The sequence below is a fragment of the Nocardia transvalensis genome (genome assembly GCF_015477765.1).
Classification (GTDB): domain Bacteria; phylum Actinomycetota; class Actinomycetes; order Mycobacteriales; family Mycobacteriaceae; genus Nocardia; species Nocardia transvalensis_A.
In genome coordinates, this window is record NZ_JADLQQ010000015.1 from 111458 (window position 1) to 194025 (window position 82568).

Genomic DNA, 82568 nt, shown 5'->3' on the forward strand with positions numbered 1-82568 from the left:
GCGATTCTGCGCGCTGCTTCGGCTGCGAAGCACCGGCCGCCGACATCGTCGAGGCGCTCCACCCGGCATCTCCTCGAGGTCTACCAGGACCCGTGCGTCATGTGGCCGTAGGCACGGCGGGCGCTCGTGCCGATAGATCGCCTCGGCGACTGCGTCGACGTCATCTCGAACCTGTACCGCCAGCGGGTCGACCCCGTGAGTGCGGCCGATGCGCTCGAACATCACCCTGTGAGTGACGAGTTCTTTGCTCACGGGTGCCCCGCCTCGGCAGTGACGGACCGGCCGCCGGCGGTGAGCTTGGCGAGATGCCGGTAAATCTTTCGGAATGCGGCGCGCTGGCGGGGATCTCTGGTGACGGAGTTGAAGTGCTCAACGGCTTCCTTCAGGGCGGCGATGTCTTCGGGGCCGCCAGTCACCTCGATGTCGGCGATCGTGCCGTCACATCCGCCGACCGCGGTCAGCGCGACAGACCCGCCGCACGATGCTCCCGTCGTGAGGGCCGCGTTGAGGTGTCCGACCCCGGTGAATCCGTCCGGGGCGAAGTCCAAGTGCACCCGGCCGTCGGTACCGTAGTCGAACACGACCTGCCGACCGTCGGCGACCCGGGCACTGAGCAGTGTTCGACCGGCTTCCTCGACTGTCCTGAAATGGTCAGGCTCCGGGATCACAGGTGTTCGCATTTTCGTAATGGGCATGGTGGTGAATCTCCTTGAGTGATTAGCCTTTTCGGTGCGTCAGGTCAGCTCGGGATCACGTCTTCCAACAGACCCGGGGTGCTGAGTTGGCGCCGATCCGCTCGGTGACTGCAAGCTGGGCATATCGAGCCTGCTGAGGTCTGTCAGGCAGGCCAGCGAGGACGACCGGGTGGCGGTTGTGCATGTGCGTCTCCTCGGAAACAGGTTGGATCAGCTACTTCGTGACGCCGTTGCACGTCGCCGGATTCCAGAGACCGAGCCGGTTGTCTCGTGCATACCTCTCGGCGGCGCGGAATTCGCGTTGATACTGGTATGGAGTCTGATAGGTGTACTCGTGGCCGAATCCTTGCGCGATCGCGGCGAGGTTGAACAGCGACCCGTCCACCCAGACATACGCCAGCAGCCGCCCATATTTGTCGGTGCTGTCCTGCGACGAATCGGCCTTCACCAGCACCTGCTTACCGGTCAGCACCTGCTTGGCATGGTTCGACGCCTCGACACCGAAACACTGCACTGGCTTGCGCGGATCCCGAGTTTCGGGGGTGTCCAGCCCCACCATCCGAATCTTCACCTGCTGGCCGCCCTTGCGGATCGACACCGTGTCCCCGTCGATCACCTGCGACACCGGAAACGGACCCTCGGCATCAGCCGGGACAGGGATCGGACTCGGCGCTCCAACAACCGACGACACCGCCCCGACACCCGGCACCTGACCACAGGCCGCAGCCAGCGGAACCGCCACCGCGACGCACACCACCGCCAACCCGTGGCTCACACCTCGCCGTCCTGGAAACTGTTGCACCACCAGGGACATCGGACCGCGCCTCCCTGAGTTCGAAACGGTGCTCATCGACCTTCCTCCAGTCCAAAATCGCGGAGCACCGCTTGCGAGACCCATTGCGAGACCTGGTCGATCACCGCGTCATGTGCGGTTGGCGGAATCCGGAACAGGCCGAGCTGTCCCCGGCCAGGGATCGCCTTGGGGAAGCGAACCGGGTCGGCGAACCGCCAGTGCCACATGTCCGCGCCGGAGCGGCCCCAGGGTGCGCAGCAGCCTGCTGCGGGATGGGCGTCGACCAGCCGCGCGACGCCCAGGTATCCGCTGGGACATGCCTGCGCGCGCAGATGCTCCTCGCCCACAGCGAGGGCGCGGGCCAGGTCGGCGCCGTCCGGATCCCATGCCTGACCTGCATGGATCACAATCAGACCGCGATGCCGAGTCGGACGGGGCCGGTTTTCTACGGTCTTGTGGCCGTCGACGATCAGCTGAGCCCAGGGGCGGCGGATACTCAGCGCGCGACCTCCGCCACGTTCCAGCTCGACACGGAGGGTGTCGGCAGTGGCGGCGGCGACCATCCGATGAAACGACGACGCGAGCGCCGGCTGTTGGCGGAGCTTGCGGCGCAGCACCTTTGCGACTACTGAGTCCATCATCACGCTCACCTCCGTGTGCTGGTCTTTCGGTTGGTGCAGAGACGCGCGGACCCGCACACGATGACAACGGCCACGCGACCCGCGATGGTGGGCCCCTTGCCGGGCGAGGCGGCGACGCCGCCGATTCTGGTCACGAGTGCCCTACCCCTCTCACAGCCCCAGCGCCAGGACGCGCGCCAGCCGAGCACGAACCCGGCCGCGAACCCCGCCGCCACGGTGGCCGCCACCGCACCGACCACGACGTTCGCGGTGACAGCGCGCCTTGGCTCCTCCGGACGGGGTGGGATGTACGGGACGTAGCCATACGAGCGAGGCGGCGGGCCGTCGAAACGCGGATAGGTGACGCCGGTAGTGGTGTTCACAGTGAATCCCCTGGCAAGTAGTGGTTAGTTCGGTTGCGTCGCGGCTATCAGAATGCGGATGGGTACCGACAGTGCCGACTGCGAAGTCCCCGCGGGGCCGCCAGGCGCGGTGGCCGGGACGATGCTTACGGGGCGGCGCCAGCGGTGATCAGATCCGCCTCGTACTTCGCGGTATATATGCGACCGTCCAGCCACTTGCTGACGACCGTGCGGTCGATGGTGACGTCCGCACGGATCGCCGGTGCGAGTGCATCCTCCAATTGCAGGAGCCGGTCGCGCAGATAGGCCGACACATCGCACACCTGCTGCAGGCGCGCAACGTAGGCGGCGTCGACGAGCAGCAGCGTCCTGCACACCACATCGGCCACGTGACCGACCAGTGCCGCCGCGGTCTCGTCCGCGATCACAGTGAGCGCCGGATCCGCACTGCCCCCGGACGTTTCGGCGCAACGATGCGCAGGCTGGGATTCGGCGCTGATTTCCGGAGAGAACTCATCGGCCCCGACCGTTGCCGGGGTTTCGATCGGAGAGGCGGCCATCTGACGCCCGGGTCGTTCAGCGACATGACGGCCGGCACGCGAGGATGCCGCAGCAGCCGCGGTGTGGAACATGATGTTCTCCTTGGCCGAGCCAGCGGCTTCGTCTGTGGGCAATGCCACTGGGACACGGCTTGTTGGCTCGGAGCGAAAGGTCGAGGTGGTTAATCTCGCCAATGGTTGACACACGTCACGATACTGCTTTTCGCATTATTTCTCAACGAGTTGCCCTTGTGACTCCAGGAGACCTCGCGCCCGTGGTAGGCGAAGATTCCCGACTCGAATGGCCGCGTGTCCCGCAGCCCTGGTGCGGTACGGGCTGCGGGACACGCGTGACAACGCGGTTGGTCAGACCGCGGATCGGTGGACATCTGTGGAGATGAATTCACCGAGTGTGGTGTCGACCAGACCGGCGAGCGCAGCTTCGAGCCGGTCATGCTGTCGCGCAGGCGAAGTCCGGGAACTGGCTGGGCGCCAGGGGTGTTCGATGGGGTTCAGCTCCCGATGTGGGGGATGTCCGCAGGCACCATCCGATTCGCTTGGACGAGCACCCATTTGGCGTGCCGCTTGGCCGGGCAGCTGGTGATCGGATGCTCGATGTGCACCTGCATGACCGCGTGGGCGTCCTCGGGTGTCCATGATTCTCCAGGCGGTGGTGCCGAACACACCATCAGGGCGGGGTGGGCTTGCTCCAGCATCGGTAGTCCTCCTTTGGAAGTACGGAAGCGCTGGATGCGTCGGTGTGGCAGGGGACCCGTGAGGAGCGGAACCGGCCGGTGAGGTGCCTAGTAGTTCTGACATCTGTGGTCTCTGCCACGCTCACCGAGCATAGGACGTACTTTTGTACCTGTCTAGTACTTTTATATTAGTTTGGATGTATGGGCTGATCGTGTGCGAACCGTACGATCTGGCGAAGGCAGTGACGCGACCGCCGAAGGAGATTGCCGATGTACGCACTGGTTGTACGGTTCGAACTAAAGGACGGCGAGAGCGCCGAAGCGTTCGACCAACTGGTCGCACAGACTGTCCGCGGCATCCAGGAGAAGGAACCGGGCACCCTCGTCTACGCCACCCACCACGTCGACGGCGAACCTCTCGCACGCATCTTCTATGAGGTCTACCGCGACCGCGAGGCCTTCGACGCACACGAACGACAGCCCCACACGCTGCACTTCTTGTCGGAGCGGCACCGATACGTCGTCGACACCCGCGTCGAGTTCGTCACTCCCCGCGCCGACAGCAAGGGACTTCCAGTCGATGCCGGAAACTGACGACATCGAACTGGGTCGCAAGATCGCCCACTTCCGGACACGAAAAGGGTTGTCGCAGAGGGAACTCGCACCACTGATCAATCGGTCGGAGGCATGGCTGTCGCAGGTCGAACGTGGCGTTCGGAAAGTCCCGCGGCTCGACGTCCTCGAGCGGATCGCCGAAGTCCTGGACGTGCCGCTAGCAGAATTCGCACCGACTGCACCGGCTGTAGCGGCTGAAGAGGTGCCGCCGGACGCGATTCCGTTGCGGCTGCTGTTGAGTGCGAACTACGCGCTGCGCGCGCTGACCGGAAGTCGGGGACACGCGAACCTCGACTCCCTGGGACGCGATGCCGACCGCGCCTGGACGTTGACGCATGAGTCACGGTACGACGAACTCGTGCCGCTGTTGGAGAGGCTGTTGCCGCAATTGGAAGCGGCTGCGACGGTGGAGCAGAGTGGGCCAGAAGTCTACGCGATCTTGGCACGCAGCTACCACGCCTGCGCTGCTGCATTGGCGAAAATGCAACAGTTCGATGCAGCGTGGGTGGCTGCCGACCGTGCCATCTCCAACGCGGGGCGTGCGAGGGACCCCCTGCTCATGGGCGAAGGCGCGTTCCGCCTGACGCTCGTGTTCCAAGGTGCGCAACAACTCGATCAAGCCGACCACACTGCATCCACAGCGAGAACCGCACTCGAAGGGCTCGTCACCGAAGGCGTTCCGGAAGCATTGAGTGTCTACGGGGCACTGACATTGCAGCAAGCCATCATCGCCGCCCGAACCGACCGTGCCTCCGACGCACGGCGACATCTCGACGACGCGCAAGCCGTCGCCACACGACTCGGTGGAGATCGCAACGACTACCACACCGAGTTCGGCCCGACGAACGTCCAACTGCATAACGTCGCCGTCGCGGTCGAACTCGGCGACGCCGGCGAGGCCATCCGGATTGCCGGCGCGATTGACGCCTCGACTCTGTCCGCTGAACGGCGCGGCAGACTGCTGATCGATGTAGCACGCGCCTGGGCACAGCGGCGAAACGTTGCACAGGCGCTGTCGGCACTGGAAGAGGCCGAAAGGCTTACCCCCGAACAGGTTCGCCACCACCGCCTGGCGCATGCCTGCATCCGTGACCTGCTCCGCATCGGGCGCCAGCCGCCACCGGGATTGGCCGAGCTAGCGGGCCGCGCTGGCATCGAAACGTAGGCCGCACCGTGCATCGACGGAGCTCCGATCAAACGCGATGCGCCTCTTCGTCTCGCGCCTCACGCTGGTCGCCGTTTCACGATCGCGGTCCGCGGCTTTGCCTGGAAGTGTTCGAGGATCGCGGTGAGTATCTCGGTGACACTGGTCTCCGGTAATGCGGTGATGACCCTGCTGGCGTCGGCCGGTTTCATGCCCGTCAGCAGCGCGATCAGCTCCTTCGGCCTGTTCGCCGCGAGACTTGTGATCGTCGGGTCGTCCGTGTTGGGGGCCCGGGTCTGAGCGGGCTGTTCCCGATCGCGGGCCGCGGGCCGCAGCGACTGCATGCGGTGGAATTCGGCGCGATTCCACGCCTGCACCCATTCGTGTTCCGATTTCCAGGATCGGTCCATTTCCTTGACGCCATGGAGGGTGTTCGAGCGGATCAGCAGCACGACCAGCAGCTTGCGGAACACGACGAGCTTCGGTCGCCGTTTGCCGTTGAAGATCTCCGACAATGTCGTCGCCGAGGAGGATACCTGCGGGCCCGGGGCCGTCTCCACGTCCATCAACAGAGCGCGAAGCGGCGGGTTGCCGACCGCGGCTCGGAACCGCCGCAGTTCGAACGCCAACTCGTCGAAGGTGTCCACAAACTCAGGGCGCGGCCGCCAGTCGTCGTATCCGGACAGGTCCGGGCTGTCCGGCTCGAACTCCGGCTCCACGACCCATCCCTGCGGAGTAGGGACCAGATCCGCCGCCTTACCCGCGAGCCGCAGGCGCGTGTCCTGCCAGTAGTCGTGCCACTGCTCGATCTCCTCCTCGCCGGCGCCGCAGGCGCGGAGCAGCGCCGCCGCGGATTCCCAGGTCGGGAACCTCTTTCCGCTGAGCGCGGCGGCCAGGGTGGAGTGCGAGTAGTTGACCCTGCTGGCCAACTGCCGGTAGGTCAGCGTGGAGTCCTTCTCGACCCTTGCACGCAGCCGGCGCGCGAAGTTTCCGATCGGTCCGGGGTCCTCGATCGGATTTCGTTTCCTCCCCACCGCCGGATCAGCTGCGCTGCGGCATGGCCGCAGGTGCTGGCTGGATCGACGTCCCGATGACGCACAGCCAGCGCAGCGCGACAATAGCGGCCGCGCTGGCACCGACCGGGATCGATAGTGCGACCATAGGAGCGACGTCGTGGGAGATCAGCACTCCCGCGACGATGATGAACATCGCGAACACGAAGACGTAGCTGACGAACCACCATCCGGGCAGGCAGCTCTTCGCCGAGGACACACGGGACCCCACGTAAATCACCCGCAATCTATACTTTTCGGACTTTTGGACTGAACGGTCATGTTGTTGCGGATCCGAGGTAGGCGCCTCGGCGGGCATCCGCAGCCACACGGCAACTCATAGTGCCCTGTTGTTGCCGCCGGTGAACATAGTGTGTTGTAACCAGATTGTCCGAAGCTTGGCCCGGTCTTTTTCCGCCGATTGTGCGGTTGTGGGATACGCCGTGGACAATGCGTCCGGAACACGCTGGCCACAGCATCGGGGTTTCGTTCTGTCCCGTTTTGTTCGACGGTGAACTCGGTTACCGATTATTTATCAATAGGGTCTGGTCCCCGAGGCCGCGAGGCAGCATCCTTACAGCTGTCACCTTGCGGAGAAGCGCGAGCGCGACACGAGGACGGGCACCGTTGGACTGAACGTGTCCCTGTTTCCGTGGGGTATCTGTAGGCGCAGATACCCCACACCTCGCACAATGTGGAAACCCAAGCCGCCGGCAAGTCCTTACGGCGATGCTCGCTCCGCAAGATGGGAATCGGTGACATCTCACCAATTTTCCAGTCCGGCGGGGATGATCGGCGGGATGCCGCGGTCGTCCAGCAAATCGATCGGCTGTCCAGCAAACTCGCCTCGATGAGAGGCTGTCATCGTTTGCTACTCATCGCATCGATCATTGGTCAGTCCGGCGATCGCAGCGCGGCCGACGCGCCCACGTCGGCGGGCCAATGTTCCAGCAGCACCAGCACATCACCGTTCCGGTCGCCGAAGTCCTCAACCACGGCAGCCCAGAAGTATTTGGTGGCATCGATCTCGGCATTTCGTGCCCCGCGGCGTTCCCGGCTGCGGCACCCGCGGCGGGCGCCCACACTCATTTCCCGGCCCCGGTGGCTGACTGCTGGGGAGTCGATAAGGCGTCTTCCGGACTGTGGACGTCGATGTCACCTTCCGGGGTGATCGTGACAACGCCGCCGTATAGCTGCGAGTAGATGAGGATGGCGCGTGCCAGCTTGGACGCGACGGTCGCAGCGGCAGCCTCGGTCTTGAACTGCGCCACAACACGTTTGGTCGGCTGGAACCAGGCGGTGCACGTCTTGTCGTTCCAGTGCCAGTCGCCGATCGGTCCGGCCAGGGTGACGACCACCTGGACGTCATGAGGCTTGCGGGAGCGAGAGGGAGCGGCGGAGGCGATGACCTGGGTGCCGATCTCCACGATCCGATCCGAGCGCAGCCAGTCGTTGTCTACTGTCGGGATCCACAGTTCGGGCATTCGGCCATTCTTCATTGAGTGCAGCCCCGTACATAAACGTTCCCAGACGATGCCGCACGCTCCTATCGTGTCCTGGCATGGCGACCGCAACCATCACCATGAACGACGCCCTGTTCGCGCAAGTGCAGCAGGCGGCCGGGGCAGACCTCTCGGCATGGGTCGAGAAAGCCTGCTGGTCCCGGCTGTTCACCGAGACCGCGCGTGCCCAGGCCGCATGGGAGCGCACCCACCCGGCCGAGGCCGCCGAGCAGCGAGCCGCGGAAGCTGCCCACTACCTGGAGATCGAGGCCGAGCGGGAAGCCCAATACCTGGCCGAGGAAGCCCGGTCGCAGCGCGGCGGCGACGGGGACGGACCGACTGCCGAGGAGCGGGCCGCGGCCGAGCGGCGTGCCCGGGAGCTTTTCGAGCGGGCCGACCGACGGCTACGGGAACGGGAAGAGGGCGAGCAGTGAGCCAACTACGGTAGCCGTCGGCGACAGACTTTGTCGGACAAGGGTTTTATCGTGGTTGACGGGACCTACGGCACGACGCTGTTTGTGCGTAGCAGGAAGACTAATCCGGGCCAACGGCGGTGAGGAAAGCGGGAACGCTGAAGCATCAGAAGTGGTTAGAAGGAAGCGTCCTCATGGCCTCACCGGCGACGAGTATACCCGTCAGCTGGGGATCAGTTCACCGAGGTTTACGGGCGTGATGACCACCGATCCGTCGGGCAGCTCGCCGGGATCTTCGAGCCCGATATAGGTGACGGGCTGCTCCCCGGCCGGGCTGCCGATTTCGGCATCCATCAGGTCCGCGAGATAACCGATCGTGAGATACCGGTGGTCCAGGAGGGAACGCACCAGCTCGGTGGCGGTGGCCCGATTGTTCTCGACCCGGTTGAAGTTCGGATGCCCGGACAGGTGCAGGTGCAGCCACACTGCCCGCCAACGCCGATCGGTGGGGCGGACAAACGCCATTGGCAATGCGACCCGCCCGGCGCCACGCAGTTCGGACTTCATACGCACGGTCCGCGGCTCGAACGGCGTGCCCTCCTGGTCCGATTCGCGGAGCATGAACCCGAAGAACGACTCCGCGACCTCGTCGAACCCTTCTCCCGAGTAGATGTTCACCTGCGGGATCACGATGTCGGCGGCGATCTTCGACAGGTCGAGGTCGATGAATTCCGACGCCCCGTGCGGGGCCTCGGTGATGTCTCCGGAGTGTCGGCCACCGGCAGCGGTGAGGCTGGTGTACGACAGCCAGATCGGCATCTGGAATGCGTCGTCGAGCATCAGCGCCGACAGGTCGAAGTCGGTGCGGTGTTCCCGCTGCCGCCAGTACACGAAGAACCGCAGCAGCTGCCCCTCCACGGTCGACACCGACCCGCGGGGCAACGCACCGAACCCGCCAGCGACAGCCTTGCCGGTCAGCGGCAGCGCCACATCCAGCATGCCGGAATCGATCACCCACCGTGAAGGAGTCGTCGCCAGCCGACGGCGGATCTCGTCGTCCAGCGCGGCCTTCAACTGGTCGAGGATGACGTCCGGGATCGGTGCCCGGGTGTCGTCGGTGATGTGGCCGCGGGCGAGCTGGTTGACGAACACCCGGCGCGTCGCGCCGCCGCGGTTGTCGAGGTGTTCGCGCAGCGACAGCAGCACCCGCCCCGAGACGCTGGCGGCATTGGCCGCGATGATGTCGACGATCGTGCCCTGGTCGTCGCGTGTCGCGCTGTGGCGGAGCAGCCTGTCCGCCGCCCGGAACAACTGGCCCGGCGCCGACTGCAAAAGCTTGGCGGCGTCGACCGTCCGGCGGCCGTTGACCAGTTCCTCGACCCTGCCGGCGAACGACTGGGCATGCTGCTGGCCGCGAGCGACCGCGAAAACCTGTGCCGCATGCGGATACTGCGGATACTCGTGCGGATGCAACCGCTCCCCCAGCCGCTTCCACTGCTCCCGATACTGGCTCACATCACCGAGCACAGCCGGATTGCCGCGAACCACCCCGTCCAGGCCGGACAGCAGCGCACGACGGAGGCGGCGGCCGAGCGCCCGGAACCGGGTCGGCTGCGCCAGGGTCACGTCACCGCCGCAGAGCACGCAGGCCAGCCGCAGCACGTCGGTCACCGTGCCCAGCAGCGCGGGTGCGCCCATCGTCACGCGCACCTGGTTGATCAGCGCACGATTCTCCCGGACCGGGATCTCGGTGGGCTGATCCTCGTCGAACGCGCACGCACGCGCCAGCAGCAACAGTGCCTCGCGGTCGTCGTCATTGCCCGGCGTCGTCGCGGCGGCCATCGCACGGTAGAGGCGCGACGCCTCGACTCCGAGCGTGTCGCCGGCATGCAGCACCGTCACCCGGTCGCCGGCACCAGCGATGAATCCCGCGTGCGCGGCGAGCATTTCGGTGTAGCTGTGCTGGTAGCGGCCGTACTTCGGCAGGCTCAGCAGATTCAGCGACCCCAGCAGCACATCGCCGCCGATCTGAGCCGCCGCCAACGGATCCGCCAGCGCCTCCAGCACGCACTCGGTCCAGAACTCGACGGTGTCGGGCACATTGCGCGGGAAGTCACGGAAATACACGTTGTGCTGGACGTGATCGCCGACCATGCGCCGCACGATCGCCAGCACCCGCACCGCGGTGTCGATCACCGTGCCCTCCGACAGCGTCGACAGATGCGTGAACAACGAATCGGACAGCTTGAACCCGACCGACATCAGCGCCGCATCGAACTGACGCGCGGCGACCGCACCCGCGCCCGGAGTCCCTTCGGGCGCGGGGAGTCGCAGCGTCCGGCGGATCACCAAGTCCTCGATGTCGGTCACGATGCCTGCTCCTCGTTCAGATCGATAGGTGCCATGGTCGCCGCTGACGAGCCGCGCTCGCCAGCGATATTCGGTCGGGATGCCGGGATCCGATCCGTGGAAGTACCCCCGCGCCAGCCCGTTCCAGCTCCAAGTTTCGGTGGACAAGATGGTCAATCTCGCCTACATGCTCGACACATGACACGATACTGCGTTTCGCATTATTTCTCAACTGCTTGGAGGTGCAGCTCTCGTCACTTCTTCCGGACAAGCCGGTTCAGGACGCTGGCCCGTGTGACGCCGCCGTCCGGGTGCCGATCGAGGGTGCCTCGGTGTACCAGCTGGGCGATGGTGCCGCGGGTGACGCCGAGCATCGCGGCGGCGACGTGATGGGTGACTGCTTCGCTGTCCTCGCGTCCCACCGAACGGGCGACGAGACGGCCGACGGGTGTGCGCCACCACTCGGGTTCCGGGTCGGCATCCCAGGCAACGCCCGCGAGATCGTTCACAGTTTGCGCGGCCAATTGGTCATCGTCGTCCTGCGTCAGTTGCGCGGCAAGCATGGGAACCGTCTTGTCGAGCCTCTGGCGAGCCAGGTCGGCCAGGTCCAGCCACCCCAACGCTTCCAAGGCGCCGACGACCCGTTCGTCCAGCGAGTCGTAGATCTGCTGTTCCACCTCGGCGCTGCTCACTTAGTCTCTCCCCCGGTCAATTCGGCGACGCCGACGGTGACGCAGTCACCGTCGTACCGGGCCAGGGGCGGGTAGTTCCACGCCATCCAGACATCGCCTTCGCGGCAGACACCGGGCTCGACGTCGCTGCCTGTCTCCACCTCGGCGGGATCGGCGCCAGCCTCGAGGGCGTCCAGGGCCTCGCGCAGTTGTACTCGTAGGGCACGGCGGATGATCTCGATCCGGCGCGCAACGTCATCGTTCACTGCTTGGTCCAGGTCGTCGATCAGCCGCCGAAGCACGCGCTGCACCTCTTCGTGGTCTTCTTCGTCGGGGTCCAGGTCGAATTCGTGGCTGGTTGCTTCGGGGGCATTCCATTCGCCGCAACCGTGCTGATGGGAATAGCCGCCTTGGATGGCGCCGGTTCGTTCATCGATCCAATCGACCGGTCCAGGACGGTCGAGGTTCAGCGGTTGGTCGCAACCGTCACACGTGCAGTGACTCATCCGGGTCAACTCCACGACAGCCGTATCCAGCTGGGTCACCGTGATGTGGACTCCGACGTCTTCCCGATTGCCGAGCATCTCCTCCACAGTCCCGCGGAGAACAGCAACAGTTGTCATGCAAAAGATGATGACAGCAGGACTGGAGTGGTGTCAACAGTGTTTGCATGACACCAGTGGCGCGGGTAGTGCACGAAGCGGATGCTTGTTGACATCGCGCCGGCGCAGGCTCCATCGGGACGGTTAAGACCTGCGCTTGAAATACATGCACGCATGGAGAACGGCGTCTTTGCCGTGTGCGAATGAAGTACGTGCTCAGTAGCTCCAGTTCTTTCCGGTGCCGCGGTACTGCTCGACAGAAATTGGTTCTACTCCTGGTCGCATCCGGTCGAGATACAGGCATCCGTGTAGATGGTCGATCTCGTGGGCAACCAGGCGCGCGACACCTCGCTCGAACACTGTGATATGCGTGTTGCCGTCTATGTCCTCGTGCTCGACATGGATGGCGAGTGGACGTGGCACTTTGCCTCGTAGGTCGAAGAACGACAAACATCCCTCGAATTGCTCGTCCTCGGCGGCACTTGTCTCGACAATTCGAGGGTTGAACAGGGTGATGGTGTCGCCATCTGGTGTGCGGACAATCGCCGCAGCCCGACTGATGCCGATTTGTGGAGCTGCGATTCCCATCCCTTTCGAGAACACATGCGCTTGGGCGACTCGCTCGGCCGCAGAGTTCAGTTCAGCGACAACCCGGCGGGCATCCTCGGCCTCGGTAGGCAAGTCGAAACGTCGTGCACTCTGGCGCAGCAGTGGATCGCCTTCTTGCAGAATGCCCAGGCCGGCCATGATCCGGCTCGGAGGTGTGCGATCGTCGGTGTCGTCACTACGGCCGCGGAAATCCCACTCCAAGCGGTAGCGAGCGTGCAGGGGCGGGTTGTCGGTGGACCACGAGTACACGTCGCGCCCCTCTTCGACGTGATGCTGGATCGGCGTGTGAAAGGGCAGGGCTTCCGCAGTCATGGATGTTTGAAGCCCCCATACCGCCGGTTGCAGATTGGCGGGGAAATCCAATTGTACCGACAGCTGCTTAGTCGGCAGCCGCACAGCTCTCTGGAACCAGTTGCCCCAGTGAACATCCGATACTTCGTACTCGTACTCGATCCAGCATGTCTGACCGGGGTACAGCGGGTAATGACGGGTACCGTCGGAGAACAGTAACCAAACCTCTTTGAAAGCGTCTCGATCGTGGTGCGGAGTCCAGTCCATTGGCTCGGCGCGACCTAGCCCGTACCAAGCGTGTAGATCAATCTCTTCCCATGTCAATGGATTTTCTTGATAGAGCGCATTGGAACGCTCCGGGTCTCCGGGATAGCGATCCACCGAGATGCGGATCAAATAGCGGGTGATTGGTTCGGTGCCGCCGTTGACCAGATGCCGGCGCTGAGTAAGGCGATAGGTTTGCCCGTCGTAGGACAACCTCGCGTCGTCGTGATCGACCACCAACGAACGCGTGAGCTCGATTGGCTCCAGGGGCTCGGCCGGAACGGACGGGCGTTTCGCGGGGGGTCGGGCAGCGACGAACTCGGCAAACGCTGCGCGCAGGGCACCTCCCGCCTGTAGCACCGTGTCGGCGCACGTCGCGAACTCCCGGGACGGCTTCTCTGTCCCGGACAGAATTTTGGATACGTACGGCCGCGAGTATCCAAGCTTCCGAGCCAACGCCCCTCGCGAGAGACTTCGCACATCACGCCACCTACGCAGCTCCAACGCGAAGGGGTTGTCTTGCGCTACTTCGGCCGCGGGTTCCTCTATCGGGCCTTGGATTCGTGGCGCCGCCATGCCTCCCACTCCTGTTCGCGCCGATGGTGTGCGTGTGCGTGAGTACACCGTGAGTATGCGCCCACTATGGCTGCACTCCCTACCTACATGAGGGAATGGAGCAGTGCCGCTTCAACGGAACTACACGGCGAAGCGGCCTTGGATGTCACCCGATGCACGGTCTGACCAACCGTGCCCATGCTCACGGGCCTGCGGGCCGGCGATTGTGCCCTCGCAGGCCCGTGACACCACCGGATCGAAGTTCTAGCCTCGCACTCCAACTCGACCACGACCTCGCGGGACTGCAGATGTGGTCGCACATTTTCGATCGGCTGAGCCGTGTCGATCGGTGGTTGCGTGAACTTCGGCCGAATCATCGCCCCTCCCACTGTGTGACAACCTGAATGATAGTGCGTCTTGCATGGCTGCCTCCGCTCGGATGCACGCACAGCACCCGGATTTCAGATCGTGTACTGGAAGCCGTTGACGATGCGGTGGCAGTGGTCGCAGATTTCCAGGTCGCCTTCAGGCATGGTGCCGAGGTGCTTGCAGGCCATGAGCCCGCTGTAATGGGCGAGGGTGCCCGATCGGTGGTGGCGGGCGTGGAAGCGGTCGTGGATGGTGTTGGCCGCGGCGAACGCTCTAGCCAGAGCGTCAGCCCCGGTGAAACGCCCTTCGGCGATCTTCCTGTCGTCGAACCTGACGATGAGCGCCCAACAGTCGTCTGTGCCCCATTGTGGGACGACGAAGAAGACCGGTTCGTCGTCGAGGTCCTCTGAGCCCCCGGTCTGGAACGACGATCGCCCGGTCTGCCTATAGATCGACTCCCGGAAATCCAGTGTTCCATCCGGGCGTCGTGGCAGTACGCACGGCGGGGTCGGATAACCGCCGCCGGTCTGTTCATCCATGTGCCAGAACCTTTCATTTCTTCACGTCAATCCAGTTCGAAGGCCACTTCTCGCCACTGGCCGGGGCGCTGTGCTTGTGTAGGCGCGGGTGCATGTCCCCGCGCAGCACACTCGCGATGGGGTGGAGCGGCGGTTGTTGTGCGATCGGCTGCCACACGAGGGCGGCAAGCATCGCCAGGTGGTGGCCGCCGCAGGGCGTGCGATCGAATGGACCACCCCGGCCGACATCCGGATCGACACCCCCGACGAATAGCCGCGGGCGACAGTGTGGCAGATATCAGCGGCGGGCGAGTGCCCGCCGCTTTCGTGTCTGCATGTGCGGATCGACCTGCGGCGATCGGTGGCGCCGACCGCGGCCTGGCGGCGAAGGCCTCGACCGTCCCGGCGCCGTGGGGAGTTGCCTGGGCATCCGGTGGGCTACCTGTCGGTGGCGGCATCTAGGGTCGACGGGTCGAATGAGAAACAGACCGTGCGGGAGGTTGTTGGAATGGGTGCGCCGATGGACGGGTTGAGCGCTGGTCAGGCGATGCTGGCAGGCTACGGCCTGGTGGCGGACCGGTTGACCGAACTGGGGGAACCGGAGTTGTGCCGCCTGGTGCGGACGTTGGAGCAAGGACACCGGGAACAGATCGAAAGCACGCACCAGGCGCGGCGATTGGCATTGGAAGCGGCGGCGGAGATTCCGGGCGCGGTTCGGGAGGCGCTTCAGGAGGCGCTTCAGAAGGTGAAGTGATTCGAGGGGGCCCCTGGGGCTGTGGCCCTTGGGAGTGGCGGCACGGGGGTAGCCGGTACACCCGACCCCGAGCGCGGCCGCGCAGCACGACCCGTACGTAGCTGATCAAGCCCTAGTATGGTCCCACCATGTGGGGGCGCCCAAATGGCAACCCCGGCAAGGGCGATCGGGACGGAGAGGGTATGCGGCAGGAACCTGTGCAACGAACCGGGATTCGGCGGGCCGCGCGGGTTGCTGCTGTTGTGTTCGCCGCTGGCGCCGTGGCGGCTGGCTGCTCCGGAGGGTCACATCCCGGCGCCGACAGCACCGGGACCACCCCCACCAGCGCGGCGTCCGCGTCGTCGGCCCCGGTCTCGAATACCTCGTGGAATCCGTGTTCCCTGCCTGATGCCGACATTGCGGCGGCGGGGTTGAACCCGGCTAGAAAGGTGGCGGATACGGGCACGTATGGGACGAAGTTTCCCGGGTGGGACGTGTGCGGGTGGCTCAGTGACAGTTGGTATTCGCTGAATGTGTTCTCTACCAACGCGCACACCTTCGATGAGGTCGTGCACAACACGAGGTTGTTTCGTGATCCCCGGCCGGTGACGGTGGGCGACCGCGCCGCTGTGCTACTCCCGTCGGCGATTGACCCGCAGGTGTGCAATGTCGCCGTCGATACATCCAGCGGTCCGGTGCAGTTCGAGGTCGACGCGAAAGCGAGCGCGGATACCCCGGGTGATTCGTGCGCCGAGGCGACCCGAATTGCGGGTGTGCTGGCGAAGGACCTTCCCGCCGGGAAGTGAAAGGGGGCCGATCGTGTCGGAACTGGCTGTGTGGCGGCAACTCTCGGACGAGGTTGCCGCGGGCAACCTGAAGCTGCGGGTGAACCGCGAGGGTCTGGACGCCGCGGTCAAGCATGTGCAGGACTACCTCGATGCCATCGATGCCCTGCAAGTGGTGGTCGGCCAAGTGACACATGTCGACGGTTTCGGTGGTTTCCGGATCGGTGTCGAGCTGGCCGCCAAGTTCACCGAGAAGGGCGGCGGCGCCGAATCGATCAAACAGCGGTTGACCGAACTTGCCGCCGAGGCGAAAGCGATTCAGGACACCTTGCGCAAGGCCGCCGCCGCGTACACCGAGGCCGATCAGCAGGGCGCGCACGCCGTTAATCAGGTGGGGGGCCAGATATGACGGCGCCGACCCCGCCGTCGAGCTATCTGGACCAGAGCAGTGGGGAGTATCTGCGGGCCCAGCTGGACGCGGATGCGCAACGGCGTGTACGCGACGATGGTGGCGCCCGAGCGCACGCAGGACTGGGATGCCGATCAGATGACGTTGCAGCGCCGCATCAATGCCCTTGCCGGGCAGGTGAATACCGTTGTCGACCCCAAACGCCTCAGCGGCGCCGACGATTTCGAGCATCTGACCTTGGAACAGATCCGGGATTTGACGTACCAGATCAAACCCGAGATGGTGCAGACGGTTGCGGAGGCGTGGGCCAAGATCGGCACCGAGCGGAGGCACGAGGTGCTGTCACACAGTTCCCTGAACGGCGCGCTTGTCAACTGGCCAGCCCGATCTGGTAAGGCGCCCGCCCGTTCTGGTCGCGGTACTGGGCCAGGTGGCGCAGCAGTTCTTCGGTTTCGGGTTCGAAGCTGTCGAGGTCGAGGTCGTCGAGGTAGGCGATCATTTCGTTGACCAGCCGCTGCGCGCGAGCGGTGTCCTGGCCGTGAGCGGCGATGATGGCCAGCCGCCACAGCCCCTCCCGGGCACCGTCAACGAGCAGTCCTTTCGCCGCGACCTCGCCGGCGGCGTCGAGGTGGCCGTCTTGGATGTGGCGGGCCGCGAGCTCTTCGAGTGCGTCAGCGACCGCGCTGATCATGTCCTGCTGCAGGTAGGTGGCCCACCCGTAGCGTTGCGGGGGCGTGTGGGCGAACGGTTGCCCGGTGACGAGGTCGGTGGCAGCGATCAGGTCGTCGGTGGAGACGGTCGCGGCCCCGGCGCGGAGCAGGTCCTGGAACACCAGCCAGTCGCACAGGACCTCGTCGTGCAGCCGATAGCCGGTGTTCCCGGTGCGGTCGCCGTGTTTGGGGAAAGCCAGTTCACCGGTACTGGTCTCCCCCAGCCACTTCCGCAGCCGCTGGAAGGAGGTCTGCCGCCGATCGGCGAGTTGTTTGGCAGTTTTGGTGTAGGTGTCGTGCGGCCACATCAAGGTGTCGATCTCGCCGTACTTCAGTCCGGGGCGTGTAACCAGCAGCGCGGCCAGCTCGGTCAACAAGGCACCGCGACCGGTTGGTGGCTCGGCTCCCGACAGGGGCGTGACGCGAGGCTTGCCGAGCAGGTGGATCCAGATGTGTCCGTGCCGTGGCTCGGCGGCCGGGACGATCTGCAGTCCCCGTTTGTCGTCTGCCGGTTGGGGTTCCGCGGCCGGGGCGGTGGCGGGCTGGGTGATGGTGGCGATCGATTCCGCGTCCTCGATCGCCTTGTCGACCGCGGCCGCGGCGCCGTCGGCGGCGGGAGTGGCCGGGGTGGCTGGCGCCTGCGTGGTGGCGAGGATCTGGAGGATGTCGCGATAGTCACTCTCGGCGAGAACCGTTGGAGTGAACCCGAATCCGCCGTCCTCCACGCTTTCGCGCAGGACGGCCTGGTCGCCGTCGACCTGCAGGGTCCAGTTCGCGGGTGACTGGTCGGCGGGTGAGACCACGGCGAACGCGACCCGCGGCCGGTGGGCCATGATCGTCGCCAGTTGCTCGCGCTGACGGCCGGTGAGCGGCTGCGCGACCAGCACGATGGTGGGTGCGGTCATGTCGGAGTCGCTGTAGGTGACGCGTGCCGCAGCCATCGAGTCGAGGGTCTCCCCCGCCAGCGTCCCGGCGACGGCGCCGGCCTGGCGAGCCAGCCGCTCGAGCGTCGCGTCGGCGTCGTCGCTGTAGCTGACTCGATCACCGCCAGTGACCTCGGGCAGTTCGCGACCATCACCGACGAGCACGAGGTCGAGGTGATCGGCAATCGGCGACAGCGCCAGGAACACTGCCAGCGATCGCAACACCCCGGTTGCGGTCGCGGGGTCGGTGGCGCGGATGCCGAGATGACCTATCTGTTCCAGGTTGACCAGTACTGCGGCGCCCGTGTCGGTGAATGTCCCCAGGTGCGCGAGTGCCGGATAGGGGCTGACGGCCGTTTCTGGCGGGTGCACCGTTTCGGAGGCCGGCAGGGTCCACAGTCCGTCGCCGTTGCGGATCCACGGCGTAGGCAGGTCGACCTCACCGAGCAGTGCGAGTTCGAGGCTGTCGGAGGACAGGAACGCGCCCAGCAGGGCAGGCAGCTGCTGGCGGGTGGTGCGACAGTGGGCGGCGATGTGCCGCAGGGCCGTGTCGACGTGTAGCAATGCTTCGGGGTCGGCGGCCATGTGCAGCGCCGATTCCGCTGAGGCGGCCGATCCTTCCGGTAAGGCGATGCGTTCGCCGCGACGGCGCCGGTGCTGTTGCTGGCGGCGGCGGAACATCAGCCAGCCCAGCAGGGCGGTGGCCGCGACGGCGGAGATGCCGACGATGACCCGCTGCGACGGACCCTGGTCGACGTCGGCGTCAGCGTCGGGGGCGGCCACCGTTGTCGATGTGGACTCGGTCGGGTCAGGGGCGGTGTCGGTGGAGGCCGAAGGCGCGGTGGACGGCCCCGCGGCGGCGGGCGGGGGCGGAGACGCCGCTGGTGCCGGTTCCTGAGTCGGTGCCGGAGTGGCGGCGCTGGTCTGGCCCGGTGGGGGCAGTTCGAACCCGGGCGGCAGCACCGGGATGTTGTCGGGAACTCCCGGCGCGGCAGGCGGCGGCGGCGCCGGAGCAGGCGCATCGGCCTCCGCGGGCAGTTCAGCAGGGGCCGGGGCCGGTGCGGGTGCCGGCGCTGGTGCGGTGGCGTGGCCAAGGGCCGAGTCGACTGGGACGTGGACCCGCTGCCCGGGGTAGATGATGTCGGAGGTGAGTCGGGCGCCCGACTCGTCGGTGATTTCGTGGCAACGGGATCCGTCGCCGAGCAGGATTTCCGCGATCAGCCACAGCGAGTCGCCGTCCTGCACGGTGTAGATGTTGTTTTCGTCGAGCCGGTCGGTAGGCATGACCAGCGCTCGATCGACCGCCAGCTCATCCGGTGCGGCCGCCAGCCTGGGATTGTGGTCGACGATGACGGGCCAGCAACGCGGGTCGCCCAGGAATACTCCGGCCAGGTGCCACAACGTATCGCCTTGGCGCACACGGTAATTGAATGTCGTCAGGGGCACAGTTTGTCCGGGGGTCTGCGGGGCGGTCGCGGCGAGTGGGGCAGCGGGAGGGCTGGCCGGTTCCGCGATCGCGGCTGCTGGCGCCAGCATCAGCGCGCCGCCGAGCAGCCCCGCCGCCGCGCGGCGGGATACCCGCAGGCCGCGCACGGTCGGCACCGGTACCCCGCGCGCGATGCCTACCAGCTCGAGGACCAGTGACATGGTGAACCATGCCCATGCCAGCCATCCGGCCCACACCGCCGTGGCAACGAACAGGGTGCCGTCGGTGTCGGGCTTCAAGACCGCGGCGCGGATCTGGTCCAGGCTCGGCAGACTCGACGGCAGCGGGCTGCCGCGCAGCGCCCACAGCGCAGCGGGTACGCCGACGACCACTGCCACCAGCAGCAGCAGATACCCGGCGCCGGTCAGCCGGCGTCGCCATCCGCTCGTTGTCCAGGCGTCCACGGCGAGCACTCCTCGTCCGCTAGTTGTGATGCCTCATGAGGTTGGTTCCACGACATGGGCGGCGACCACGCCGAATGCCGCATCCACGTCCGGGTGGCTGCGGTGGCCGCGAGCTGCCTCACCGGGTGTCGTAGCCGGGGTGATCTCGTTCAGGACGTAGCCACTGGGAACTTTGGCGATGGCGAGATAGAAGTCTGCCCCCTGCTCGTCGGCGACTGTGGCGCGCACCGTTGTCTGGCTGCCCAGTACACGCAGCTCGGCTATTGCCCTGCCGATAGCGCGAGGACGGCAAGGGTGACGCCGCCCAGCCCGCTCCGCATGGTCCGGAGTGGGCTCGATCGGGTCCGCAGGGTCGCCGACCGGCAGCCACATCACGCCGCGACCTCCGACCGACTCGATCAACTCCACTGTTACGTACCCGGCGAGGGCACCTGCGGCAGCGTCGAAGCCCGCGTCCCGCGCAGCCATCGCGGCGGCCAGTTCGGCTTGTTCCTTCTCGTCCGACTCCATGTCCAACTCCTTGTCGATCTCGGATGTTGGCTAGCGCACATGGCACCAACCTCATGAGAGGGCACAACTAGTAGGGCTTGTCGCACGCGGTGTTGGGCATCGCGTACTGGCGTTGGATCACCCACTGGCTCTGCGGGGCCGGCCACCCGGCATCGACGAGGAAGAACCGGCGCAGCCGCGACGAAGTCACGGCCGCGTCGGTCGGCTTCCCGGTGACCTTCAGGCCGGACCGGTCTTCGCACACCCGCATCTCTGCCTGCGCCTCCCCGGGTATCGGTGCCTTGTTCTCGTCCTGCGGGGCGACCACCTTCACCGGTGACACCGCACCCGCGCGAACCGTGCCTGCGATGGTGGCATCCGGACCCTTCACGTCCCCGACCTCGCGCTGCAACTGGTCCAGATATGGGGGCGCCGCCACCGACGCCAGCTCCCCGGGATCCCCCGCCCCGGTCAGCACCCGCGACAGCACCTCGTAGTAGTGGGTGATCGCCGCGGTCGCGCCCTCGGTGGCCTGCTGCTCGGGAGACTTCGCAACCCCCGGCGGACCGGTCAGCACCGGACCGTTCAGAGCCGGGAGGTCTGTCCGATTGCTGGTGCACGCCGCCACAGTGATGGCCAGCACGACCGCCAGCCGCACCATCGTCACTCTCCTATCCATCACCACACCTCCGCCCTGTCAGACGGCCGCGAGCACGATGACCGCGGCCACCACCATCGACGGCCCGAACGGCAAAGCCACACTCCATCGGCGAGCCTGAATCATCGCCACCACCGTCACCGGCAACGCCACCACCGAGGCCACCAACAGCAACCCCAGCACCGGCGACCAGCCCCAGAACCCGACCAGCATCACCAGCGGGGTCGCCAGAAGCACGTCGCCGAACGCGTAGGGCTGGAGCGCTCCCCCGACCACCGACAGCACCGCGAAACCGACGGCACCGGCAAGCATCGCCCGCACCGCAGGACCGGGCTCACTCACCCCCGCGGCCAGCACGCCGACCACAGCAGCAGCTATGCCGGTGGTGGTCAGCCGCGGCGGCAAGGTCCGGGTGCGCAGATCAATCCACGCCGCCCACACCACCGGAACCGCCACGACCACACACGCCGCCGTATACAGCGACCAGCCGAAGCGGGTGACCGCGCCCCACCACAGCAGGGCAACCAGAATCGCCGGAACCCACAAAAGACTGTCGACCAGCCCGATCGGCTTCGGCACCGGATCCACGGCTGCGCTCACGGTGACCTCCTTCCAGCCCATCGCCGATCTCCGATCACGCGGTCAACGGCGGACGAACCGCCGCCGGCCCGCGCCGCATGCCCGCGATGCGGTCGCACAACACGAGGCCCTGCTCGGTCGCGGCCACGCGATAGTCCACGGCGAGGTGGAGATCAACGGCATGGCCCCACCGGGAGATGTACTCGATGCGCCGATCGGCGGCATAGGTGCCGGCACCGACAATCAGCAGGATCGGGGTGACAGACACCGTCTGCCCTTCCCACAGCCGCCGGTACCGCCCGCGCACATAGGTCCACAGTTCATCCAGCAGGCCATCGACATCGTCGACGAGCAGCGCATGCGGAAGATCCGAGGCCACCACGAACCCGTCCCAGCCGACCGCGGCCGCCTCGATCAGCAGGTCCTGGACGACCTCGAACGACCACGGATCGATCCAGGTATGTGCCTCTCGTGACCATCCCGGGGTCCACCGATCTGACTCCTTCATGTGCCTTCCCCTTTCCTGAGTCCGGCAGTTCGAACGGCTGAGCGCAATTACAGATCCAACAAATCTGGCTTCATCAGCAGACCTCCTCCTCCGGACAACGACCACGAATCACCGAAACCACGCGCATCGCAACCGTTTCCGGTGATTCCGTCTCCAGACAATCGACCCGTATGCCACCAACATCGGGCAGGATGTTCCCGCGGCTGGACTCGCGGATCCGCACGACGACCCAGCCTCGCGTTGACAACGCCATCGTCTTGCGACGGTCGATCTCCACCTTTTCGCGATGCCAGTACCAGCCGTCGAAGTCGACCAGTACCCGAAGGTCCGGAACAACCAGGTCCACCGGACCGCGCCAGCCCGGCACCCGGACCGGCCCACCCGAATACACGACACCTAGCTCCGCAGCCACCAACGCACAGATGGCCTGCTCCCGCTTCGATGTCCCCCACTCGACGCACTGCGCGCATCCCCACCCGCCGAGCGCCCTGTTGGACACCGACGTTTCCCACTCGTGCCCCGACGAGCATTGCCACCACACCCGCCGCCTACTACCGACCGTCACCTGCTGCGCGGTCACCGTGTTCCGGTGCGGATGCCATTCCGAGGCCAGATCCGGGAGCCGCGACGCCAAATCGTTGAACCCCGCCAGGACCGCTTTGCCCGAACAGACCGGGCACCCCTGGTTCTGCCGGATCCGATCACGAATCGACGACTGCCACTCATGGCCGTACGCCCGGCATCGCCACCATGCCTTCTGGGGAGTTCCCCGGTAAACCTCGTGCGCCGCTATGGAATTCCGAGTTGGATGCCATTCCGACGCAAGGTCTGGGTTGGTTGTCGCAAGATCATTGACACCCGCCGCGACCTTGCGGCCTGAGCACACCGGGCACCCGTGGCCCTTCCTGACCCGGCTATCCACGATCGCTGACCACTCGTGCCCCGACGAGCACCGCCACCACACTTGTCGATTGCTGTTGGCGGCTACCTCCGATGGGGCCATCCGGTTTCGAGTGGGATGCCATTCTTCGGCGATCTTTGGCCAGTTCGATGCGAGATCATTGCATCCGGCCTGGACCTTCTGACCTGCGCATATCGGGCATCCTGTTCCTCGTGCTCGGGCTACCACTTTGGCTTGCCATTCGTGGTTCCGACCGCATCGCCACCACACCCTTCGATGGGTGCCAGCGTGAACGTCGCTCGCTTTGAGGTCATTGCGGGTGGGATGCCACTCGAGTGCCAATGTCCGGTTGACGGATTCCAGGTCGTTTACGCCTTGAATAACGCGGCGGCCAGCGCAGTCTGGGCAACCGGTGCCATTAGTCTTGGAACGGTTCCCTACTGTCGCTTGCCACTCGTGTCCGTGGTGGCACCGCCACCACACCTTTCGGGTGCTGTGTGGCGCAATCTCGCTGGCTGCCAAGTCATTCAGATCAGGATGCCATTCCACAGCAAGATCGGGGTGCAGTGTCGCCAGGTCGTTGAGGCCCGCGACGATTCGCCACCCCGAACAGATCGGACATTGTAGGCTCTTCTTGGCCTTGGTTCGGTCATAGACCCTTGCCTGCCATTCGTGCCCGTTCGGGCACAACCACCACCACACCATGGCCTGGGTGCCCGCCATGACGCTAGATGGTGGTGCCTGATTCCTGCTGGGATGCCATTCCGCAGCGATATCCGGCCGTGTTGTCTCCAAGTCGTTGAACCCAGGGAGAAGCCGACGGTTTGCGCATACCGGGCAGCGGCTTCCCTTTACTCGGTCAGCGACCCGGGCCTGCCATTCGTGCCCGAATCGGCGACAGCGCCACCACACTTTTCGCGAACTCCTGCAGGACATGTCGGTGATCGCGAGTGGGTTACGTGTTGGATGCCATTCATCAACTAACACGTTCGGCAGGAGTTCAGGCTTCGTTGTCAATTTGCCCCCAACACTTGCATTTCTCCGACCCGAACATGCGTCGTGGCGATTGGAATCAGCGGGAACGCCCCGCCCACCGTTCCACCGGGGCCGGAAGCACTCCACGTCACGAGCCATAGACTCGCCGCCGACACGGAAAACCTCTGGTCAAGCTCGTCTATCGAGGTCTTCTGCCAGCCCGGAGCTGCTCGGCCACACCCCGTGAGTGGTGGAAGGTCCTGGTATATGTCCAGGTACGGCATGTTGTTCACGGCTGGCATAGGACAAACCACTGGTAGCCCACCGTCACCTAGATCCCACACAATCGCGGTGTTCACGGCAGTAGCGCTGACTGTCAACGATCCGGTCGTCACGGTCCGAGTAATCGGTCCACGCGTATGTTCCGAGTCCGGTGGCAATGTTTGGTCCCACAACCACACTGGCATGCCAATCAACCCCACACGCCCCCCTGGCGTGTCGTCGGGCTCTGGAACGATGCCGATGGCGATCCGCCGGATTTGCATCCCGGTCACCAATTCCTGCGCGATCGTCAACGGGTCCGCAATAGCCTGGGGCACCGGCGGAACGCGTGCGGGCAGCATGCAGGTCTGGGGATTGCAGATATATGGCGTTCCAGCGTTCGACCATTCCGTCCATTGGTTCGTGTCCGGTGAAGCGGGTTGGCCTTGACCTGCTGTCGCGTCCGTGTACTGGGGTGGAGCGCCAGGTGATCCAGGGTCTGTCGCATAGACGCCTACGCCGTAGTTTCCATTCGGTTGCGGCGACACTACGACACCGCCAGGGTCTGCCGAGCTTTGTCCCGCGACGCATGTGGCAGTCACCAACAGGACTCCTGCCGCGCTGGCGATGCGCCCGTGCTTACGCCGATTCACATGCCTCACCGCCTCTATTTCCTGCATCCACAGCAACGCGCCATCCTTTGGGGTCCGGCCATGCTGGGTTTTCCACTGTCAACTGTGTGATCTGCCGCGGAACGCGGTTGGCCGCGTTGGCGCTAGAGCCGTCGGGATATTTCGCGTCCCGGCTGGAGGTATCGACACACGCCCTGACCTGAACCGTTGCCGGTGGCGGGGTCAGGCGCACGTCGGTGACCTTCGTGCCGACGACCTTGATGTCGCCGGTGATCGTGATTCCTTTCGAACGGCGCACGGTCACGTCGGCCTTGACCGTGTTGAGCGCGGCGCCGGATGCGACATCGTCGGCCGCGTCTACTGGAACCGTGTAGTCGGCGTCGAGCCGGGAAAGTGTTTGAAAGTATCGTTCCACTACCGCAATCGTCTGGTCCGCCGCAGTGTTCTTCGGGTCGGTGGCATCGGTGGTGGTCGCAGTGGACTTGTCGCCGCCGGTGAGGTCGGTGGTGTGGTTGGTTCCGCCGCCGCAGCCGGCGATCAGCGCAGTCGCGGTGAGTGTGGTGGCGAGGGTGACGATCGGTGTGCGCATGAGGTGTTGTCCCTTTCTGTTCACCACGTCGACTGTTCGGCAGTGATCGTCGCAGTGCTCCGGCCTTCGGAGAGGGATCTGCGGATTCGAACGAGCACTGGGATGGTCAATGCGGCAATGGAAATCCAGATGGCCCAAGGTGCGGACGTCGGGGTGTGTTGGCCGGTCAGCCAGGTTCCGGCCGCCGGACCTAGCGAGAAAGCGATGCCTATCGCCGCTATGGCGCTGCACGCGACCAACAGCAGCTCGTCGAGGAAGTCTTCGGCGGCGAGGGCGGACAGCGCCACCAGCACGGGCAGTGCGGTCACGGCCGCACGCTGGTCGATGCTCGTCGGGCTGGTCCACGTCAGCCACGTCAAAGCGCCCCAGCCCGCCAGTCCGACTACGACCGCGGGTTTGCCGACGATCGGTTTCTGGGCGGGTGTTGCTTTCTCGTTGCCGCTGGTCATGGGAACCCCGTTAGGCCGTTGTTGGTGCGGTTGAGGGTGATTACGGCGCGTCCTTCGACCGGTTGGGGTCCGACTCCGATGAAGCCGAGGATTTTCGGCTGATACACGACGCTGGTGATCACGGTCAGGGTGGTGGGGCCGGTGGGGATGACGACGCCGTGCACGTCGGGGTGGAGGGCGAGATAGGCCTGGGCGGCGCCTTGCGCGAGCAGCGGGTCGCTGACCGCGGCGATGCCGCGCATGCCGAGAGGGCGGACGACCTGCTGGCCGGCGGTGCGGGCGGCCTGTTCGGCGACCAGGTTGGCGTGCTGGCGAGCGTGGACTTTGCCGCCGCCGTCGACAGCGAGGCCGAGCATGACGGCGAGGGCGAACATGGACAGCGACCACCACAGTACGTACGCGCCGCGGGCGGCGGTGCCGCGCATCCAGGTGGCTGCCAGCCGCAGTCGGTCGCCGGCCCGGTCGATGGTGGCGGCGATCAGGGCGCGGGGGGTGGGTTCGCCGGTGGTCATCGGACGCGTTCCCTGTAGGTGTCGGCGGGTGAGATCGCGGTGGAGGTGATGGTGCGGTGGCCGCTGATGCCGGGGATGGCGAGCACGTTGAGTTCGATGTTGCAGGTGACGGTGACCCGGACCATGGCGGGGATGCCGGGGTCGAAATGCAATGCCGCGGTGTCGATCTCGATGTGTTTGCCGGTGCAGACCAGGCCTTGGGCCTTCATGTCGGCTTCGACGGCCCGGCGGGCGGCGGGGTCGGCGGCGAAGATGGCGGGGCGGGCGATGGAGGCGGCGCGGGCGCCTTCGTCGGCGGCGTGTTCGACCTTCTGGTGGGCGTAGTAGACGTGCCCGGCGACGATCATGACGCCGATGATCAGCAGCACGACCGGGGTGATGATGACGAACTCGACGGCGTGGCTACCTCGGTCGTGGGTGGTGCGCGCCCACGCCGCGGCCGTACGAGCTCGGGCACGAACGCGGGACATGGCGTGTGCGGCATACGGTTTCGTCATGTCGGCACCCCCGGGGTGGTGATGCGTTCGACGGGGCGGGCCAGGTCGACGTGGACGACGGGGTGCCAGAACCACAGCAGGGTGGGTGGTTTGCCGGTGATCGAGGCGGTGGCGGTGGCGGGGCCGCGGGTGACCACGACGACGGGGGTTTGCAGGACGCCGGGGCCGGAGGCGGCGATGAAGGCGTATCCGGCGGCAGTGCCGGCGGCGGGGTTGCCGTATTGGGAGGCGGCCTGTTTGAGGCTTTCCTCGGCGGCGGCGACGGCGAGGCTGCGGGCGTGGTAGAACAGGGCGGCTTCGATGCCCATGAGCAGCAGGATGATCGCCATCGGCGCCAGGATGGCGAAGGCGACGACGCTGCCGCGGCCGCGGGTGGCGCGGGCCCAGGCGCGGATGCGGCGGCCGGGTCGGCGGGTGGGTGTCGGGTTCGTGCACATGGCGGCGGCCCTTGTCACGGGTGCGGGGCGAGGGCGTCGGCGGGGAGCACGTGAGTGACCAGGGTGATCGCGGCGGTGACCAGGATCCCGGCGAGCCCGGTGAGGTACAGGACGCGGGTGGTGGCGTCCGGAAGCCGGGTGGGGATGAGGCCGACGACGATCGTCGCCGCGAAGGCGCCGAGCAGTATCCAGGTGTGGGTGGCGGTATGCATGGTGGTTCTCCCTCCACGCTTTGCGGATCTGCGCCGTGGAGCTTTCATCCCTGGTCCCGGTCTCGGAGCAGGGTGATGAGCAGCCATAGACCGCGGGCGCCCATGCCGAGTCCGAGAGCCAGGACGAGGTAGGGGATGAGGTGTTCCATGTGCGAATCCTTTGTGCCGTTGGGTTATTGGATGCGGTTGAGGTATTCCTGCACCTTGGGCTGGAGGTAGCCGATGATCATGATGGCGATGCCGGCGGCGCCGGCGGCGAGGATGACCCAGCCGACGACGTCGCCGCGGCCGCGGCTGGTGCGGGTCCAGTCGGCGATTCGGTCGGGTGCGGCGAGCAGAGCCAACGCGCTCAGGGTGAGGGTTAAGGTGAGCGCCGCGGTGAGGCGGTGCGGTGCGGTGGTAGGCATGGCTGTTTCTCCTTTTCCGTGTCAGCCGTTGAGGATGTTGTGCAGGGCCGGGATCAGCAGCAGCACGAAGAAGAGCACGGCCAGCCCGGCGATGGGGGCGCTCATCTTCTGGGTCGCGCTGCGGGCGTCGCCTTGCTCGGCGGCGAGCCGTTCGTTGCGCATGTTGGCGCCGGCGGCGCGCAACTGCTTGTAGACCGAGGTGCCGTGGGCGCCGGAGATCGCCATGATGTCGGCGATGTCGGACATTTCCGGGACCCCGAGGTCGCCGCCGACGGTCTCTAGGGCGGTCCAGGCGGGTTTCCCGGAATAGGAGGCTTGGGTGAGGGCCTCCCACAGCAGGTTGAACATCCAGGTGTGGGCGACGCGGGCGGCGATTTCGAGGCTTTGGGTGACGCCGATGCCGGCGTTGCGGCACAGGGCGGCGAGTTCGACGTAGGCGCCGAGCCCGCGGCGCAGTTCTTCGCGGGCGGCAGCAGCGCGGCGGCGGACTTCGAGGTCGGGGACGAAGAACAGGCCGATGGCGGCGGCGATGCCGACTAGGGCGGGCAGGCGCCAGGGCAGGCCGGTGCCGGAGGCGGTGGCGGCGGCGTTGAGGACGCTGGGGGCGATCAGGCCGACGGCGGCGGAGAGCAGTTTGTCGCCGAGGAAGCGGGGGGTGCTGCGGTGCAGGATGGCCAGGTCCTCGGTGGGGATACGCAGCCAATGGTGGCGGGTCAGCCACGGGTAGGCGAGCCGGCCCGCGTGCAGGGTCCATGCCTGAAGCCGGGTCTGCGGCGCGTCGGCGGGGGCGGTGACTCCCAGGGGGTCGGTGGCGGGCTTGCCGGACAGGCGATCGAGGGCGTCTCGCAGCGCCGGCGGGGCGGGAGCCAGGTAGGCGAGGAGCAGAGTGAGGCCCAAGCCGGCGGCGAGGCCGGCGAGGATGGCTTGCGTCTGGATGCTCACGGTCGGCACCTCCCGGTGGGGAGCGGGGGCAACGCCGGGCAGCGGGTCCACGGGCTGTGCTCGGTGAGCGCGGTCCAGACTCGGGATTCGATGATGACCACGCGCCCGGCCGCGCTGTAGGCGTTCGTCCACTCGTGCAGGTATTCCAGGTCGAAGGTGGATTGCACGACGTCGAATCCGGACTGCGGGCACGGCGCGCGGTGCCAGATGCTGATGGCGGGCGACACCGGATAGGGGCGGGGGCCGTGACACAGTGCCCGGTATTCGTGCCACAACACGGGCTGCCCGGCGGCGGCGTGGGCGGCGACGGCGAAAATGTCGGCGAGACGGCGGGCTTGTTGCGGGGTGGCGTCGCGGGCGCGGGCGCACCGCCAGGCCACCGTGCCGGGGCCGGCTTCCACGATGAGGCGGTCGGTGAACCAGGCGGCGGTCGCGGTGTCCTCGACGACGGCGTCGGGGATCGGGGTGGCCGGGGCTGGGCGGGTGTTGGCGGTGCCGAGGAGGGTGGTCATGACGGCGCTCCTGACGTGCGGTCGGGAAGGGCGGCGTCCAAGCTTGGGGACGAAGTTCGGGTGGGTGGCGTGGCGGCCGGGTCGATCAGGGCGGTCCACCAGTGGCGGGGTTGTTCGGGTGTGCGGTCGCGCAGGAAGCGGGGTGGGCGGATGGGCCGGGTGAGGTGGCGCATGTAGAGCAGGAGTCCGGCGAATCCGGCGAGCAGGCCGGCCAGGACCAGTTGCAGGCCGGGGGCGCGGTAGGGGTCCATGTAGTCGGTCGCCGCGAACAGGTAGATGAGGAACCCGATGACGATGAGGGTGACCAGGCGGGCCTGGGTGCGGGGGCCGCGGCGGTCGACCTCGACCTGCCGGCGGTCGCGGACGTCCTCGGCGACGCTGTCGGCGAAGTCGGACAGGGCCTTGGGTAGGCCGCTGGCGCGGAGTTTGGCGGAGATTTTCAGCGCGCTGACGACAAGGTCGCCGGTAGCGTCGTCGAGCGAGTCGGCGAATTCGTCGAGGGCGTGCTGGGTATCGACGCCGGTGGCCAGGCGGGCGGTGAGCGCGGACAGTTCGGGTTCGAGCTCACGGGGGATCGATTTGCGGGTGAGGATGATGGCCTGTTCGAGGCCCTTGCCGGTGTCGAGGACGCCGACGAGGGTGCGCAGCCATTCTTCGAGGGCGGTGAGGCGGGCGATCTCCCGGTCGGCGGCGCGGCGGCCGATCAGTTTGGGGACGAACAGAGCCGCGGCGGCGGCGAGGGGAACGAGCAGGAACCAGCCGGTGGTGATCCAGGCGAGGCTGCCGGCGACCAGGCCAGCGAGCAGACGTAATTGAGTGGTGCGCGGGATGCGGGTGATCGCGCGGCGGCGTGGGCGGGCGGGGTCGCGGCGATCGCGCCACCCGTACCAGAAGCTCCAGATGGCAGTGGCGGCGAGCAGAACGATGCCGATGGCTCCGAGGCTGTACATCAGGGCGCCTCCGAGGATTGGTCGAGGTCGAACACGTGCCAGCGGCGGGGGTCGAAGCCGTAAGGTTCGACCCGTTCACGCAGCGCGGGGGGCAGGCTGCCCCATCGGGGCCGGGCATGGGGGTGGGGGCGGCGGTAGAGGATGGTGATGGCCGGGCGGGCGTCTTCGCCGGGTTCGATCCAGGCGACCTCGCTGACGTGGCGATGCGAGCGCAGGGTGCCGTCGGCGGCGCGGGCCCAGTGGGTGTTCATTTGAACGATCAACTGGATGTGGGCGGCGACCTGGCGGACGGCGTAGGTTTCGTCGACGCCGGGCTCTTCCAGCGCCAGGGTGACCAGGCGGTCGATGGCGCCGCGGGCGGTGTAGGCGTGCACCGTGCTCAAGCTGCCGCGGGCCATTTGCATGGCTTTGAACATCGCCAGAATCTCGCGGCCGGCGACCTCGCCGACGATGACGCGGTCCAATTGCTGGCTGACGAATTCCTGCAGGATCTGGTGCAGATCGAATCGCCCTTTAAGTGCGTCGGTGAATTCGTTGCGTTCGCCGCCGCCGGTGATGACCTCGGCGGAGACCACGTACGGGGCGCGGTCGGGCAGTTCGTGCAGATACAGTTCCCGCACCAATTCAGCGGTGCCGATGCGGGTTTGTGTCGGCAGCGTGGCGGCCAGAGCCCGCACGAGGGTCGTCTTGCCGACACCCATGGGTCCGCTGGCGATGACCGAGCAGCCGGACAGGGTGGCGGCGGTGAGCAGGTCGGCGAGTTCGTGGGGCATTACCTGCATCTCCACCAGCCGACTGGTGGTGATGCCCTTGTGCAGGTGTTTGCGGATGGCGATCGACACGCCGCCCTCGACGGCCCAGCCCAGGGCCGACAGACGGATGTTGCCCGGCAGGTTGAGCCGCAGTGCCGGGTTGGCCGGGGAAAACGGCCGACCGCCGCCGGGGGCCCGGTTGGCGAGGAACACGACCCAGTCGATCGCTTCCTGGTCGTTGGCGAAGATCGGCGGGCGCTGCTCGGTGCGGCCGTCGCCGTACATCACGGTGGTGGCTCCGCCGGTGTGCAAGACGTTTTCGACGTCGGGTTCGTCGACCAGCGGCTGCGCCGGGCCGAGCCGGAACAGGCTGTCGCAGACGGCCCGCACCAGGGCTTTTTGCTCGGCGAGGCTGGGGGTGGCGTCGCCGAGTTCGACGATGTCGTAGATGTGTTGCTGGACGCGTTCCTCGACCAAGGTGGTGCCGATGGCCTCCAGTTCGGCATCGGTGTAGGCGAGGGTGACGTGCGGATTGTCGGGGTCGGCCGCCTGGGCGTCGCGTTCGCGGCGACGCTCGGACAACTGTTTGGAGACGTCCTCACGCAGGCGGCGCACCAGTGCACGATCGAGGTGACGGCGCAGGTCCTCCCCCGGGTTCTCGCACAGCGGCGGGGCGGGGTCCGGCGACGGGGCCAGGTCCGGTGGCGGTGTGGGTCGGGGGGCGAGCCGGTCGAGGGTGTCGTGCCAGTTCGGCGGCGGCGGGGTGTAGTCGCGGAGATCGGCGCCGCCGCCCAGCAGGGCGGCTAGGTCGCGGCGCGGACCCGCAGGAGGGGCGCCGTTGCCGTTGGGGTGGCCGGGGCGGAGCAGGGAGGACAGGCTGCGGTCAGGGGGCGGGGTGGTCATCGGCGGGCACCTCCTGCCATGGCCGGGGCCGTCGGAGTGCCGACTGCGTCCAGCGGTGTCTGCTGGTCGAGCCAGGGCGGCCGGTGAGTGGTGGTGAACGATTCGATGTCGTTCCAGGCCCGGTGCAGGGCGCGCAGGTAGAGCGCGCGCTGCGGGCGCCAGCGCGGCACGGAGGCGCCGTCGGAGAGCATGCGGGCCTCGCGCGGCAGGTCGGGCAGCGTGGTGATCAGCTCGAGGTCGACGGCGCGGGCGATCTCGCGGGCGGAATAGGTGTCGGTGCCGACGGTCAGGCGGGAACCGATGACGATCAGGCCGATACAGGCCCGGGCGCGGCGGGCGGTGAGATCGCGCTTGAACGGGGTGAGTGCGGATTTCAGGGCCGCGATGCGGGCCAGGGTGGGGCGGACGACGATGCCGATCAGGTCGGCCTGCCGCATCAGGTCCATCGGGCCCGCGTCATGACCCATCCGGCCGGCGTCGACGATGACGGTCTGCGGGGGGCTGTCCTGGTCGGGGTCGGCGACGGAGTAGCGCAGCAACTGCTGCGCCAGCGGTGCCCAGGTCGACCGCATCGCTTCGACTTGGCCGGCGTGCTTGAGTCCGGGCAGCACGCTGACCGCAGTGCCGGGCAGCACGAAGACCTCTTTGCCGATGGAAGTGCGCAGGTCGCCGAACCGCTGCGGGTTGATCAGGTTCTCGAGGCCTTTGTCGCGCACGACAGCCCCGCGCTGGAATCCCGCCAGGGTCGGTGACGAGCCGACCGGATCGGCTTCCACGAGCAGCGTGTAGCTGGGCATCGTGTAGCTGGGCGGGCGGCGCTGCAGCGCCAGCCCGAGCGCGGTGGTCGACACGCCCGGTGATCCGGACGCCGCGGTGAGCGCGAGGTACATGTCAGCGCTCCCTGGTCTGGAGAACGATCGCCACCCGGTGGGTGGCCGCCCGGCCCGCGACCCAGTTCGCCTCGCCGTCGGGGACGAGTACGTCGACGGTGACCTGCCCGCTCTGTCCCTCGCTCAGCGGGCGTACCTGCACGACCTGGGCGTTGCTGGTGGTCGGTGCCTGCACCGGTGAAGAGTCCTGATCCCGGGGTGTGTCGACCAGCTGCACCATGTCGCCGGGCATCAGTGCGGTCGCGGGCAGCTTGTCGAGGGCGACGGTGATGCCGACCAGGGATTTGCCCTTCGGGGGCAGGACCCCGTCGGTGAGGGAGGAGGGGTTGAGCAGGGTGCCTTCCGGCAGGTTCGTGGAGACCGTTTTCCCGACCACGCGCGCCTGGTCGGCGGCGAGCACGACGTGCAGACCAGCGTCGGTATTGACGTGGACGGTGGCCAGATCGGCGGCTGTGATGACGTGCCCTTGCTGGATGTCCTTGGCGAGCACGAGCACGTCCTGGCGGTCGTTCTTCTTGTTGACCAGGGTCACCGCGAAGACGATGGCGAGGGCGCACATCGCGACGGCCATCACCAGGAACAACGGGCGGCGGCGTGGGCGGGGGTTGGGGACGGGGTTCATCGCGCCCAGTTCCTGCGACGCCTGGCGGGCGCCGTTGCGGCTGCGGGAACGAGGCAACAGCGTCATGGTGTCAGGCATCGTTGGCCTCCCTGATCGGGAACGAGGAACACGGGCACGGCCGGGTGGTCGCGGGGGCCTCCGGGGACGAGGACGATAACCACCGGCGGCGCGACCGTGGGTGTCCGGCCGGTCGACACGTGCCGGTGTGGATTGCTTTCCGGTCACTGCGAGCTGTGATCGCGGTCATAGTGGCCGGAGAGAGTACTCCTCGACCGCGACGTCGAGGTCGGCGAAGTTTTCCGTGGCCGCATGCGGCCACGATCACACCAAGAGGGCGTCTCCCGCTCCGCCGGCCGACGCGGGAGACGCCCTCGAAATCACCCTCATCGGCGATCATTGCCGTGGTGGTGACGTGATGGGAGTGAGCCCGACTGACGGGCTCGGCGATCCCGAGCGGTGTATGCGCGGGGTCGAGGTGGAGCAGTTCGCTGTGCATTCGGGTGGTCCTTTCTCCCCTACGAAGGAGTCCCGTCTCGTCGGTGGTCGCCGTCGTCGATGTGTCTTCCTTCTCCGCCGAAACCCTGGTGGCGGATGCGTGGTTTCTCGCGAACTTGGTGTCGGTCAATCTGATGGACTTCGGCGGTTCGCCGCAGGCTCTACGGCGGTTGAGTGGTCAAGGCGCGGGCGGCGGTAAGGGCTGCGGCGAGGCCCTGAGCGCCGGCTGCGTCGAGCTCGCAGTCACCGGCCGCGCCGGTGTCGACGACGTACTTGGTCGGGCTGCGCTCGACGCCAGCGGTACCGCGGTGCTCGATGGCGAGCAGCATGAGGCTGCCGTGATCGGTCCCGGCGATGGGAATGGTGCGCCGGTGGATACGCAACAAGTCCTGGGTTCCGACGTCGTCCTCCCATCCATGGCCGTCGGGCCGTTCGCACCACCGCGGGCACGGCGGTGTGGGCAGCGACATGCGGACGAGGTCTGTGCGGTGCAGGTCTGTGGTGATCACGGAGTCTCCTCCGGTGGGGCATCGCTGGGGTCCGGTGCCGAGTGCGGCGGCTCGAGCTCCCGGCCCCGGAGCTGTGGAATGGTGTGATCGCCGAGGCGGACGGCGATCACTGGGAAGCGGGCCGCGAGCAGGGTGACCACCTCGAGAGCGATGGTCTCGTCGGCCGGGTCCATGAACAGACGGGTCGCCGCGTCCTGGATGTCCTGGATGTCCTGGGCATCTTCTGGGGCGGCCACGGGGGCGTCAACGTCGAGATGGACGAGCTCCCAGCCGATGCAAGAGGCGGCATGGTGGTTGCCGTCCGCGTGCAACTGCGAGATCCGCTCGATAACAACGTCGACACCGTGCCGCGTGACGATATCCCCGAGGCCCTGGATAGCTCGATGCGGTCCCGGTGGCGCGGCGCCCAGCGTGGGTGCCTGCTCAGCACCTCGATGCACGACTCTCAGAGGCGATGAAGTCCCTTGTTCCGCAACGTATTTAGTTGAGCGGACATTCACGTTCGCCATTGCAACCAGCTCCTGGAACCTGGAATACGGTGTGCACGCTGTTGTTTGCGGCCATTCGACTCCGAGGGGTATCGGCAGAAAACGGACGAATACCCGGAGACTTGGCGACCCGTTGTTTGTGCGGGTCCGAGCGGGGAAGGAATGTGTCGCGGATCCTGCTGCCCGACGACGGCTTGGGCGGCGTCACAACGGTCAACACGGTCTACGACACAGAATTGACCGCGTCGCTTCGTGAACTCTCCAGGGTGCGTCGCCCGGGCGGGCACCTGGTCGTCGGTCTGGCCGACACCAATCACCTGAGCCCCCCTCCCCTGGCACGATGTCGTGCTGCTTCGGGCCGTGACCAAGGTCGCCGACATGATCAGCGCCGCCTCGTACGCAGCTACCGCGCGTTCCATGTCCACGTCGCCACCGCCCCGAAGTCCCCGCTCGTCAGCCGCTCGCTGGGGTCCGCCGAGACGCGTGCGGCCGCGCGGGCCTGCGCTGACGCACCGTCTCCGGTTGGGGGTGGCCTGGCCGCGATGCGGCGTGGGCGGCGCCAGCGCCGCAGTGGGGGGAGCGGCATGGTGGTTGCCGGCTGCGTGAAGCCGGGTGACCCGATCGACGATGGCATCGACGCCGTAGGCGCCAGCGATGTCGCGCAGCCCGTACGGCGCGCTGGCCGGTCCCGATCTCAGGATCAGGATGCGCTGCGGTTCAGAAGGTGCCCGACCGATCGCGACACGGCGCGGATCGCCGCAGGGAATTTCGGAAATCGCCGAATGGACATCGCCGTGCATACCCCACCTCGCAGTCAAGGCTCGTAAGCACGAGCCATCGTTGAGCGCGGGTGGGGCCCGGCAGCGGGCTCCACGACCTCGTCAGTCGAGGTACGCCGGATGCGTCAAAACCTGGAAGACGACCGAAGCGAGGTCGTGATCGCGACGGCTGTTGCGCGTCCGTGGGATTGGATAGTAGTCGCGTCAAGTGATGAAGCCCACTATTTGCTTGAATTGTTACCTATTGCGCATACCTACTGGTCGGTGCTAGTGAACGGAAGAGGCAGATGCCGTGCGGGGGGTTGTGAGGGGGCGTCGGTCGGGCCCGGAGTGAACAGCACCAGCGCCAACGTCGGCATCAGCTCGGGATCGACGATCTGAATCGTGACCGCCGACCAGATCCACCCGCCGGCCGGGTTCCGCGTCCGGATTCGATCGGTCGCGATTCCGCCGGCCAGGGCGGGGGCAATAATGTCCGGCATCCGGGCCAGATCCTCAGGATGTAGCCCCGACGCCTGCCCGGTGGACACCCCGTGCCCGGTCCCCCGGAAGTAGGGCGTCAACCACTTCAGAACGACCGGGGCAGGCCATCGAAAGTCCACCAGCGCTCCGTACTGCTTCGCGTTCGAGATCGCAATCCCTGCGATGGTGGCATCCAGTGTTTCGAGCGAGATATCCCGGGGATCGAGTGCGGCGGACGCGGTCACGTCCTGGCAGAGCACACGGAGCCTGGGCCCCACGTCGGTGCTGACGTACCGGCATGCGTAGTGAAGCATGATCGGCGCGGCGGAATCGTCACGCAGCAGCAGACGGCCCGCTGCGGCAGTATCGGGACCCGCGGTCGCGATCTGCTCCCATACCCGGTAGAGATCTCGCATGCGCACGATCCGGTTGCAGAAATCCAGAGGCCCGTACACGCTACGATCGCGGAATTCGGCGGGCGTACCGATGATGTCCTGATATTCGGAACTGAGGATCAGCCTGGGAACCTTGGTCGGAGTATCCAACTCCCAATGAAATGCCGCGACTCGCGGCGGGTCCGGGAGTGGTTCCTGACCGAAGGTGACATGCACTCCGGTAATCGCGTTGTCCGATCCGGCCACAGGAATTCCATGGTACGCAGACGCTCCGGGTTCAGCTCCGCGCATCGTCACCGGGGATCGGCTGCGACGGACATGTTTCACCACGTCGCTGACGATGGAATAGTCAGGATTGTGTAACTCGTTTCGAAGTTTCTTGAAGTCACGCCCGCGGCCCTTGCGAACAACTACCAGCGGATCGTGGCCCATGGTTTCAATGAGCAGCTGATCTGCCCCCTTCAGCAGTTCTCCTGACACCGCGCCCTACCCTGCCCTCCTGTGGTTAGCCCCCCTGCGTGCGGATACTATCAGCTATCCTCGGAGTAGACCCAGAATTAAGGCAGGTCACAAATGGTTCTCGACTGGATCGCCAAGGCCGAAAAGATCGCAGCAGATACACTCACTCCAGGAGCCGCCGAGGTTGATCGGACCGGAGTAATTCCGGAGACGAATTTCGAAGCGCTTGCCGGAAATGGCTTCTACGGAATTCCGTTCACTGGAGAAATCGGGGCCGAGGAATTACTGGAAACATTGGCCCTGATCATTTCCGGCTGTCTGGCGACCGGCTTCGTCTGGGCTCAGCACATCGGGGCGCTCCAGTCGGTCTCTTCCTCCGACAATTCGGAGTTGAGGGATGCGCTGATGCCGCGCATGGTGACCGGAGAGCGCCGATGTTGCATTACCCACGCCGGCGCGAATTCAATGCCCTCGCTCGTCCTTTCCGAGACAAGCAGCGGCTACACCCTGGCTGGCACCTCGCCGTTTGTCACCGGTTGGGACTACACCGATACTCTGGTCGCCTCGAGTCTGCTCCGGCGCGACGGCATCGACCACATCGCCGCACTGGTGGTCCCGGACAAGCTGGATACCCGCATCCGGGCAACAGAACTTTCCCTCATCGCCGCCACCGCCAGCTCAACTGTTCGGCTCGATTTCGACGACCTACCCATCCCGGCGGACAGCATCCTGAGCATCGTGCCGCGGACCGAGTTCATGCGCACCCGGGTAGTCCGCAACGAATGGGTCAACGGCGCCCTCGTGATCGGAGTTCTCAAGGGGTGCATCGGTGAGCTGGAGGATCAGGGCGGTGACGCGGACGTGTTCCGAACTCGCTATGCCGAACTTCTCGGCCAGTACGCGGCAGCAAGAGGTGATGTACACGCGGTGCGTATGCTGCGCGCCGAGATCTCCCGGCTAGCAGTCAACGCGGCGGCGGCGGCCATGGTCGCCACCGGGGTCCGTTCGGTGGTCGCACACTCCCCCGCCGAACGGTGGGTCCGTCAGGCCGCATTCGGCTTGCTGGTAGCCACCCACGACCCTCTCCGACAGCTATTGCTGCAGACCTTCACTCGCAGCGCCGATCCCGATACACCGATCTGGCCGCCGAACTCGTCACAGCGGTGAGGCACGCGCAGGAGATCCTCGAGCCATTCCCGGCATCGATAGTTCCGTGAGCAACTATCGTCTCGATTTGTGCCCTACCGTGGTGATCGCGACCCGTCCAGCCTCATCACCGCTGTCGATGAATCGAGTCCCGCAGACGACGCGCTGCGCTGTGAGATCGCCGCGCCGGTAACGATCGAGGAGCAGACCGGCCCGATTGCCGGCACTCTGTGCGTTCCCGCCGGCGCGACCCGCCTGCAGATCCTGATTCCGGGGCTGACTTATTCCCGGGAATATTGGGACTGGCCATTCGGCGATCGCAGGTACTCCTACGCCGCCCATCAGAATCGCCGCGGCGAGGCCACCCTGGCGCTGGATCGCCTCGGCACCGGCGTGTCATGGCATCCACCGAGCGCGATGGTCACCTATGAAGCGCAGGTCAGTGCCATAGCCCAGACCATCGATCAGATCGTCGAGCACCATCTGGTGCCGGCCCTGCGGAGTATCGTCCTCGTCGGCCACAGCTTCGGCTCTGTCGTGGCCTATGGTGTCGCGACCGCCAGTTCCGTCGTCGATGCACTAGTCGTCACCAGCACCGGGCACGCCCCTCACGGAATCGGTGTCCTGCGCCACGCGGCGGCTGTCGCACAGCCGGCGAACGTCGAATCCCGCTTCAGTACTCTCGATCCCGGCTATCTGACCCCCCTCCCGGGGATCCGTGCCGGCTTCTACAATCCCGCCAACACTGATCCGCAGATCATCGCCTTGGACGAACAGATCAAAGACGTCAGCGCACTGCCGGAGAGTACGACAGCGCCCACGTTCGACAGCGCCGCTGCTGTGAACCTTCCCGTATTGCTTGTCGTCGGCGGCGCGGATCCCCACGTCTGTATGCCGCCCGTCCTCGCGCTCGACAGTTCGTCCGACGCTGCGGTGGCCGCATATGAACGGCGATTCTTCGGTCCACGCGCCACCCTGCAGGCGGCTGTCGTCGCGAAGACGGGGCACAACCTCAATCTGGAGTTCAGCCATGCCGAGGCATGGGCCGTCATCGACTCGTTCCTAACGGCACTCGAGCACTGAAACGGGGGGTCCTCCGAGCCGGACTCCCCCTCGCGCTGCTGGTGCGTTAGCGGCCCGCTGCCATCCCCCCGTGCACGGCAACACCCGGGGCGAAAACTATTGCAGCACAAGGAAATACAACTCTCAAGCTAAGCCGGATGTCTCCCTTCATGCTGGGCCCATGCGATGCTCAAATTTCCGCCGAGAGCGGCCATGATCAGATCCGGTGGCAGATCAGCAAACGGAGAGCCGGTCGAGAGTGTCGGCTGCGAAGGTTGATCAACAGCGTTCGACGCACGCGGGTGGTCATGCCGCCGGCCCCCCTGCGCCCCGCTGCTCGTATCGCCGGCCTCACCGTGCGCGGGCCCCTCGTCATCGGTCCGTTGCACGTCTGCATCGGGGGCCCACCCGGCGACACCGTAATAGCGCGCCCATGCGACGCTCGGATTTCCGCCGAAAAAGGCCATGACCAGTTCCGGAGGCAGATCAGCAAGGTCGTCCGCGTCCACTTAGCGATCACTTCCTCGTCCCGGTTACTGTCGTGCATACAGGTTCAAGCCCGCTCAACGTCGAGAGTAGACCTCGGCTGGGGCGTTGGCAGCTGCCCTTCATGGCGTGCGTGTCGGACACCGAACGATCGCCGAGCGCAGCGGACCGTTGGGAATTCGAGCACACCCGCGGGCGCCGTAGAAACCGAGCCTGACCATCCGCACCGACGCTCGCCGCCGTGGGATCGAAGTGCCTGCCGCCCCGCCGATTCGGGACGATTCGGGCATGGTGATGTCATTCTGCGCGAGAAAGGGTAGCGATGGGGGACCAATCCTTCCCGTAGCCGTCGCGGATGTCGTCGAGCAGATGGTCGATCGGGGTTGATCAGGATCGTCCGCGGCCCCGCCGATCCGGCGGAGTCGCGGCGAGGATCGCTGCCGGCGTAGGAGGTGCCTGGGCCGGGCTTCGACAACCATCCGTGTGTAGGCCTCTCAGTTCATCATCGAGGGCATGAGCCCGGCCCCCTCCCCCGCATCGCGCTTGTACGCCGCGACCATCAATTGCATCCGGTGTGAACGCGACCCAGGCTCCGCACAACTGAACGTCGGCTCCGAAACCGAGCCGCGATGGGTACCGCGGGCCGAAGCATGGCGTGACTTCTACGCCCGCGGCTTACTGCTGGACGTCGGTGCGGAGCCCGAGCTTGTGAAGCGCTGCCGCGACTACGCCGAAACGAAACTGCAGAACGCAATCGCCGGGAATCGCGAGCACGGCCGCAACGCCAACCCTGAATTCTGGGAATGTGCGGTGAACATCTCCGCGATCGCCGAGGAGATCCTGACCTCCAGCGACGCCGACCGCAATCTGTTCGCCCGTCAGCGACTCCTGGCCGGCATCGAACACCTGATGATCACCACAACCCTCGGGTCGCTCCCGCAGGTCAACGCCGACGCCGGTGCCACCCTCGCGGCAACGTTGGCTCGAATCGACGAAAGTGATCCCGATTCCACTCCTGGCAAGGGAGCACACCCCTGACACTCCCCCGCTGCACGTCGACCGCCGCCTGCTCCCGCTCTCTTCGCACAGCAGCGCGACACACGGTCGCTTGGCGAGCAGCAAGGAACCTAAGTCTGCATTCAGCGTTCTCCCGCAGCTTCACCGATCTTCTACCCGACGAATCCCTCCCTCGGGGCTACTCAGTGAGACCCCCGCGTAGCGGCGTTCAAACTGCCAAGCGAGCACCCCCAGTTGTCCCGGTCTGGTGGTTCCGACCCGCCCGGGCAAGGAAGTGCCCCGGCACATCTGGGGGGGGAGTACGCGCCGGGGCATCTGATTCCGATGGATGGGGGGGATATCCACCGTCAGGACCGAATCGTACTCCGCAAGTCCGACACCAGCCAAAATTTGCCCGCAACCCCCGCGTGTCTCAACCACATGAGGGCGGGACAAGCGTCAGCCGATCCGCCCCGCGTCGTCTGGAGCGCCGGGAACTGCACCGTTCCTGCCCTCGGCCGCGTAATGCGCCTCGATCGCGGCGGCGAGTAGATGATTCACCGATCGGGCCAGGAGCTCGGTGCGCAACTGCTTGAACATCTCGAAGTCCGAGTCCAGAGCGGTGAACGCTACTGCCGACGTGGTCTCGTCCGTCCCGTCACCCTTACGGCGGCTCGTGGTGACCGCGCGCTTCTTGAATCGGACTCCGCCGACGACACCGGCCGGGTGCAGGTACTTCTCGAGGCTGCCGTCCGCCAGGGTTTCCTCCAGGACCGCGATCAACAGCGCACCGTGATCGAACCCTCGACGCTCGGCCTCGGCCCGGAATCGGTCAGCCAGACCGGACGGAAGCCGCACGTTCGAATCCCTGGTCAGTTCCTCCTCGTCGTCGAACGCGTCGTCCGACGCTGTGCTGTTGCTGGCAGTCACGATGGTGCTCCTCCGCATCTGTCCGGCTCGCGCCGCCATCCGGCGTGTCGTCCGACGTATATCTGTCGCACCTGACACCACTCACAGACCACCACCCGACCAGCATTTCCCTAACGCTCGCCCGTTGCTCGACAACGGGCCGACCAGCGCTCGCCGACCGTTCGGCGTCCACTCGGCATCTATCCGGCGAGTGTTCGATGGGTGTTCGGCGAACGTTCGACCACCATTCGACGACCGCCCGTCAAGCATGTGTCCGATGACAATGCGTGTGATGTCTGCGATCATCGTTGACATGACGCTGCCTGCCGGAGATCAGACGCGGTCCCCCCAGACCGCGGCGGCGGACAACGACGACGTCACGGGCATCGAGCTCGAGCGGCTGCCCCGAACCCCCGACGAATGGGTCGAGGATCTCGACTGGCACCGCGACAGCTATCGCTACTCGAAGTTCCAATGGACGCCCGAGGATGCGCTCCTCATCGCCACCCGGTGGACCCGGGGCCAGGACACATTCACCAACGTGGCGGACCTCGCGACTCTCACCCAGCGCCAGCTCGAACTGGGCGACTACACCGAGACCTGCCAGCGAGCACTCGGCAAGGCCATCGCCGAGGTGCAGCGCGGGCTTCAACGCCCCATGGCCGACGTCGCCGACTTGCTGGGCCTTACCCAGCTCGAGTGCGACGAAGCGGTCTATCTCGCCACGGTCCGCACCCTGTGGTCCACGCCAGCCAGCCCGATCCCTGACAGCAACGCCCAAGTACGCCGGATCCGCACCATGTGTGACGGAATGTTCTTCGCCTCACCACTGCTGCTCGCCTGGGAACTCAAACAACTCTGGCGCATGTACCAGTCCGCCTACAACCTGCTCGAAGACACCGTCGTCGATCTGATCGTCGAACTTGATTCGGTCGATCCTGTCGCAGTCGCGCACGCCTCAGGCATGCCGAACACGCGCTCACTCAAGCAACGCATTCAGACGCAACGAAGTGAACGAGGCGAACCGGGCGACCCACGACGCGATCCTCGCCAGGTCTTCTGACCCGCGAGTCGTTGCACATAAGGAGTCTTTGAGTCCTCCTCCCTCCCGGCTGGAGGGCTTGAGATGCCCGCAGATGCGTTTCGCCGTTCGTCGACCATGAATTGGTTCTGTGGCCGTGCAGGCTGGGCCCCACCCGCGTACATCGTCTATCGCAACGACCTTCGACAGGCGGTTTGCCTCCGATCCGGATCTCGCGTTGTTGACGTCCGTGCAGTTCGGCCGAGTCTTCCTAAGCAGCCTCCCCTTCGAGCATTCCTCCTGGCGGCGAGCCTGAGCTCGCTCGATGCACTCCCATGCCAATGCATCCGCTGCGATCCGTCACTGTTTGCGCAATTGACGCCGAGTGCCTTTCCCTGATGAATCCTTATTCACGTGGATCGCCGCTCAGCTCCCCCTGATTGACCCCCCGCAAGCGATCTGCGCGTGCTGCGGCTTCTAGATGCGCCAGCGCAGTCGTTCGCGGCATCCGCGACGAACCCTTGCCTGTGAGGCGGTCTCAATTCGTCACAGTGACGAATTATTTTCCCAGGTCGCGCTCATAATTTCTCTGCTTCCCGTGACACGCTCGAAAACCGGCCTACTCGGCCGCACCCAGTCAGGACAACGTTGTGTCAGGTGTGTGTAGCTGTGATGTTGACTGCGTGTTCCCTCGTAAATCTATCCGTCTTCAGATACGCCGTTGAGAGTATGATCCAAGCTACTGGTGAGAAAGCCTGGATACAAATCTATCGACCGGTGTACACGCAAACCAATTGGATAGCTATTGCGCCTACCTGGCACGAAGTTATGAGGTCAGCCATGCCAATCGCAAGGCCCTTTGCGCTCTAATTAATTACGTCCCCTGCGTAGGACATCGTAGGTGCCAGAGCCGATGGATATGTGCTCTGCTTGGCTTTTGGCTTTGTCGATCGACCTGCCGTTCTACCAGTATTTGGCCTGGTCGTTCAGCCAACCTGCGGCACCATTGCTATCAGCGTGCTCCACGGCATCTGTCGATTCGTCACCGCACTGGTAGATGCTTAGGCGAGTCGCTTTGCTTTGTCGCATGCTGCCTGACGTACCACCTCGCCAGTCGGTTCGACAACCGGGCCCCTCATGCTCGAGGATAGGTGCCGCAGCGCCATCACCATGGCCTTTCGCTGGATGGTGACGATAACTATTCGACTCACTCGCCCCAATACCTTGCGGCTGGCGGCGTCGCCAGTGCAGGGATCTATCTCGACGTGCGTGGCTACGTTCGGCGTTACACCAACCTCTCGATTGACATTCGCACCACTGAATCGGCAAGCACCAGGAACCATGTCCCTCGAAGCCGAGGCGGCGACACCCACACAAACCACTCCAATCGTCGATACACATGCCAGTACACATACTGCAGCGCCGGTCCGGGCCAGTGCCTATCGGCGTGCACTGGCCCACACTTACGGATCTGCGCGGCGCCTTATCGTGTCGGCGGTATTGGAACCGGTCGATGCACCCGTTCTCCCATTCGTCTACCGGGCCGCTGTGATACACACCTCGTTGCACGGTTCCACACTCATACCTCGCCTGGCCCCCCGCCATACCCTGCTGCACAGCTCTTGGTAGGTCTACCCGACGATACGGTGGTAGATACGGTGGTAGATAAGGAAACACGCTCTGAGCAGTGCCTATTAAAAGATAGTGATACCGATACAGCGCTCTGCTGGTTGATGGGCAAAGCCCGTCCTCGGCAGCTCGATGGTGAGGCCCGTTAGCGCCGGGGTAGTAGGGCACATTGCCCGACACGCCGAGGCTCTTGTCTGCTCCGTGGTGTTCGCCTGCGCGTCCTGCGCTACGATGCAGATCGCCGGTCCGGAACACCTACCCACACCCTTTCTCACAGTTCGATATCTGCTGGTATTGGAGCCGTCAGTGATGTTAGTGCACCTCGCTGGATCGCTTCGCGATCCGTTCGTACCCGACGTAGATCCGAGCACGAGCCACTCGGGGGGAGCGCAGACTTCATGGCTCCGGTAGCGACCATGGACCAGCCGGTGTTCGAGATCTGGCCCGGGCTCGGTCACGTCATTTGCTTCGCGAACTGGAAGGGCGGGGTCGGCAAGACGACCTCCACTGTCAACCTCGGCGTCGGGCTCGCACTTGAAGGAAAGCGGGTTCTGATCGTCGATATCAACAGCCAGGGAACCGTCGCTGTGTTGCTCGGATTGCTCGACCATCCGGAATACGACCAAGGCGCCGGCTTGTTCACGAGCATCACCACTGGTGCTCCTTTGAACCCGATCAAGGATGTTCGGCCTGGCCTCGATGTTCTGCCCGGCGGCGACTACATCACTCTGCTCGATGATGCCCTCTCTGCACAGCTGCGATCGGCCACGACCGCACCCCGCGTCGTGCTGGGTCTGGCCAAAGCTCTTCACGCGATCGCCGCGAACTACGACGTCGTCCTCGTCGACACGCCCCCGGAGAACGAGACTCTGCTACTGATCGGCCTGGGGGCATCCCGTTTCATCCTCGTACCGATGAAAACCGACGACCTCTCACGGCACGGCCTCAGCCAGCTTGTCAAACGAGTCGAGATCGCACGTGACCACAACCCATACCTGATGCTGCTCGGCTTGTTCATCTTCGACTCGTCGACTACCAGCAGAGGGATCCGCGCGGAGACGCGCAAGGACATCGCTTCGGATCTGCAGACCGATGATCTGATGTTCGACGCTTTCATCCGGCATGCGGAGAAAGTCGCCAAGGACAGCGCACAGTACGGACGCGTTCCAATCGAACTGGCTGACGAGGTGGCGAACAACCCGACATGGACCGCGATTCGGCGAGGTGAGGCCAAGGACGCCATCGTTGTTTCCCCGACATCGATTGGCGTTGCTGAAGACTACGACCGCCTGAAGAAGGAAATACAGGCGCGTATGGAGGCGCGCCGTGCTGAGCTCATCGAGGAAGGAAACTGGCCATGACCTCACCCTTGAGGAAACAGGATATCGCCGGTGCGGGGACTAGTGGCGTCTCATCCCTTCTGTCGCCCGCGAATCGTGCTCAGATCCTCAAAGAAACCGAGGAGGCGATGGCCGCCAACGAGGCGGAGCAGTCTGCTTCGCCGGCCAGGTCGGCCTCGGCGCGGCCCCGTCGCCAGGCTTCGCCACGGGAGACTGGCACTCGCCCGGCCGCTTCGGTGGTGTACGTCGACCCCGCGTTGAATACCCGGTTGATCGCGTATCGAAAGAAGAAGGATCTCACCAATCTGCAGATCATCCTCGAGGCGGTCGCTACCCATCACGACAAGCTTCGAGAGATCATCGACGCCGCCCGCATCGTGACGCGGCCGGTCGCCGACCTGTTCGAGCCGGATCCGAACGCGGTGCGATTCAAGGGCGGGGGACAGGTGGGCTTCCCGTATCGGCCTACCGAAAAGCAGGCCGAGAAGCTCGAAAAGATCGGTGCCGAGCTAGGCTTCGAGCAACTATCTACTTGGCTGGCTCCGGTCCTCGAATACCACACCCGGCCCCGCAAGAGGCTGCCCAAAGCCAAGAACACCGAGACCACGAAGGACGCCAAGGGTCGGTCCACGACGAAGTCTGCCGAGCCGGAGCAATAGCTCGCCTTCGGTCGCGCTTCCCTCGAGCCCGATCTGGGGGTCGGTGAATCGCGGCGCCTGGATCGTCCCCGAGTGCTCAACGCATTGCGGCGACACGAAGAAGCCGGAGTAGGGGGTGTCAACCGGATGGCTTTAGTGGACGACCTTCGGCCCAGCTCGCGGGCGGTCGTCGGCTCCGAGTGTCCGGATCGGCAGATATCTGTCGAGCTGTACAGCGACACCCCCTCGGGCCTATCGAAGGAGATCTTCGTGCAGGCGACCCCAGACGATAGGACGGAGAAGGCACCCAAGGAGAGCGAGGGGACCAGCTAGCAGACTCACACCATCAGCAATGTCAGGCCGGGGGAGGGGACCCCTCAGCCGGGCACAGGACTCGAATGGTACGTGGCGACGAGCGGATCACCGCGTTTTGGGGGCAAATGCTCGCAACTCAGGAGAGTCAGAAATGGCCACCGATTCCGACATCGGTCCGCTGGAACCCGCATCGATCGGACCCACGCATGCAGCACCCAGTCCGCCCCGGTGGTCGGAGAAGGACCGCCGCCGGTCGATGAAGGATCTGTCCGTCGCCGAGCTCACCGAAGAACTTCAGACACGCCGGCAGCGGGGGGTGCTGTTACTGGATCCGGAGCTCCACAGCGAGCCGACCCGGTTCGAGATGTGGCGCATGAAACGGCTGGCGCGGTGGAAGCGCAGTCAGGAGATGGCGCGGGAACGTCGACAGTTGCGCGCTGCCATGAGTGCCGAGAAGCGTGGTCAGCGGGCCGAACTGGCTATCCAGCGCGAGACCAGTGTCGATGAGCGCTGGTTCCGTCGCGCCGTTGCCGCTCGGCGCCGGGTCACCAGCCCTGATGCTCGGCTTGCGAACCTTCGCCGACAGGCCACGTGGTCGTCCTACGCGCTGATCGGTGTTGTTGTCATCGGCATGGCCTGGGCGGCTGTCAACGTCCAACACGGCTTGGTGCCCAGCAACAACATTCGCGAGCCGCTGTTCTGGCTGAGCTATGGCATCGAGGCGATGATCTCCATCCCGCTGGTCGTCGTCATGGCGTATGCAGCGGCGGCGACGAGGTGGAGGGTCAAGGTGAATGTCGTCCAGATCGTCGCCTTCGAGTGCTTTCTTCTGTCCGTGACCGTCGCATTGAATGTCGTGCCGCACGCGCTGAACCATGATGGAATCCGCGCTGCCGAGTCCGCCGTGCCTCCGGTCATGGTGGCGGTCGTTGCGTGGCTTCACGCCTGGGTCAGCGCCCGCTATGGCGAGCTGATGACCATAGCCTTCGACGAGCTCACGACCCGTCTCGAGGAGACCGACGCTCTCCTGGTCGAAAGCCCCGCCGAGAATGCTTCACGAGGGCTGGCAAAAATCGCCGAGCGGGGTCGCCACGAGTTCGGTTCGGTGACCCGCAGCGGCGGCATCGACGATGACGAGACGGACACGGAGATCGAGGTCGAGCCCAGCCGCGACTGGCGGGCGATCGCCGAGCAGACCATCGCGGCGGGCCTGCTTCCGCAGAGTAGGCCGATTGAGCAGATTGCCGAGATCCTCTACCTGTACCACGACCGTCACTACTCCCAGCGCCAGACGAAAACCGCAGTCGGGCTCGGTAGCCACGAGACCGTCGGCAAAATTCTGAGTGCCGCGCGCGCGGTCCTTACCGACGCCGCCTGACCCCCTCACCCGACAACTCGAAACACCTCTCCTCATCAACAAGGCCGTCGGGGCCCCACACCGGTTCTGTGGGTTCCGGCGGCCTTGTTGCGCATCCAGCAGTTCCAGAATCTTCGTTGCGGGGGGTGGTCCCAATCACGAATTCGGTGTGTCGGCCCGACACGCTGGACGGGTCGACGAATTTCGGCGACCACCAGATCTCCGGCACCTCGCCGTCAGCAGAGGGCTGGCAAACGCCATCTCGTTCGCGCCGCTAACGTTTTTCAATATGCTCCCCACCACGCTCCCCCCATCTTCCCCACCCCCGGTGGGGAGCGTTAAAAGGTGTCTGACCATCGCTTTTTCTGTCTTCCCCACCTTCCCCACTGGTTCGGGCGGTACACCCCATCACTTGGATTTCCTGGAGTCTGACGGTGTACAGGGGCAACCGAGATAGGCATCAACCTGCGCAATGGAGACTCGAGTAATCCGGTCCGGATTCGGCGTGTCGGTTACCCCGGAACCGCTTCGGTAGACCAGGATGACGGGCAGCAGTACCCCCCGAAGGAGGTTTGCCAGTGACCCGGAAGTACGTAGGCGCGGAGAAGAGAGGCCCCCGGCTTCACCCCGAACTCCTGGACCTGCTGGAGATCGAGCGCCAGGAGGCCGGCGCCAAGACAGTGTCGGCGTACCTGTGGGACCTGTTGTGTCACCGCTACGGACGCCAGGACTTGATTCGCGAGAAGGACAAGGCGCCACTGCCGATCGACACTCGCAGCGACGTCATCCGGATGTGCTTGCGGCAAGGACGACCGGACCTTGCACACAAGGTTCTCCAGTCGGGGCCCGACGGCGAACTCGATGAGGAAGCGCCTCAGCTCGAGCTCGAGTGCCTGACCACGAACGAGACAGCTCGCCCCTCCTCCGCGGCCGCCGCGGACAGGACAGCGCGTAAGGCGGCGATCAGCGCATGACGCCCTAGACAACGAAAAACCCCCCACCCGTTTTGGCCGGCGGAAGGGGGGGTTCATTTCGAAATCTGCTCACGCTTGGCAGCGTGACCGTTGTTTCAACATCCCACCCAAGTGGGCGGTGATGCAGGTCCACGAACCGGAAAGGAAGGTGGTACGCACATGATGGTAGCGCAAGCTGCCGCCTTCCTCACGCACATCCGCGTCAGTGTTGGTGGTGATGCGGTGTGACATATCCCGCATCACAGGGCCGGATGTCGTCGTTCGACCGGGTCCGTGACCGTCTCAGCAACATCGTGCCGAGGAGCGACACCCACTTCATGGCGTCGTGCCCGGTGCACGGTGACCGCACCCCCAGCTTGTCGGTGACCTGGGTCGACGACCCGGATTGCGTGGGCAAGACGCTGCTGAAGTGTTTCGGCTGCGGATCGCCGACCGCCGACATCGTCGAGGCGTTGCACCCGCCGCTGACCCTGGCCGATCTGTTCGATCAACCGTTGCCGGACGAGCGGCGCCGCGACAGGCCGCGCGTCGGCCGATCACCTCAACAGCGGCGGGCTGGTCGGCGCCGCAAGGCGGGCAAGCTACCCCCACTGATCGTGCCGTTGCCGGAGGAGCCGGAGCTACAGCACCACTGGCAGGAAGTCTGCCGCTACCCCTACACAGACCCGGAGACCGGCCGGGTGGTGCAGGAGGTCGTTCGCAGCGAGTGTCACACCTGCACCGATGCCGACGGCAACCAGAAGCATGAGCGGCACAAGGACTTCCGGCAGGAATTCATCACCGCCAGCGGGAAGCGCGTCGCACACAAGCCGCGCGGGTTCAAGCCGGTGCTGTATCGCCAAGCGGAGGTACAGGCCGCGATCGCGGCCGGCATTCCGGCGTGGCTGAACGAAGGCGAAAAGGACGCCGACACGGCGGTCAAACTCGGTCACGTCGCTACCACGAACGCCCAGGGTGGGCTGCATTTCCCGGAAGAGCTGGCGGCGGTGTTCCGGGGTGGCCGGGTATTCGTTGTTCTCGACCGTGACGGCACCGGCTACGCCCGCGGCGTGAAGTTGGCGGAGTTGTTCGGCCAGTTCGACGACATCGATGCGACGTTCCTGCTGCCGGCGACAACGCAGGCGAAGTCCGACTTCACCGACCATGTCGACGCGGACCTGTGGGACACCAACCACCCGTTCTTCGGATTCGTGCGGGTCATCCCCGCTGAGCTGGCTGCACACCATATCGTCACCAAGCTGCGCACGAGGCTCGACGGCCGGTTGACCACCTCGGTCAAACAGGCCCGGCTGGAGGCGGGCGCACGTGCGGGGCGGGCTGCCGATCCGGCAACCGACAATCCCGAACTGGAACTGCAACGCGCACGGGCCTGGGCGTGGGAGGCCGAGCGCCGGTTCGAAATGTTCGCCGATCAGGTCGCTGAGGTGCGGCGGCTGGCGCGCGAATCCTGCACTCCCTGGGCGAACGAGGCGGTCACCGAGGCCGCCTCGATCTGGGAGGAGGCCAAGTCGCTGGCGCGGCAGGCCTACCAGGACGCACGGCTGGACATCCCTGCTCCGCTGCAGACCGACGAGGAACTCGCCCAGGCCGAGCCTGTTCCGTCGACGCCCCCACCGCCCCGGACGGCGCCCACGCCCGACACTGCGCCCGCGGCGCCGGGAGACCATAGCGACGGCGACAGCGCGGATCAGCAGGACGCCGACGCCCACCGCGGCGCGGTGGTCACTGCGCCGCTGTACCGGATCGTGCGCGGGCGGCTGGTCGAAGTGGTCACCCGGGACGGCCAAGAGCATGCCCGACAGGTGCTGTCGCTGGACGCGCGGATCGTCGAGATGGAGTATCTCGAGAGCGAGGACACCGACGATGTTCAGCGGCCGAAACTGATGGGCCGCGAACATCTCGCCGAATTCGCCCGCGCCAACCCGCCGGCGCCCGAACAGCTCACCGCGATCGTGATCGGTTTCCACCATCCCGACACGGGGGAGTGGATGCTCAAGCGGATCTCGGCCGACGACTACCGCGATCGCAACTGCGCCTGGCTCGACAGCCTGCCCGGACCGCCGGAATACGATTCGCGACCCACCGCCCTGGCGAAACTGCGGGATGCGCTCAAGGTCGCTGCCGGCGGCAACATCAGACAGACCGTGTGCTACCGCTCGACCGGGTGGCGGCGCGATGCCGAGACCGGCGAGTGGTTCTACGTGCACGCCAGTGGTGTCATCGACGGCCGCGGCGCCCGCGTCGCGCCGGTCATGTTCGGTGGCCCCTTGGCTCGCTACGACCTGCCCGCTCCGGCCGCCGACGTCACCGCGCTGCGGGACGCGTTCCTAGACCATTCCGGTACGTTGCTGACCGCTTTGCCGTGCAGGGTGGCGGCACCGTTGCTCGGGCACGTGTTCCGGGCCGCGCTGGGACCTTCTCCCTGGGTGCTGCTGCTGGTCGGCAGTCCTGGCAGTTACAAAACCTCGGTGGCGAGCCTGGCCATGCATCACTGGGGTGAGCTGTGGGATCGCCGGTCGCCCGGTAGCTCGATGTCGGGCAACGGGGACACGCTCAACGCGCTGCGCATCAAGCTGAACTCCGCGAAAGACGCCCTGTACTGGGCCGATGACGTGGCACCCACGAGGGACTGGACGGCCGCGCAGAAACTGCTGGAGGAGTTCGCCCGCCTGGTTCACAACGGTGAGCAGCGCAGCCGCTCGACGCGCGACGGGCAGGGCGTCATGGACGGTACCCCGCCGCGGTCCTCGGCGATCGTGACCTCGGAGGTGACCCCGCGGCCGGGTAGTTCCGGTGGCGAGCGCACTTTCCCGGTGCCCATGAACGCCGACGAGATCGACGTCAACACCCTGATCCGGCTCGATGACTACCGGTCGCGGTACGGCCGGGCACTGGTGATGGCCAGCTTCCTGCAGTGGCTGTCCGGCAACCTCGACAAGGCTCGCGCGATCGCCCGGGAGGAGGCCGAGCAGTTCGCCGAGCAGCTGCGGCACGGTGGGGGAGCCGTGCGCGCCTCGCAGGCGGCTGGTGAGCTGTGGGCGGGGTGGGTGGTGCTGTCGCGGTTCCTCGTCGACACCGGCGCTCTGGCGCAGTCCGAGGCCGACGATCTGCTCAACATCGCAGCCCTCGGAATGACCAACGCGTTCACCATGACCACCGACCCCGACCTGCCGACGACTACCGGGGCGCGGGTGCGGGAGTTGCTCTCGCATGCGCTGCGGACCGGCATCGCCTACGTCGACGATATCCGCACCGGGCAGCGACCGGAGTTCCCGCTGTCGAACCGGCTCGGATGGCGGCGAACCATCGTGAGCGACAACATGTTCCGCGACGAACCTCGCGGCATCCGGCTCGGCTACGTCCTGGCCGACCCGACCCCGCGCGACGGCGGCGAGCCGCAGCTCGTGGTGTGGAAGGACGCGCTCGAGCAGGTGTTGAAGGAAACCGCCGCACGGATGACCGACGCTCCGCAGGTCGATGTGGCCACGGCCAGGCGGGCGCTGGCCGACGAGGGAATACTCATCACCGAGACCTCCAACGGCGTCACCCGCTACACCGTGCACCGCACGCTGCATTGTGAGCAGAAGCGCGAGCGCATGATCGCGCTGCGGCTGTGGCCACTGATCGGCGCCGATCCCGACCCGGGCGACGGCACGTTGTGGGACGATCCCGGCCCCGACCCCGATCCCGAGCCGACGCCGACTTCGCCGTTCGAGGCGATGACGTTGCGAGAGATCCTTGGCGCCGCTTGTCGGTCGGCCGACGTAGCATCCGAGCCGTCCGACACCGACGAGGAATCCGCCATTCCTGACGACACCGCTCAGGAGCCCAATGCCCAGGAGCCCGATATGGGAGTGAGCCGTGCACCGTGTAAGGGGCAAATCGAACTCCCCCTGAAACCGGTTGCCCGCGATAGCGAGAACTCCGCCGACTGCTCGGCGAGCGAGGCTCGCATCGACGATGGCGCATCGCAGGCACGCGGCGAGCGGCCCCAGCCTGATACGACCACCTCGCCACAGTCCAGCGCACCGGGCGCTGCCGAATCGCCAAGTGACCAGCAGCCGGCCACGCCGATGCAATCGGCTGCGGCGGTGCCCGTTTCGGCTGCGGAGTTCCTGGCACCGGCGGTGGTGGTGGATGTCGAGGGCGTGTGGTTGCCCGATGGCACCCGGCTGCCGGCCCCGGATCCGCTCACCCACATCGGTCATCTCGCCGAACTGGCTCAGACTCTGCGCATCGGGCACCGGGTTGGCCCGAAGTGGGTGGAGAGAGGGCAACTCTGGGTGACAGCGGCCTTGTCGGAGCGGTTGGGTGTACCGACCCCGGACGCGACACCGGACCCCGCCAAGCTCAACAACGAGCTCAAACTGGCCACCGCAGGGCACCCGCTGGTCACCGAAGCGATTCGTGCGGGATGGACGATCGGCGGCGACGGCGATCGGCTGGGGGCGTGGACGCGGGTGTGGCGCGGCGACTATCGGGTGTGGATCGTGTTGGAGGCGGGTTTGGTGCACAACACCGCCGCCAACCCGATTCTGGGAGATAGCCCGGCGCCCGCGACGTTGGCGCGGCGGCTGGGTCTGTTCACCCACGCCTTGAACTGGCCGTTCCGGATCAACCCTCAGTCCACCGGCCTGGATCTGATGACGTCGAGCCGCATCGACCGCGCCACCGCCTTCGCCCCCACCGAACCGGTTGCTCCCGAACGCATTTCGTCGTGTGAAGACGACATTCAGTGGAACCGCAAACCGAACCCGGAAGAGCTGCGCCAACGGTTCGTCCATGCCTACGACCGCGGTGGCTCCCATCTCGGTGGCTTCGCCAGTCACTCCCTGGGGGTCGGCACAGCGACGCACTACGAGAACGGGCGCGATTTCGACCCCAAGCTTCCCGGCTATTGGCGGGTCGAGGTGCCCGAGACGGGCGACTTGCGGTACCCGCACCCGCTGTTGCCGAGCAGCAAGGACAAGCCGGGCCTGCTGTGGGTCACCACGCCCAGCCTGGAATTTGCCCGCGAATGCGGCTTCGAGCTGGAGGTCAAAGAGGCTTACGTCTGGGAGAAGCACGCCCGGGTGATGGAAGAGTTCTACAAGCGGATGCGCGATGCCCGCGCCCAGCTCGACATCGAGGACGACGCCGACGCTCAGCTGGCCCGGGATCTGGTCAAGGCGTGCTACACCCGCACCATCGGCCAGATGGGCAGCGAAATCTACATGCGCCGAAAGGTGCAGGACCCGCAGACGGGCAAGCTCGTCGAAACGTGGCGGGAAGGCTTCGCGCCGCACCGCCGTCACCACGCGATTGCCAAGGCGCGCGCGAACATTCTGCGGTTCGTCATCACGACCGGTAAGGCGACCGACCGGTGGCCGGTCGCGATCACCAACGACACGATCGTGTATGTGTCCGACGATCCGGACCCCGAATCCGCCTACCCAGGGTCACGCGGCGGCAACGGCAAGCGCGACACCTGGGGCCGCGGGATCGGCCAGTACAAGTGGGAAGGATCCGCGGTCCTCGACGAGCACCTCGAGTATCTGCAGGGCAGCGGTTACCAGAACGCCGAGGGCGTGAGCGGCAAGACCGCTCTGGTCGACAAAGAGGACTGGGATATCGAGCAGATGGGAAGGCTGACGAAGTCATGAGCAACTCGAACTTTCCCGGCTACTGGCGGGTCGAGCTGCCCGCAGCCGACAGCTTGCCGTACCCGCGCTTCCTGTCGCCGGGCGGCGAAGACGCTGTCGTCGGCGCCGGCGCCGCTCCGAGGCCTCATCGCCCGCATGCCCACGGCCACTGTGGACCGCGTCTGGCCGCGCTCGCCGGCCTGGGTTCGGCCGCTGCCGGGGCCGAGTAGGACAGCACGCTGTGGCCGACGAGATCAAGGAGCAACTGAGCCCTGACCCTGGGCGCCGTGGCGCGATGTTCCAGGGGTTGACCGGCCGGTCCGGCTCGAATGTCTCCGGCACTGCCGGTGATGTCCCGGACATTCGGGGAATGTTGCGCGCCGCCTACGGGCCCGGGCCGCGCAGCGACATCAACACGGCTGCGGCCGCGAAAGGCCTCGGTGTCAGCAAACGTACCGTCGAACGCTGGTTGGCGGATCCGTCGAGCGCTTCGAAGATCAGTAAGCCGAAGCCGGCGACGGTGGCCAAGATGGCCAAGGCGGCCCGGCAGGCCGCCACCACGAAGGCCGGCCGCAAGCGGGTCATGAAGGCCATGCGCGAGAGCAAGGAAGGCAAACGCCTGCTCAAACGCGGCGGCCGCGTCCGCGTCACCGGGAATCAGGGGGTCTTCGGCAAATCCGCCTACTACATCCGCTGGCGGAAAGATGTGCCGTTCCCGCCGAATCAGGCGGGGATGACCCCTGCCGAGATCGAGGGGTTGTGGACGGCCTACGAGCAGGGTGGTGACAAGGCGGCGTCGCAGTGGCTGACCGACTACGCACGCGAACACTACGCGGCCGGGTGGGAGTTCGAGAGCATCGAGCGCATCGGATACGACCCGAATTGACCGGAGCGGCGGGACCACGGTGGACACGGCGGAGGCTGCTGGACGCGCTGGCCGCCTGCTACGGCGCGGGCGACTACCAGGGCATCGATCTGGACGCCGTCGCCGCCGGGTTCGGCGTCACCCGACGAACGGTCACCCGCTGGATCGCCGGGTCGTCGGGACGCACCAAGGCGCGGATGCCCGCCAAGCGAATCGCCGAACTGATGCTGCCGCCGCAGTCCGTGATCCGCGACGAGCAGATCGACGTAGCCAACGCACGTGAAGTCATTGCCAGCTTGAACCCCGCGAACCCCGCCGCGCTGGGCCGGCGACCCACCTCGATCGCCAAGGAGTGGCAGCGCCGGGGCTGGCTCGATCCGCACCTGGTCGGCATTCTGGAATTGCCCCGTCAAGGCCGCCTGCAGCTGCGGCAGATCGTTTCGACCTGGGGCACCTACACCCAGGGACCGCCGCGCACGACGCGAGAATGGCGGCGGCGCGGCCATATCGTCGACCTCGTTACCGTGCCCACCCGGTTCCACGCCATGGTGCTCGTCGCCGAAGTGCTCGACCGGGTCGGCCCGTGGCGGCTGTATCCGAGTGAGGCGGTCGTGCCGAAGACCCGCACCCAGGTGTGGGCGGCCGACGCCCCCGCGGTGAACCTCGCGGCGCTGGCGCAGGAGACCGGACTGGCGCTGCGCCCGTAACCCCAGCGACAACCCATTGCAAGATAGTGCATAACACATTATCCTTATTTGTGTGCACTGGCGGATTCCGTCGCACAACTGAATCGACCGCCCCCCGACAGGCACAACGGCGTACCCCGGAATCAACGGCGATTCCGGCCCGGCAGTGAGAAGACCGCGATGCGGCGGCGCCGGGCATCGAGGAGGGTGGTCGGCGGTCCGATCCGACCGGGCCGCCACGGCGGCACGGGCCGGTAGCTCAATGGCAGAGCCGGGGCCAGTTGCGCCTTGGCGCGGGTTCGATTTCCGTCCGGCCCCGCCCGCCGCCGAAATCCCCACCAGCTCCGGTGTTGTCCGGCTGGACAAGTTGGACAACACCGGATTCCACCAACCGTGAGAGTTGTCAATTCGATTGCGGGACTGACCATCCCGCCCTGATGCGAGGAGTCGACTGCGCATGACCACCGATCTCGCCGCCGCGCTCGGCAGCCCGCGGGCGTTCGACGACGACGAACAAGTACGCCATCTGCCCGGCGATCACGTGCCGTGGCTGGTCGTGCAAACCCCTGGCCGTGCCGAGTTCGCGACACCGGTGGCACAGGGCGACGCGCCATCGTGGCATCGTCTCATCGACCATGACCGCTTCCCCGGCGGAGTGTGGCGCGAGTTCCTCGTGCCACGCGACGGTGGGGCGGGGCCGCAACGGTTCGAGGGGGCGGCGTTGTCGGCGCGCGCGGTCGATCTGGCGGGGTTCGCGGCCGCGGCCTGGAGCTCCGACGACGCGATCGTGATCGAACCGCCCGCACGGCCTGACGGATTCACCGTCGTGCGGATCGGTGACTACCTGATCGGGGTCGTGGGAGATCTCGTCCATCCCCGCCCGGATGCACCCGAGGTCCGCGCCGAGTGGAGCGCGTTGCTGCGGTCGCGTGACGACACTGGAACGACACGATGACCGGGCCCGATCGCCCGGCGGTGGTGTGGCGGCTGCGTTCTGCACCCACGTCCCGCGGCCTGGTCGTCCCGTTCGTCACCAAATGGCATGCAGGCCAGCCGATGTGGGGTTCTCTGGACACCGACCGGTTGGCGGCGGCGCTGACGGGCAAGCGATGCCAGATCTGCGGTCACCGTCTCGAGGGGCGGGCGGTGCTGTTCGTGCGGGCCGCCGACTGGGAACGGCGGATTGCGGTCGAGCCGCCGATGCATCCCGATTGTGCCAGTTATGCCCGGCGGGCCTGCCCGATGTTGAACGGGCGCATGTCCCACTACAACGCCCGGCCCCAGGTGTCCCGGCTGCGGTGCGCCGGGTGGGAGGTGCCTGCCGACACCGATCGCCGCGCCGGGCGGCCCGCAGATGCCTGGTACGAATTATGGTTCGCCACCGATCAATTGCGGGTCACCGCCATGACCGACGACGACGGACGGGACCTGGCCGGGATCGATCTGAGCGAGTTCCGGCCGTTGAAGATCCGGCGCATCCGCCCGGCTGGCGGCCCCGACACCGGCCCGACGCTGCTCGACCTGCTGATCCTGTTGGGCTGACCTGTCGGCGCGGCCTTCGGCCGACGCAACAACTCCTGCTACGCCCCCTTCGTTTCCTTGGGGGACGGGTGCAATACGCACTATGCTGTTCGATGTCCACCGAGTGGCGAGACCAACCATCTCGCTCGCACCCTTGAAGTAGGGACCGTCATGACCGTGTCCTTCGCTGCTGTGCCGATCACCCGTGCCGGCGTGCACGCCTTAGGGCAATCCGCCGGAGGGTGTGCTCGACCCGAGCCGCACTGCATGCTGGCGGATCCGATGCCCACTTTCGATCCCCAGCCACCGCTGGGCGGCGGCACAGGCGGCATCCCGATCATTGGGCGGCTGATTCCGCATCTGTCGTGGTCGGATGGGTCGGCGATGCACGCCCTGACGGTGTTCGGAGTGTGCCTGCTGGTCACGGGCCTGATGGTCACTATCCTGCTGGCGGCCGCGGCCCGTCTGGCGTGGCCGCCGGCACGGATGCGGAACTTCACCATCGCCGCGGTTGCCGCATTGCCGGGGATCTCGATGGTGCTGGCCTGGAGTCCGACCGGCCCGGTGGACGAGTTCCGGGCCGGTGCAACGGATCTGCTGTCCGGGCACGCGCCGTCCGCGGTGGCGAGCATGAGCGTGCTGTTGATCCCGGTGGCGTGGCTCGTGGCCATGCTGATGCACACCGACCGGGTGGTGACCTCCAAAACCACCGGATTCCGCAGTCTGCTGCGCACCGAACAGTTCAAGGATTCCTGGGTGCAGCGGCAGCGGGAGGCCGCGGCACGTTGGGCGCGCTATCCGGTGGCGACGACGACCGGCGGACTCAACCCGCACTTGGTGCTGGGCCGGCTGGCCGTCGAGGAATTCGCAGCGCCGCCGCCGTCGCGGACCCGCGCCCTGCTGCAACACTTCCGGTCGGTGCTGGTGGTGCCGTGGCGCGCCACGCGTGAGCACATGGTTCTCGTCGCCAATACCGGATCCGGCAAGACCACCCTACTGTTGCGGGCGCTGGTGTCGTGGTACGTGACCGCGTGGCTGCGGCACCGGCAGTGGTGGCGGCGCCCACGGACGGGACGGCCGCTGGCGGTGCTGGTCAACTGCAAGGGCGGTCCGGGCGCCCGGCGGGTGACCGCGTTGGTCGTGAAGTGGTTCCGTGCCCTCGGACTGCGCGACGACCGAATCGGCATCCTCGGCGAGGGAACGAACCTCAACCTATGGGCCGCCGATCCGGCCGACATCATCAGCGTGCTGCTGTCGATGATCTCCGGCGGCCTGGTCCCGGCGACCGAGAACGAACGCTACTTCCACAACATGCGGAAGACGCTGATCCGCCTGATCGTCACCGCCCCCGCAAAGGTCGAGAACGGCAAGCCCATCGGCTGCAACCCGCCCCGTAGTTCCGAGGAGTTCCTGGCCCGCTTCGACAAGGACGTCCTGGCTCTGTTGTGGGGCGCCGACTACTGGGATCCCGACCTGGCCTGGACCGGGGTGCCGGGAGTCGACCTGGAGATCCAATCCACGCTCGACGGTGAACAGCCCGTCATGACCTCGGCGCGCAGCGAATTCGGCGATCTGTTCTACGCGCTCGACGGCGCATTCGACGGCGATGCCGACATCGGGAGTTTCGATCTGCTGATCTGCAACCTCGAAGGCACCACCCACCCCGATCGGGCGAGGGCCCAGTTCAATGCGCTCGGCTGCCTGTTCGAGCAGCTCACCGGCCACGACCACGGACGCGAAACCTTCCTGGCGGTCGAAGAGTTCAGCGCCGTATCGGATCAGAAAACCCGCGCCGACAAATGGGTGCATCGCTTCCGGGAAGCGCTGATCGGCACGTTGTGGATCGCGCAGGACTGGTTCGGCCTCGGCGCGGACGACGACCAGCGGCAATCGCTGGTCGTCGCCGCCGGCGGCGGCGCCTTGCTGGGCCGCCAAGAAAAAGGGGATCGGCTGTGCGATCTGTTCGGGCCCGCCCGTCGTTTCGAGGTCACCCGCGCGCGCGGCCGGCGCGGCCACACCGACGGCACCGTCACCGCGCATGAGCCGCTGCTGGTCGAGCCCAACCGGCTGCGCCGGCTCAAGACCGGCGACGTCGTGCACGTCGGTGGCGGCCGCGCCCGGTTCGGGCATGTCACCCCTCTCAACGATGCCGACCTCGCCCGGCTGCGGCCGCTGCCCGGCATCGACCGCTTCACCCACATTCGCCGGCCCGCCGCGGCCCTGGCACCGGTCATCGATCTGCGCAAGCACCGCAGGTCACGCTGAGACCTGTTGTCCCTGGAAGGACTTTCGCTGTGACCAGCCCTCTCGAACATCCCGACAACTACAACCCCGATCCTGACCAACGGCGGCGGGTGGAGACGGTCCTTGCCGCATACGTCCCCGAACTGGAGGGGTCGGAGGCTGCCCGGCTCGCCGAGCGGCTGGTGCCGGTCGTGCCCGACGGGGGCCGCGTGGGCCGCACCCTCGAGCCGCATCTGGACACCCTCGCCTCGACGCGGGCGAGCCTGCTGCGGTGGGCGCCCGCGGCGGGCACCAGCGCCGCGGTCTTCACCACCGCCCTCACAGTGTCGCTGCCGCCGCCGCTTCTGGTCTACGGCACCGGCCTCGCCGGGTTCACCTGGTGGCACTGCTGTGGGCGGCCCGGTCCAATCGCGATGATCCGCCGGGCCGCCGATCTGCTCACCGACGCCGCTGCCGCGCTACGGGCCGCCCGCCTGCCTTTTCCTCACCACACATCCGCGGCGGCCGCGAGCGCCAGCCGGCCGACTGCAATACCCGCGAAGGAGTGACTGCTGATGTCCACCGCCAGCGAGGTCGACCACATCGGCGAGGAAGCCGGCAAGTTCTTCCGCCAGATCATCGACGCCGCTCACCTGTTCAAGCACCGGCGGGGCGGTCACCGTCCCAGGTCACACAAGGGATCACGCCGGTATCGCAAACACCTCGCGGCGTCGCTGCGCCAGCAGTTCGGTGAACAGCGCATCACGGAGGCCTGGTATACCAAGCGCGCCTTGGACTTCCAGGCCGAGGCCAAGCAAGCGCTGGTCCGCCAGCACCGGCACATGGGCGACCCCACGGTGGTGGGCCCCGACCAGGAGCGGCTGGAACGCATCCGGTTCGCCATCGAATCCACGCTGTCCAGCACGAACCTCTCGCCCGAGCGGCGTGGCCAGATCGTGCTGACCCTCGACGCCGTCTCCCGCAACCCCTACACACGGTTCAATACCGTGTTCCCGCCGATGGACCATCTGACCGCCCATCACGCCCGTGAAGCCGCACGCCGATCGGCGACCTGGGTCGAGGCTCAGACCGCCGCGACTCAACGCCGGTACGCCCAGCACCAGCAGCAGCTGGCCCAGCGCGCTCTCGACCGCCGCCGCAGGAGCACCACCCGATCCACGGCACCTGCCCGCGACGGCAAGCGAACCCAGCCGTCCAGGACGCGTCCCGCACGGTCCGTCGGAAACGGGCAACCAACCCACACCCGGGCCGCGACTCCGCCGGCCCGGACGGTTACCGCACCGCCGGGCACCACCACAAATGGACACCATCGGCGCCCCACCACCCCCGTCGCCGAAGCGGTCGCCTCGTCGACAGCCACCGTCGAGGCGATGCGGAGCATGACGATGGCCCAGATCGATGCGGTGCAGGCGATCCGCGTGGCAGAGAGGCGCTGGCTGGATAGCAGCGCCGGAGCGAACCGGGCCCAGCTGCACGATCTGAGCGCCGCCCGGACCAACGCCTTCGACGCGGGCTGCCAAGCAGGGCTGTCGAACGAGCAGATGCAGTGGGAACGCGACAACATCGACGCCAACAGCCGGTGCCGCGTGGCGTTCGAGGGGCGCCGGCACGACAGCGAATTCCACGGGCACAGCGCATACGAGGGGCTTTTCGCCAGCGAGGCCGAGGCGGCCATCTGGGCCGAGCGTCGGCTCCTCACCCACGACTGGGTCCCCCGAGTCGAGTTCCGGATCACCGCGCAGGAAGCCGGGCACGACAGAGCATTTAAGACGATCCGGGGAGGCGAAGCCAAGGTCACCGCAGGTGTCCGGCGCTGGATCAACCAGACCACTCGCGATCGCGACGGCCATCAGCACCGCAACGGGGCCACCCACGGCCCCGATCGCCGCCGGTCACCCTCCGCGCCCGACACGGTGGCCAGCACGAACCGACGCCGGGGGCGGAGCCGGGTGTAGGTCGCGACCTCACCGAGCAGAGAAGCCCTTTACACGATATCGCATACTGCACTATGCTACAATTTGTCATCTACGCGGGACCGACCATCTCGCGTCCGCCCTCCGACACAGGAGACAGCCGTGACCGACCTGGACACCGCGATGACCCCGATCGACCTGGTCGACCAGGCCGTCATCGCCGCCGTCGCCCTGGACTTCCCCCACCTCACCCGCCCCGATGCCGTGCAGACCCTGGTGGACACCCGGCTGCCGCAACACCTGCGCGACAAATACGATCGGGTGGCCCTCGTGCGGGCGGTCGCCGCCTACGTCGCCGAACACCTCAAGACTCGCGTTCGTGCCGGACGACGTGCGAAGCGTGACGCCGCGCGTACCCGGATCGCCGACGTGATCCGGACCGAGCAGTCCCGCGCCGTCGCCGACGGCGATGCCGCGCGCGCCGACTATCTCGCCGAAGCCGCATCGCTCGTCGAGCCGCCGGTGAGCTGGCTGATCCGGGTCAAGCGGATTCGCTCCACGACCGCACTGCTGATCGCGATGTATGCCACGGTGTGGTTGACCGCGATCGAATCCGGGTCAGCCACCCTCTATCTGGCCGGGATCGCCGGAACCGTTGTCGTCGCCTACGTCGTGTGGCGCGACGTGCGGGCCCCCAAGCCGACGGAGCGGGCGAACCCCACGTCGTCCGCCGCGCAGCCTCGCAATCCCTTGTGGGTAACCAAAACACTGATCGTGGTGAACGTGCTGGTCTTCGCGATCATCGCACTCCAGGCCGCAAGCATCCTGCCCGCTGATCTCGCCGCTACCTCGATCTTCCGGGCGTCGGCACTCGACCCGCACGCTGTTGCCGCTGGTGCATGGGCCCTGCTGGTGACCGGCGGGTTCGTGCACAGCGGGCTCACCCATCTGCTGCTGAACATGTTCAGCCTCGGCTGGCTGGGTGCCGTTGCCGAGCCGAGGCTGGGGCGGCTGCGCTACCTGGGCGTCTACGTCGCGTCCCTGCTGGGCGGGGCCCTGGCCGTGCAGTTCCTGTCCGGCCAGATCACGGTCGGCGCATCCGGAGCGGTTTACGGTGTCGCGGGCGCGCTGGTGGCGGCCACCATCGTGGACCGTGCCAACCCGACCGGGCTGCTGATCATGATCGGAATCAATCTCGGGATCAGTTTCCTGATCCCCGGCATCTCCTATTGGGCCCACCTGGGCGGTCTGGCCACCGGGATCGTGACCGCCCTCGCCCTCATCCGGCTGGGCGCCACCCATCGGCATCCCCACCTTCCTGCTGCGTCGCACACCGAGACCATCACCGGAGAGGGGGCAAACCGATGACCGCCACAACCGAGCCGACCATGCGGGAATTGGCCACCCGACTGACCGCGGCCGCCACCCAGTTGAGCCGCGCCGACGCCGCCACCCGTGCCGGGCGATCGGGTCACACTGCGGAAAGCCGCTGCACCTAGTGCCCGATCGCGGCGACGGCTGGCCGATGTACTGCTACCCCGATGAAGGCTGCGGCTACAACGAGCCCTGGGGCTGGGAGGTATTCAACGCTCGCCCCGACGAATGGGCCCGGCCCGAATGGGGCACGTACCGGTATCGGTTGATGCGGTTCCTTGCCTACCTGGAAGGGGCCGACAGCGTATTCCCGGCGGCGGCGCGGGCCGAGCTGCTGGACGCCGGGTGGGCAGGAACTCATTACGGCGTGACGGTGCTGGACCTCTACGACCCCGAATGGGGCTACCGGCCGGGGTTTGTGGCGCTAGACCACCACAGCAATCGGCGACGAGTGCTGGCCGCGATGAACGCCTTCGCGAAGGATTGCTGCGGGTGGGAATCGATGTTCGGGGACCTGGCATTCGATGTCTACCCCGACGTCTGTGACGAACTGCGGCAGGAATGGGCGGTGTTGGCGCCCGCGGCACCCGACGCCGAGGATTGCCACGACGACCTGCTGGGCCGGATGACGTTCACGCCTCTGGTTACCGCGGAGACGCCCAACGCGTTCCCGGTCACGATGTGGTGGAAGTGCTGATGCGGATCGCAGTGGCCTCCACAAAGTCGCGGTGCTCCTGGGCGTACCCGGGCCCAGGACGTGTACGACCGGCTTTGCAACACCGCGGCCGGTTAGAAGAACCCGTGTTCCGGCGGGGTTCTTTCGCGAGATAAGGCGCTACTTCTCGGGTACCTCCGGAAGCTCCATGCCGAAGATCTCGTACAGCTCCACGAATCCGTCCACGTAAGTACGTTCCATGAAGCCGTCCCGGCTGGGCTCGGAGTCTCGCGCGTACTCCAGGAACTCAAGGAAGCCGCGTTCGAGGATGTACCGGAGGAAAACGAGTTGCCCCTCTGTGAGGGTGAAGCTGTGGGTGGGTTCGGTGCTGCTCACTGCTGGACTCCGAAGACCTCGCCCAACTCTCCACGTACCACCCAGTTCTCACACTCGCACTCGTGCGCTGGGGCACCCTCCCCGATGTCGCACGCGCAGACCGGCATGAAGGGCGCGCGGGCCTCGGGATAAATACCCTTCATTCCGCACCGGTCGCATTCGCCTAGCTGCCACTCGTCGTTGCCGTCGTCGTCCCAGTAGTCGTCGTTACTCACCGCTGCGCACCGCCATTCGCGTCGCTTGCAGCGACGGTCTTGTCGCTGTCCATGATGAGAGTGGCACAGTGCCCCGACGCCCAAGCGTGAAGACAGCAACCGGCTGGCTGTTGTGACTCTGTCGGCAAGGTGCCACCGGCGAATCCGGCCGCGCCCATAGAGTTCGTTTCGGGTGGGTGATGAGTTGCGCTGCCTGCCCGGTGTTGTGTTTACGGTGCTTGCGATCACGGCATCCACTCATGGAGGGATTCCCCCATATGAGCACCGACATGAAGTCACCGACCCTGTTGTCCGACTCGTCGAAGGCCGCCGATGTGCGGTGGTGGGACACCTTGCTGGCAGTGCATGCGCTTGCCGAGCACCGAGCTGGTGAGGTGTTGCGTCGGCACGGCCTGGGGGTGTCGGAGTATCGCGCACTGGAGTTCCTTGCCGCCGCGCCCCACGGTCGACTGCGTATGCAGGACCTGGCCGAAGATCTTGGGCTGAACCAGAGTTCGGTGTCGCGGCTCGTCGGCAGGCTGCATCGGGCGGGGTTCGGCGACACCGACCTCTGCCCTGAGGACGGGCGCGGGGTGGTGGCGGTGATTACCGCCGCCGGGCGAGCTCGCTTCGAGCAGGCGCGGCCGTCGTATCAACGCGTGCTGACCGAGGCATTGGACCAGGCCGGAGACATGATCCACGGGGGTGGAAAGCTCATCGCCGCGATACGGGCGGTGTTCGCGCCTGATCACGGGTGGTTGTCGGTATCGGGGTCGAGTCGGACCGCGGCCAGTACCGACCAGAGTTGTTGATCGGCGGGGGAGCCGGGCCCGGTTTGTCGGCGATGCTCGGCGATCGCCTCGACGAGTTTGGCGATCACGCTGCGGGCGCGTGGGTTGAACACCGCGGCGCGGGCGCCGGCCCAACCCAGCGGATCGGTGTCGGCGCGGTCGAGCCGGTCGAGGGCTTTGAGGCATCGGTCGCGGAATCGATTGGCGCGCTTGGCTTGCTGCTCATCGAGATTGCCGGAGACGAGGGCCTCCTCGGTCCGGTCGATGAAGTCGTCGAGGATGTCGGCGGTACGCTCGGCCAAGGTTTCGTCGAAGCTCAGCAGGTTCCAGAACTGGCGCCACCGGCCGACGTAGGCGGCGGCGGTGTCGGCCGGTTCGAGATGATCACGCAGGATCGCGGCGAACGTGTCGTCGTCGAGGCTCTGCACCGCCTCGACATTGATTGTCCTCGGCAGGTCGGCACGGGTTTTGGACCGTTTCCACGGCTGCTCCAGCATCGTTTGTTCCTCGCGTGTCGACTCGGGCACCGGACGGCGCCGCCCGAGCAGGCGACGCCGTGGCTTTCCTTGTACCACGGGCGAGGTGATGAGTTTCGTACCAGGGCAGCTCGGCCAGCCGACATGTGAGGCGGTCGGCATCTAGGTCTGGCGGGGATGCTCGCTGGCGCGAGTCGGTCCGGTCAGCGAGGGGTGCGCTGACGGCGAGTCCACCTACGGATGGCTTTGCCGAGATCTTGGCCGTCGGTGCCTTTCAGCTCGGGGGGCAGCTGCGGGGTGATCGGCAGGCCGAACTCTCGCAGGTCGGCAACTGACATCCCGTAGTGGCGGGCGCACGCTTCTTCGGTGTCCCGCTGGCATACCCACTCGCTGCACCGTGGGCACAGACGTTCGCCGCGATTGGCGGTCAGCCCGGAGAACTGGCGACCCTTGTATTCATAGGGGATGCCCGGAGCGTCGCAATGGTCGCAGCGTTTGTCGTCACCGGGTGTTTCGATGCTCATGACATGCTCCGGGGAGGGTTGCGGGCGGGGCGGGCTGTTCGCCCCAGGGATTGATCTGCCGGGACAGCGGGGTGAAGTCTCGGGTGTAGGCGTGGGCGCGCAGAAGCTCGGCGATGCTGCAGGTCAGTGTGTGGGGAGGGTCCTGCGCATCACCGGTACCCGCCACGTGGATGTCGGTGTGACGTTCGGTGGCGGCGGGCCAGTCGATGCGGGACTCGGTGCGCGGGACCCGGAGATCGTCGGCGTGGTAGGTCGAGTCGATCTCGTCGGCCACGATCGCCCAGGCCTGGTCGCTGAGCCGTCGGTCGCAGGCGATGCCGTCGGTCCAGGGATGGAACGGGTTCGACGGGATCTGGGCGGCGAAGGATCGCACCGCGGTCGGTGGGGGGCCGTCCTGCCACGCGAGCCGCAGTGCGCGGGCGGACCGGTCCGGGATCAGGGTGAACGGCGTGTCCGGCCAACGGGTGGCGAGCATGACCCGTAGCAGCGGTTCGGCGGTGTTCGCCGGGTCGCCGCCGCGGGTGGGTTCGACGTCGTAATAGTCGATGTCGTGGCATCCGCCCGGGTCGGGGTCGCCGTAGGCGATGGCGATGCCGTTCCAGTGCCAGATGATCCGGCCGTTGTCGTCGTGCCCCTCTCGTGCCAGCTCCAACAATTGAGCCGCGATCTTCTCGGCGGTCGCGGCTACCCGGATCCGGGTGGCTCGCAGGGTGCGGGCAGCCGCGGACTCGGTGCAGTAGTAGAGGTCGAACCGCGGGCTGGGGGGCTTCTCGGTGGCCATCGGGACTCGGCCGCCGGTCATGCGCTGAGTTCGGCTGGGCCGTGCTGTCGATCGAGAACGTCGACCCGGGCCAGGCTCTGAAGGAATTCCCCGAGGTAGCCCTTCTGGTAGTCGACCATCTCGCGGGCAGCGTCGGTGTGGCCCTCGTCGAGCAGAGCGGAGATGAAGTCGGCGGAGTCGACAACAACGTCGAGGCAGAAGGCGGCGCGGCGGATGAGGTAGTCCGCGCTGATCGGATCGGGGACAGGGCCGAGGGTTTCGGAACGATCTACCTCGGCGGTGATGTGCGCGGGCACGGCGGGCCATTTGCCCATGGCGTGGCTCCTGACGGTGTGTGGACGGGATGGTCGGTCCCGTCGAACGGATATGACACAACCAATGTTAATGCGTGTTGCACTTAGGTTCAATCGGCGATCCGCGGCTTGAGCGCCTGCCCTGGAGGACATGCAGGGCCACCATGGATGCGATCTGCGATGCCACGCTGGTCGGGCGGGTTTCGCGCCGGTCTGCCGCAGTCGGCATGTATTCCTCGCCGCCGCGCGGGCGACGAGTTCGGCCATGCGCCGCTCGTAACGGCACAGGCCTCGCCAGACGCGGCCCAGGCCCGGCTACAACGAGCAATGCCGGCAGTTGACCGAGGCTCGTGCCGCATTCGACTGGCTCGCAGATGGCAGCGTGGCGATTTAACAACAGGCATTGCGTGACTTCGCCCAAGCGATGCGCAACTTCTTCGCTGGCACCCATCAGCGACCGTCGTGGCGCAAAGCTGGTGTACACGAAGGTTTCCGGCAGGTCACGGTGCGACAGCACCACGTGGCAGCGGGGATGCCGTGCGCTGCGCGCCATCGATGCTCGGCCGGTCCAATGCTGTCCAACGTTGGACGAGTTTTGTCCAACAGGGTGTCCAACGCCCAGCTGGGAAAATTCGCTGTCCAACGCCGTTGCCGGACGCCGCGGCGGCCTCCTACGCTCGGGTGCGTTACCTCCGGTTTGGCATGCAGAGAGGAACGGACGGAGCACCAGCCCGTTGGCAGCGGGCGACCCGTCATTCATGATGTGCGCCCGGGGCGGGTCGTTCGGAGGCCGGCCCGGGCGCACATTCGAAACATCAGCATCGGCGTGTATGCCGCCGCGGGCAGTTCGGCGGCGGTGATATCGGTATGCCGCCAACAGGGTTTCGCGGGGCGCGGCGCCGCTCGGCAGCATCCGGGCCGTCCGAAGAGATGCGGCTAGACGCCTGCCCCGGCATCAGCGGTAGCACCCGGATCCGTGTGAGGGGTGCCCGGAGGGACGAGCGGGTCCTCGGCAGGGTCGGAGTGCAGCGCCACCGACCCGCTCTGCCCGGATTGGGCCGCAGCGCGCAGACCTGCATTCCGGATTTCCGAAGGGGGCGCGGCCGTGTCGGCGCAAAGATCGGTGTCGAGGGCTTCTGTGAGGTGGTACAGACCGTCGAGGAACACTGCTTCCTCGTTGTAATGGTCGCGGAGCTCGCGGTACAGGCCCGGCGCGAGGGCGTTGATGCGGGCGATGACTTCGCGCTGGGCGGTGACCGTGCAGCGGGCGCGCAGCAGCGCCGGCAGGAGGGCAGGATCGCGGGCGACGAGCAGATCGAGCGCGGCCGCGGCGAGCGCGGCACCGCCCGCGGCCACCGACGACGCGGCAGGCGGATACGCGAAAAAGTACTTTGTCGGTACCTGGACCGTCCGTCCGCTGCGGGCGCCGGTGGCGATGTCGGTGTCAGCGGCACGGCGGGCCAGTCCGCGGGGCAACCCGAGCACGTCGCTGACGTATCGACCGGAGAGGTATTCGGCGAACCCCTCTTCCCAGAATCGGCCGAGTACGGCACCGGAGGGGGGTTGGACGATATGGCCGAGGCGTATGGGATCCACTATGGTGCCGATCCCATCCAGCACGACAGCGCGCATCATCTGGTGGCGCGCCGAGCCGTGTCCCAGCTCGTGCACGGCAACGGATTCGGTGTACTCGGGTCCGTTGTGGTCCTCGAGGTCCCGGTTACGGAAGACGAACGCCGTATCCAGGTGGGCGAGATAGGCTCCGGATACCTCCGGCGACACCTCGAACCCCAGGGTGTCGTGTACGAGCTGCGTGAGCTCCTCGGCCCTGGTGTGGTCGATGATGAGCAGAGACACGCGATGCAGGCCGAGGTCGTCGAAGTAGGTGGCGATCCGGTCCAGGTCCAGGCCGTCGGTCTCGGACGCGAAGCGGTCGAAGATCTGGTCCCGGGCCGCGGCAAAGACTGCCGGGATGTGTCCCGGGTCGAGGATGCCGCCCGGCAGCGGAGCGAGTCGTTCGCCGGTCCGCCGGAAATAGTGGATCGAGGGTCTTGTGTGAGGGTGTGTCATCGCTCGTGCTCCAGACGGCTCCGATGCCCTGATGCCAGAGCGGGACGGGTGATCGTGCGTTTGCCGACGCCGGGGAACTTTCGGCTCCGGTCCCACACGTCATCGATCCCTGTCCGGAAGTCCACCCTTGTCACCGCCACTGTTGCGGCGGCGCAAGGCCGGTCCAGGTATGCGGCGACTTCTATGACAGCAGCCGAGGAGGCGCATAGCGTCGCGGGTGGCCGCGATGCACCGGGCCCTGGTGAACTGGTCGGCATAGTGGGCGAGAACGGCGTGGCGATGTTCGGCTTCGCGTTCGGGAGCGGTGGGATCGGCCAAGCTGTCGGCACAGTAGATCAGCACGTCCGGGCCGAGCCCCCAGACGAACGCGTTCACCGCGCAGGCGGCGGCCGCGAGTGGGTTGATGTCCCCGAGAACCCAGCGATAGTCGGCAGGGTTGCCGCCGGCGGCGCGGATTGCTTGCGCTGCGCCGCGGATGAGATCGCCGGTGCCCACTGCGCAGTCGAGGACGCTCGTACCGGGCTCGCGCAAGCCGCCTTCGGACTGGAAGACCATGCGGGCGGCGAGCTCGGCGATGTCCGGGGGAGTGTGGTACTCACCTATGCCTTTTCGCGCTCCAGGGGCGCGCAATGCGGTCAGGACCTCGCCGAGCAGGTCTGCGTCGGAGCGGTGGGCCGGGTCCATGTCTCCGGTGAGTTCGTGGATGCCGGTGTCGAGTGCGGCGGTCATCACCGACCGAACCGCGGCGATGGTTTGGGAATCGGGGTTCTCGCGGATCCAGTCGTGCACGGGTGCGGCGACGGTGACGAGATAGGGGTTGCCCATGACCCAGACGAGGTCCCAGAGCCGCTCGAGTTCGCGCAGCAGTTCCGGCTCGCCGGTGGCTCGCAGGGTGGCTGCCATGGCCTGAGCTTTAGCGTGGTCGAGGGGCTGGATGAGCGCCAGGGCGGCGACGGCACCGAGGGGGATGTCAATGCGCTCGGCGCATGGCGTCGCGGAATACCACGCCGCCGAGACGGCTTCGGCGATTCGCCGGGCGATGAGGGCCTTCGAACTGGACATGGACACGCGCCTTTGCGGTGAGGGCGGGATGGTTGGTCTCGCCGGAAGTGATGACATTCTCTACCATAATGCGCTTTGCACCTTGGGGCAATGATGTGTCCATACGCACCTTCGGGCTAGCTGCTCCGGCGGCTGGCGCACCACCGGCAACCTGCCTATTGCGCCATAGTTCCTCGCGCGTTATCGTAAAAGTTGTCCAACTGATCGCGGGACTGACCACCCCGCCCTATTCGAGGAGTGATCCCATGGTGGTTTCACCGCCGCTCATCAAGGTGCCGAGGCGAGATAAGCACACCGTTGTACGCGTCGACCGGCCGCTGACCGATGAGGAAATCCGCACGGTCGCCCCCTCGGTCTTCGCAACCGAGAAGTATCGCGACCGCAGCGACCGCTACACCTATCTGTCCACCGCCGACGTGCTGGCTGCGCTGCGCGAGGAAGGGTTCGAGCCCTACATGGCGGCCCAGGCGCGCACCCGCGACGCCGACCGGGTGGAATACACCCGGCACATGCTGCGATTCCGCCACATTGACGTCCTCGGCAGCGACACCGAGGAACCGAACGAGATCGGCGTGCTCAACGCCCACGACGGCGGCGGCTCCTTCCGCACGGTGGCGGCCCGCTTCCGCAAGAGGTGCCGCAACGGCCTGGTGGTCGGCTCGATCATCGACGACATCCGGATCCCGCACCTCGGTGATGTCGCCAACCGGGTCGTGGATGCGGCCCAGACCATCGTCTCCAACTTCGACCTCGTCGACGAGTCCCGCAACGCCATGGACGCGGTCGTGCTGAGCGAGGACGAGCGGATCGCCTTCGCTCAGGCTGCCCTCGGCCTGAAGTGGGACGACCCGGAGCATCCGGCGCCGATCGACGCCAAGTTGCTGCTACGGCCGCGCAACTACGAGGAGCGCCCCGCGACGCTGTGGAGCACCTACAACATCGTGCAGGCCAATCTCATCGGTGGCGGGCTGCTGACCCGCAACGTCACCCGCAACGGCCGCCACACTCGCACACGGCCGGTGCGCGGAATCGGTGAGGGCCTGAGGCTCAACCGCGATCTCTGGGACCTGGCCCAGGAACGCCTCACGAACTGAAGGGCCCTGTCGCTCTCCTGGCCAGCCCGGGAGAGCCGGCTCCCCCCCCCGATACCCAGCCGCCCCAGCGTGCGATTCCCGGCGATGTCATGTGCGGTCTCGAGATCGGAAATCTGTGATGCACAATCTGTTTCGCAGCTCCAGAATCCGCCTCCCGCTGCCGGCGGTCTGGATTGGTCCCCCAGGTCACCGCCGGCACTGGATGCCGGCGGCCGCGGTCGCGCTCCTGCTGGCCGCTGGCATCCCTCTCACCACGGCCCCGGCCTGGGCCGCGCCCACGTGTGCGGGGGTCGATGTCGTGGCCGCGCGGGGGACCGCCGAGCCCGGCGTGCTCGGCGCCGAGGTCGGCGATCCGCTGTTCGACGCGATCGCCACGCGAGCGCCGCTTTCGGTCACCGCGCACCGGGTGGACTATCCCGCCGATCTGCTCGACCCCTGGTCGATTCCCCGCGGGACCGCCGACCTCGTCGCGCATCTGATCCGCCAGGCCGGCGCGTGTCCTGCGCAGCGGTTCGTGCTGGTCGGCTACTCGCAGGGCGCTGTCGTCGTTCAGGCATCGCTGGGCAGTGACGCGACCCTCCTCGTTCCCGGCCTGTCCCGGCTGCCCGTCGATCTCGCCTCCGGTATTGCAGCCGTCGTGCTGTTCGGCGATCCGCTGCAACGGGCCGGAGCGGATGTGCCAGACCGTTTTCGGGATCGCACCCGCCACTTCTGTGCACCCGGTGACCCGGTGTGCGACCACGTGGGCACCGACATCGCCGCCCACGTCGGCTACGGCAGCACCGTCGCCGCGGCCGCCGACTTCATCACCCGCCGGATGACCCGCTGAAACACACCATCCATCCATTCCCCACGCCAGTTCCAGACCCGCACCACTGAAGGAGAAATGCGATGTTGCACAAGCCTTTCCGGCACAGAAACACCGTCACCCCCGCGGTCCGAACCGCGTCGTCCGTTCTCGCGGCTGTGGTCGTGGCCCTAGCGCTGGGGGCGCCGTCCACCGGAGCTGCACCCGCCGGTGCTGCCGGGCCTGCTCTGGAACCGCATCTTCTCCCTGCACATCAGCGATACACCGACGATCTCGACGGCTGGATCCTCGAGGCCCTCGACGTCATGCGCGAGCACGGGATCCCAGGGAGCTACTCGGGCATCCATCGCAACATCATGCGCGAGTCCGGTGGCAATCCGCGCGCCGTCAACCTCTACGACTCGAACGCGGCCGCGGGCATCCCGTCCAAGGGGCTGCTGCAGGTCATCGACCCCACCTTCACCGCCTACCACGTCGAAGGCACTGCCTGGGACCCATACGACCCGGTCGCCAACATCACCGCAGCCTGCAACTACGCCGCCGACCGCTACGGCTCGATCGACAACGTCTACTCCGCCTACTGACCCCGCGTCCAAGCCGCGGGCTGAGCGACGCCGCCAGTGTCGGACCTCTGAGTACCGTGCGCCACGACAACAGCGAGCACCCCGTGACACCCGTCGGCACCCCACCGAACTCCCTGCCACCCAGGAGGATTCCGTGACAGCGCCCGCCCGGAACCATCGACCGACCGTGTACCTCGACACCGAGACCACGCATCTGCATCCCGACTACCGCCACGTCTGGGAAATCGGCATGGTCCTCGACGACGGTAACGCGGGTCCCCTGCGTGAAACCCGGATCTTCATCGCCGACGTGGACCTGGCCGACGCCGACGAACGCTCCCTGGAGATCAGCGGCTTTTACCGACGTCACCCGCAGTACTGCACGCCGGAGGGTCTCGATCACCCGCTCAGCACCGGCGAGAGCGGCCTGCTCACCGCACGCGATGCCGCGGTTGTCGTCGAGCGCTGGACCCGCAGCGCGATCGTCGCCGGGATCGTGCCCAGCTTCGACGCCGAAGGCCTCGCTCGGATGCTCCGGGTGCACCGGCTCAGGCCAGCCTGGAAGTACTACCTGCGCGACGTCGCCACCCACGCGGAGGGCTGGCTCAACGGCCGCGCCTCCCTCGGCGTTCCGCTGCCCGTACCGGCACCGGTCACGGCCGAACAGATCTCGCTGGCCTGCGGGATCCAGCCGCCCGGCCCGGACGAGCGACACACGGCGCTGGGCGACGCCCGCTGGGCGATGCGGCTGGACCGCGCCACCGCTGCCCCGCCCCAGTGTGGGCACGACTGGAACCGCGTCGGGGTTCGCGATGAACTCACCCACTACGAACACCGCGATCCCTCCTGCGCCACCACCGAGACCGAACCGGATGCCGGAGACAACACTGCCGTGATCGCGCAGCACGCCGTACTCGAGGAGGAGCTCCGATGACCCTGAGGGACGCGATCCAGTTCAGCCTCGTGTTTGTCGGCATGGTCTATCTCGGCGTCGCTGTCGTCATTGCGATCTGGGCCTGGCGGCGAACGGAGGAACGCACCTGCGCCAAGTGCGGCCGCCGACACCGCGGCCAACGAATTCAGGGCGCCGTCCTCCTAGGACTGACGTGGGGCGGCGTGCTGTGCATCGCCTATCTCTACCGGTTCCCCCGGGTCCGAAACTACGTCGATGCCCTGCTGCCACCGACGGCGACCCGGGAACCGGACGACGGCAACGAGGGCTGTGCCCTTTCCTGATCACAATCCGAATCAGCCTGCGCCCGAAGGCTTTACACCATGAGGAACACACTACGACTCGCCCAGTCGGACAACAGCCAGGCCTCGCTGCACAGCGTTTCCGCGGCACCCCGCCGCCTGGCCACCGACAAGGTGCTCGCCACGAACGAGAACCTGGCGGCCGCCGAACCGCTCACCGACCACTGGAGCCACCACGCCGCCTGTCGAGCCCATCCCGAGCCGGATCTCTGGTATCCGGACACTCCGGCGCAAGCCCGGCAAGCCAAGCTCATCTGCGCTACCTGCCCAGTCCAACGTCAGTGCGGACACGATGCGGTCGACCAGAACGAACAACATGCAATCGCCGGCGGCTACGACTGCTCGGTCGACAGCGAATGGCGGCAGTTGCACGCCTGGCTCGGCTTGGCGAAACCAGCCATCGGACGTTCCAAGTCCGAACTCCGCACCCTTCGATGCTCCTGTGGGCGGGAATTCCAGACCCGCCGGGCCAACGCCAAGCGCTGCCATGCCTGTGTGCAGGGCCATGTCCCGGCCGAACCGGTATGGAAGTACATCACTGATCTGCTACGCCTTCTGACATCCGACCAGATCGGTGAGCTCGCCGGAATCAGCGGCGCCACCGTCCGATCGATCCGGCGCCAGGAGTTCGTGAAGAAGGAGACCGCGGCGAAGATCTGCTCCATCACCCTGGTCGGCGCCGCCGGAACAGTGCGCGGCGCCTGCCACCGTGTGCCCGCTCTCCTTGCGCCCCAGCAAAATTCGTCAGCCCGTCAATGTGATCACCTCCTCAGCGCCTGATCCCCGGTCGCTCCGGTGGTCGCCTCACCTATCGCGATCCAGATCCAATCCGGCCACATCTCCAGGAGATTCCCGATGAACACCGTCCGGCCCATCTACGACCCCAGCACGTACGGCCACCCCAGTTGGGAGTGGGAGTTGCACGATGCCTACAGGACAGTTCACGCCCTCGGCCGAACGGTAGCCGATCCAGATGTGACAACCCCTCGGTTCCTCGGTGTCGAGGACAGAATCGAAGTGATCCGCGACGGCTGGCTCGAGCATCCGCAGGCCGGCGCCGCGTGGCTGTTCACCGAAGCGGCCGTCCACGATTTCCGTCTGGCTCCGGAGTTCATGCTCGCCCTGATCGATCTGCTCGATAGCCAACGCCCCGACGGCATCCGCGTCATCACCCCGGTTCAGTTGCGCCTGCTTCGGCTCGCCGGACAGTTGACCGGCCACCTTGCCGCGGAGCAGGAACCCGTCCGCTGACGCCTTGTGCCCCTTTGCCCCGCACGGCTAACAGCTGCCCCCCTGCGTGACAGGCCGAGCAATCAGGGCGTTGAACCACATCGCGTAATGCACTATGCTGTGTTGTGTCGCACGGGAATCCGCCACCTCTCTGATCCCCGTCTGACCAGGACTGAGACCCACAACTTTCGCCCCACCCGCCGAGGTCCAGGGGTTCCCGACCGGCTAGGTGTGCTGGTCTCGTGAGATTGGTTCCGCACTCGCCCGAGAGGAAAGACCCGTGACCACTGATATCCATCGCGCAGAGCTGGCTAGGGCACGGACCGTGGGCGCGTTGGTGCGCTACGCCCGCGCTCAGCTGGGGCCGGACGCGCCCGCACTGATGGTGCAGGAATGGCTGGCCAACTATGGCTACGCAGTGCCGGATGCCGCGCTCGACGTGAGCGGTGACCAAGACTCATTCATGGACTGCACCGAGTGCTCGGCAGACCGCGGGATGTCACCCAATGGCGTGATTCTCGACGGGGACGATCGCCAGTGCGGTCGGGTGTGGCGCTGCATCGAGTGCAAGGCCGAGCACACCGAAATCTGGTGACACCCGGGCACGGGTCGGCCCACGGTCACAACGAGGTGACCGCAGCAGGGACAACGGCGTCACGCATCTCTTAGATCGACCCGCTCATCCACCCACCGAAATAAGCCCGTAGGACGAAGGAGATCACCTGATGGGCTGGTCTGTCGGATTCGACCCGAAATGGAACCGCGACATCGGGTATGGAGTGCCAGCGCACTGCGACCATCCCGGCTGCACCGCCGAGATCGACCGCGGCCTGTCTTACGTGTGCGGCGGAGAGCCGTACGGCGGCGACAAGGGATGCGGCCTCTACTTCTGCGACAACCACCTGTGGTTCTCGTGGCGGTCGGCCGATGGGACACAACTGTGTGAGCGCTGCATCCACGACAGGGAGCCATTCACGCCCACTCCAGACATCCCCCGATGGATTACCTGGAAGCTCACAGATTCGAGCTGGGCGCAGTGGCGCACCGACAACCCCGACAAGGTCCAGCAACTCCGCACCGCTCAACCCGAACCCTCCCTCGACCCATAACCAATCCCTCAGCGACACAACAGGAGCCATCAGACATGAGCAAACGCATCACCGTGCACCGCGAGATCACCTACCCCGGGTGCGATACCTACCGCGAGGAGATCACCCCCGAAACAGCCCTTGGCCACCTGGCCCAGCTGCTGGCAGACGGATCGACGGTCCGTGCCGAGAGCGACGTCACGACGTGGAGGTTCGAGCTGGACGGGACCACCGAAACCGGCGAGCAGTTCCACGCCATCTACCGCATGCACGCCACCCGCGCAGCGCTGACCGACCTGGCCGCCCTGCGCGGCTGACGGCAACCCCCCGGTCAGATCCGCCCAGCCGGCACCGGCCGAGCGAAGGAAGTTCCCAAACACTATGAGCAGCAGAGACATTCAGCCCACTGCGGCCCGCCCGCCGGTGGCTACGCTGTGCGGAAGCATGCGTTTCTTCGAGCAAATGCTCGAGGAGTCCGCCCGCCTGACCGCCGCTGGCATCATCGTGCTCGCGCCGTTCTGTGTCGTCGCGCCCGAGGACCAGACCGGCGAGAAGAAGGTGCTTCTGGACGAGCTGCACCGCCGAAAGATCGACATGTCCGATCGGATTGTCGTGGTCACCGACGACACGTTGTACTGCGGCGAATCCACGAGTGCCGAAATCGACTACGCGGCCGCTCACGGCAAGGCCATCGAATGGGCAGTCCACCCGGCCCGCCACCAGGATCAGCGGCCCACCACCGCGGACGTGCCGCACCGCATCGACATCGAGTACGACTACACCCACGACATTCACCAGCGGACGGCGGCGGCAGAACCGAAAGGCCGGCACTGATGCGCCGCCTACCGATTCGGACCCCGAACCAGCTGGCCGCCGTCGCGATGGCCACGGTGGTCGTGGCAGGAGGGTTCCTGACCCTGGGGGTGATCGGGCATGCCGTCGGCCGGGCGGCCGGGCCGGCCGCCGGGCGGGCGGCAGTGATCGCGACGGTGGTCGCTGCCGTGACGATGGTGGTAGGACTGGCGGTGCGTTCGGTGGTGGAGAGGGCGCGGCAGCGAGCGAACTTCCTCGCCCAGTTCACCCCGAGAGTGGCCTGGGCGGTACACGGTGCAGTTCTGGCCGGACTGCACGATCAGGTTCAGCCCTTTCTCTACGCCGGCCTGCCGCCGTCGCTGCGGTTCGATCGGCAGGTGTACCGCACCGCCGGCGGCGGCGCGCTGCTGCGCGTGCAGCTAACGAAAGGGCTGCAGGTCCACCACCTCGTCGCAGCCGGGCCGTGGCTCGAAGAGTACTGGGGCCTGCCGGTGACGGTGCACCGCGACGAGGACACTCGCCGCGCGGTCATCCTGGAACTCCACCCTTAACCCCTACCCGACGTGACGGGCACCGGTCCGGCCACGACCCTGCAAAACACGTCTGATTCGAGACGAACAACCATGGCAGACAACAGATCTGATGCATTTGAGCTGGCGGTCTCGTCGCAGACCACGACATACCGGGTCACGTTCGACTCGCATCGGCCGCACCCGAGATGTCAAGCCGCTGATCGTGCAGGCGTACGACGCCGACGATCTCGCCGAGAAGGTGTACCGATACGCACGACCACACCTCCGGTCCCGTGACATCGACGTCGCAGTCAACCTCGAGGAATTGCGAGGGTCGATCCTCGCCGGAGTACGCAACGGTGGCAGTTTTGCCAACGAGCGGGTCGCCGACCCCTCGGCTCAGACCTGACTCGATAGACGTACCGGTATCAACACATATCCGGCACTGAACCACCATGCTTATCGCACTATCCTGATTTATGTCATCTGGGGCAGGACCGACCGCCCGCCCAGCGAGAGGGAAGCGACACGAACCACGTTGCCTCCGCCGCGAATCGACCGAGAGGACATCCGCGCCATGATGAACGACATCCGCGGCCCCCTGATCAGCTTCGTTGCCTTCCTGGTCCTGGCCGTCGTGTACGTCCTGGCCCTGCGCGCCGATGTGATGTGGCTCTGCGCGCTGCTGCTCTGGATCCCGATCGGCCTCACTGCCGCGCTGTACGGGGTTTCGATGGCACGCGTCAGCCGCCGCACCCGGGCGGCGCGGCACGGGCGCGGCGGTGTGCGATGAACCGCGACCGCACCTGCCGACGCATTCACCCCTAGCCTGGGGTATCCCGAGGTGGTCTGCTCCTGTCTGGCATGCCAGGCGCTGCGCGTGTCGCACCATCTGCGGGAGGTCGTGATCTGCTTCGCTCACACTCGCTGTCCGCTTCCGTTGTTGATTGGCCCTGCTGGAGAAGGGGTTCGCCTGTGATCGTCGGGGACCGTCCTCTGCTCATGATCGACCGTGCGCACGCACGCGACCGCGACGACGCGTTTCGGGTGGACCGCATTCCGGACGGAGGTTGGATGGTCGAGATCCATATCGCCGCGGTCGCCGACCACCTGCCTATGGGCTCGACGGCCGACAGGGAAGCCTATGTGCGCTGCGAGTCGCGCTACCTGCCCACACGCACGATCCCCATGCTCGGCGGGAAGATCGAGCAGTCCGCCACGCTGGTCGAGGACGCAGACCGGCCGACCATGCAGGTCCTGGTGGCTCTTTCGGCTGAGGGCCGGATCCAGGCGATCGAGATCAACCACACCGAAACTCCCGGCGGTCGCTGTCATGCGCTCGACCACCAGCAGGCCGCCCAAGCGCTCAAAAACCCCGGCCACCCCCTGCATCTCGAGATGGCCGACGCCAACCACGTTGCCAAGATGCTCCACTCATCACGGTTGCACGGCGGCGCGCTCGCCTTCTACGACCTCACCCGGGGCTGGGCCACCACGGAAGATGGCGCCGTCACCGCGATTCCCCAAGCCCAACGGACCGCCGCCTACATCGTGGTTCAGGAGATCATGATCCTGGCCAACACCTCGATCGCGCACTGGGCCGCCGAACGCGGCCTTCCGATCCTGTTCCGAAACCAACAGTCCAACCCCGTCACCGGCGCCGGCGCAGAAATCGCCGATGAACTCACCACGGCGGCATCCGATCCGGTCCGCTTCGAGCGAATCCGCCAGCGCGTACACGCCACCTTGCGCCGCGCCTCCTACGGCAGCACCGTGCACGGCCACTACGCCCTAGCGCTAGCGGCCTACACGCATGCCACATCACCGCTACGCCGCGTCGCTGACCTCATCACCCAACGGGCGATCTTCGCCCACCTGGAAGGCACACCAGCGCCCTACAGCCACGCCGAGCTCACCCGCATCGCGGACGACATCACCCGGCGGCTCCACGCAGCCAAAGACGCCAAAAGAGCCGTCCTCAAGGAGAACGACAAGAGGACCACCGCGACAGCTGCCGTCGCCGACTTGTCCGGACTCGACGCCAACCGATGGACCAAGGTCCTCACCGCCGCCGTCGGGCATCCAGCACCGCCTCCCGCCCTGGCAGAGGAGTTCCGCCGACGAACCGCCAATGACGAACTCACCTTGAAGGATCTCGCGACGGCCCTCTGCGCCGGGCCCGCATGGGGCCAACTCCTCGAGCATGCCCTCACCGCAGCCGCAGCCCGCCACCCGGAACACGGTCCCAGCGTGCTGTCCGTGTGGCTGCAACTACACAACCTCGGCGACGCACCCGAATACGAGTATCGGCAAACCGGCCCAGTCCACGGCCCACAGTTCGCGGCACGTGCGACCGCCGGTGATCACCGTGGGGGATGGGCGATCGCCTCCACCAAGAAAGGCGCCCAGCAGGTCGCAGCATGGCAAGTCCTGCACGTCATCGCCGGCCTCGCCTCCAGCGACGCTGGCAGCGACGAGCCCGCATTCGCGCAGCCGACCCCTTCGGACAGCCCCACTCCCGCACCCGCCCCACAGACCATAACCATCTCCTCCGACTCCGCGGCGAATCCACTCGCGCTGATCAACCATCACATGCAGACGACGAAAACCACTGCGCCGCAATGGGACACCCGCCAAACCGGACCCGACCACGCTCCCACCTTCACAACATCCGTCACCTACGCCGGGCACACCGCCAGCGGCAGCGGATCCACGAAGGCCGCTGCGAAGACTGCAGCAGCAGCCGCGCTCGTCGAGCTCCTTACGAACGAGTGATCAGATAACGTTTCGGCAACACTGCGGAGGCCGTCGCTACCGGCGGATGGGCGCGCTCGCTAGCCGTTCTGGCCGCATGTACATACATGCTTCCGGCGGTTTGTCGCATGTACATACATCTATCGCTTTTACCGCATCCGTATCCGTCTGCACATTTCGCCTACTCCGATAGAAGGCTATTGGCGGAAGGATCAATCCGGGCTAAGATACACGGCTCGAATCAATGTTTCGAAAGTGATGACGTTCAATTTAGTTAATTCAGTAGAACCACGCTTTTTTAGATGGCGAAACCGCAGGTAAAACCGCCCACGATGCGGCCGTATCGGACATTTCGGACGTCTTTCGGAAAGTTTCGGTACTCCCATTGCGCCCCTCGGCAGTGCTGCACTATCGTCAAAGTTGTCAAACAAGGCGCGGGACTGACCACCCCGCGACACATCCAGGAGACATACGATGTCCACTGTATCACTAGAGCGCATTCAAGCACCGCACAGCCTCTCTTTGCTGGACGCATACGGTAAATTCGTTGCCCTTGCAGACGCTCTTAGCGTTCCGGATGGAGGATTCAGTATTGATCCGAACACCGGACGTGATGTTACTGGCGGATTTGCCGTGTCAACATACCCAGAGTGTGAGCGAATCTTTCCCGGACGCGTAACCGCTGGGGACATCTTCGAGTACCTCTCCGAGATGCGCTCGGAGTTAACTAACCCTGATACGGTACTCGGGGGGTGGCGTGACCCTATCACAGGCAAAGCGTATCTCGACATTTCGCGTGTTGTGCCGGACGTCGAAACCGCCATTCATCTCGGAAACGCGCATGGCCAACTCGCAATATTCAACTTCGCAACTGGAACGTCAATCCCCATCGCTCCGCCAGTAAAGCAAGAGCGGTAACGATGTACGGAAACCGCCAGAGCTGCCCGCTGCCAACTCTCATGTGGGTACCTACCCACCGCCTCGTTACGGCAGCAGAACTACCCGCCGGTCCTTTTCACCCCGAGTGGGTTACCTCCAGTCGGCACAATAGCCCGAGCAACCCCTCAAATAGTTCATCCCGCCCATAAACGGAGCAAACAATGACTTTGGTCTACGCACTCATGTGCATCATCAGGACCAGCGCGCATCGCCTCATGGTCGAGATCCACCGTCGTATCGAGCTTGGGCCCCTCTATGCGTGCTCCGCCTTGTACTTCGTCGAGTTTGGAATGCACACCGAAATAATTCCATTGATGCTCTGCGCCTGCTACGCATCCGAAGCAATCATTGCTTCCAAGAAAGACACGAAGAAATTGGCGACAACATCCAAGCGCCTGAGTCTTACGTAAAAAGTAACATGCACGAAAGTTAGTATTAAGGGGATGGGTCGAAATGTATCGTTTGGTTACGCAGATACAGGGAAGGGAAAAGCGTTGGCCTCCGGACAGCTTACGCAACTGCCGATACGTCATGGGGTGTTTCGTAGCGACCGATCAAGCCCTAGGCGGCCAACTAATCAGTAGGACCGGATTCTCGGCAGTCACGTGCGATAAGAACGGATCCGAGCGCATCTACGCAATTGTCCCTATCCGCTGATTCGTTTCGGAAGACGCGGCCAGCGCGGAGGAGGCATAAAGGCCCCGGGCGCAGCCCGGGGCTTTCTGCGGATTGCGGGTCCGCGCGGGCTTGCCCGCGCGTCTGCGCAGTGCACGGGCGCAGCCCGTGCACCCTGCACCGCAGG

At 66.2% G+C, this 82568-nt stretch carries 90 protein-coding genes, 1 tRNA gene and 2 pseudogenes; 44 read left to right on the plus strand and 49 right to left on the minus strand.

The window, feature by feature from the left end; all coding sequences use genetic code 11:
• Positions 1-248 precede the first annotated feature (248 nt).
• The 6 genes from IU452_RS34375 to IU452_RS34400 form a co-directional block, all read right to left on the minus strand.
• On the minus strand, positions 249-695 hold the full coding sequence (locus tag IU452_RS34375; protein WP_195113424.1) for a hypothetical protein: 447 nt from the start codon (positions 693-695) through the stop codon (positions 249-251).
• Positions 696-909: 214 nt separating this feature from the next.
• Positions 910-1470 (minus strand): thermonuclease family protein, encoded by a 561-nt coding sequence (locus IU452_RS39360; protein ID WP_324192994.1) that lies wholly within the window; start codon positions 1468-1470, stop codon positions 910-912.
• Positions 1471-1541: 71 nt separating this feature from the next.
• Positions 1542-2138 (minus strand): ASCH domain-containing protein, encoded by a 597-nt coding sequence (locus IU452_RS34385; protein ID WP_195113425.1) that lies wholly within the window; start codon positions 2136-2138, stop codon positions 1542-1544.
• Positions 2135-2491, minus strand: coding sequence for a hypothetical protein (locus IU452_RS34390; protein ID WP_195113426.1), 357 nt, complete (start codon positions 2489-2491; stop codon positions 2135-2137). The genes IU452_RS34385 and IU452_RS34390 overlap by 4 nt, the downstream gene beginning before the upstream one ends.
• 125 nt (positions 2492-2616) lie before the next feature.
• On the minus strand, positions 2617-3102 hold the full coding sequence (locus tag IU452_RS34395; protein ID WP_195113427.1) for a hypothetical protein: 486 nt from the start codon (positions 3100-3102) through the stop codon (positions 2617-2619).
• 419 nt (positions 3103-3521) lie between these two features.
• Positions 3522-3725 carry a hypothetical protein gene (locus IU452_RS34400; protein WP_195113517.1) on the minus strand — a complete coding sequence of 68 codons (204 nt, stop codon included), beginning with the start codon at positions 3723-3725 and terminating at the stop codon, positions 3522-3524.
• A gap of 249 nt (positions 3726-3974) precedes the next feature.
• Between IU452_RS34400 and IU452_RS34405 the strand changes: the two genes are divergently transcribed.
• Both IU452_RS34405 and IU452_RS34410 read left to right on the plus strand, forming a co-directional pair.
• Positions 3975-4298: a putative quinol monooxygenase gene (locus IU452_RS34405; protein WP_195113428.1), complete on the plus strand. Its 324-nt coding sequence runs from the start codon at positions 3975-3977 to the stop codon at positions 4296-4298.
• A complete protein-coding gene (locus tag IU452_RS34410; RefSeq protein WP_195113429.1) occupies positions 4285-5484 on the plus strand; it encodes a helix-turn-helix domain-containing protein in 1200 nt (399 codons plus the stop codon). The genes IU452_RS34405 and IU452_RS34410 overlap by 14 nt, the downstream gene beginning before the upstream one ends.
• A 59-nt stretch (positions 5485-5543) precedes the next feature.
• Here IU452_RS34410 and IU452_RS34415 read toward each other — a convergent pair whose 3' ends face one another.
• The 4 genes from IU452_RS34415 to IU452_RS34430 form a co-directional block, all read right to left on the minus strand.
• Positions 5544-6497 carry a helix-turn-helix domain-containing protein gene (locus IU452_RS34415; RefSeq protein ID WP_195113430.1) on the minus strand — a complete coding sequence of 318 codons (954 nt, stop codon included), beginning with the start codon at positions 6495-6497 and terminating at the stop codon, positions 5544-5546.
• 7 nt (positions 6498-6504) lie between these two features.
• Positions 6505-6747, minus strand: coding sequence for a hypothetical protein (locus IU452_RS34420; RefSeq protein ID WP_195113431.1), 243 nt, complete (start codon positions 6745-6747; stop codon positions 6505-6507).
• Positions 6748-7409: 662 nt separating this feature from the next.
• Complete coding sequence (locus IU452_RS34425; protein WP_195113432.1) at positions 7410-7604, minus strand: hypothetical protein; 195 nt, start codon at positions 7602-7604, stop codon at positions 7410-7412.
• On the minus strand, positions 7601-7999 hold the full coding sequence (locus IU452_RS34430) for a hypothetical protein (RefSeq protein WP_195113433.1): 399 nt from the start codon (positions 7997-7999) through the stop codon (positions 7601-7603). Before IU452_RS34430 ends, IU452_RS34425 begins: the two co-directional genes overlap by 4 nt.
• A 77-nt stretch (positions 8000-8076) precedes the next feature.
• On the opposite strand from IU452_RS34430, the gene IU452_RS34435 reads away from it, so the two are divergent.
• Positions 8077-8451: a hypothetical protein gene (locus IU452_RS34435; RefSeq protein WP_195113434.1), complete on the plus strand. Its 375-nt coding sequence runs from the start codon at positions 8077-8079 to the stop codon at positions 8449-8451.
• A 201-nt stretch (positions 8452-8652) separates the two neighbouring features.
• Here the strand turns inward: IU452_RS34435 and IU452_RS34440 are convergent, their stop codons facing one another.
• The 6 genes and pseudogenes from IU452_RS34440 to IU452_RS34460 all read right to left on the minus strand — a co-directional run bounded on the left by IU452_RS34440 (position 8653) and on the right by IU452_RS34460 (position 14679).
• On the minus strand, positions 8653-10800 hold the full coding sequence (locus tag IU452_RS34440; RefSeq protein ID WP_228819250.1) for a TerD family protein: 2148 nt from the start codon (positions 10798-10800) through the stop codon (positions 8653-8655).
• A gap of 233 nt (positions 10801-11033) precedes the next feature.
• Entirely contained in the window at positions 11034-11471 is a 438-nt protein-coding gene (locus IU452_RS34445) for a hypothetical protein (protein ID WP_195113435.1), read from the minus strand.
• Complete coding sequence (locus tag IU452_RS34450; RefSeq protein ID WP_195113436.1) at positions 11468-12073, minus strand: hypothetical protein; 606 nt, start codon at positions 12071-12073, stop codon at positions 11468-11470. Before IU452_RS34450 ends, IU452_RS34445 begins: the two co-directional genes overlap by 4 nt.
• Before the next feature lie 195 nt (positions 12074-12268).
• Positions 12269-13453, minus strand: coding sequence for a peptide deformylase (locus tag IU452_RS39365; RefSeq protein WP_324192995.1), 1185 nt, complete (start codon positions 13451-13453; stop codon positions 12269-12271).
• A gap of 99 nt (positions 13454-13552) precedes the next feature.
• Positions 13553-13792: pseudogene (locus IU452_RS39710) on the minus strand (helix-turn-helix domain-containing protein); the annotation flags it as partial.
• A gap of 440 nt (positions 13793-14232) precedes the next feature.
• Positions 14233-14679, minus strand: a complete 447-nt coding sequence (locus tag IU452_RS34460) for a hypothetical protein (protein ID WP_195113438.1) — start codon at positions 14677-14679, stop codon at positions 14233-14235.
• 88 nt (positions 14680-14767) lie between these two features.
• Here IU452_RS34460 and IU452_RS34465 point away from each other — a divergent pair, with 88 nt between their 5' ends.
• From IU452_RS34465 to IU452_RS34480, 4 genes are all read left to right on the plus strand, one after another.
• Positions 14768-14932, plus strand: coding sequence for a hypothetical protein (locus IU452_RS34465; RefSeq protein ID WP_195113439.1), 165 nt, complete (start codon positions 14768-14770; stop codon positions 14930-14932).
• 234 nt (positions 14933-15166) lie between these two features.
• Positions 15167-15412, plus strand: a complete 246-nt coding sequence (locus tag IU452_RS34470) for a hypothetical protein (protein ID WP_195113440.1) — start codon at positions 15167-15169, stop codon at positions 15410-15412.
• 182 nt (positions 15413-15594) lie between these two features.
• Positions 15595-16197, plus strand: coding sequence for a DUF3558 family protein (locus IU452_RS34475; protein ID WP_195113441.1), 603 nt, complete (start codon positions 15595-15597; stop codon positions 16195-16197).
• 13 nt (positions 16198-16210) lie between these two features.
• Entirely contained in the window at positions 16211-16585 is a 375-nt protein-coding gene (locus IU452_RS34480) for a hypothetical protein (RefSeq protein WP_195113442.1), read from the plus strand.
• A 370-nt stretch (positions 16586-16955) separates the two neighbouring features.
• On the opposite strand, the gene IU452_RS39060 is transcribed toward IU452_RS34480, so the two are convergent.
• The 22 genes and pseudogenes from IU452_RS39060 to IU452_RS34585 form a co-directional block, all read right to left on the minus strand.
• Complete coding sequence (locus tag IU452_RS39060; protein WP_195113443.1) at positions 16956-20108, minus strand: LysM peptidoglycan-binding domain-containing protein; 3153 nt, start codon at positions 20106-20108, stop codon at positions 16956-16958.
• A gap of 33 nt (positions 20109-20141) precedes the next feature.
• Positions 20142-20618 carry a hypothetical protein gene (locus IU452_RS34490; protein ID WP_195113444.1) on the minus strand — a complete coding sequence of 159 codons (477 nt, stop codon included), beginning with the start codon at positions 20616-20618 and terminating at the stop codon, positions 20142-20144.
• Positions 20619-20685: 67 nt separating this feature from the next.
• On the minus strand, positions 20686-21276 hold the full coding sequence (locus IU452_RS34495; protein WP_195113445.1) for a hypothetical protein: 591 nt from the start codon (positions 21274-21276) through the stop codon (positions 20686-20688).
• Between the two features lie 18 nt (positions 21277-21294).
• Positions 21295-21855 (minus strand): prepilin peptidase, encoded by a 561-nt coding sequence (locus IU452_RS34500; RefSeq protein ID WP_195113446.1) that lies wholly within the window; start codon positions 21853-21855, stop codon positions 21295-21297.
• 34 nt (positions 21856-21889) lie between these two features.
• Positions 21890-22342: a hypothetical protein gene (locus tag IU452_RS34505; RefSeq protein WP_195113447.1), complete on the minus strand. Its 453-nt coding sequence runs from the start codon at positions 22340-22342 to the stop codon at positions 21890-21892.
• A gap of 73 nt (positions 22343-22415) precedes the next feature.
• The gene (locus IU452_RS38725) at positions 22416-22976 is read right to left on the minus strand and encodes a zinc-ribbon domain-containing protein (RefSeq protein ID WP_228819252.1); all 561 of its coding nucleotides are present in this window, start codon (positions 22974-22976) and stop codon (positions 22416-22418) included.
• Between the two features lie 45 nt (positions 22977-23021).
• Positions 23022-24377: pseudogene (locus IU452_RS39715) on the minus strand (zinc-ribbon domain-containing protein); the annotation flags it as partial.
• Positions 24378-25118: 741 nt separating this feature from the next.
• Positions 25119-25700, minus strand: a complete 582-nt coding sequence (locus tag IU452_RS34515) for a hypothetical protein (protein WP_195113449.1) — start codon at positions 25698-25700, stop codon at positions 25119-25121.
• 20 nt (positions 25701-25720) lie between these two features.
• The gene (locus IU452_RS34520) at positions 25721-26149 is read right to left on the minus strand and encodes a hypothetical protein (RefSeq protein ID WP_195113450.1); all 429 of its coding nucleotides are present in this window, start codon (positions 26147-26149) and stop codon (positions 25721-25723) included.
• On the minus strand, positions 26146-26661 hold the full coding sequence (locus IU452_RS34525; RefSeq protein WP_195113451.1) for a pilus assembly protein TadG-related protein: 516 nt from the start codon (positions 26659-26661) through the stop codon (positions 26146-26148). Before IU452_RS34525 ends, IU452_RS34520 begins: the two co-directional genes overlap by 4 nt.
• Positions 26658-27158, minus strand: coding sequence for a TadE/TadG family type IV pilus assembly protein (locus tag IU452_RS34530; protein ID WP_195113452.1), 501 nt, complete (start codon positions 27156-27158; stop codon positions 26658-26660). The genes IU452_RS34525 and IU452_RS34530 overlap by 4 nt, the downstream gene beginning before the upstream one ends.
• Positions 27155-27595 (minus strand): TadE/TadG family type IV pilus assembly protein, encoded by a 441-nt coding sequence (locus IU452_RS34535; RefSeq protein WP_195113453.1) that lies wholly within the window; start codon positions 27593-27595, stop codon positions 27155-27157. The genes IU452_RS34530 and IU452_RS34535 overlap by 4 nt, the downstream gene beginning before the upstream one ends.
• Before the next feature lie 14 nt (positions 27596-27609).
• Complete coding sequence (locus tag IU452_RS34540) at positions 27610-27807, minus strand: hypothetical protein (RefSeq protein ID WP_195113454.1); 198 nt, start codon at positions 27805-27807, stop codon at positions 27610-27612.
• A 173-nt stretch (positions 27808-27980) separates the two neighbouring features.
• The gene (locus IU452_RS34545) at positions 27981-28214 is read right to left on the minus strand and encodes a hypothetical protein (protein ID WP_195113455.1); all 234 of its coding nucleotides are present in this window, start codon (positions 28212-28214) and stop codon (positions 27981-27983) included.
• 21 nt (positions 28215-28235) lie between these two features.
• Positions 28236-29156 carry a type II secretion system F family protein gene (locus IU452_RS34550; protein WP_195113456.1) on the minus strand — a complete coding sequence of 307 codons (921 nt, stop codon included), beginning with the start codon at positions 29154-29156 and terminating at the stop codon, positions 28236-28238.
• The gene (locus IU452_RS34555; RefSeq protein WP_195113457.1) at positions 29153-29668 is read right to left on the minus strand and encodes a hypothetical protein; all 516 of its coding nucleotides are present in this window, start codon (positions 29666-29668) and stop codon (positions 29153-29155) included. Before IU452_RS34555 ends, IU452_RS34550 begins: the two co-directional genes overlap by 4 nt.
• Positions 29665-30618 (minus strand): type II secretion system F family protein, encoded by a 954-nt coding sequence (locus IU452_RS34560; RefSeq protein ID WP_195113458.1) that lies wholly within the window; start codon positions 30616-30618, stop codon positions 29665-29667. The genes IU452_RS34555 and IU452_RS34560 overlap by 4 nt, the downstream gene beginning before the upstream one ends.
• Positions 30618-32273, minus strand: a complete 1656-nt coding sequence (locus IU452_RS34565; protein WP_195113459.1) for a CpaF family protein — start codon at positions 32271-32273, stop codon at positions 30618-30620. Before IU452_RS34565 ends, IU452_RS34560 begins: the two co-directional genes overlap by 1 nt.
• Positions 32270-33163, minus strand: a complete 894-nt coding sequence (locus IU452_RS34570; RefSeq protein ID WP_195113460.1) for a hypothetical protein — start codon at positions 33161-33163, stop codon at positions 32270-32272. Before IU452_RS34570 ends, IU452_RS34565 begins: the two co-directional genes overlap by 4 nt.
• 1 nt (position 33164) lies before the next feature.
• The gene (locus IU452_RS34575) at positions 33165-33863 is read right to left on the minus strand and encodes an SAF domain-containing protein (protein WP_195113461.1); all 699 of its coding nucleotides are present in this window, start codon (positions 33861-33863) and stop codon (positions 33165-33167) included.
• 578 nt (positions 33864-34441) lie between these two features.
• A complete protein-coding gene (locus IU452_RS34580; protein ID WP_195113462.1) occupies positions 34442-34789 on the minus strand; it encodes a hypothetical protein in 348 nt (115 codons plus the stop codon).
• A complete protein-coding gene (locus IU452_RS34585) occupies positions 34786-35229 on the minus strand; it encodes a hypothetical protein (RefSeq protein ID WP_195113463.1) in 444 nt (147 codons plus the stop codon). The genes IU452_RS34580 and IU452_RS34585 overlap by 4 nt, the downstream gene beginning before the upstream one ends.
• Positions 35230-35441: 212 nt before the next feature.
• Here IU452_RS34585 and IU452_RS34590 point away from each other — a divergent pair, with 212 nt between their 5' ends.
• A complete protein-coding gene (locus IU452_RS34590; RefSeq protein ID WP_195113464.1) occupies positions 35442-36104 on the plus strand; it encodes a hypothetical protein in 663 nt (220 codons plus the stop codon).
• A 206-nt stretch (positions 36105-36310) separates the two neighbouring features.
• Here the strand turns inward: IU452_RS34590 and IU452_RS34595 are convergent, their stop codons facing one another.
• Positions 36311-37393, minus strand: a complete 1083-nt coding sequence (locus IU452_RS34595; protein ID WP_195113465.1) for a GAF domain-containing protein — start codon at positions 37391-37393, stop codon at positions 36311-36313.
• A gap of 93 nt (positions 37394-37486) precedes the next feature.
• On the opposite strand from IU452_RS34595, the gene IU452_RS34600 reads away from it, so the two are divergent.
• Together IU452_RS34600 and IU452_RS34605 are read left to right on the plus strand one after the other, a co-directional pair.
• Positions 37487-38539: an acyl-CoA dehydrogenase family protein gene (locus tag IU452_RS34600; RefSeq protein ID WP_195113466.1), complete on the plus strand. Its 1053-nt coding sequence runs from the start codon at positions 37487-37489 to the stop codon at positions 38537-38539.
• 69 nt (positions 38540-38608) lie between these two features.
• Positions 38609-39601, plus strand: a complete 993-nt coding sequence (locus IU452_RS34605; protein ID WP_195113467.1) for an alpha/beta hydrolase — start codon at positions 38609-38611, stop codon at positions 39599-39601.
• 128 nt (positions 39602-39729) lie between these two features.
• Here the strand turns inward: IU452_RS34605 and IU452_RS34610 are convergent, their stop codons facing one another.
• Positions 39730-40089, minus strand: a complete 360-nt coding sequence (locus IU452_RS34610) for a hypothetical protein (RefSeq protein WP_195113468.1) — start codon at positions 40087-40089, stop codon at positions 39730-39732.
• Between the two features lie 490 nt (positions 40090-40579).
• Between IU452_RS34610 and IU452_RS34615 the strand changes: the two genes are divergently transcribed.
• A complete protein-coding gene (locus tag IU452_RS34615) occupies positions 40580-41104 on the plus strand; it encodes a hypothetical protein (RefSeq protein WP_195113469.1) in 525 nt (174 codons plus the stop codon).
• Between the two features lie 417 nt (positions 41105-41521).
• On the opposite strand, the gene IU452_RS34620 is transcribed toward IU452_RS34615, so the two are convergent.
• Positions 41522-41992, minus strand: a complete 471-nt coding sequence (locus IU452_RS34620) for a hypothetical protein (RefSeq protein WP_195113470.1) — start codon at positions 41990-41992, stop codon at positions 41522-41524.
• A 271-nt stretch (positions 41993-42263) separates the two neighbouring features.
• Between IU452_RS34620 and IU452_RS34625 the strand changes: the two genes are divergently transcribed.
• From IU452_RS34625 to IU452_RS34700, 17 genes are all read left to right on the plus strand, one after another.
• The gene (locus tag IU452_RS34625) at positions 42264-43034 is read left to right on the plus strand and encodes a hypothetical protein (protein WP_195113471.1); all 771 of its coding nucleotides are present in this window, start codon (positions 42264-42266) and stop codon (positions 43032-43034) included.
• Between the two features lie 2003 nt (positions 43035-45037).
• Positions 45038-45982 carry a ParA family protein gene (locus tag IU452_RS34630; RefSeq protein ID WP_195113472.1) on the plus strand — a complete coding sequence of 315 codons (945 nt, stop codon included), beginning with the start codon at positions 45038-45040 and terminating at the stop codon, positions 45980-45982.
• Between the two features lie 218 nt (positions 45983-46200).
• Positions 46201-46620 (plus strand): hypothetical protein, encoded by a 420-nt coding sequence (locus IU452_RS34635; protein WP_195113473.1) that lies wholly within the window; start codon positions 46201-46203, stop codon positions 46618-46620.
• Positions 46621-47065: 445 nt separating this feature from the next.
• The gene (locus tag IU452_RS34640; protein ID WP_195113474.1) at positions 47066-48292 is read left to right on the plus strand and encodes a hypothetical protein; all 1227 of its coding nucleotides are present in this window, start codon (positions 47066-47068) and stop codon (positions 48290-48292) included.
• Between the two features lie 557 nt (positions 48293-48849).
• On the plus strand, positions 48850-49245 hold the full coding sequence (locus IU452_RS34645) for a hypothetical protein (RefSeq protein WP_195113475.1): 396 nt from the start codon (positions 48850-48852) through the stop codon (positions 49243-49245).
• A gap of 224 nt (positions 49246-49469) precedes the next feature.
• On the plus strand, positions 49470-54887 hold the full coding sequence (locus tag IU452_RS34650) for a telomere-binding protein (RefSeq protein WP_195113476.1): 5418 nt from the start codon (positions 49470-49472) through the stop codon (positions 54885-54887).
• A 220-nt stretch (positions 54888-55107) separates the two neighbouring features.
• Positions 55108-55752 (plus strand): terminal protein, encoded by a 645-nt coding sequence (locus IU452_RS34655; RefSeq protein WP_195113477.1) that lies wholly within the window; start codon positions 55108-55110, stop codon positions 55750-55752.
• Entirely contained in the window at positions 55749-56438 is a 690-nt protein-coding gene (locus IU452_RS34660) for a hypothetical protein (RefSeq protein WP_195113478.1), read from the plus strand. The genes IU452_RS34655 and IU452_RS34660 overlap by 4 nt, the downstream gene beginning before the upstream one ends.
• A gap of 227 nt (positions 56439-56665) precedes the next feature.
• Positions 56666-56735 (plus strand) — tRNA-Asn (locus tag IU452_RS34665).
• Positions 56736-56874: 139 nt separating this feature from the next.
• Entirely contained in the window at positions 56875-57372 is a 498-nt protein-coding gene (locus IU452_RS34670; RefSeq protein ID WP_195113479.1) for a hypothetical protein, read from the plus strand.
• Positions 57369-57959 carry a hypothetical protein gene (locus IU452_RS34675; protein ID WP_195113480.1) on the plus strand — a complete coding sequence of 197 codons (591 nt, stop codon included), beginning with the start codon at positions 57369-57371 and terminating at the stop codon, positions 57957-57959. Before IU452_RS34670 ends, IU452_RS34675 begins: the two co-directional genes overlap by 4 nt.
• Before the next feature lie 261 nt (positions 57960-58220).
• Complete coding sequence (locus IU452_RS34680) at positions 58221-60203, plus strand: hypothetical protein (protein ID WP_195113481.1); 1983 nt, start codon at positions 58221-58223, stop codon at positions 60201-60203.
• Between the two features lie 29 nt (positions 60204-60232).
• Positions 60233-60730, plus strand: coding sequence for a hypothetical protein (locus IU452_RS34685; protein ID WP_195113482.1), 498 nt, complete (start codon positions 60233-60235; stop codon positions 60728-60730).
• 6 nt (positions 60731-60736) lie between these two features.
• The gene (locus IU452_RS34690; protein ID WP_195113483.1) at positions 60737-62137 is read left to right on the plus strand and encodes a hypothetical protein; all 1401 of its coding nucleotides are present in this window, start codon (positions 60737-60739) and stop codon (positions 62135-62137) included.
• A 120-nt stretch (positions 62138-62257) separates the two neighbouring features.
• Positions 62258-63463, plus strand: a complete 1206-nt coding sequence (locus IU452_RS34695; protein ID WP_195113484.1) for a rhomboid family intramembrane serine protease — start codon at positions 62258-62260, stop codon at positions 63461-63463.
• On the plus strand, positions 63460-63594 hold the full coding sequence (locus IU452_RS39065; protein WP_267467712.1) for a hypothetical protein: 135 nt from the start codon (positions 63460-63462) through the stop codon (positions 63592-63594). The genes IU452_RS34695 and IU452_RS39065 overlap by 4 nt, the downstream gene beginning before the upstream one ends.
• Positions 63594-64166: a hypothetical protein gene (locus IU452_RS34700; RefSeq protein WP_195113485.1), complete on the plus strand. Its 573-nt coding sequence runs from the start codon at positions 63594-63596 to the stop codon at positions 64164-64166. Before IU452_RS39065 ends, IU452_RS34700 begins: the two co-directional genes overlap by 1 nt.
• Before the next feature lie 138 nt (positions 64167-64304).
• Here IU452_RS34700 and IU452_RS34705 read toward each other — a convergent pair whose 3' ends face one another.
• Together IU452_RS34705 and IU452_RS34710 are read right to left on the minus strand one after the other, a co-directional pair.
• Positions 64305-64520, minus strand: a complete 216-nt coding sequence (locus IU452_RS34705) for a hypothetical protein (protein WP_195113486.1) — start codon at positions 64518-64520, stop codon at positions 64305-64307.
• A complete protein-coding gene (locus IU452_RS34710) occupies positions 64517-64735 on the minus strand; it encodes a hypothetical protein (protein ID WP_195113487.1) in 219 nt (72 codons plus the stop codon). The genes IU452_RS34705 and IU452_RS34710 overlap by 4 nt, the downstream gene beginning before the upstream one ends.
• Positions 64736-64992: 257 nt before the next feature.
• Here IU452_RS34710 and IU452_RS34715 point away from each other — a divergent pair, with 257 nt between their 5' ends.
• On the plus strand, positions 64993-65526 hold the full coding sequence (locus tag IU452_RS34715; protein WP_228819253.1) for a MarR family winged helix-turn-helix transcriptional regulator: 534 nt from the start codon (positions 64993-64995) through the stop codon (positions 65524-65526).
• Here IU452_RS34715 and IU452_RS34720 read toward each other — a convergent pair.
• The 6 genes from IU452_RS34720 to IU452_RS34745 form a co-directional block, all read right to left on the minus strand.
• A complete protein-coding gene (locus IU452_RS34720; protein ID WP_195113488.1) occupies positions 65463-66002 on the minus strand; it encodes a hypothetical protein in 540 nt (179 codons plus the stop codon). The genes IU452_RS34715 and IU452_RS34720 overlap by 64 nt on opposite strands.
• 182 nt (positions 66003-66184) lie before the next feature.
• Positions 66185-66505 (minus strand): hypothetical protein, encoded by a 321-nt coding sequence (locus IU452_RS34725; protein WP_195113489.1) that lies wholly within the window; start codon positions 66503-66505, stop codon positions 66185-66187.
• Positions 66483-67286, minus strand: a complete 804-nt coding sequence (locus IU452_RS34730) for a hypothetical protein (protein ID WP_228819254.1) — start codon at positions 67284-67286, stop codon at positions 66483-66485. Before IU452_RS34730 ends, IU452_RS34725 begins: the two co-directional genes overlap by 23 nt.
• 17 nt (positions 67287-67303) lie before the next feature.
• Positions 67304-67600 (minus strand): hypothetical protein, encoded by a 297-nt coding sequence (locus tag IU452_RS34735; protein ID WP_195113491.1) that lies wholly within the window; start codon positions 67598-67600, stop codon positions 67304-67306.
• Between the two features lie 915 nt (positions 67601-68515).
• Positions 68516-69649: a hypothetical protein gene (locus tag IU452_RS34740; protein WP_195113492.1), complete on the minus strand. Its 1134-nt coding sequence runs from the start codon at positions 69647-69649 to the stop codon at positions 68516-68518.
• Between the two features lie 99 nt (positions 69650-69748).
• Positions 69749-70711, minus strand: a complete 963-nt coding sequence (locus IU452_RS34745) for an N-6 DNA methylase (protein WP_195113493.1) — start codon at positions 70709-70711, stop codon at positions 69749-69751.
• Between the two features lie 245 nt (positions 70712-70956).
• On the opposite strand from IU452_RS34745, the gene IU452_RS34750 reads away from it, so the two are divergent.
• The 15 genes from IU452_RS34750 (at position 70957) to IU452_RS34820 (ending at position 80848) form a co-directional block, all read left to right on the plus strand.
• Positions 70957-71805 carry a DUF932 domain-containing protein gene (locus tag IU452_RS34750; RefSeq protein ID WP_195113494.1) on the plus strand — a complete coding sequence of 283 codons (849 nt, stop codon included), beginning with the start codon at positions 70957-70959 and terminating at the stop codon, positions 71803-71805.
• Between the two features lie 202 nt (positions 71806-72007).
• Positions 72008-72634 carry a cutinase family protein gene (locus IU452_RS34755; RefSeq protein WP_195113495.1) on the plus strand — a complete coding sequence of 209 codons (627 nt, stop codon included), beginning with the start codon at positions 72008-72010 and terminating at the stop codon, positions 72632-72634.
• Positions 72635-72696: 62 nt separating this feature from the next.
• Positions 72697-73197, plus strand: a complete 501-nt coding sequence (locus tag IU452_RS34760) for a transglycosylase SLT domain-containing protein (protein WP_195113496.1) — start codon at positions 72697-72699, stop codon at positions 73195-73197.
• Between the two features lie 133 nt (positions 73198-73330).
• Complete coding sequence (locus tag IU452_RS34765; RefSeq protein WP_195113497.1) at positions 73331-74110, plus strand: hypothetical protein; 780 nt, start codon at positions 73331-73333, stop codon at positions 74108-74110.
• Entirely contained in the window at positions 74107-74412 is a 306-nt protein-coding gene (locus tag IU452_RS34770; protein ID WP_195113498.1) for a hypothetical protein, read from the plus strand. The genes IU452_RS34765 and IU452_RS34770 overlap by 4 nt, the downstream gene beginning before the upstream one ends.
• A 39-nt stretch (positions 74413-74451) precedes the next feature.
• Positions 74452-75210 (plus strand): WhiB family transcriptional regulator, encoded by a 759-nt coding sequence (locus IU452_RS34775; protein ID WP_195113499.1) that lies wholly within the window; start codon positions 74452-74454, stop codon positions 75208-75210.
• Positions 75211-75285: 75 nt separating this feature from the next.
• Positions 75286-75681, plus strand: a complete 396-nt coding sequence (locus IU452_RS34780; protein WP_195113500.1) for a hypothetical protein — start codon at positions 75286-75288, stop codon at positions 75679-75681.
• A gap of 259 nt (positions 75682-75940) precedes the next feature.
• On the plus strand, positions 75941-76255 hold the full coding sequence (locus tag IU452_RS34785; RefSeq protein WP_195113501.1) for a hypothetical protein: 315 nt from the start codon (positions 75941-75943) through the stop codon (positions 76253-76255).
• 130 nt (positions 76256-76385) lie between these two features.
• Entirely contained in the window at positions 76386-76769 is a 384-nt protein-coding gene (locus IU452_RS34790) for a hypothetical protein (RefSeq protein ID WP_195113502.1), read from the plus strand.
• A gap of 35 nt (positions 76770-76804) precedes the next feature.
• Positions 76805-77065, plus strand: coding sequence for a hypothetical protein (locus IU452_RS34795; protein WP_195113503.1), 261 nt, complete (start codon positions 76805-76807; stop codon positions 77063-77065).
• A gap of 127 nt (positions 77066-77192) precedes the next feature.
• On the plus strand, positions 77193-77582 hold the full coding sequence (locus IU452_RS34800; RefSeq protein WP_228819255.1) for a hypothetical protein: 390 nt from the start codon (positions 77193-77195) through the stop codon (positions 77580-77582).
• The gene (locus tag IU452_RS34805; protein WP_195113505.1) at positions 77582-78112 is read left to right on the plus strand and encodes a hypothetical protein; all 531 of its coding nucleotides are present in this window, start codon (positions 77582-77584) and stop codon (positions 78110-78112) included. The genes IU452_RS34800 and IU452_RS34805 overlap by 1 nt, the downstream gene beginning before the upstream one ends.
• A 184-nt stretch (positions 78113-78296) precedes the next feature.
• Positions 78297-78482 (plus strand): hypothetical protein, encoded by a 186-nt coding sequence (locus IU452_RS34810; protein ID WP_195113506.1) that lies wholly within the window; start codon positions 78297-78299, stop codon positions 78480-78482.
• A gap of 168 nt (positions 78483-78650) precedes the next feature.
• The gene (locus IU452_RS34815) at positions 78651-78866 is read left to right on the plus strand and encodes a hypothetical protein (protein WP_195113507.1); all 216 of its coding nucleotides are present in this window, start codon (positions 78651-78653) and stop codon (positions 78864-78866) included.
• A 182-nt stretch (positions 78867-79048) separates the two neighbouring features.
• Positions 79049-80848: an RNB domain-containing ribonuclease gene (locus tag IU452_RS34820; protein WP_195113508.1), complete on the plus strand. Its 1800-nt coding sequence runs from the start codon at positions 79049-79051 to the stop codon at positions 80846-80848.
• The last annotated feature ends 1720 nt before the right edge of the window (positions 80849-82568 follow it).

What these genes read in the sequence shown, in the direction of transcription:
- IU452_RS34770 (WP_195113498.1), top strand. Translation starts at nt 74,107, where the DNA reads ATGACCCTGAGGGACGCGATCCAGTTCAGCCTCGTGTTTGTCGGCATG.
- IU452_RS34630 (WP_195113472.1), top strand. Translation starts at nt 45,038, where the DNA reads ATGGACCAGCCGGTGTTCGAGATCTGGCCCGGGCTCGGTCACGTCATT.
- IU452_RS34615 (WP_195113469.1), top strand. Translation starts at nt 40,580, where the DNA reads ATGAGCCCGGCCCCCTCCCCCGCATCGCGCTTGTACGCCGCGACCATC.
- IU452_RS34515 (WP_195113449.1), bottom strand. Translation starts at nt 25,700, where the DNA reads ATGCGCACACCGATCGTCACCCTCGCCACCACACTCACCGCGACTGCG.
- IU452_RS34565 (WP_195113459.1), bottom strand. Translation starts at nt 32,273, where the DNA reads ATGACCACCCCGCCCCCTGACCGCAGCCTGTCCTCCCTGCTCCGCCCC.
- IU452_RS34775 (WP_195113499.1), top strand. Translation starts at nt 74,452, where the DNA reads ATGAGGAACACACTACGACTCGCCCAGTCGGACAACAGCCAGGCCTCG.
- IU452_RS34760 (WP_195113496.1), top strand. Translation starts at nt 72,697, where the DNA reads ATGTTGCACAAGCCTTTCCGGCACAGAAACACCGTCACCCCCGCGGTC.
- IU452_RS34800 (WP_228819255.1), top strand. Translation starts at nt 77,193, where the DNA reads ATGCGTTTCTTCGAGCAAATGCTCGAGGAGTCCGCCCGCCTGACCGCC.
- IU452_RS34490 (WP_195113444.1), bottom strand. Translation starts at nt 20,618, where the DNA reads ATGGAGTCGGACGAGAAGGAACAAGCCGAACTGGCCGCCGCGATGGCT.
- IU452_RS34495 (WP_195113445.1), bottom strand. Translation starts at nt 21,276, where the DNA reads ATGGATAGGAGAGTGACGATGGTGCGGCTGGCGGTCGTGCTGGCCATC.
- IU452_RS34435 (WP_195113434.1), top strand. Translation starts at nt 8,077, where the DNA reads ATGGCGACCGCAACCATCACCATGAACGACGCCCTGTTCGCGCAAGTG.
- IU452_RS34815 (WP_195113507.1), top strand. Translation starts at nt 78,651, where the DNA reads ATGATGAACGACATCCGCGGCCCCCTGATCAGCTTCGTTGCCTTCCTG.
- IU452_RS34545 (WP_195113455.1), bottom strand. Translation starts at nt 28,214, where the DNA reads ATGCCTACCACCGCACCGCACCGCCTCACCGCGGCGCTCACCTTAACC.
- IU452_RS34475 (WP_195113441.1), top strand. Translation starts at nt 15,595, where the DNA reads ATGCGGCAGGAACCTGTGCAACGAACCGGGATTCGGCGGGCCGCGCGG.
- IU452_RS34755 (WP_195113495.1), top strand. Translation starts at nt 72,008, where the DNA reads ATGCCGGCGGCCGCGGTCGCGCTCCTGCTGGCCGCTGGCATCCCTCTC.
- IU452_RS34680 (WP_195113481.1), top strand. Translation starts at nt 58,221, where the DNA reads ATGCCCACTTTCGATCCCCAGCCACCGCTGGGCGGCGGCACAGGCGGC.
- IU452_RS34555 (WP_195113457.1), bottom strand. Translation starts at nt 29,668, where the DNA reads ATGACCACCCTCCTCGGCACCGCCAACACCCGCCCAGCCCCGGCCACC.
- IU452_RS34790 (WP_195113502.1), top strand. Translation starts at nt 76,386, where the DNA reads ATGGGCTGGTCTGTCGGATTCGACCCGAAATGGAACCGCGACATCGGG.
- IU452_RS39065 (WP_267467712.1), top strand. Translation starts at nt 63,460, where the DNA reads ATGACCGCCACAACCGAGCCGACCATGCGGGAATTGGCCACCCGACTG.
- IU452_RS34410 (WP_195113429.1), top strand. Translation starts at nt 4,285, where the DNA reads ATGCCGGAAACTGACGACATCGAACTGGGTCGCAAGATCGCCCACTTC.
- IU452_RS34735 (WP_195113491.1), bottom strand. Translation starts at nt 67,600, where the DNA reads ATGGGCAAATGGCCCGCCGTGCCCGCGCACATCACCGCCGAGGTAGAT.
- IU452_RS34430 (WP_195113433.1), bottom strand. Translation starts at nt 7,999, where the DNA reads ATGCCCGAACTGTGGATCCCGACAGTAGACAACGACTGGCTGCGCTCG.
- IU452_RS34725 (WP_195113489.1), bottom strand. Translation starts at nt 66,505, where the DNA reads ATGAGCATCGAAACACCCGGTGACGACAAACGCTGCGACCATTGCGAC.
- IU452_RS34570 (WP_195113460.1), bottom strand. Translation starts at nt 33,163, where the DNA reads ATGTACCTCGCGCTCACCGCGGCGTCCGGATCACCGGGCGTGTCGACC.
- IU452_RS34505 (WP_195113447.1), bottom strand. Translation starts at nt 22,342, where the DNA reads ATGAAGGAGTCAGATCGGTGGACCCCGGGATGGTCACGAGAGGCACAT.
- IU452_RS34400 (WP_195113517.1), bottom strand. Translation starts at nt 3,725, where the DNA reads ATGCTGGAGCAAGCCCACCCCGCCCTGATGGTGTGTTCGGCACCACCG.
- IU452_RS34740 (WP_195113492.1), bottom strand. Translation starts at nt 69,649, where the DNA reads ATGACACACCCTCACACAAGACCCTCGATCCACTATTTCCGGCGGACC.
- IU452_RS34670 (WP_195113479.1), top strand. Translation starts at nt 56,875, where the DNA reads ATGACCACCGATCTCGCCGCCGCGCTCGGCAGCCCGCGGGCGTTCGAC.
- IU452_RS34745 (WP_195113493.1), bottom strand. Translation starts at nt 70,711, where the DNA reads ATGTCCAGTTCGAAGGCCCTCATCGCCCGGCGAATCGCCGAAGCCGTC.
- IU452_RS34520 (WP_195113450.1), bottom strand. Translation starts at nt 26,149, where the DNA reads ATGACCAGCGGCAACGAGAAAGCAACACCCGCCCAGAAACCGATCGTC.
- IU452_RS34425 (WP_195113432.1), bottom strand. Translation starts at nt 7,604, where the DNA reads ATGAGTGTGGGCGCCCGCCGCGGGTGCCGCAGCCGGGAACGCCGCGGG.
- IU452_RS34600 (WP_195113466.1), top strand. Translation starts at nt 37,487, where the DNA reads ATGGTTCTCGACTGGATCGCCAAGGCCGAAAAGATCGCAGCAGATACA.
- IU452_RS34540 (WP_195113454.1), bottom strand. Translation starts at nt 27,807, where the DNA reads ATGCATACCGCCACCCACACCTGGATACTGCTCGGCGCCTTCGCGGCG.
- IU452_RS34795 (WP_195113503.1), top strand. Translation starts at nt 76,805, where the DNA reads ATGAGCAAACGCATCACCGTGCACCGCGAGATCACCTACCCCGGGTGC.
- IU452_RS34535 (WP_195113453.1), bottom strand. Translation starts at nt 27,595, where the DNA reads ATGTGCACGAACCCGACACCCACCCGCCGACCCGGCCGCCGCATCCGC.
- IU452_RS34460 (WP_195113438.1), bottom strand. Translation starts at nt 14,679, where the DNA reads ATGGATGAACAGACCGGCGGCGGTTATCCGACCCCGCCGTGCGTACTG.
- IU452_RS34525 (WP_195113451.1), bottom strand. Translation starts at nt 26,661, where the DNA reads ATGACCACCGGCGAACCCACCCCCCGCGCCCTGATCGCCGCCACCATC.
- IU452_RS34805 (WP_195113505.1), top strand. Translation starts at nt 77,582, where the DNA reads ATGCGCCGCCTACCGATTCGGACCCCGAACCAGCTGGCCGCCGTCGCG.
- IU452_RS34560 (WP_195113458.1), bottom strand. Translation starts at nt 30,618, where the DNA reads ATGTACAGCCTCGGAGCCATCGGCATCGTTCTGCTCGCCGCCACTGCC.
- IU452_RS34625 (WP_195113471.1), top strand. Translation starts at nt 42,264, where the DNA reads ATGTCTGCGATCATCGTTGACATGACGCTGCCTGCCGGAGATCAGACG.
- IU452_RS34530 (WP_195113452.1), bottom strand. Translation starts at nt 27,158, where the DNA reads ATGACGAAACCGTATGCCGCACACGCCATGTCCCGCGTTCGTGCCCGA.
- IU452_RS34690 (WP_195113483.1), top strand. Translation starts at nt 60,737, where the DNA reads ATGTCCACCGCCAGCGAGGTCGACCACATCGGCGAGGAAGCCGGCAAG.
- IU452_RS34675 (WP_195113480.1), top strand. Translation starts at nt 57,369, where the DNA reads ATGACCGGGCCCGATCGCCCGGCGGTGGTGTGGCGGCTGCGTTCTGCA.
- IU452_RS34395 (WP_195113427.1), bottom strand. Translation starts at nt 3,102, where the DNA reads ATGTTCCACACCGCGGCTGCTGCGGCATCCTCGCGTGCCGGCCGTCAT.
- IU452_RS34720 (WP_195113488.1), bottom strand. Translation starts at nt 66,002, where the DNA reads ATGCTGGAGCAGCCGTGGAAACGGTCCAAAACCCGTGCCGACCTGCCG.
- IU452_RS34375 (WP_195113424.1), bottom strand. Translation starts at nt 695, where the DNA reads ATGCCCATTACGAAAATGCGAACACCTGTGATCCCGGAGCCTGACCAT.
- IU452_RS34470 (WP_195113440.1), top strand. Translation starts at nt 15,167, where the DNA reads ATGGGTGCGCCGATGGACGGGTTGAGCGCTGGTCAGGCGATGCTGGCA.
- IU452_RS34715 (WP_228819253.1), top strand. Translation starts at nt 64,993, where the DNA reads ATGAGCACCGACATGAAGTCACCGACCCTGTTGTCCGACTCGTCGAAG.
- IU452_RS34640 (WP_195113474.1), top strand. Translation starts at nt 47,066, where the DNA reads ATGGCCACCGATTCCGACATCGGTCCGCTGGAACCCGCATCGATCGGA.
- IU452_RS34405 (WP_195113428.1), top strand. Translation starts at nt 3,975, where the DNA reads ATGTACGCACTGGTTGTACGGTTCGAACTAAAGGACGGCGAGAGCGCC.
- IU452_RS34730 (WP_228819254.1), bottom strand. Translation starts at nt 67,286, where the DNA reads ATGGCCACCGAGAAGCCCCCCAGCCCGCGGTTCGACCTCTACTACTGC.
- IU452_RS34450 (WP_195113436.1), bottom strand. Translation starts at nt 12,073, where the DNA reads ATGACAACTGTTGCTGTTCTCCGCGGGACTGTGGAGGAGATGCTCGGC.
- IU452_RS34750 (WP_195113494.1), top strand. Translation starts at nt 70,957, where the DNA reads ATGGTGGTTTCACCGCCGCTCATCAAGGTGCCGAGGCGAGATAAGCAC.
- IU452_RS34780 (WP_195113500.1), top strand. Translation starts at nt 75,286, where the DNA reads ATGAACACCGTCCGGCCCATCTACGACCCCAGCACGTACGGCCACCCC.
- IU452_RS34575 (WP_195113461.1), bottom strand. Translation starts at nt 33,863, where the DNA reads ATGCCTGACACCATGACGCTGTTGCCTCGTTCCCGCAGCCGCAACGGC.